General features: G+C 71.9%; 110 protein-coding genes and 2 tRNA genes (2 of these 112 cut by a window edge). 43 read left to right on the top strand and 69 right to left on the bottom strand.

Features of this window, described 5'->3' with window-relative positions; all coding sequences use genetic code 11:
• Together lepA and CFI00_RS08165 are read right to left on the bottom strand one after the other, a co-directional pair.
• Positions 1-1,462, bottom strand: the 5' portion of a protein-coding gene (gene lepA / locus CFI00_RS08170; RefSeq protein WP_207084699.1) for a translation elongation factor 4. The gene continues 413 nt to the left of window position 1, outside the view; only the first 1,462 of its 1,875 coding nucleotides appear in the window; its start codon is at positions 1,460-1,462; its stop codon lies beyond the left edge, outside the window.
• A gap of 34 nt (positions 1,463-1,496) precedes the next feature.
• Positions 1,497-1,880, bottom strand: a complete 384-nt coding sequence (locus CFI00_RS08165; protein WP_207084698.1) for a hypothetical protein — start codon at positions 1,878-1,880, stop codon at positions 1,497-1,499.
• A gap of 54 nt (positions 1,881-1,934) precedes the next feature.
• Here CFI00_RS08165 and CFI00_RS08160 point away from each other — a divergent pair, with 54 nt between their 5' ends.
• Positions 1,935-2,867: an EamA family transporter gene (locus CFI00_RS08160; protein WP_207084697.1), complete on the top strand. Its 933-nt coding sequence runs from the start codon at positions 1,935-1,937 to the stop codon at positions 2,865-2,867.
• Between the two features lie 38 nt (positions 2,868-2,905).
• Here the strand turns inward: CFI00_RS08160 and CFI00_RS08155 are convergent, their stop codons facing one another.
• From CFI00_RS08155 to CFI00_RS08140, 4 genes are read right to left on the bottom strand one after another with little or no spacing between them, the layout of a single operon-like run.
• Positions 2,906-3,508 (bottom strand): hypothetical protein, encoded by a 603-nt coding sequence (locus CFI00_RS08155; RefSeq protein ID WP_207084696.1) that lies wholly within the window; start codon positions 3,506-3,508, stop codon positions 2,906-2,908.
• Between the two features lie 56 nt (positions 3,509-3,564).
• Positions 3,565-4,092 carry a GNAT family N-acetyltransferase gene (locus CFI00_RS08150; RefSeq protein WP_207084695.1) on the bottom strand — a complete coding sequence of 176 codons (528 nt, stop codon included), beginning with the start codon at positions 4,090-4,092 and terminating at the stop codon, positions 3,565-3,567.
• A gap of 46 nt (positions 4,093-4,138) precedes the next feature.
• Positions 4,139-4,939: a maleylpyruvate isomerase family mycothiol-dependent enzyme gene (locus tag CFI00_RS08145; RefSeq protein WP_207084694.1), complete on the bottom strand. Its 801-nt coding sequence runs from the start codon at positions 4,937-4,939 to the stop codon at positions 4,139-4,141.
• Positions 4,936-5,559: a TetR/AcrR family transcriptional regulator gene (locus CFI00_RS08140; RefSeq protein ID WP_207084693.1), complete on the bottom strand. Its 624-nt coding sequence runs from the start codon at positions 5,557-5,559 to the stop codon at positions 4,936-4,938. The genes CFI00_RS08145 and CFI00_RS08140 overlap by 4 nt, the downstream gene beginning before the upstream one ends.
• Before the next feature lie 96 nt (positions 5,560-5,655).
• Here CFI00_RS08140 and CFI00_RS08135 point away from each other — a divergent pair, with 96 nt between their 5' ends.
• From CFI00_RS08135 to rpsT, 3 genes are all read left to right on the top strand, one after another.
• Complete coding sequence (locus tag CFI00_RS08135) at positions 5,656-6,630, top strand: phosphotransferase (RefSeq protein ID WP_207084692.1); 975 nt, start codon at positions 5,656-5,658, stop codon at positions 6,628-6,630.
• On the top strand, positions 6,627-7,616 hold the full coding sequence (locus CFI00_RS08130) for a phosphotransferase (RefSeq protein ID WP_207084691.1): 990 nt from the start codon (positions 6,627-6,629) through the stop codon (positions 7,614-7,616). The genes CFI00_RS08135 and CFI00_RS08130 overlap by 4 nt, the downstream gene beginning before the upstream one ends.
• Before the next feature lie 111 nt (positions 7,617-7,727).
• Positions 7,728-7,988 (top strand): 30S ribosomal protein S20, encoded by a 261-nt coding sequence (rpsT, locus tag CFI00_RS08125; protein ID WP_207084690.1) that lies wholly within the window; start codon positions 7,728-7,730, stop codon positions 7,986-7,988.
• 67 nt (positions 7,989-8,055) lie between these two features.
• Here the strand turns inward: rpsT and holA are convergent, their stop codons facing one another.
• From holA to CFI00_RS08105, 4 genes are all read right to left on the bottom strand, one after another.
• Positions 8,056-9,042 carry a DNA polymerase III subunit delta gene (holA, locus tag CFI00_RS08120; protein ID WP_207084689.1) on the bottom strand — a complete coding sequence of 329 codons (987 nt, stop codon included), beginning with the start codon at positions 9,040-9,042 and terminating at the stop codon, positions 8,056-8,058.
• Between the two features lie 12 nt (positions 9,043-9,054).
• Positions 9,055-11,322, bottom strand: coding sequence for a ComEC/Rec2 family competence protein (locus tag CFI00_RS08115; protein ID WP_207084688.1), 2,268 nt, complete (start codon positions 11,320-11,322; stop codon positions 9,055-9,057).
• A gap of 3 nt (positions 11,323-11,325) precedes the next feature.
• A complete protein-coding gene (locus tag CFI00_RS23845; RefSeq protein WP_207084687.1) occupies positions 11,326-12,231 on the bottom strand; it encodes a ComEA family DNA-binding protein in 906 nt (301 codons plus the stop codon).
• A 64-nt stretch (positions 12,232-12,295) separates the two neighbouring features.
• Positions 12,296-13,159, bottom strand: a complete 864-nt coding sequence (locus tag CFI00_RS08105; protein ID WP_242532741.1) for a DegV family protein — start codon at positions 13,157-13,159, stop codon at positions 12,296-12,298.
• Positions 13,160-13,244: 85 nt separating this feature from the next.
• Between CFI00_RS08105 and CFI00_RS08100 the strand changes: the two genes are divergently transcribed.
• Positions 13,245-14,117 carry an XRE family transcriptional regulator gene (locus CFI00_RS08100; protein ID WP_207084685.1) on the top strand — a complete coding sequence of 291 codons (873 nt, stop codon included), beginning with the start codon at positions 13,245-13,247 and terminating at the stop codon, positions 14,115-14,117.
• A 123-nt stretch (positions 14,118-14,240) separates the two neighbouring features.
• Positions 14,241-15,827, top strand: a complete 1,587-nt coding sequence (locus tag CFI00_RS08095) for a S8 family peptidase (RefSeq protein WP_207084684.1) — start codon at positions 14,241-14,243, stop codon at positions 15,825-15,827.
• Positions 15,828-15,902: 75 nt separating this feature from the next.
• Here CFI00_RS08095 and leuS read toward each other — a convergent pair whose 3' ends face one another.
• Positions 15,903-18,401 (bottom strand): leucine--tRNA ligase, encoded by a 2,499-nt coding sequence (gene leuS / locus CFI00_RS08090; RefSeq protein WP_207084683.1) that lies wholly within the window; start codon positions 18,399-18,401, stop codon positions 15,903-15,905.
• A gap of 149 nt (positions 18,402-18,550) precedes the next feature.
• Here leuS and CFI00_RS08085 point away from each other — a divergent pair, with 149 nt between their 5' ends.
• Positions 18,551-19,315, top strand: coding sequence for a hypothetical protein (locus CFI00_RS08085; protein WP_207084682.1), 765 nt, complete (start codon positions 18,551-18,553; stop codon positions 19,313-19,315).
• A 6-nt stretch (positions 19,316-19,321) separates the two neighbouring features.
• Here the strand turns inward: CFI00_RS08085 and CFI00_RS08080 are convergent, their stop codons facing one another.
• Positions 19,322-19,834 (bottom strand): DUF4870 domain-containing protein, encoded by a 513-nt coding sequence (locus CFI00_RS08080; protein WP_207084681.1) that lies wholly within the window; start codon positions 19,832-19,834, stop codon positions 19,322-19,324.
• Positions 19,835-20,041: 207 nt separating this feature from the next.
• Between CFI00_RS08080 and CFI00_RS08075 the strand changes: the two genes are divergently transcribed.
• From CFI00_RS08075 to CFI00_RS08060, 4 genes are read left to right on the top strand one after another with little or no spacing between them, the layout of a single operon-like run.
• Positions 20,042-20,623: a helix-turn-helix domain-containing protein gene (locus CFI00_RS08075; protein WP_207084680.1), complete on the top strand. Its 582-nt coding sequence runs from the start codon at positions 20,042-20,044 to the stop codon at positions 20,621-20,623.
• Positions 20,620-21,870: an MFS transporter gene (locus tag CFI00_RS08070; RefSeq protein ID WP_207084679.1), complete on the top strand. Its 1,251-nt coding sequence runs from the start codon at positions 20,620-20,622 to the stop codon at positions 21,868-21,870. The genes CFI00_RS08075 and CFI00_RS08070 overlap by 4 nt, the downstream gene beginning before the upstream one ends.
• 9 nt (positions 21,871-21,879) lie before the next feature.
• Positions 21,880-22,641: a glucose 1-dehydrogenase gene (locus tag CFI00_RS08065; protein ID WP_207084678.1), complete on the top strand. Its 762-nt coding sequence runs from the start codon at positions 21,880-21,882 to the stop codon at positions 22,639-22,641.
• Positions 22,641-22,922, top strand: coding sequence for an ankyrin repeat domain-containing protein (locus tag CFI00_RS08060; protein WP_207084677.1), 282 nt, complete (start codon positions 22,641-22,643; stop codon positions 22,920-22,922). The genes CFI00_RS08065 and CFI00_RS08060 overlap by 1 nt, the downstream gene beginning before the upstream one ends.
• Here CFI00_RS08060 and CFI00_RS08055 read toward each other — a convergent pair.
• The 9 genes from CFI00_RS08055 to CFI00_RS08015 all read right to left on the bottom strand — a co-directional run bounded on the left by CFI00_RS08055 (position 22,919) and on the right by CFI00_RS08015 (position 29,215).
• Entirely contained in the window at positions 22,919-24,178 is a 1,260-nt protein-coding gene (locus CFI00_RS08055) for a VOC family protein (protein WP_207084676.1), read from the bottom strand. The two genes, CFI00_RS08060 and CFI00_RS08055, sit on opposite strands and share 4 nt — an antisense overlap.
• An 8-nt stretch (positions 24,179-24,186) precedes the next feature.
• A complete protein-coding gene (rocD, locus tag CFI00_RS08050) occupies positions 24,187-25,425 on the bottom strand; it encodes an ornithine--oxo-acid transaminase (RefSeq protein ID WP_207084675.1) in 1,239 nt (412 codons plus the stop codon).
• A gap of 97 nt (positions 25,426-25,522) precedes the next feature.
• A tRNA-Ala gene (locus CFI00_RS08045) sits at positions 25,523-25,595 on the bottom strand.
• Positions 25,596-25,678: 83 nt separating this feature from the next.
• Positions 25,679-26,149 (bottom strand): DUF4112 domain-containing protein, encoded by a 471-nt coding sequence (locus CFI00_RS08040; protein WP_207084674.1) that lies wholly within the window; start codon positions 26,147-26,149, stop codon positions 25,679-25,681.
• On the bottom strand, positions 26,146-26,775 hold the full coding sequence (locus CFI00_RS08035) for a histidine phosphatase family protein (protein ID WP_207084673.1): 630 nt from the start codon (positions 26,773-26,775) through the stop codon (positions 26,146-26,148). The genes CFI00_RS08040 and CFI00_RS08035 overlap by 4 nt, the downstream gene beginning before the upstream one ends.
• Positions 26,772-27,131, bottom strand: coding sequence for a ribosome silencing factor (rsfS, locus tag CFI00_RS08030; protein ID WP_207084672.1), 360 nt, complete (start codon positions 27,129-27,131; stop codon positions 26,772-26,774). Before rsfS ends, CFI00_RS08035 begins: the two co-directional genes overlap by 4 nt.
• Positions 27,128-27,769, bottom strand: a complete 642-nt coding sequence (nadD, locus tag CFI00_RS08025) for a nicotinate-nucleotide adenylyltransferase (protein WP_277988360.1) — start codon at positions 27,767-27,769, stop codon at positions 27,128-27,130. The genes rsfS and nadD overlap by 4 nt, the downstream gene beginning before the upstream one ends.
• Positions 27,770-27,783: 14 nt before the next feature.
• Positions 27,784-27,933 (bottom strand): hypothetical protein, encoded by a 150-nt coding sequence (locus CFI00_RS08020; protein ID WP_207084671.1) that lies wholly within the window; start codon positions 27,931-27,933, stop codon positions 27,784-27,786.
• Between the two features lie 31 nt (positions 27,934-27,964).
• On the bottom strand, positions 27,965-29,215 hold the full coding sequence (locus tag CFI00_RS08015; RefSeq protein WP_207084670.1) for a glutamate-5-semialdehyde dehydrogenase: 1,251 nt from the start codon (positions 29,213-29,215) through the stop codon (positions 27,965-27,967).
• Between the two features lie 502 nt (positions 29,216-29,717).
• On the opposite strand from CFI00_RS08015, the gene CFI00_RS08010 reads away from it, so the two are divergent.
• Positions 29,718-30,788: a hypothetical protein gene (locus CFI00_RS08010; RefSeq protein WP_207084669.1), complete on the top strand. Its 1,071-nt coding sequence runs from the start codon at positions 29,718-29,720 to the stop codon at positions 30,786-30,788.
• Between the two features lie 57 nt (positions 30,789-30,845).
• On the opposite strand, the gene CFI00_RS08005 is transcribed toward CFI00_RS08010, so the two are convergent.
• The 5 genes from CFI00_RS08005 to CFI00_RS07985 form a co-directional block, all read right to left on the bottom strand.
• Entirely contained in the window at positions 30,846-31,799 is a 954-nt protein-coding gene (locus CFI00_RS08005; RefSeq protein ID WP_207084668.1) for an electron transfer flavoprotein subunit alpha/FixB family protein, read from the bottom strand.
• A 19-nt stretch (positions 31,800-31,818) separates the two neighbouring features.
• Complete coding sequence (locus tag CFI00_RS08000; RefSeq protein WP_207084667.1) at positions 31,819-32,607, bottom strand: electron transfer flavoprotein subunit beta/FixA family protein; 789 nt, start codon at positions 32,605-32,607, stop codon at positions 31,819-31,821.
• Between the two features lie 136 nt (positions 32,608-32,743).
• Positions 32,744-32,998: a hypothetical protein gene (locus tag CFI00_RS07995; RefSeq protein ID WP_207084666.1), complete on the bottom strand. Its 255-nt coding sequence runs from the start codon at positions 32,996-32,998 to the stop codon at positions 32,744-32,746.
• Positions 32,999-33,018: 20 nt separating this feature from the next.
• Positions 33,019-33,321 carry a hypothetical protein gene (locus tag CFI00_RS07990; protein ID WP_207084665.1) on the bottom strand — a complete coding sequence of 101 codons (303 nt, stop codon included), beginning with the start codon at positions 33,319-33,321 and terminating at the stop codon, positions 33,019-33,021.
• Positions 33,322-33,383: 62 nt separating this feature from the next.
• A complete protein-coding gene (locus CFI00_RS07985; protein ID WP_207084664.1) occupies positions 33,384-34,160 on the bottom strand; it encodes an enoyl-CoA hydratase-related protein in 777 nt (258 codons plus the stop codon).
• 93 nt (positions 34,161-34,253) lie between these two features.
• Here CFI00_RS07985 and glgX point away from each other — a divergent pair, with 93 nt between their 5' ends.
• From glgX to CFI00_RS07960, 5 genes are all read left to right on the top strand, one after another.
• Positions 34,254-36,431: a glycogen debranching protein GlgX gene (gene glgX, locus CFI00_RS07980; RefSeq protein WP_242532739.1), complete on the top strand. Its 2,178-nt coding sequence runs from the start codon at positions 34,254-34,256 to the stop codon at positions 36,429-36,431.
• Positions 36,432-36,546: 115 nt separating this feature from the next.
• A complete protein-coding gene (locus tag CFI00_RS07975; protein ID WP_207084662.1) occupies positions 36,547-36,870 on the top strand; it encodes a hypothetical protein in 324 nt (107 codons plus the stop codon).
• 21 nt (positions 36,871-36,891) lie between these two features.
• Positions 36,892-37,245, top strand: a complete 354-nt coding sequence (locus CFI00_RS07970) for a hypothetical protein (RefSeq protein WP_207084661.1) — start codon at positions 36,892-36,894, stop codon at positions 37,243-37,245.
• A 51-nt stretch (positions 37,246-37,296) separates the two neighbouring features.
• Positions 37,297-37,665: a hypothetical protein gene (locus CFI00_RS07965; RefSeq protein ID WP_207084660.1), complete on the top strand. Its 369-nt coding sequence runs from the start codon at positions 37,297-37,299 to the stop codon at positions 37,663-37,665.
• A 29-nt stretch (positions 37,666-37,694) separates the two neighbouring features.
• Positions 37,695-37,850: a hypothetical protein gene (locus CFI00_RS07960; RefSeq protein WP_207084659.1), complete on the top strand. Its 156-nt coding sequence runs from the start codon at positions 37,695-37,697 to the stop codon at positions 37,848-37,850.
• 102 nt (positions 37,851-37,952) lie between these two features.
• Here the strand turns inward: CFI00_RS07960 and CFI00_RS07955 are convergent, their stop codons facing one another.
• The 3 genes from CFI00_RS07955 to CFI00_RS07945 all read right to left on the bottom strand — a co-directional run bounded on the left by CFI00_RS07955 (position 37,953) and on the right by CFI00_RS07945 (position 39,855).
• Positions 37,953-38,273, bottom strand: a complete 321-nt coding sequence (locus tag CFI00_RS07955; RefSeq protein ID WP_207084658.1) for a hypothetical protein — start codon at positions 38,271-38,273, stop codon at positions 37,953-37,955.
• An 86-nt stretch (positions 38,274-38,359) separates the two neighbouring features.
• Positions 38,360-39,316, bottom strand: a complete 957-nt coding sequence (locus CFI00_RS07950; protein WP_207084657.1) for an IS481 family transposase — start codon at positions 39,314-39,316, stop codon at positions 38,360-38,362.
• A 104-nt stretch (positions 39,317-39,420) separates the two neighbouring features.
• Positions 39,421-39,855 (bottom strand): MarR family transcriptional regulator, encoded by a 435-nt coding sequence (locus tag CFI00_RS07945; protein ID WP_242532738.1) that lies wholly within the window; start codon positions 39,853-39,855, stop codon positions 39,421-39,423.
• Between the two features lie 56 nt (positions 39,856-39,911).
• On the opposite strand from CFI00_RS07945, the gene CFI00_RS07940 reads away from it, so the two are divergent.
• Positions 39,912-40,442, top strand: a complete 531-nt coding sequence (locus tag CFI00_RS07940; RefSeq protein WP_207084656.1) for a sigma factor — start codon at positions 39,912-39,914, stop codon at positions 40,440-40,442.
• Positions 40,443-40,461: 19 nt separating this feature from the next.
• On the opposite strand, the gene glgP is transcribed toward CFI00_RS07940, so the two are convergent.
• Positions 40,462-43,044 (bottom strand): alpha-glucan family phosphorylase, encoded by a 2,583-nt coding sequence (glgP, locus tag CFI00_RS07935; protein WP_207084655.1) that lies wholly within the window; start codon positions 43,042-43,044, stop codon positions 40,462-40,464.
• A gap of 92 nt (positions 43,045-43,136) precedes the next feature.
• Here glgP and CFI00_RS07930 point away from each other — a divergent pair, with 92 nt between their 5' ends.
• The 5 genes from CFI00_RS07930 to glgB all read left to right on the top strand — a co-directional run bounded on the left by CFI00_RS07930 (position 43,137) and on the right by glgB (position 54,099).
• Complete coding sequence (locus tag CFI00_RS07930) at positions 43,137-46,937, top strand: M36 family metallopeptidase (RefSeq protein ID WP_207084654.1); 3,801 nt, start codon at positions 43,137-43,139, stop codon at positions 46,935-46,937.
• A gap of 103 nt (positions 46,938-47,040) precedes the next feature.
• Positions 47,041-49,035 carry an alpha-1,4-glucan--maltose-1-phosphate maltosyltransferase gene (locus CFI00_RS07925; RefSeq protein ID WP_207084653.1) on the top strand — a complete coding sequence of 665 codons (1,995 nt, stop codon included), beginning with the start codon at positions 47,041-47,043 and terminating at the stop codon, positions 49,033-49,035.
• Between the two features lie 38 nt (positions 49,036-49,073).
• Complete coding sequence (gene treS / locus CFI00_RS07920) at positions 49,074-50,801, top strand: maltose alpha-D-glucosyltransferase (protein ID WP_207085423.1); 1,728 nt, start codon at positions 49,074-49,076, stop codon at positions 50,799-50,801.
• Positions 50,798-52,207, top strand: a complete 1,410-nt coding sequence (locus CFI00_RS07915) for a hypothetical protein (RefSeq protein ID WP_207084652.1) — start codon at positions 50,798-50,800, stop codon at positions 52,205-52,207. The genes treS and CFI00_RS07915 overlap by 4 nt, the downstream gene beginning before the upstream one ends.
• Positions 52,204-54,099, top strand: a complete 1,896-nt coding sequence (glgB, locus tag CFI00_RS07910; protein WP_242532737.1) for a 1,4-alpha-glucan branching protein GlgB — start codon at positions 52,204-52,206, stop codon at positions 54,097-54,099. The genes CFI00_RS07915 and glgB overlap by 4 nt, the downstream gene beginning before the upstream one ends.
• Before the next feature lie 62 nt (positions 54,100-54,161).
• Here the strand turns inward: glgB and CFI00_RS07905 are convergent, their stop codons facing one another.
• Positions 54,162-54,986 (bottom strand): hypothetical protein, encoded by an 825-nt coding sequence (locus tag CFI00_RS07905; protein WP_207084650.1) that lies wholly within the window; start codon positions 54,984-54,986, stop codon positions 54,162-54,164.
• A 155-nt stretch (positions 54,987-55,141) separates the two neighbouring features.
• Between CFI00_RS07905 and CFI00_RS07900 the strand changes: the two genes are divergently transcribed.
• The 3 genes from CFI00_RS07900 to ppdK all read left to right on the top strand — a co-directional run bounded on the left by CFI00_RS07900 (position 55,142) and on the right by ppdK (position 60,772).
• Entirely contained in the window at positions 55,142-56,980 is a 1,839-nt protein-coding gene (locus tag CFI00_RS07900; protein WP_207084649.1) for a multicopper oxidase domain-containing protein, read from the top strand.
• A 61-nt stretch (positions 56,981-57,041) separates the two neighbouring features.
• Positions 57,042-58,064, top strand: coding sequence for an NUDIX hydrolase (locus tag CFI00_RS07895; RefSeq protein WP_207084648.1), 1,023 nt, complete (start codon positions 57,042-57,044; stop codon positions 58,062-58,064).
• A 14-nt stretch (positions 58,065-58,078) separates the two neighbouring features.
• Complete coding sequence (gene ppdK / locus CFI00_RS07890) at positions 58,079-60,772, top strand: pyruvate, phosphate dikinase (RefSeq protein ID WP_207084647.1); 2,694 nt, start codon at positions 58,079-58,081, stop codon at positions 60,770-60,772.
• Here the strand turns inward: ppdK and CFI00_RS07885 are convergent.
• The gene (locus CFI00_RS07885; protein WP_207084646.1) at positions 60,758-61,699 is read right to left on the bottom strand and encodes a tetratricopeptide repeat protein; all 942 of its coding nucleotides are present in this window, start codon (positions 61,697-61,699) and stop codon (positions 60,758-60,760) included. The genes ppdK and CFI00_RS07885 overlap by 15 nt on opposite strands.
• A 58-nt stretch (positions 61,700-61,757) precedes the next feature.
• On the opposite strand from CFI00_RS07885, the gene CFI00_RS07880 reads away from it, so the two are divergent.
• From CFI00_RS07880 to CFI00_RS07870, 3 genes are all read left to right on the top strand, one after another.
• A complete protein-coding gene (locus CFI00_RS07880) occupies positions 61,758-62,345 on the top strand; it encodes a GtrA family protein (protein WP_242532736.1) in 588 nt (195 codons plus the stop codon).
• Positions 62,346-62,446: 101 nt separating this feature from the next.
• A complete protein-coding gene (locus tag CFI00_RS07875) occupies positions 62,447-63,181 on the top strand; it encodes an SDR family oxidoreductase (protein ID WP_207084645.1) in 735 nt (244 codons plus the stop codon).
• A gap of 190 nt (positions 63,182-63,371) precedes the next feature.
• A complete protein-coding gene (locus CFI00_RS07870) occupies positions 63,372-63,866 on the top strand; it encodes a hypothetical protein (protein WP_207084644.1) in 495 nt (164 codons plus the stop codon).
• On the opposite strand, the gene meaB is transcribed toward CFI00_RS07870, so the two are convergent.
• Entirely contained in the window at positions 63,843-64,808 is a 966-nt protein-coding gene (gene meaB / locus CFI00_RS07865) for a methylmalonyl Co-A mutase-associated GTPase MeaB (RefSeq protein WP_207084643.1), read from the bottom strand. The genes CFI00_RS07870 and meaB overlap by 24 nt on opposite strands.
• A gap of 22 nt (positions 64,809-64,830) precedes the next feature.
• Positions 64,831-66,015, bottom strand: a complete 1,185-nt coding sequence (locus CFI00_RS07860; protein ID WP_207084642.1) for an acetyl-CoA C-acetyltransferase — start codon at positions 66,013-66,015, stop codon at positions 64,831-64,833.
• 154 nt (positions 66,016-66,169) lie between these two features.
• On the opposite strand from CFI00_RS07860, the gene mce reads away from it, so the two are divergent.
• The 4 genes from mce (at position 66,170) to CFI00_RS07840 (ending at position 70,805) form a co-directional block, all read left to right on the top strand.
• Positions 66,170-66,616, top strand: coding sequence for a methylmalonyl-CoA epimerase (gene mce, locus CFI00_RS07855; RefSeq protein ID WP_207084641.1), 447 nt, complete (start codon positions 66,170-66,172; stop codon positions 66,614-66,616).
• A 125-nt stretch (positions 66,617-66,741) separates the two neighbouring features.
• Positions 66,742-68,082 (top strand): crotonyl-CoA carboxylase/reductase, encoded by a 1,341-nt coding sequence (gene ccrA, locus CFI00_RS07850; protein WP_207084640.1) that lies wholly within the window; start codon positions 66,742-66,744, stop codon positions 68,080-68,082.
• 150 nt (positions 68,083-68,232) lie between these two features.
• Positions 68,233-69,498 carry a hypothetical protein gene (locus CFI00_RS07845; protein ID WP_207084639.1) on the top strand — a complete coding sequence of 422 codons (1,266 nt, stop codon included), beginning with the start codon at positions 68,233-68,235 and terminating at the stop codon, positions 69,496-69,498.
• Positions 69,499-69,716: 218 nt separating this feature from the next.
• Complete coding sequence (locus CFI00_RS07840) at positions 69,717-70,805, top strand: AI-2E family transporter (RefSeq protein WP_207084638.1); 1,089 nt, start codon at positions 69,717-69,719, stop codon at positions 70,803-70,805.
• Here CFI00_RS07840 and CFI00_RS07835 read toward each other — a convergent pair.
• Positions 70,783-71,793 carry an EamA family transporter gene (locus CFI00_RS07835; protein ID WP_242532735.1) on the bottom strand — a complete coding sequence of 337 codons (1,011 nt, stop codon included), beginning with the start codon at positions 71,791-71,793 and terminating at the stop codon, positions 70,783-70,785. The two genes, CFI00_RS07840 and CFI00_RS07835, sit on opposite strands and share 23 nt — an antisense overlap.
• 38 nt (positions 71,794-71,831) lie before the next feature.
• Here CFI00_RS07835 and CFI00_RS07830 point away from each other — a divergent pair, with 38 nt between their 5' ends.
• Entirely contained in the window at positions 71,832-72,368 is a 537-nt protein-coding gene (locus CFI00_RS07830) for a CGNR zinc finger domain-containing protein (RefSeq protein ID WP_207084636.1), read from the top strand.
• 12 nt (positions 72,369-72,380) lie between these two features.
• Here CFI00_RS07830 and CFI00_RS07825 read toward each other — a convergent pair whose 3' ends face one another.
• Both CFI00_RS07825 and CFI00_RS07820 read right to left on the bottom strand, forming a co-directional pair.
• The gene (locus CFI00_RS07825) at positions 72,381-73,148 is read right to left on the bottom strand and encodes an alpha/beta fold hydrolase (RefSeq protein ID WP_207084635.1); all 768 of its coding nucleotides are present in this window, start codon (positions 73,146-73,148) and stop codon (positions 72,381-72,383) included.
• A 53-nt stretch (positions 73,149-73,201) separates the two neighbouring features.
• The gene (locus CFI00_RS07820; RefSeq protein ID WP_207084634.1) at positions 73,202-73,963 is read right to left on the bottom strand and encodes a hypothetical protein; all 762 of its coding nucleotides are present in this window, start codon (positions 73,961-73,963) and stop codon (positions 73,202-73,204) included.
• Between the two features lie 210 nt (positions 73,964-74,173).
• Here CFI00_RS07820 and CFI00_RS07815 point away from each other — a divergent pair, with 210 nt between their 5' ends.
• Positions 74,174-76,591 carry a LuxR C-terminal-related transcriptional regulator gene (locus CFI00_RS07815; protein WP_207084633.1) on the top strand — a complete coding sequence of 806 codons (2,418 nt, stop codon included), beginning with the start codon at positions 74,174-74,176 and terminating at the stop codon, positions 76,589-76,591.
• Between the two features lie 50 nt (positions 76,592-76,641).
• Positions 76,642-77,103 carry a VOC family protein gene (locus tag CFI00_RS07810; protein WP_207084632.1) on the top strand — a complete coding sequence of 154 codons (462 nt, stop codon included), beginning with the start codon at positions 76,642-76,644 and terminating at the stop codon, positions 77,101-77,103.
• 42 nt (positions 77,104-77,145) lie between these two features.
• Here the strand turns inward: CFI00_RS07810 and CFI00_RS07805 are convergent, their stop codons facing one another.
• Together CFI00_RS07805 and CFI00_RS07800 are read right to left on the bottom strand one after the other, a co-directional pair.
• Complete coding sequence (locus tag CFI00_RS07805; RefSeq protein WP_207084631.1) at positions 77,146-78,939, bottom strand: 3-hydroxybutyryl-CoA dehydrogenase; 1,794 nt, start codon at positions 78,937-78,939, stop codon at positions 77,146-77,148.
• Positions 78,940-78,985: 46 nt separating this feature from the next.
• Positions 78,986-79,972 (bottom strand): hypothetical protein, encoded by a 987-nt coding sequence (locus CFI00_RS07800; protein ID WP_207084630.1) that lies wholly within the window; start codon positions 79,970-79,972, stop codon positions 78,986-78,988.
• Between the two features lie 24 nt (positions 79,973-79,996).
• Between CFI00_RS07800 and nucS the strand changes: the two genes are divergently transcribed.
• Positions 79,997-80,683, top strand: a complete 687-nt coding sequence (gene nucS, locus CFI00_RS07795; protein ID WP_207084629.1) for an endonuclease NucS — start codon at positions 79,997-79,999, stop codon at positions 80,681-80,683.
• On the opposite strand, the gene CFI00_RS07790 is transcribed toward nucS, so the two are convergent.
• The gene (locus CFI00_RS07790) at positions 80,680-81,288 is read right to left on the bottom strand and encodes a 3'-5' exoribonuclease (protein WP_207084628.1); all 609 of its coding nucleotides are present in this window, start codon (positions 81,286-81,288) and stop codon (positions 80,680-80,682) included. The two genes, nucS and CFI00_RS07790, sit on opposite strands and share 4 nt — an antisense overlap.
• Positions 81,289-81,305: 17 nt before the next feature.
• Between CFI00_RS07790 and CFI00_RS07785 the strand changes: the two genes are divergently transcribed.
• Complete coding sequence (locus CFI00_RS07785) at positions 81,306-81,755, top strand: DUF952 domain-containing protein (protein WP_207084627.1); 450 nt, start codon at positions 81,306-81,308, stop codon at positions 81,753-81,755.
• On the opposite strand, the gene CFI00_RS07780 is transcribed toward CFI00_RS07785, so the two are convergent.
• The 6 genes from CFI00_RS07780 to CFI00_RS07755 all read right to left on the bottom strand — a co-directional run bounded on the left by CFI00_RS07780 (position 81,748) and on the right by CFI00_RS07755 (position 86,487).
• Positions 81,748-82,359 carry a histidine phosphatase family protein gene (locus CFI00_RS07780; RefSeq protein ID WP_207084626.1) on the bottom strand — a complete coding sequence of 204 codons (612 nt, stop codon included), beginning with the start codon at positions 82,357-82,359 and terminating at the stop codon, positions 81,748-81,750. The two genes, CFI00_RS07785 and CFI00_RS07780, sit on opposite strands and share 8 nt — an antisense overlap.
• The gene (locus CFI00_RS07775; protein ID WP_207084625.1) at positions 82,352-83,257 is read right to left on the bottom strand and encodes an FAD-dependent oxidoreductase; all 906 of its coding nucleotides are present in this window, start codon (positions 83,255-83,257) and stop codon (positions 82,352-82,354) included. Before CFI00_RS07775 ends, CFI00_RS07780 begins: the two co-directional genes overlap by 8 nt.
• A 12-nt stretch (positions 83,258-83,269) precedes the next feature.
• Positions 83,270-83,791 (bottom strand): ferritin, encoded by a 522-nt coding sequence (locus CFI00_RS07770; protein WP_207084624.1) that lies wholly within the window; start codon positions 83,789-83,791, stop codon positions 83,270-83,272.
• Between the two features lie 25 nt (positions 83,792-83,816).
• A complete protein-coding gene (locus CFI00_RS07765) occupies positions 83,817-84,047 on the bottom strand; it encodes a hypothetical protein (RefSeq protein ID WP_207084623.1) in 231 nt (76 codons plus the stop codon).
• 37 nt (positions 84,048-84,084) lie between these two features.
• On the bottom strand, positions 84,085-86,103 hold the full coding sequence (locus CFI00_RS07760) for a protein meaA (RefSeq protein WP_207084622.1): 2,019 nt from the start codon (positions 86,101-86,103) through the stop codon (positions 84,085-84,087).
• Between the two features lie 75 nt (positions 86,104-86,178).
• Positions 86,179-86,487 carry an STAS domain-containing protein gene (locus CFI00_RS07755; RefSeq protein ID WP_207084621.1) on the bottom strand — a complete coding sequence of 103 codons (309 nt, stop codon included), beginning with the start codon at positions 86,485-86,487 and terminating at the stop codon, positions 86,179-86,181.
• A gap of 155 nt (positions 86,488-86,642) precedes the next feature.
• On the opposite strand from CFI00_RS07755, the gene CFI00_RS07750 reads away from it, so the two are divergent.
• Complete coding sequence (locus CFI00_RS07750) at positions 86,643-87,221, top strand: cob(I)yrinic acid a,c-diamide adenosyltransferase (protein WP_207084620.1); 579 nt, start codon at positions 86,643-86,645, stop codon at positions 87,219-87,221.
• Here CFI00_RS07750 and CFI00_RS07745 read toward each other — a convergent pair.
• On the bottom strand, positions 87,218-88,390 hold the full coding sequence (locus CFI00_RS07745) for an MFS transporter (protein WP_207084619.1): 1,173 nt from the start codon (positions 88,388-88,390) through the stop codon (positions 87,218-87,220). The genes CFI00_RS07750 and CFI00_RS07745 overlap by 4 nt on opposite strands.
• An 80-nt stretch (positions 88,391-88,470) precedes the next feature.
• Between CFI00_RS07745 and CFI00_RS07740 the strand changes: the two genes are divergently transcribed.
• Positions 88,471-89,442 (top strand): LacI family DNA-binding transcriptional regulator, encoded by a 972-nt coding sequence (locus tag CFI00_RS07740; RefSeq protein WP_207084618.1) that lies wholly within the window; start codon positions 88,471-88,473, stop codon positions 89,440-89,442.
• A gap of 24 nt (positions 89,443-89,466) precedes the next feature.
• Here the strand turns inward: CFI00_RS07740 and CFI00_RS07735 are convergent, their stop codons facing one another.
• The 22 genes from CFI00_RS07735 to argS form a co-directional block, all read right to left on the bottom strand.
• Complete coding sequence (locus CFI00_RS07735; protein WP_207084617.1) at positions 89,467-89,910, bottom strand: DUF2550 domain-containing protein; 444 nt, start codon at positions 89,908-89,910, stop codon at positions 89,467-89,469.
• Between the two features lie 90 nt (positions 89,911-90,000).
• Positions 90,001-90,405 (bottom strand): F0F1 ATP synthase subunit epsilon, encoded by a 405-nt coding sequence (locus tag CFI00_RS07730; protein ID WP_207084616.1) that lies wholly within the window; start codon positions 90,403-90,405, stop codon positions 90,001-90,003.
• Positions 90,405-91,862 carry a F0F1 ATP synthase subunit beta gene (gene atpD / locus CFI00_RS07725; protein ID WP_207084615.1) on the bottom strand — a complete coding sequence of 486 codons (1,458 nt, stop codon included), beginning with the start codon at positions 91,860-91,862 and terminating at the stop codon, positions 90,405-90,407. Before atpD ends, CFI00_RS07730 begins: the two co-directional genes overlap by 1 nt.
• Before the next feature lie 3 nt (positions 91,863-91,865).
• The gene (locus CFI00_RS07720; protein WP_207084614.1) at positions 91,866-92,783 is read right to left on the bottom strand and encodes a F0F1 ATP synthase subunit gamma; all 918 of its coding nucleotides are present in this window, start codon (positions 92,781-92,783) and stop codon (positions 91,866-91,868) included.
• A 4-nt stretch (positions 92,784-92,787) separates the two neighbouring features.
• Positions 92,788-94,431, bottom strand: a complete 1,644-nt coding sequence (gene atpA, locus CFI00_RS07715) for a F0F1 ATP synthase subunit alpha (protein ID WP_207084613.1) — start codon at positions 94,429-94,431, stop codon at positions 92,788-92,790.
• Between the two features lie 50 nt (positions 94,432-94,481).
• Complete coding sequence (locus tag CFI00_RS07710) at positions 94,482-95,276, bottom strand: F0F1 ATP synthase subunit delta (protein WP_207084612.1); 795 nt, start codon at positions 95,274-95,276, stop codon at positions 94,482-94,484.
• Entirely contained in the window at positions 95,276-95,830 is a 555-nt protein-coding gene (locus CFI00_RS07705; protein WP_207084611.1) for a F0F1 ATP synthase subunit B, read from the bottom strand. Before CFI00_RS07705 ends, CFI00_RS07710 begins: the two co-directional genes overlap by 1 nt.
• Before the next feature lie 29 nt (positions 95,831-95,859).
• Positions 95,860-96,063, bottom strand: a complete 204-nt coding sequence (gene atpE / locus CFI00_RS07700) for an ATP synthase F0 subunit C (RefSeq protein WP_269800883.1) — start codon at positions 96,061-96,063, stop codon at positions 95,860-95,862.
• 85 nt (positions 96,064-96,148) lie between these two features.
• Positions 96,149-96,949 carry a F0F1 ATP synthase subunit A gene (gene atpB, locus CFI00_RS07695; protein WP_207085421.1) on the bottom strand — a complete coding sequence of 267 codons (801 nt, stop codon included), beginning with the start codon at positions 96,947-96,949 and terminating at the stop codon, positions 96,149-96,151.
• A gap of 2 nt (positions 96,950-96,951) precedes the next feature.
• On the bottom strand, positions 96,952-97,188 hold the full coding sequence (locus tag CFI00_RS07690) for an AtpZ/AtpI family protein (protein ID WP_207084610.1): 237 nt from the start codon (positions 97,186-97,188) through the stop codon (positions 96,952-96,954).
• Between the two features lie 29 nt (positions 97,189-97,217).
• Positions 97,218-97,685, bottom strand: coding sequence for a hypothetical protein (locus CFI00_RS07685; protein WP_207084609.1), 468 nt, complete (start codon positions 97,683-97,685; stop codon positions 97,218-97,220).
• Positions 97,686-97,757: 72 nt separating this feature from the next.
• Positions 97,758-98,978 (bottom strand): MraY family glycosyltransferase, encoded by a 1,221-nt coding sequence (locus tag CFI00_RS07680; protein WP_207084608.1) that lies wholly within the window; start codon positions 98,976-98,978, stop codon positions 97,758-97,760.
• An 8-nt stretch (positions 98,979-98,986) separates the two neighbouring features.
• On the bottom strand, positions 98,987-99,652 hold the full coding sequence (locus tag CFI00_RS07675) for an L-threonylcarbamoyladenylate synthase (RefSeq protein WP_207084607.1): 666 nt from the start codon (positions 99,650-99,652) through the stop codon (positions 98,987-98,989).
• The gene (gene prmC, locus CFI00_RS07670; protein WP_242532734.1) at positions 99,649-100,500 is read right to left on the bottom strand and encodes a peptide chain release factor N(5)-glutamine methyltransferase; all 852 of its coding nucleotides are present in this window, start codon (positions 100,498-100,500) and stop codon (positions 99,649-99,651) included. Before prmC ends, CFI00_RS07675 begins: the two co-directional genes overlap by 4 nt.
• Positions 100,501-101,574, bottom strand: a complete 1,074-nt coding sequence (gene prfA / locus CFI00_RS07665) for a peptide chain release factor 1 (protein ID WP_207084606.1) — start codon at positions 101,572-101,574, stop codon at positions 100,501-100,503. It lies immediately after the preceding gene.
• 88 nt (positions 101,575-101,662) lie between these two features.
• A complete protein-coding gene (gene rpmE, locus CFI00_RS07660) occupies positions 101,663-101,887 on the bottom strand; it encodes a 50S ribosomal protein L31 (protein WP_207084605.1) in 225 nt (74 codons plus the stop codon).
• Between the two features lie 127 nt (positions 101,888-102,014).
• Positions 102,015-103,922, bottom strand: a complete 1,908-nt coding sequence (rho, locus tag CFI00_RS07655) for a transcription termination factor Rho (RefSeq protein WP_207084604.1) — start codon at positions 103,920-103,922, stop codon at positions 102,015-102,017.
• A gap of 126 nt (positions 103,923-104,048) precedes the next feature.
• Complete coding sequence (gene thrB / locus CFI00_RS07650) at positions 104,049-104,948, bottom strand: homoserine kinase (protein ID WP_207084603.1); 900 nt, start codon at positions 104,946-104,948, stop codon at positions 104,049-104,051.
• Between the two features lie 2 nt (positions 104,949-104,950).
• The gene (gene thrC / locus CFI00_RS07645; RefSeq protein ID WP_207084602.1) at positions 104,951-106,018 is read right to left on the bottom strand and encodes a threonine synthase; all 1,068 of its coding nucleotides are present in this window, start codon (positions 106,016-106,018) and stop codon (positions 104,951-104,953) included.
• A complete protein-coding gene (locus CFI00_RS07640) occupies positions 106,015-107,307 on the bottom strand; it encodes a homoserine dehydrogenase (protein ID WP_207084601.1) in 1,293 nt (430 codons plus the stop codon). The genes thrC and CFI00_RS07640 overlap by 4 nt, the downstream gene beginning before the upstream one ends.
• On the bottom strand, positions 107,304-108,737 hold the full coding sequence (gene lysA / locus CFI00_RS07635) for a diaminopimelate decarboxylase (protein WP_207084600.1): 1,434 nt from the start codon (positions 108,735-108,737) through the stop codon (positions 107,304-107,306). Before lysA ends, CFI00_RS07640 begins: the two co-directional genes overlap by 4 nt.
• Positions 108,738-108,743: 6 nt before the next feature.
• Positions 108,744-110,423 carry an arginine--tRNA ligase gene (gene argS / locus CFI00_RS07630; protein ID WP_207084599.1) on the bottom strand — a complete coding sequence of 560 codons (1,680 nt, stop codon included), beginning with the start codon at positions 110,421-110,423 and terminating at the stop codon, positions 108,744-108,746.
• A 90-nt stretch (positions 110,424-110,513) separates the two neighbouring features.
• On the opposite strand from argS, the gene CFI00_RS07625 reads away from it, so the two are divergent.
• The 3 genes from CFI00_RS07625 to CFI00_RS07615 all read left to right on the top strand — a co-directional run.
• Positions 110,514-111,011: a thioesterase family protein gene (locus tag CFI00_RS07625; protein ID WP_207084598.1), complete on the top strand. Its 498-nt coding sequence runs from the start codon at positions 110,514-110,516 to the stop codon at positions 111,009-111,011.
• 69 nt (positions 111,012-111,080) lie between these two features.
• Positions 111,081-111,153, top strand: a tRNA-Arg gene (locus CFI00_RS07620).
• Positions 111,154-111,313: 160 nt separating this feature from the next.
• Positions 111,314-112,357, top strand: partial view of a choice-of-anchor P family protein gene (locus CFI00_RS07615; protein ID WP_207084597.1) — the 5' portion only. 396 nt of this gene lie beyond the right edge of the window; only the first 1,044 of its 1,440 coding nucleotides appear in the window; its start codon is at positions 111,314-111,316; the stop codon falls past the right edge of the window.

The following is a 112,357-nucleotide window of genomic DNA, read 5'->3' as shown; positions in this document are numbered from 1 at the left end:
GGGAGGCGTAGCCCTTGGTGCGCGACTTGAGCTGGTCGAAGAAGTCGAAGACGATCTCGCCCATCGGCAGCGTGTAGCGCATCTCGACGCGGTCCTCGGAGAGGTAGTCCATCCCCTGCAGGTTGCCGCGCTTGGTCTGGCAGAGCTCCATGATCGTGCCGATGTAGTCGCTCGGGCTGAGGATCGTCGCCTTGACCACGGGCTCGCGGACCTCGGAGATCTTGCCCTCCGGGTACTCGCTCGGGTTGGTCACCGTGACGTCGGTGCCGTCCTCCATCACCACCTCGTAGACCACGTTGGGCGCGGTGGAGATGAGGTCGAGGTCGAACTCGCGCTCGAGGCGGTCGCGGGTGATCTCCATGTGGAGCAGGCCGAGGAAGCCGATGCGGAAGCCGAAGCCCAGGGCGCCGGAGGTCTCGGGCTCGAAGGTCAGGGCCGCATCGTTGAGCTGCAGCCGCTCCAGCGCGTCGCGCAGCGTCGGGTAGTCGTCGCCGTCGATCGGGTAGAGCCCGGAGTAGACCATCGGGTTCGGGTGCTTGTAGCCGCCGAGCGCCTCGGTGGCCCCGTGGTGCTGGCTGGTGACCGTGTCGCCGACGCGCGACTGGCGTACGTCCTTCACCCCGGTGATGAGGTAGCCCACCTCGCCGACACCGAGGTCGGCGGCCTTGACGGGCTCGGGGCTGATCACGCCGACCTCGAGCATCTCGTGCACGGCGCTGGTCGACATCATCTTGATGCGGTCGCGGTGGGTGAGCTTGCCGTCGACCACGCGGACGTAGGTGACCACGCCGCGGTAGGTGTCGTAGACGGAGTCGAAGATCAGCGCGCGCGGCGGGGCGTCGGCGTCGCCGACGGGGTGTGGCGTCTGCTTGACGATCTCGTTGAGGAGGCCTGCCACGCCGACACCGGTCTTGGCGCTGACGCGCAGCACGTCCTCGGGCTCGCAGCCGACGAGGCCGGCCAGCTCGGCGGCGTACTTGTCGACCATCGCGCCGGGCAGGTCGATCTTGTTGAGCACCGGGATGATGTGGAGGTCGGCGCCCATCGCGAGGTAGAGGTTGGCCAGCGTCTGGGCCTCGATGCCCTGCGCGGCGTCGACGAGCAGCACCGCGGCCTCGCACGCCTCGAGCGAGCGGCTCACCTCGTAGGTGAAGTCGACGTGGCCGGGGGTGTCGATCATGTTGAGGACGTAGGTGCCGGGCTCGGCGCCCTCGTCGTTGTCGGCCGGAACCGTCCACGGCATCCGCACGGCCTGCGACTTGATCGTGATGCCGCGCTCGCGCTCGATGTCCATGCGGTCGAGGTACTGCGCGCGCGCCGCCCGCTCGTCCACCACGCCGGTGAGCTGCAGCATGCGGTCGGCCAGCGTCGACTTGCCGTGGTCGATGTGCGCGATGATGCAGAAGTTGCGGATGATCGACGGGTCGGTCGAGCCAGGCTTGGGCGCGTTCTTGAGGCTCACGGACTGCTTTCAGGGGTACGACGGCGGGGTCGGGTCATTCTTCCACGCGGGCGTGGGGGCGCCGAACCGACGAGCGTCGCACGCGCCCGACCTCGATCCCCCACGCGACGAGCAGGGCTGCCAGCACCACGGCGGCGACCACCCCGGCCGCCATGGCGAGCACGAAGAGGATGACGGGCTCGGCCCACAGGTTGAAGATGCCCAGGATCGCGCCCACCGCCGTCAGCACCGGCAACGCCGGCACTGCGACGGCGAGCACCAGCCAGGACGCGGGCACCACCTGGGCGAGGGCCAGGGTGCGGCCGGCCGCCACCGGCAGGAGGACCAGCACGGGGAGGATCCCGAGGCCACCGGTGAGGAGCCCCAGAGGGATGCCGACAACGAGCGCGACGAGACCGAGGCCCCACTGCCGGCGCAACCCGGCGACGGTCGCCGCGGTGTCCCCCCCATGCCCGGACGCTAGCGTGCCGGGGTGACCTCTCGGACCGGATCGGCGCACCTGCCCCTGGTGCCCGCCGCCGCGTTCGTGCTCGTGTGGTCCTCGGGCTACATCTCCGGTCCGGCGGCGGTCGACGCCGCCGCACCCTTCACGGTGCTGGGCTGGCGCTTCGTGCTCGCGGCGGTCCTGGCCGCAGCCCTGTCCCTGGCGCTGCGCCGGCCGACCCGGATGGACCGCGCCACCCTCGCCCGCGTCGCGGCGGTCGGGCTGGTGATGAACGCGGTGCAGTTCGGCCTGATGTACGTCGCCTTCGACCTCGGCCTCGGCGCCACTCTCGCCTCGCTCTTCCACGCCCTCAGCCCGGTCCTCACCGCGCTGCTCGCCGCCGGGCTGCTCGGGGAGCGCGTGTCGCCCCTGCAGGTCGTCGGCTTCGTCGTCGGGGTGCTGGGCGTGCTGCTGGTGCTCGGCGGGGACCTCAGCCACGCGGGCGGCGCGGCCGCGGTGCTGATCGGCTGCCTGAGCATGCTCACCCTCAGCCTCGGCACCCTCGGCCAGCGCTGGATCGGGGCCCAGCCCGACCTGCTGTGGTCGGCCGCCGTCCAGTTCGCGGTGTCCGCTCCCCCGATGCTGGTGCTGGGATGGACCACCGAGGGCGCGTGGCCGGTCACCGACGCCCGCCAGGCCCTCGTGGCGGTGGTCTTCCTGGCCGTCGTCAACTCGATCATCGGCCTGGTGCTGCTGTCGCTGCTGGTGCTGCGCGGGGGCTCGGGCGCTGCCGCCAGCCTGTTCTTCCTCAGCCCGCCGGTCACCGCAGTGCTCGCCTGGCTGGTCCTCGACGAGACCCTCTCGGTCCTCCAGCTCGTGGGCCTGGTCGTCGCGGTCGTCGGCGTGGCCGTCGCGACCCGCGCCCGGGCAGCCCCGGTGCCTCAGGGCGTCGGGTCGGAGACGAGCAGCGGACCGCGGTAGGGCCGGAGCGCGCCATGAGGTGCCGCCCAGGGACTGAGTCAGAGCCGCCAGCGGAACGGCTCGCGGTTCTCTGCCGTCATCGAGTCACTGACGGGTGAGCCGCTGGTGAGGTCCATCGTCCTGGCGGTCCACCTCAGCACCTTGGCCCCCTTCCTGACCTGGTCGAGCTCGACCACGGCGCGATAGGTCCTGGCATCGACCCGGGTGACCGGCAGGGCGCTGCAGTCGTAGGGATCGGTGACCTCGGGTCCCCTGGAGTGACTGCAGACCTCGCCACGCAACCCGCCGTCCTCCCGGACGACCTCGACGACGCGCCAGACCCGGGTGTTCTTGATGAACTGGACCGACATGCCGCCCGGCTTCTCCAGGCTGCCCTGCTGGACGGGAGAGTGCAGCCCGAAGGTGACCCGGATGCGCTTCTTGCGGTTCAGCGTCGCGAGCTGCACGGCGGCCAGATCGATGCCGCCGCCCAGGCTCCCGAGGAAGACGTCGTCCTTCGGGTCCTTCTTCGTCGTGCTCGACGAGTGCGCCGGCACGGTGGCGCCCAGGCCGGCAGCGAGCGCAAGGGCGATGGCGGCGGCCAGCAGCCCGGTCGTCCTGGACGCGGCCATGGCCTTGTTCCCCTCGGTTCGGTCGGACACGACTTCCAGGACATTCTCCGCCCGGCGGGCCGTGCCTCCCGGTGCGCCCCCCATCGTCAGGCAGTGGGCACCCAGTAGCGCCGCTTGTCCCCGCGGACGTCCTCCAGCTCGCCGCCGGCCGCCTCGATCACCCGGATGGAGCCGACGTTGTCGTCGTCGCAGGTCACCAGGGACGGGTCGATGCCCAGCTCGAGCGCCCACGGCAGCGCCGCGCGGAGCATGGCGGTGGCGTGGCCCTCCCGCCGGCGCGTGGGCCGTACGTCGTAGCCGATGTGGCCGCCGACCTCGAGCAGGAAGTCGGTGAGCCGGTGGCGGATCGCGAGCCGGCCGAGGTAGTGCTCGCCGTCGACCCACCACAGGGTCGTGCACGGCACGTGCCACTCCGGACGGGGGGTCTCCTCCAGCGCGTCGGCCCGGACCGCCTCGACGAAGGCAGCGAAGGTCTGCGGGTCGTGCCAGCCCGGAGCGTTGTGGTCGATCCAGGCCGCCGTCTGGCTGAGCTCGACGCCCTCGGCGACGAACTCGTCCATCGCCTCCAGGAAGGACGTGCGGACGGAGGTGGTGGGCAGGACGAGCGCGGGCATGGGCGCCATCCTTCCCCGACGCCCGCGTCCACCGCACCCCGGTTCTTCAGAAGACCACGCGGGTCGCCCGCAGCCGGTCGGCCACGGACGGATCTCCATCGGTCGCGAGCACACACTCGTCCGAGCGTCCCGACAGGAGGCGCATGAGGGCGACGGCGTCCTCGGTCACGACGGCGACCGGCTCGCCCGTCCCGACGCACCACCGGCCCCCTCCGCGGCCGGTGAGGTCGAGGACCAGCGCCGGCCCCGTCCACTCCAGGTCCAGGTCGCGCACCACCTGCGCCACGACCTCCGGCTCCGCGGACGAGACGGGCATGTCGACCCCGGTGGCCCGGTGCAGGTCGACCCGGTGCAACCAGGTGTCGCGGAGGTAGATGACGTCGAGGAGGTAGGCCATCCGCGATCCCGGCCGCAGCCCGGCGAACGCCGGCATGCGCGTACGCCGCAGGAGCGCCGGCTGCCGTCGCCGCCCGTCCGGGGCCCCGGCTGCCCAGCGCCGCAGGTCCGCGGCGAGGTCCGGGTCCGGCAGACCCGCGCGGTCGGCGATCTGGGCCTGGCACAGCAGGTCGACGAGCACCCCGTCGCCGCGGCACATGCCGCGCAGCGCGGCCACCTGGTGCCGGAGCAGCACCGGCAGGCGGCAGGCCTCCTCGGCGGCGCCCGCGACGTGGGCGACCATGTCGCGCACCCGCCAGGCCGTGCAGTCCGTGGGACGGTCCCAGTCGGGTTCGGAGAAGGCGTCGACCATCGCCAGCAGGGTGGCGTACTCCGCGGCGGCGAGGTCGCGGGCGGTGTCGCGGTCGGTCTGGGGCAGCGCGGCTGCACGAGGTGTGGTGGTGGTGGTCATGGTGCGCTCCGGTCGGATGAGTAGTGCTCGACGTACATGCGGACGAGGGCCGCGCGGTGGCGCGACGTGCGGCCCTGCGCCATGGCGACGCCGGGCTCGTTGGAGAGCTGCTGGGAGATGACTCCCGCGGTGAGGGCGGCCCAGACCTGGACCAGCTCCTCCACGTCGACGGCGACGTCGAGGAGACCCAGCCGCTGGCCGCCCGCGAGGGCGTTCGCCGCCTGGCCGAGGGCGGCCTCGGCGGGGGCGAAGGCCTCAGGAGACGGTCGCCATCCCGCCACCGGGCGCCAGAACATCAGCTGGGCCTCAGCGGGGTGGCTGAGCGCCCAGCCGACCGAGACGTCCATCGCCTCGGCGAGCAACGTGTGGAGGTCGGTGCCCTCCACCGGGACCAGGTGGGCGGTCGCCGCGCCGAAGTCGGCCCAGCCGCGCCGGAACAGCTCGTCACAGAGGTCCGCACGACTCGTGAAGTAGCCGTACAGCGAGGGCGTGCGCATGCCGACCCGCCTGGCCACCTCCCCCAGCGTCAGCCCGGCCGCGCCCTCCTCGGTGATCACGGCCCGCGCCGCGGTGATGATCGCGTCCGTCGTGCGAGCCCGCCGCTGGGCCACCTGTCCCATGCCGGTGAAGCATTCTCCTAACACCGTTAGGCGTCAATCGCGGTCTGGACCGATATCCCCTCGTCCCCCACGTCGCGGGTGGGGAAGGATGCCGCCATGTCCCGGCCCGAGTCCCGCACCGCACCCGTCACGCCCTACCCCGTCCCGCACGACCGGACCGCCCGGCGTCTCGAGTGGCCCTTCCTCCCGGTCAACCTCCGGGCCTACATCGAGGGCAAGTGCGGCTCACCCGTCGTCACCGCGACCTCGCAGACCAGCGGCTTCACCCCGGGCTTCGCCTCCGTGCTCGTCTGCGAGGACGGCTCGCGCCACTTCGTGAAGGCCGCCTCGGTCAAGGCGCAGCGGATGTTCGCCGACTCCTACCGCGAGGAGGCGCGCAAGCTCGCCGCGCTGCCGACCGGCGTCCCCGCGCCCCGCCTGCTCTGGCACCTCGACGACGACTGGGTCGTCCTCGGCATCGAGCACGTCGCCGCCCGGGCGCCGCACCGGCCTTGGCGCGCGGGCGACCTCGACGCGCTCCTCGACTCCCTCGAGGTCGTCGCCGACGTGCTGACCCCGGCTCCCGCCGGTCTCGCCCTCGACACGGCCGAGGCCGACTTCGCCCCGCTGCTGGACGGCTGGGAGTCGATCCACCGCACCCGCACCGACCTGGACCCGGCCCACCTCGCCGAGGCTGAGGCACTGGCACGGCGCTACGCCGAGGTGGTCGGCGGTGACACGCTCGTCCACACCGACGTGCGCTCCGACAACGTCCTCATCGACGCCGACGGCCGCGCGCTCCTGTGCGACTGGAACTGGCCCGTGCGCGGCGCGGCGTGGTTCGACTCGGTCGCCGCGCTCATCGGTCCGCGCGGCGAGGGCATCGACGTCGAAGCCGTGATCGCCGAGCGACGGCTCCTGCGCGACCTGGACGCGGAGACCGTCGACATCAACCTCGCCCTCTACGTCGGCTACTTCTTCGCCCAGTGCGAGCTGCCGGTCCCGCCGACCTCACCCCACATCCGTGACCACCAGCGCTGGCAGGGCGCGGTGTGCTGGGACTGGCTGTCCGAGCGCCGGGGCTGGGCGTGAGCGCACCCCGCGCGGTCGGCGTACGCCTGCCGTACGCCGCCGTGCCCGCCGCTGTGCGGGCATGGGTCGAGCAGGAGCTGGGCTCCCCCGTCGTCGGCACGGCAGAGCAGGTCGGCGGCATGTCGCCGGGCTGCGCGACGCGGCTGACCTGCGCCGATGGGACCCGCGCCTTCGTCAAGGCGGTCGGGTCCGAGCTCAACCCCGACACCCCCGGGCTGTTCCGCCGCGAGGTCGCGGTGCTCGAGCACCTCGGCGAGCACCCGCTGTGGGCGCCCCTGCGAGCGTCGTACGACGACGGCGCCTGGGTGGCGCTGCTGATCGAGGACGTCGAGGGGCGCCACCCCGACTTCGCCGACGACGCGGAGCTGCGAGCGGTCCTCGACGGGACCGACCGGCTCTCCGAGGTCCTGCAGGAGCGGAAGGTCCCGCAGTCGGTGGACCTGGCGGACATCGGCGAGCGGTTCCGGATCTGGGCGGACACGCTCGCGACCCTGGCCGACGCACCGGCCGCGACACCGGTGCCCGACTGGCTGCGCACCGACCCGCACGGCTGGGCGGACGTCCTGCGGGAGCAGGCGGCGCGACCGATGCGGCACCTCACCCACTGGGACATCCGGATCGACAACATGCTGCGCCGCCCGGGCGGCGACATCGTCTTCCTCGACTGGGGGATGGCGGCCCGCGGTCCTGCGTGGGCCGACCCGCTGCTCGCCCGGCTCGAGCGGATGGACGAGCCGTGGTTCGACACCTCGCTCGCCACCTCCCCCGCCCTGGCCCAGGCAGGCGACGAAGCCGTCACCGCGTTCCTCGCGGGCATGGGGGCCCACCTGGCCGTACGCTCCGGGGTGGCCGTCGACGTCAACCTGCCGACGCTCAACGATTTCCGGATCCGGGAGTCGCGGCGCATGCTGGAGGCCGTCGCTCGTCGCACCGGCCGCTGGAGCGGTCCGCGGCGCACGACGGATTTGGGCGCGCACGAGGCCTGACGGTAGAGTTTCTCCCTGCGTGTCCGGCGCCCGCCCCTGACCGGGGTTGCCAGGCAGCCGACAGCACCAGACTTCCATTCCAGACCAGTTCGAGCATCCGAGGATCCACACGTGGCGAACATCAAGTCCCAGATCAAGCGCAACAAGCAGAACGAGAAGGCGCGCCAGCGCAACCAGGCCGTGAAGTCGCGCCTGAAGACCGCTGTGCGCAAGTTCCGCGAGCTGTCCGAGGCTGGCGACAAGGACGCCGCCGTGGCTGCCAGCCGCGACGCCATGAAGGCCCTCGACAAGGCCGCCTCGAAGGGTGTCATCCACTCCAACCAGGCCGCCAACCGCAAGTCGTCGATCGCCAAGAAGGCCGCCTCGCTCTGAGTCGTCCCCCCACCGCAAGCACCCGCCCCCGTGGCGGGTGCTTCGCATTTCGGGCCGGTTGCGGCCCTCAGCGGCTCTCGCGCAGCCCGGCCACGGTGAGGACCAGCCGCTCGAGCGTGTAGGACGCGTCGTGGGCCTGGCCCTTGATGTCGGCGTCGGCGACCGCGACGGCGCGCACGGCCGCGGCGATCCCCTCCGGCGTCCAGGCGCGCGACTGCTCGCGCACGGTCCGCACCTTCCACGGCGGCACGCCGAGGTCGCGGGCGAGGTCGGCGTCGCGCGCCCCGCGGGAGGCTCCGAGGTAGCGAGCCAGGCCGCGGGCCGAGGCCGCCATCGCGGACGTCACGAGCACCCCGGCCGTGCCGGTGTCGAGCGCCCACCGCAGCTCCTCGAGCGCCAGCGCGCGCTTGCCGGAGAAGGCGGCGTCGGCGACGGTGAAGGACTTGGCCTCCGCGCGGCCGCCGAAGTAGCGCTGGACCTTCTCGACCGTGAGCTGCTCGCCGGGGTAGTCGTTGGTGAGCTGGTCGGCAGCAGCCGCCAGTGAGCGCAGGTCGTGGCCGATGGCCTGCACGAGGAAGGTCGCGGCGTCCGAGGCGATCTTCGCGCCGTGCGAGGCGACCTCGGAGGTCACGAAGCCGGGCATCTCGCTGGCCTTGATCTCCTCGGACTTCACCTCGGTCACGGCTGCGAGCTTGCGCAGCTTGGTGAGCACGCCGCTGCCCTTCTGCCCGCCGGAGTGCACCAGCACGAGCGCGACGTCGTCGGCCGGGGCGTCGCAGTAGGACAGGAGGCCGTCGACGGACTCGTCGGGCAGGTCCTCCAGACCGCGGACGACCACGCAGCGGATCGAGGAGAAGAGCGACGGCGCGGACATCTCGCCCAGCGAGGCCAGGGTGAGCTCGGAGGCCGCCGACTCGGCGAGCTCGGCCTCTGCGTCGTGGGCCCGGACGGCCTCGCGGACCGAGCCGACCGTGCGCGCGGAGAGGTATTCCTCCTTGCCCGTCACGAGGACGACGCGGCCGAGGACCTGAGCGGCGGAGGGAGTGCGAGCCATGGTGGGGCCAGCCTAGTCGCGGGTGACGACACCGACCTCGCCCCGCCGCACGACCACCACGACGTCGCCCGCCAGGTCCGTGCGCCACACCTCCGCGCCCGCCGCGTCCAGGGCGGCGAGGACGTCGGTCGCCGGGTGCCCGTAGTCGTTGTCCTCCCCCACTGACACCAGCGCCACCCTTGCCCGCAGCGAGGTCAGCCAGTCGAGGTCCTGGTGCCGGCTGCCGTGGTGGGGCACCTTGAGGACGTCGACCTCCAGGCCCGCCACGTCGCGCGCCAGCGCGGCCTGCGCCGACGGCTCGACGTCGCCGGTCAGCAGGACCCGCAGGCCGCCGACCTCGGCCAGGACCACGACGCTGGCGTTGTTGGGGGCGCTCTCGCTGGGGTCCGTGCGTCTGGCCCCCGGGGGCGGCCAGACGGCCTGCAGGGTGACCTCGCCGAACCTGCGCGTGCCGCCGTATGCCGCCACGTCCGGGTCGCGCCCCGCCGCCGTCTCCACCGCCTCCACCCCGGCGACCGGGTCGAGCAGCCCGGTGCCCTCGACCACCCCGACCTCGCGCCCCTCGAGGACTCCCGCCACCCCGTCGACGTGGTCGGCGTGGAAGTGGGTGAGCAGCAGCAGCGGCACCTCCTCGACCTCGAGCCGGTCGAGGCACGCGTCCATCAAGGCCGGGTCAGGACCCGCGTCGACCACCACGGCCGCGCGCTCCCCCGCCCGCAGCACCAGGCCGTCGCCCTGTCCCACGTCGCAGGCGGCCAGCACCCACCCCTCGGGCGGCCAGCCCGGCGTCGGGGGCCGGACGAGCATCACCACGACGAGCAGCCCGGTGCACGCCAGCGTGGACGCGGGGTTGCCGAGCAGCCTCGGCGCCACCGGCACGGACACCAGGCACGCGAGGGTCAGGGCGAGGAGCGCTGCCGGTCCGGTGCCCCAGTCGATCGCGGCGGTCGGGACCGCCGCGCCCCAGCGGGCGACCGTGATGATCCATCCCGCCGACCACGCAGCGGGCGCGCCGACCACGGCCCCCAGCGGCCCCCAGACCAGCCCGAGCAGCCCGCCGCCGAGGCCGAGGACAGTGGCCGGGGCGACGGCCGGGGCGGCCAGCAGGTTGGCGCCGACCGCGACGAGGCTGACCTGGCCGGACAACGCCGCGACGACGGGGGTGCACGCCACCTGCGCGGCCAGCGGCACCGAGACGGCCTCGGCCACCCACCGCGGTGTCCAGCGGCGCAGGGCGTCGCGCCACACCGGCGCGAGCAGCAGGATCCCGGCCGTGGCGAGCACGGAGAGCGCGAAGCCGGCCGTCACCGCCAGCCGCGGCCAGAGCAGGAGGAGGGCGAGCACGGCCACCCCGAGCCCGCGCGTCCCGCGTGAGCGGCCGTTGCTGCCCATCCCGACGAGCGCGACCGTCCCCATCGCCGCGGCGCGTACGACGCTGGGCTCGGCGCGCGCGGTCAGCACGAAGCCGGCGATGCCGACGGCGGCCAGCACGTGCAGCCATCGACCGCGCACACCGAGCCAGCGGCCCAGGATGAGCAGGGCGCCGACGACGAGCGTGAGGTTGGTGCCGCTCACCGCCAGCAGGTGCGTGAGCCCGGTGGTGCGGAAGTCGTCGGCGAGGTCCGGGTCGAGGCCGCCGTCGTCACCCACCACCAGGGCCGGCACCAGCTCGCGCGCGTCGGCGTCCCGGCCGGCGACCGCGGCGCGCACGGAGCGGCGTACGGCTGCCGCGGCGTCCCACCACACGTCGGGGTCGGCGACCACGCGGGGCTCCCCCGTCGGGCGCACCAGCGCTGCCTCCTCGCCGTCGCCGGGCACCAGCCGGGCGGTGGTCTCCAGGGTCGTGCCGAGCGGCAGGCGCGGCCAGTCCGCGCCCGCCATCACCACCACCGGCGCAGTCAGCGCCCAGGCACTGCCCCGGCCCTCGACCCGCGACACCGTGGCCCGCACCACCTGGAGGTCGCCGTAGCGTCCCGCCACGACACGTACGTCGGAGGTGAGCTCGAGCCGCACGTCGACGACCGCCGACTCCTCGGCGAGCGCGGTGAGCGGTGAGGTCGCGACCAGCGTGAGCTGGAGGGTGGCCACGCCCGCGACCGCCGCCAGTGCGGCCACCGGCCCCAGCCAGGCTGCCGCGAGGGTGCGCCGAGCGACGAGCAGCACCGCGGCGGCGACGACCGTCACCACGGCCCCCAGGGCGACCCACCCCGGCAGCAGCAGCACGAGGAGCGCCCCCACCCACGCGCCGACACCGAGCGCGACCGCGCGCAGGTCGGGCACGGGTCAGAGGGTGACGAGCGGCGCGAGGTCCTCGAGGGTCGCCTCCCCGATGCCGTCCACCTCGAGCAGCTCCTCGACCGAGGTGAACCCGCCGTTGTCCTCGCGCCACGACACGATCGCCTCGGCCGTCACCGGCCCCACCCCGGGCAGCGTGTCGAGCGCCGCGAGGTCGGCGGAGTTGAGGTTGACCAGCGACCCGCCGGCCGGGGCGGGGGACGTCAGGGTGCCGGCCACCCCCGGCGCCGGCGCCACTCCCACCAGCACCTGCTCGCCGTCGACGAGGGGGCGGGCGAGGTTGAGCCCGGTGAGGTCGACCCCGCGCCGGGCTCCCCCGGCCGCCTCCAGAGCATCGACGACCCTGGACCCCACCGGCAGCACCGCGATGCCCGGCCGGCGGACCTTGCCGGCCACGTCGACCACCACCTCCACCACCTCCCCCGCCTCCCCCGCCCCGTCCCCGGTCGCCTCGGAACCGGCGGCCGCACCTGCGTCGGCCCCAGCGGCGTCGGGGCTCAGCGACGTCAGCGGCGCCGGCGCAGTGGTATCGACCCGCACCGGGACCGCCTCGGCCTGGTCCCGCACGACCCACCAGGCGGCCAGCCCGACCGCCACCGCCGCGACCACGGCCACCACCGCGAGGTGCACCGGACCGAGCTGCAGCCCGCCGATCCGCACCCGTCGCGACGCGTGGCGCCCCGGGACCGCCAGCGTCACGGGCGCCGCGACCGGCGCCACCACGGGTCCGACGTCGCCACTGCGGTCGCGCACCCGGGTGTGGGGCCAGGGCTCACCGGACGCAGGCTCCCCCGCGCGCGGCTCCCCACGGACCGCCGCGAGCTCGGCACTGAGCGAGGCGAGCCGCCGCGACACCGCCTCGGCGTGCTCGGCGGACGACTGGTTTCGGCGCATGCCTCCACGCTAGGAAGGCCGACACCCCTGCCGACAGGGGTGCGGGACGATCTGTGGACAGCCGTCAGGAGGTCGGGCGCGGCGAGACGCAGACGGCGACCATGCCGGGACCGACGTGGGCGCCGAGCACCGCGCCGAGCTCACCGCACATCACCTCGCGCCCCTCCAGGCCGGCGGCCAACCGCTCGGTGAGCGCAGCGGCCAGCTCCTCGGCACGGTCGGCGTTGGCGAGGTGGGAGACGCAGACGTCCACCGCCGCGTCACCCGCCGCCTCCACCGCGAGGTCCGCGAGCCGGGCGAGGGCACGCGACGCCGTACGCACCCGCTCGCGCGGCACGACCCTGCCGTCCGCGATCTCGAGCAGGGGTTTCACCGACAGGGCGCTGCCGAAGATCGCGGCCGCGGCCCCGATCCGGCCCCCGCGGCGCAGGTACTCCAGGGTGTCGACGTAGAAGAGCGAGGTCGCGGCGCGACCGCGCGCCCGCGCCGCCTCGGCCGCCGCCTCGCCGCTGCCGCCGGCGTCGCGCACGTCGGCGGCGGTGAGCGCGGCGTAGCCGGTGGCGATCCCGACCTGCCCGGAGTCCACCACGTGCACCGGCACGTCGACCTCGAGGGCGGCGAGCTGGGCGGACTCGAAGGTGCCGCTCATCTCGCGCGAGAGGTGCACCGAGACGATCTCGTCCGCGCCGGCGGCCGCGAGGTCGCGGTAGAGCTCGGCGAGGAGCGCGGGTGAGGGCCTCGAGGTGCTGACCGGCACGAAGTCGCGCAACGCCTCCGCGACCACGTCCGGCGTCGCGCCGTCGGGTCCCTCGTCGAGCACCCGGGCACCGATCACGACCTGCAGCGGCACGACCCGGATGTCGCGCTCGAGCGCCACCTCGGCGGGCAGGCTCGCGGTCGAGTCGGTGACGATGACGGTGCCGGACACACCCCGAAGGCTAGTGGCTGGCACCACCCGGCAGCGCGGCCCGTCCGCCTTGCCGCGGCTTGGCGGCCTCCGCTTGGATGTCCAGATGCCCGACAGGCTCGACAGCTTCGCCGATGCGCTCCGGCTGGCCATCGACGCGCGCGGGCTGAGCCTCGAGCGGATCACCGACCACCTCGCCGGGCGCGGGGTCAGCGTCAGCGCCGCCACCCTCAGCTACTGGCAGTCCGGGCGCAGCGTCCCCGGCCGCAAGTCCTCGCTGGCTGCCCTCCCGCACCTCGAGACGGTGCTCGGGCTGTGCCCGGGCGACCTGACCCGGTCTCTGCCCGACACCCGCGAGCGCGCCCCGCGCCACGCCGTACGAGGTCTCGAGACGCTGTGGCCCGAGCAGCCGCACGCCGCGGTGCTGGGTCGCCTGGACACCAGCTGGGACACCCACCTGGCGCGGGTGTCGGTCCACGACGTGCTCCGCATCGGCCCGGACCGCCGCCAGGTCAGCCTGACGGTGCGCCAGGCGATGCGCGCCCGCGTCGACGGCCCCGACCGCCGGGTGGTGATGCACGCGCAGGACGACACCGACGTGGCGCTCCCCCGGATCCGGCCGGTGCGCGGCTGCTCGCTCGGCGCCGTCGAGCACGACCGCAGCGGCGGCGTGGTGGGCGCGGAGCTGCTCTTCTTCCGCCCACTGCGACGCGGCGAGACGGTGATCGTGACGTACGACGTCGTGTCCGCCTCGCCCGGCCCGCAGGAGTGCGAGTACACCCGGCGCCTGCGCCTGCCGATGCGCGAGTACCTCCTCGAGGTCGAGTTCGACCCCCGCGCGCTGCCCGCCGGCGTGGTGTCCTTCGCGGACGGCCTCGAGCAGTCGATCACGCTCGACGACGACCACCGCGCGCACCTGGTGCACTCCGACACGGCGCCGGGCACGACGGGCATCCGCTGGAGCTGGCCGGACGCCTGACCCGCGCCCGGCGGGGTCCGGCCGGGGACTGAGTTAAGTGTTAAGGAACGGTCAAGCCTTGTCGCGGGGCCGCTCGCCCGGTCAGGGTCTGCTCGTCCATCTTTCTCGGGAAGGAACCCTTTGATGAACCCTGTCCACCCCCGCCTGGCCACCGGCCTCGCGGTCACCCTGGCCGGCGCCACCCTCGCGCTGACGCCCACCACCTCCCAGGCCGCCACCCACGCAGCCGGGGAGAAGCCGCAGGAGGCTCCTGCGGCGTCCGTCGCCGACGACGGCAAGGCGCCGGTGATCGGCACGTCGGCCGACGACCGCTACATCGTCGTGCTCGACAAGGAGGCCCCGGGCAAGAGCCTGCGCGCCGCCAAGGCCGAGGTGCGCGCGGACGGCGCCACCGTCACCCACAGCTACAGCACGGTGCTCGACGGCTTCGCCGCCAAGCTCAACGACAAGGCCCTGGCTGCGCTGCGCAACAACCCCAACGTCGCCTACATCGAGGCCGACCGTCCGGTGCAGCTCGCCGCGACCCAGTCGCCGGCGACCTGGGGCCTGGACCGCATCGACCAGCGCGACCTGCCGCTGAACAACTCCTACACCTACAACGCCACCGGCGCGGGCGTGACGGCGTACGTCATCGACACCGGCATCCTCACCACCCACACCCAGTTCGGCGGCCGTGCGGTCTCCGGCTACACCGCGATCAACGACGGCCGCGGCACCACCGACTGCAACGGCCACGGCACGCACGTCGCCGGCACCGTCGGCGGCTCGACCTACGGCGTGGCCAAGGGCGTACGCCTCGTGGCCGTCCGCGTCCTCGACTGCGCCGGCAGCGGCTCCAACTCCGGTGTCATCGCCGGCGTCGACTGGGTCACGCAGAACCACACCGCCGGCTCGCCCGCGGTCGCCAACATGAGCCTCGGCGGCGGGATCTCGAGCGCGCTCGACACCGCCGTGAACAACTCGATCGCCGACGGCGTGACCTACGCGCTGGCCGCGGGCAACGACTCCGGCGCGAACGCGTGCAACGGCTCGCCCTCCCGCGTGGCGGCCGGCCTCACCATCGGCTCCACCACCAACACCGACGCGCGCTCGAGCTTCAGCAACATCGGCTCCTGCCTCGACATGTTCGCCCCGGGGTCCAACATCACCTCCGCGTGGCACACCGGCACCTCGGCGACCAACACCATCAGCGGCACGTCGATGGCCACCCCGCACGTCGCGGGGGCGGCCGCGCTCTACCTCCAGGGCAACCCGTCGGCCTCGCCGGCCACCGTCGGCAACGCGCTGATCTCGGCCTCGACGCCCAACAAGGTCACCAACGCCGGCACCGGCTCGCCGAACCGCCTGCTCTACATCGGCACCGGCGGCACCACGCCGACCCCGACCCCGACGCCGACCACGTGCAGCACCATGCCGGAGACCGAGTCCGGCTCGCTCACCTCCGGTGGCGTGTCCTACCACCCCGGCACGAACGACTACTACAACTCCGGCGCCGGCACCCACGTCGGCTGCGTCTCGGGCCCGGCGGGCACCGACTTCGACCTCTACCTCGAGAAGTGGAACGGCTCCACCTGGGTGGTCGTCGCGCAGGGCGTGACCAGCACCTCCGAGGAGAAGATCACCTACACCGGCACCGCGGGCTACTACTCGTGGCGCGTGGAGTCCTACTCCGGCTCGGGCAGCTACACGTTCGGCCTCGACCGTCCGTGACGCTCCCCTGAGGGACTGAACCACAGAACGACGAACGGCCCCGCGGCGCATGCCGCGGGGCCGTTCGTCGTCGTGTCAGATGACGATGTTGACGAGCTTCGGCGCGCGGACGATGACCTTGCGCACCGTCGCCCCCTCGAGCGCCCGCTGCACGCCGGCGTCGGCCAGCGCCGCGGCCTCGAGGTCGGCCTCGGAGATGTCCGGGGCGACCTCCAGGCGGGCGCGGACCTTGCCCTTGACCTGCACGACCGCGGTGACGGCGTCCTCGACCAGCAGCGCCTCGTCAACCTCGGGCCAGCCGACGCGTACGACGGTGGGCTCGTGGCCCAGCCGCTCCCACATCTCCTCGGCCGTGTAGGGCGCGACCAGCGAGAGCAGGATCGCCACCGCCTCGGTCGCCTCGCGCACGGCCGGGTCGGCCGGGCCGCAGCCGGAGTCGATGGCCTTGCGGGTGGCGTTGACCAGCTCCATCACCTTGGCGACCATCACGTTGAAGCGGTAGGCCTCGACCAGCGTGGCCGCGTCGTGCACGGTCCGCGCCGTCGCACGCCGCAGCGCCAGGTCGCCGGTCGTGACGTCGGTCCCGGGGGCCGAGGTGACGTCGCCGGACAGCCGCCAGGCGCGCTGCAGGAAGCGCAGCGACCCGTCGGGCGACATGTTGGCCCAGTCGATGTCGTCCTCGGGCGGTCCGGCGAACACCAGCGTCAGGCGTACGGCGTCGACGCCGAAGGCGGTCAGCTGCTCGCCCAGGTTCACGCCGTTGCCCAGCGACTTGCTCATCTTCTTGCCCTGGTTGATCACGAAGCCCTGGTTGAGCTGGGCCGACCACGGCTCGCGAAAGCCGACCAGGCCCATGTCGTTGAGGACCTTGGTGAAGAATCGGCCGTAGAGCAGGTGCAGCACGGCGTGCTCGACTCCGCCGACGTAGAGGTTGGCCGGCATCCAGGCGTTGACCTTGTCGGGGTCGAACGGCCGGTCGTCCTCGTGGGGCGAGCAGTAGCGGAACATGTACCACGACGAGTCGACGAAGGTGTCCATCGTGTCGGTGTCGCGGGTGGCCGGGCCGCCGCAGGTCGGGCAGGCGACGTTGACCCAGTCGGTGGCCCCGCCCAACGGCGAGGTGCCCTTGGGCTTCAGGTCGGCGCCCTTGAGCATCGGCAGCGTGACGGGCAGCTGGTCCTCGGGGACCGGGACCTCGCCGTCGACCGGGCAGTGGATGATCGGGATCGGCGCGCCCCAGTAGCGCTGGCGGCTCAGCAGCCAGTCGCGCAGGCGGAAGTTGACCGCCCCGGACCCGCGTCCGTCGGCCTCGAGCTTCTCGATGATGGTGCGGATGCCCGACGCCTTGTCGTGCAGCCCGTCCAGCTCGCCCGAGTTGACGTAGGCACCGTCGCCCGAGGTCGCGACCCCGGTCTCCTCCGGGTTGTCCTCACCTGTGTCGATGACGCGCCGCACGGGCAGGCCCATGGCGCTCGCGAAGTCGAGGTCGCGCTGGTCATGTGCCGGCACCGCCATGATCGCGCCGGTGCCGTAGTCGGCCAGGACGTAGTCGCTGGCCCACACCGGCACCTCCTCACCCGAGACGGGGTTGGTGGCGGTGATGCCCAGGTCGACGCCGGTCTTCGGGCGGTCGGTGGCCAGCCGGTCGATGTCGGAGGCCTTGCGCACCTCGACCAGGTAGTCCTCCAGCGCCTGCGCGCGGTCGGGGTGCACGATCTCCGCGGCCAGCGCGGCATCGGCCGCGACCACCATGAACGTCGCGCCGTACAGCGTGTCCGGTCGGGTGGTGTAGACGTCGATGTCGTGCCCGGTCGACAGGGTGAAGGTGACGTGGGCACCCTCGGAGCGACCGATCCAGTTGCGCTGCGCGGTGACCACCCGGTCGGGCCAGGTGCCCTCCAGCTCGTCGAGACCGTCCAGCAGCTCCTGGGCGTAGTCGGTGATCTTGAAGTACCACTGGGTCAGCTCCTTCTTGGTCACCTCCGCCCCGCAGCGCTCGCAGGCGCCCGCGACGACCTGCTCGTTGGCCAGCACGGTCTGGTCCTGCGGGCACCAGTTGACGGCGCTGTTCTTGCGGTAGGCCAGGCCGCGCTTGAAGAACTCCAGGAACAGCCACTGCGTCCACCGGTAGTAGTCCGGGTCGGAGGTGTTGAAGGTGCGCGACCAGTCGAAGGAGGCGGCGTACTTCTTGCACGACTCGATCGACTTGGCGATGTTGGCGCGCGTGTAGGTGTCGGGGTGCTCGTCGTTGCGGATCGCCGCGTTCTCCGCGGGCAGCCCGAAGGAGTCGAAGCCCATCGGGTTCAGCACCTCGTAGCCGCGCTGCCACCAGTAGCGCGCCATCACGTCGTGCAGCGCGAACACCTCGGCGTGGCCCATGTGCAGGTCGCCACTGGGGTAGGGGAACATCGTCAGCGCGTAGCGCTTCTCGCGCGGGCTCTCGTCGTCGGCCCGGAAGGGGTCGAGCTCCTCCCACACCCGCTGCCACTTCGTCTCGGTGGCCGCGATGTCGTACGTCGCGCGCTCGGCCGTCTCCTGCGGAGCTGCGGTGTCTCCCGTGTCCTGGCTGGTCATGGCGTGTCCTCTTGTGGCGTGCTGCGGGGTGTTGGCATGAAAAAACCCCTCACATGGAGGGGTGGCCGCGTATCCGTCCTGGTGGGACGTGATCAGCGCGGCTGAGGAAGAAGGAGGTACTGGTGCACACCCGCATCATACTCGCTCCCATGGCCGCTGACCTGAGCAGGTACGACGACGTGCTGGACCTCCTCACCCCGCTCCCCCGCCGGGTGCCCGAGCTGCGGGTGGTCGTGGTCAACGGCTCGGCGGTCACCGGTGGCTGGGACGCCCACTCCGACCTCGACGTCGAGGCCTGGTGCGACGGCGACGCCGCGACGACGTACGCCGCCGTGCTGACGCTGCTGCGCAGCGAGCTCGACGTCGACCACGTGTGGGAGCTGCCGGAGACGACCTGGCCGACCGGCCGGCAGTGCTTCGTGCACCTGCAGCCCGACGCGGGCGACCTCAGCCGTCCCACGCGGCTGGTCGACCTCGTGGTCCAGGCCCTGCCCGAGCGGCTGACCACGGACACGCGGCGCCACGGCGTGCCGCTGGTGCTCCACGATCCGGACGGTCTGCTGCTGCTCGAGGACGACGACGAGGCCGGGCTCGCCGCCCAGCGCAGGAAGGCGGTCACGCAGACCGCGGCACGCCGGCAGACCGGCGCCTGGCTGGTCGAGCGGGCGATCGCGCGAAGCGACCTCGCCGAGGCCACCTCGCTGCACCTGCGCTTCGCCGTGGAGCCGCTGGTGCGGCTGCTGCGCATCGAGCACTGCCCGGCGCGCCACGACTTCGGGCTGCGCTACCTGCGGACGGACCTGCCTGCCGGCATGGCCGAGCAGGTGGAGGCGCTGCTGCCCGGGCCGGACCTCGCGGTCCGGGCCCGGGCGGCCTTCGCATGGCAGGACGAGGTCCTGCGGCGGCTCAGCTGACGGTGCTCACTTCACGAAGGCCGGGGTGAGCGGCGGGTTCCACCATTCGCCGTTGTAGGCCTTCACCGCACCGATCACGTGCAGGACGCCGGCGACTACGAGCGGCACCAGGAAGATCGGGAGCAGGACCAGGAAGCCGATGCCCAGCGTGAGGACCCCGAGGACCACGTAGACGACGGTGGCGACGACGAGCCAGATGAACATCGAGATCTGGATGTTGATCGAGTTGGCGGCGTGCGCTCGCACGAACGGTCCGCGGTCCTTGTGGATCACGTAGACGGCGATCGAGGCGATGAAGCCCAGGAAGCCGGCCGAGCAGATCATCGCGACGACGGCTCCGGCGTGGCTGATCGCCCCCCACGTGCGCTCGTCCTGCGGCGACATCGTGGCCGGCGGCGTGCGGTAGGCCTGCTGCGGCGGCTGCTGGCCGTAGCCGGTGGGCTGGCCGTAGCCGTCCGGCTGGCCCGGGACCTGCGGGTCGTGGGGCTGCTGGGGGTACTGCGGGTACTGGTCTGACATCTCACTCACTCCTCGGGGCGGGGTGCCCTGCCTCTGGGACAAGCCAAGCACGTCCGACTCCCGGATTCACCCCGTCCCGGGGTCGAGTCAGGGTGTGTTCAGGGTGGGGTGCGGGTGGGCCGGGCGAAGCGACCGCCCAACAACTGTTTGACAGTCACCCGCCCCTTGGGCACACTCACTCCCCAAGAACTCTTGGAGGGATACGCCATGGTGGACGAGACCGAGGCCGAAAGCGACGGGCAGGCAGTGGCCCGGCTGCGCGCGACCGCGCACCCGGTGCGCCTGCGCATCATGTCGCTGCTGACCGCGCAGGCGATGAGCGCCGCGGAGGTCGCCCGTGAGCTCGAGCTGACGCACGCCAACGCGTCGTACCACCTGCGGGTGCTCCACGACATCGGCGAGCTGGTGGTCGAGAGCGAGGAGAAGATCCGCGGCGGGACGGCCAAGCGCTACCGCTACGACGCGTCCCGCGAGCTCGCCGACCGCACCAGCGGCATCGACGACCGGGTCGCCTACGCACGCGCCAACGCCGTCGAGGTCGAGCGCCGGCTGCGCGACGCGGCGAAGGGCGCCGCCTCTTCCAGCGACCTGGAGGCCTGGGTCCCCGTGGAGGTCTGGCACCGCGCCCTCGACCTGCTCCACGAGGCGTCGCACCTGCTGCACGCCGAGGCCCGACCCGCGGGTACGCCGGACACCGTCCACGTCAGCGCCACCACCAACGCGTTCACCATGACCGGTGGTCTCGACGGTGAGGCCGTGCGGTGGATCCCGGCGAGGGAGCAGCGATGACCTGGACGGCCGCGCTCGCGCCCCTGCGCAACCGCGACTTCGCGTGGTACTTCGCCTCGCGGTTCGTGAACACCCTCGGCAACATGATGGCCAGCATCGCGCTCGCATTCGCCGTGCTCGACATCACCGACTCCCCCGCCGCGCTCGGCCAGGTGCTGGCCGCCCACACGATCCCGATGATCGCGCTACTGCTCTACGGGGGCGTGATCGCCGACCGGTTCCCGCGCACCCTGGTGCTGCAGTTCTCCAACCTCGCCTCCGCGGTCAGCCAGGGCGCCATCGCCCTGCTGGTGCTGGCGGGAGAGGCCGAGATCTGGATGCTCGTGGTGCTCTCGGTCGTCCACGGCGCCGTGTCCGGCGTCGGGTTCCCCGCGATGGCCAGCGTGCTGCCCCAGCTGGTGCCTCGTGAAGACCTCCAGCCGGCCAACGCCCTGGTCTCCCTGACGCGCAACGGCATGATGGTGCTCGGGCCGACGATCGGCGCGCTCCTGGTCGTGACGGTCGGCTCGGGCTGGGCCCTCGCCGTCGACGCGACCACCTGGTTGCTCGCCGCGCTGCTGCTCGTCCCCGTACGCCTGCCCGCCAGGCAGCCCCGGGCGGAGACGCCCGACACGCTGCGCGAGCTGCGCGAGGGTTGGTCGTTCTTCTGGGCGACCCCGTGGCTGTGGATCGTCGTCGTCGGCTTCGGCGTGCTCAACGCGATCCACGCCGGCGCCTGGTTCACGCTGGGGCCGGCGGTCGCCGACGACACCATCGGCCGCCAGGCCTGGGGCGTCGTGCTGTCGGCGGAGGCCGCGGGCCTGCTCCTCACCACGGTCGTCCTGCTGCGCGTACGCCTGGAGCGACCGCTGCTGCTCGGCATGCTCGGCGTGGCGATGATGGCGCCGCCGATGCTCCTGCTCGGCGTGTCCCCCACCCTCGTCGGCCTCGTCACCACCGCCTTCCTCGCCGGCGCCGGGACCGAGATCTTCGGCATGGGGTGGAACCTGGCGATGCAGGAGAACATCGAGGACGGCATGCTCTCGCGCGCCTACTCCTACGACGCCCTCGGCTCGTTCGTCGCCATGCCGGTCGGCCAGCTCGCCTACGGCCCGCTCGCCCTGGCCTTCGGCTTCCGGCCGGTGCTGGTCGCCTCGGCGGTGGCGTACGTCGCGGTCGTCGCGCTGGTGCTGTGCTCCCGCTCGGTGCGCACGCTGACCCGGGCACCGGTGACCCCGGAGGCTGCGGTGACGACCACCACGTCCTAGGGTCTCGCCATGGGAGTCATGGAGATGTTCCGCCTCGACGGCAAGGTCGTCATCGTCACCGGCGCCTCGAGCGGGCTGGGGGTCGCGTTCGCCCACTGCTTCGCCGAGGCCGGCGCCGACGTGGTGCTCGGTGCGCGTCGCGTCGAGAAGCTCGAGCGGGTGGCCGAGTCCGTGCGCTCGACCGGTCGCCGCGTGCACACGGTCGCCACCGACGTGGCCGACCCCGAGCAGTGCCAGCGCCTGGTGGACGAGGCGATGGCGAAGTACGGCCGGGTCGACGTGCTCGTCAACAACGCCGGCGTCGGCACCGCCGTCCCGGCGACCCGCGAGACGCCGGAGCAGTTCCGCTCGGTCATCGACGTCAACCTCAACGGGTGCTACTGGATGGCTCAGGCGTGCGGGCGGGTGATGGAGCCCGGGTCGAGCATCATCAACATCTCCTCGATCCTCGGCATCACCACCGGCGGCCTGCCGCAGGCGGCGTACTCCGCCTCGAAGGCCGGCCTCGGCGGGCTCACCCGCGACCTCGCCCAGCAGTGGACGGGCCGCAAGGGCATCCGGGTCAACGCCCTCGCGCCGGGCTTCTTCACCTCCGAGATGACCGAGACCTACCCCGACGGCTACCTCGACCTCGCGCTTCAGCGGGTCCCCGCCGGCCGCAAGGGCGACCCGCACGAGCTCGCCGCGACCGCCGTGTGGCTGGCGTCGGACGCCGCGGGCTACGTCACCGGTCAGATGATCCCGGTCGACGGCGGCCTGACGATCGCCTGATGTCCCACGGGGACTACAAGGCGTTCTTCGCCGCGGCCTGCGCGGGGGACGTCGACCTCGTCGAGCACCACCTCGACGCCGGCGTCGACATCGACTTCGTGCACCCCGAGCTGCAGTCGACGGCGCTGGTGGCCGCGATCGAGGAGGGCCGCGCCGACGTGGCGCTGCTCCTGCTCGACCGCGGCGCCTCGCCCACCCTGCGCTCGCCGCTGGAGGGGATGACGCCGCTGGAAGCCGCTCGCGCCGCCGGGCTCGACCGGGTCGTGGACCGGCTGGGCTAGACCCAGGGCTCCCCGCGGACCACGCCGTCCGTACGCCGTCCCGCGGCTGCGTCGTCCAGCCAGCGCTCCTGCTCGCCCTCGGCGAAGCGCCCGCTGCCCGACCGCCCGTTGAAGTGCCGCACCACCGACCGGTCGCCGTCGCGGACGGCGTACACGCCTCCGCTGAGGGCGTGCGCGAACGCGTCATCGATGCTGGAGACCTGCTCGGCGACGGACGGTTCCCCGATCGTCGGCTGTCGCTCCAGCACCTCGACGGGGTCGCCGACGCCGACCACGGCGACGCCGTGGCCATCGAGCGGGTGCGTCCCCGTGACGACGGTGACGGGCTGCGTCCCGTCCGGTCCGTCGAGCCGCACCGACCTGACGACGTCGATCGCGAACCCGTCGCCGGCCCAGACGACGTCCACCTCCCGCGCGGTGCCGAGGCCCGCGGCGACGACGGCCTCGACCCAGGACTGCGCGCGGTCGACGGCCGACGCCGCACCGGCCGAGGGTTGCAGGACCGAGGCAGCCAGGCACCGGCGATCGGGCCAGGTGAGGACCGCGACACCGTCGAGGGTGAGGTGGGAGAGGCCACCGGATGCGGTCCGCAGGGTGAGCGTCGCGACCGGCTCGTCGTCCTGCTCCCAGGACATCGACCAGGCGCTACGTCCAGCCGGCTCGCCGGACGGCTGGAGGGTGATCCGCACGTCCGCGGCATCGGCGAAGACCCGCCGCGGCCAGTGCCTGCTCGGCTCGAGGCCGAGTGCCAGCAGGAGATCGGCCACCCGCTCGGGGTCCGGTGGTGTCAGGGCGACGTGCTCGAGGACGGGACCGTTGGCCGGCCCGGGACCCATGGGCGACGTCCACTGGATCAGGAAGGGCAGCGAGCCGTCGTACGGCCCCGGACCGACGTCGCACATCCGCCAGGCCACCACCTCGCCGGCAGGTGTCGTGCGCGACCCGTCGCGGACCGGACCGGGCTCGAACCCCGCAACGTGGAGCGCCTCGCGGGCTGCGTCGACGTCGTCGACCGCCACCGCCCACGAGATCGGTCCGCGGGCCGGGCGCACGCGGTCCAGCCACGGGTTGGACTCCTCGGAGCCAGCGGCGATCAGCTCGACGTACGCCGCCTGCGGGCCGCGCACGAGCACGTTCACCGTGCCGACGGGGTGCGCTCCCCCGCGCTCGGCCCCGAGTCCGGCTGCACGCCAGCGGGCGGCCGCCTCGTCGAGGGCGTCGACGGCGACGACGAGGTGGTCGAACCGAGCGCCCACCGGGCAGCTCAGCCGGCGGTGAGGATCTCGGTGACGGCGTTGACGAGCAGCGCGATGTCGTCGTCGCTGGCCACGAGCGGCGGGGCGAAGCGCACGGTCGAGCCGTGGGTGTCCTTGGCCAGGATGCCGCGGGCCATCAGCGCCTCGGACATCTGGCGACCGGTCATCAGCGCCGGGTCGATGTCGATGCCGGCCCAGGCGCCGCGGACGCGCACGTCGACGAGGCCGCGACCGACGAGCGGGCGGAAGCCGGCCTCGATCTGGGTGCCGATCTCGGCGGCACGGGCCTGGAAGGTGCCCTCCTCGAGCATCGCGACGACCTCGGTGCCGATGGCCGCGGCGAGCGGGTTGCCGCCGAAGGTCGAGCCGTGCGAGCCGGGCGTGATGACGTCCATGACCTCGTGGTCGGCCGCGATCGCGGAGACGGGGTAGATGCCGCCGCCGAGCGCCTTGCCCATGACGTAGATGTCGGGCACGACGTCCTCGTGGTCGCACGCGAACGTGCGGCCCGAGCGCGCGAGGCCGGACTGGATCTCGTCGGCCACCATCAGCACGTTGCGCTCGGTGCAGAGCGCGCGGAGGTCGCGCAGGAAGCCCTCGGGCGGCATCACGACGCCGCCCTCGCCCTGGATGGGCTCGAAGAGCACCGCGACCGTGGTGCCGTCGATGGCCGCGGCGACCGAGGCGATGTCGCCGTAGGCCGCGCGGCGGAAGCCGGAGGTGAAGGGGGCGTAGCCGGACGTGGCGACCTCGTCGTCGGAGAAGCTGACGATCGTGGTGGTGCGGCCGTGGAAGTTGCCCTCCATGGTGACGATCGAGGCCTGGCCCGCGGGCACGCCCTTGACCTCGTAGCCCCATTTGCGGCTGACCTTGATCGCGGTCTCGACGGCCTCGGCGCCGGAGTTCATCGGCAGGACCATGTCCTTGCCGGTCAGGCGCGCCAGCGACTCGGCGAAGGTGCTCAGCCGGTCGTTGAAGAACGCCCGGCTGGTCAGCGTGAGGCGACCCAGCTGCTCGCGCGCGACCGCGACCAGGCGCTCGTTGGAGTGACCGAAGTTCAGCGCGCTGTAGCCCGCCAGGCAGTCGAGGTAGCGACGCCCGTCGACGTCGACGACCCACGCGCCCTCGCCCTGCGCGAGCACCACCGGGAGGGGGTGGTAGTTGTGCGCGGCGTAGCGCTCGGTGGTCGCGATGTGAGCGGCCGTGCGCTCGGAGACGGTGCTGGTGGAGAGGTCGGTCGCGGTCATGGGCCCATGGTGCCACTGCCCGATTCCGAACGCCGACTCGGCGAGACCCGAAATGAGCGAAGAGGCCGGACCCTGCGGTCCGGCCTCTTCGTGTCGGTGGAGCTGAGGGGACTCGAACCCCTGACCCTCTGCATGCCATGCAGATGCGCTACCAGCTGCGCCACAGCCCCAACATCGTCCTCCCGTGGAGCCGGGAGGACAACGACGAGAACATTAGCCGACAGCCTCCCCGAGGTGAAATCGGGGTCCCCGGTCAGGTGACCAGCCGCCACAGGAGCCAGATCCCGAGCACCGTCACGGCCAGTCCGGCGACGATCGGGACCGCCATCAGGGCCACCGCGCCGACCACGTACGCCGGCGTCGGCGGCTCGCGCAGCGGCTCGCGCTCGACCTCACGGAGCAGCAGCCGGAGGTTCTTGCGGTTGGCGCGGTGGGCGACGTCGAGCAGGTCGCCGACGCCCGGCACCAGGCCGAGCAGGGCGTCGAGGACGAGGTTGAGCCCCATCCGGGCGAGCACCACCATCGGCACGCGGGCGCGCACCGCGTCGCGCACGATGATGCTGGACAGCGCGCTGCCGAGCGCGTCGCCGATGCCGGGCACCAGCCCGATGACCGCGTCGAGGCCGACGCCGATCTGCGTGCCGGGCACGGTCACCGCGTCGTCCATGATCCGCGCGAGCCTCCGGCTCGAGGTCACGTCGACCTCGCGGGCGCGCTCGCTCACGGGGTGACCACGCGGTTCCAGGCCGTCAGCCGCCACCGCTCGACCCCGCCGGTCCAGGTGGACGCCGAGTGCTCGAGGACCACCCACCCGCAGTTGGCCAGCACCCCGAGGCTCTCGCCCGGGTCGCCCTCCCAGCCCAGGAAGGCCGGCACGGCGACGCGCAGGGCGGCTCCGTGGGAGACGACCAGTCCGGTCTCCCCCTCGCCCAGCGAGTCGGCGTACGTCCCGAGCGCCGGCAGGAAACGCTGCAGCACGTCGTCGCGGGTCTCGCGTCCGGGGATCGCGTCGAGGTCGCCGGCCAGCAGCGCGGCGTACTCCTCGGGGTGGGCGGAGGCGTACTGCTCCGCGGTCAGGCCCTGCCGGTTCGGGCCGACGTCGAACTCGCGCAACCGCGGGTCGAGCACCGGCTCGAGCCCGCACTCGGCGGCCACGGCGGCCGCCGTCCCGGCCGCGCGGGCGAGGTCGGAGGACCACACCGCGACGGGCCGCAGCGAGGCGAGGACCGGGGCGACGGCCTTGGCCTGGGCGGCACCGACCTCGTCGAGCGGGACGTCCGCGTGGCCCTGGGCTCGTCCGGAGTCGTTCCACTCCGTGCGGCCGTGGCGCAGGAGGACCAGGCGCCTCACGTCAGGGTCAGCGGGATCACCGGGCAGTCGCTCCACAGGCGCTCGAGGGCGTAGAACATCCGCTCCTCCTCGTGCTGGACGTGCACGACGATCTCGCCGTAGTCGAGCAGGACCCAGCGGCCCTCCTTGTGGCCCTCGCGGCGGATCGGCTTGATGCCCGCCTCGCGGAGCTTTTCCTCGACCTCGTCGACGATGGCACCGACGGCGCGCTCGTTGCCGGCGCTGGCGATGACGAACGCGTCGGTGATGGCGAGCTGCTCGCTCACGTCGAAGGCCAGCACCTGGTCGGCCTTCTTGTCGTGCGCGGCCTGGGCGGCGATGGCGACGAGCTCGAGGGCGTGGTCGGTGGCTGTCATGCGGAGTCCTTGCTGTGGGTGGTGCGGGAGGTGGGCGCGTAGAGGTCGTGCTTGGAGATGTACTGCACGACGCCGTCGGGCACGAGGTACCAGACGGGCTCGCCGCGGCGGGTGCGCTCGCGGCAGTCGGTCGAGGAGATCGCCAGCGCGGGGATCTCGACGATCGTGACCTTGTCTGAGGGGATCTTGTCGAGCGTCTCCCGCTCCATGTCGTAGCCGGGGCGGGTGCACCCGACGAAGTTGGCGAGCTCGAACAGCTCGTCGGCGTCGCGCCAGGTGAAGATGTCGGCCAGGGCGTCCGCGCCGGTGATGAAGAACAGCTCCGCGTCGGGCATCTCGGCCTTCAGGTCGCGCAGCGTGTCGATCGTGTACGTCGGACCGTCACGGTCGATATCGACGCGCGAGACGTTGAAGCGCGGGTTGGCCGCCGTCGCGACCACCGTCATGAGGTAGCGGTGCTCGGCCTCGGTGACGTCACGGTCGCTCTTCTGCCACGGGTCGCCCGTGGGCACGAAGAGGACCTCGTCGAGGTCGAACCACGCCTGGACCTCGGAGGCCGCGACGAGGTGGCCGTGGTGGATGGGGTCGAAGGTGCCGCCCATCACGCCGACGCGTCGGCCGGGCGCCGGGACCGTCACGGAGGTCGCCGACCTCAGCTGTGCTCTCGCCCGCCGCCGAAGGACACCACGGCCAGGAGGAGCACCATCAGCAGGGCCAGCGTGACGGCGCCGATGATGTAGGGGCTGACGGCGGGGTCGCCGTGCTCGGCCTCGGAGGCGAGGACAGTCAGGGAGTTCAGCATGGCGTGATCCTATCGTCCGCGCCGCGGCGGCTCAGCGCACGTGCCCGTCCCCGACCACTACGTACTTGCTGGACGTCATCTCCGGCAGTCCCATCGGGCCCCGCGCGTGCAGCTTCTGGGTGGAGATGCCGATCTCCGCACCGAAGCCGAACTCGCCGCCGTCGGTGAAGCGGGTCGAGGCGTTGACCACGACCGCGGCGGAGTCGACGGCAGCGACGAAGCGGCGGATGGTGGCCTGGTCGCGCGCCAGGATGGCCTCGGTGTGCCCCGACGAGAAGCGACGGATGTGCTCGATCGCACCCTCCACGTCGCTCACCACGGCCGCGGAGATCTCGAGGCCGAGGAACTCGGCCGCATGGTCCTCGTCGGTCACCGGCACGACGTCGTCGTACTCGGCGAAGGCGGGGTCGCCGTGCACGAGCACCCCGGCCGCCTGGAGCGCCTCCACCACGATCGGCAGGAACTCGTCGGCGACGTCCTCGTGCACCAGCAGGGACTCGGCGGCGTTGCACACGCTGGTGCGCTGGGTCTTGGCGTTGAGCACGATCGCGAGCGCCTGCTCGAGGTCGGCCGAGGCGTCGACGTAGACGTGGCAGTTACCCACTCCGGTCTCGATGACCGGCACCGTCGACTCCTCCACGACGCTGCGGATCAGGCCGGCGCCGCCGCGCGGGACGAGCACGTCCACGAGCCCCCGGGCGCGCATCAGCGCCTTGACGCTGTCGTGCGTCTCCCCGGGAACGAGCTGTACGACGTCCTCCGGCAGGCCGCTGCCGGCCAGCGCGCCGCGCATCGCGGCGACGATCGCGGCGTTGCTCGAGCGGGCGCTCGAGGAGCCGCGCAGGAGCACCGCGTTGCCGGCCTTGAGGCAGATGCCGGCGGCGTCGGCGGTGACGTTGGGGCGGGCCTCGTAGATCATCCCGACCACGCCGAACGGCACCCGCACCTGCCGCAGCTCGAGGCCGTTGGCCAGCGTGCTGCCGCGCAGCACCTCGCCGACTGGGTCGGGAAGGCCCGCGACGTCGCGCAGCCCCTGCGCCATCGCCGCGAGGCGCTCGTCGTCGAGGCGCAGCCGGTCCACGATGTTGGCGGGGGTGCCGGCCGCCTCGGCGCGCGCCACGTCCTCGGCGTTGGCGGCGAGCACCTCTGGCGCCGCGTCGTGCAGCGCGTCGGCCATCGCGTGCAGCGCGGCGTCCTTCACCGCGCGGGTGGCGGTGGCGAGCTCATGGCTGGCGGCCCGTGCGCGTGCGGCGACCTCCCGCACGTCCTCCTCGCTGCTCATGCCCGAGAGCGTAGGCCGGTCGGGCCTAGGGTGGGTCCATGTCTCGGATCATGGGGGTGGTCGTCGCACTCGCGACGGCAGCGACAGTGCTGACCGGTGCGACCGCGGGGAGCGCACCGCCCGCACCCGCCGCGGAGCTGCCACGCGACATCCGGGACGGGGCCGAGGTCACGCTGGCCGGTGGTGACACCTTCCGCGTCTGGACCAGCCGCAACCACCGCACGGTGCGCAGCACGCGTCGCGACGCCGCCACCGGGACGTGGGGCGAGCCGCAGGTCGTGCTGCGGGACGAGGACCTCTTCTGCGGCGACCTCGACGTGCGCACGGCCGCCGGTGCGGTCGCCATCACCGCGGAGTGCGACCTCAACGGCTACGCCGAGGACCAGGCACCGACCGCGTCCCGCGCCCTGTGGTCGGCCGACACGCTCACCTGGTCGGCGTACGAGCTGGAGGGCGAGGCCTACGAAGAGCCCGGCATCTCCCCCGACGGCACCCGGGCGGTGTGGCCCGAGGCCGGCGGCTACGTGACGCGCACCGAGGCCGGCTTCGCCCGTCACCGGCCGACACCCGCGGTCGCGAGTACACGACCACGGCCACCATCACCGACTCCGCCCGGGTGTCCTACCTCTACGGCGCGGCGTCCGGCGGGCGCTGCCAGGTCGTCGTCCTGTCCCGCACCGGCGACGGGCCCACGACCCGACAGGAGCTGCCGCTCGCGGACGGCTGCCAGGACGCCGGGTTCGAGAACGTCGACGCCGACACCGCCTGGTTCGGCGACCTCGACGACCCGGCCCGTCGCTCGACGATCTCCCGCACGGACGCCTCCTCCCCCTGGACGGTCTCCGAGGTGGCTCCGGCCCACGCCCCGGGCCTGATGGACCACGACCGTGGCCCACTCAGCACGGACTTCTTCACGGCGCCCGGGCTGCCACTGGTGGCGCTGGGAGCGGGCGTGCGCGGTCGTCGTCTCCACGTGCAGTCCTACGACGCGGCGAGCCATACCTGGGGTCCGCGGCGACTGGCGTACGACGTCGGCGCGGGCCGGACGTGCCGCTGGGGCGACAAGTGGATCGACCCGCCCCTGCAGGTCATGGCCGTGGAGCTGCGGTGCGGCACCGGCCGCGTCGTGCTCACCACGGCCGACGGCGTCGGCTGGCGGGCGCTGCGGATGCGGCAGAACACCTGGGGCTTCTCCCCCGACGGCCGCTACGTCGCTGTCCCGGCACGGACCGTGACCCACGTGATCTCGGCCGAGCGGGGCGTGGTGACGCTGCCGGGAGGCGTACGGGGTCGGTGCGACGTGGTCGTGCCCGACGGCCCCGACGCGGCCGTGCTGCTCACGGCCACCCCTCGGGACCGCGGGTGGCCGACCATCCTCAGGCGGTCGAGCGCCAACGGCTGGCAGGGCCGCACGAGGACCAACCTGCCGACCCCGTCAGCGACCTGCGGCGACGCGCGCGCCGAGGCGTACGACCTGCCCTACCGGTTCACGATCTCCAGCCGCTGGAAGGGCTACACCGTCCGCGTGGTCGAGCGCGACGGCGAGTGGACCGTACGCCGCAGCCGCCGCTGACGGAACGACGAACGCCCCCGACCAGGCAGGTCGGGGGCGTCCGGTGGGGCGAGGGAGTCAGCCCTTGCGCTCCTTGACCTTGTCGGTCGCGGCGGGCAGGACAGTGTGGAGGTCACCCACGACACCGAAGTCGACGAGCTCGAAGATCGGAGCCTCGGGGTCCTTGTTGACCGCGACGATCGTCTTCGACGTCTGCATGCCGGCACGGTGCTGGATCGCACCGGAGATTCCGTTGGCGACGTAGAGCTGCGGCGAGACCGTCTTGCCGGTCTGGCCGACCTGGAACGCGTGGGGCATCCAGCCGGAGTCGACGGCCGCGCGCGAGGCGCCCACAGCTGCACCGAGGGAGTCGGCGAAGCCCTCGACGGACTCGAAGTTGCCGCCGGTGCCACGACCGCCGGAGACCACGATCGCGGCCTCGGTCAGCTCGGGACGACCCGTCGACTGGCGCGGCTGGGTGGCGACGATCTGCGCGGTCCTCGCCGCGTCCGACACCGTCGCGGTGAACGCCTCGACGGCGCCCGCACCCGCGGCCTCCTCGGGAGCGGCGGAGTTCGGCTTGATCGTGATGATCGGCGTGCCCTGCGTGACCTTGGCCTGCACGGTGTAGTTGCCGGCGAAGACGCTCTGCGTGGTCACGCCACCCTCGGCGACGTCGACGGCGTCGGTGATCAGGCCCGAGCCCAGCTTGATCGCCAGGCGACCGGCGACCTCCTTGTTCTCGAACGTCGACGGAAGCAGGATCGCGGCGGGGCTCGCCTTCTCGGCCAGCTGCTGCAGCGCCTCGGCCTTCGGCGCGACGAGGTAGCCCTTGATCTGGGCGTCGTCGACGACGTAGACCTTCTCGGCGCCGTACTTCTTGACCTTCTCGGCCACGGCGTCGCCGTGCTCGGGCGAGCCGAAGAACACCGCGGACGGCTCGCCGAGGCGGCGCGCGATCGTGAGGAGCTCGTAGGTGGGCTTCTTGACCTCGCCGTCGGCGTGGTCGATGACTACCAGGACTTCAGACATGGTGGCTCTCCTGTCCTGCTCAGATGAACTTCTTGGACGCGAGGAAGTCGACCAGCGCGCCAGCGCCCGAGCCGTCCTCGTCGGTGACGATCTCGCCGGCGGTGCGCGGCGGGCGCTCGGTGGTGTCCTCGACCTGCGACCACGCGACCGAGAGGCCGACCTGCCCGGCGTCGACGCCGAGGTCGGACAGCGAGAAGGTCTCCAGCGGCTTCTTCTTCGCGGCCATGATGCCCTTGAAGGAGGGGTAGCGCGCCTCGCCCGACTGGTCGGTGACCGACAGCACGATCGGCAGCGTCGCGCCGATGACCTCGGTGGAGCCCTCGTTGTCGCGCTTGATGCGGACCTGGTCGCCCTGCGACTCGATCACCGACGCGAGCGTGACCTGCGGCATGCCCAGGCGCTCGGCCAGCATCGCCGGCACCACGGAGCCGGAGGCGTCCGTGGAGGCCATGCCGCAGACCACGAGGTCCGCGCCGATCTTCTCGATCGCCTTGGCCAGCACCAGCGAGGTGGCGATGTAGTCGGAGCCCGCGATCGCGTCGTCGACGACGTGGACGCCCTTGTCGGCACCCATCTGCAGCGCCTTGCGCACCGCGTCGACGGCCTTCTCGGGGCCGACGGTCAGCGCGGTGATCTCGATGTCCTCACCCTCGCGCTTCTCGCGGAACTGCAGGGCCTGCTCGACGGCGTACTCGTCGAGCTCGGACAGCAGACCGTCGACGCCGACGCGGTCGACGGTGTAGTCGTCCTCGAACTTGCGGTCGGCGGTGGCGTCCGGCACGTACTTCACACAGACAACAATGTTCATGGCGTGTGGCCTCGCGGCCCCTCCTGTGAAATCGGATGTGCCTGCGAGGTTACTAGCCGGTCACCCGACCGCGGAACGGTGATTCGGGTGGAGTCGCTCACAGTGGCCCTATCACGGTCGTGTGCGTTGTCCGGGATCACCCGCGCGGGACGCGGAACCGCCCGGTCACCCGCGTACGCCGGTGCTGGCTGTCCCCGACGTAGGTCACCTCCACGCGGTAGCCGCCGGCGCGCAGGCGGCCGAGGCGGGCCACCGCGGCCGACTCCGTCGTGCTGAGCGTGAGGGTCGTGCTGGACGGCGGCGCGGACGCCGCCACGGGACCCGCCGGGACGACCGCAAGGGCCAGCGCGGCCGCCGACGCTGCGGTGAGCGACCGGGAGATGAACGACATGCGGGAAACCTACGTCGAGGTCAGGGCTTCACGATGCGGTCGAGGATGCGACCCACGACCAGCCAGGCGATGGCACCGAGACCCCAGTTGAAGAGCGCGTTCTTGACCTCGGCACCCTCCCCGCCGAACTGCTTGATGCCCTCCTTGCGCGAGAAGACGTCGAGGTCGACGATCGTGGCCGCCTGCAGGACCGCGTCGACGAGCGCGTTGGAGGTGTTGGCGTCCAGCGCGACCAGCAGCGCGCCGACGGCGAGCACCAGGGCGCACAGCGCGCAGGCCAGCCACAGGACTTGGGCCAGCGCAGCCCGGATCTTCGTTGCCACAGTGCATGTCTCCTTGTCGGGGCCGTGGTTCGGCCCGGGGCGAGCGGGGGGGTGTGACGGTGTCAACGGCCGACGAACGTGGCCTTACCCGGTCCGTTCTCAACGAACGAGGTGATGCCGTGGGTACGGTCCTCGGTGGCGAACACCCCGGCGAACTGCTGCCGCTCGATCTCCAGGCCGGTGTCGAGGTCGACCTCGCTCCCCCGGTCGATGCACTCCTTCGCGGCGCGGATCGCGAGCGCGGCCGCCCCGCTGAACTGCGCGGCCCAGGCGACCGACTCCTCGAGCACCTTGTCGGCAGGGACCACACGGTCGACCATGCCGATGCGCAGCGCCTCGTCGGCCTTGACGAAGCGTCCGGTGAAGATGATGTCCTTGGCCTTCGCCGTGCCGACCAGGCGGGTCAGCCGCTGGGTGCCGCCGGCACCGGGGATGATGCCCAGCAGGACCTCGGGCTGGCCGAAGACGGCGTCCTCGGCGGCGAAGCGCACGTCGGCCGAGAGCGCGAGCTCGCAGCCCCCGCCGAGGGCGTAGCCGTTGACCGCGGCGACGACCGGCTTCGGGATGCGGGCGATCGCGGTGGTCGCGCTGCTGACGGACGTCGAGACCTTGACCATGTCGGCGTACGACATGTCGGCCATCTCCTTGACGTCGTTGCCTGCCGCGAAGACCCGCTCGCCGCCCCACAGCACCACCGCGCGTACGTCGTCGCGCTCCGTGAGCTCGGCGGCCGCCTCGCGGAGGTCGGCCTGCACCTGGACGCTGATCGCGTTCATCTTGGGCCGGTCCAGCCGCAGGACCGCGACCCCGTCGGTCACGTCGATCGAGACGAACTCCATGGTTGCTCCCCTTCGTCGGTGCGCCGGTGTCGGCGTCCATCACTGCGTGGGCGCATTCTGCCGTGCCCGCCGGGAAGCACCACAATGGCTCGCGTGACACCGCCCCCCGACCAAGCATCAGTCTGGAACCACGACGGCGAGACGCGAGAGGTCTGGCCGGGTCGCAACTACCCCCTCGGGGCGACCTGGTCCCACGACGCGACCAACTTCGCGGTCTACTCGCCCAACGCCGAGCGGCTCTGGGTGTGCGTCTTCGACGACGACGACGTCGAGACGCGCCACCTGCTCACCGAGCACTCCCTCGGCGTGTGGCACGGCGCGGTGCCCGGTGTCGCGCCCGGCACGCGCTACGGCTACCGCGCCCACGGCCCGTGGGACCCCGACGCCGGCCTGCGGTTCAACGCCGCCAAGCTGCTGCTCGACCCCTACGCCAAGGCGGTCTCGGGCGACCTGGTGGCCGACGACGCGATCTTCGGCTACGTGCCGGGCGATCCCGACACCATCAGCGACCTCGACTCCGCGGCGTACGTGCCGCGCAGCGTGGTCGTCTACGACGACTTCCAGTGGGGCGCCGACACCTCGCCGCGCCGGCGCTGGCGCGACACGGTCATCTACGAGATGCACGTCAAGGGCATGACCGCGCTGCACGACCGGGTGCCCGAGGAGCTGCGCGGGACCTACGCCGGGCTCGCCACGCCGGCGGTCACCGACTACCTCCGCGACCTCGGCGTCACGGCCGTCGAGCTGCTGCCGGTGCACCAGTTCTTCTCCGAGCCGGCCCTGGCCGAGCGCGACCTGGTGAACTACTGGGGCTACAACTCGCTCGGCTTCTTCGCCCCCCACAACGCCTATGCGCACGCCGGCGACCGCGGCCAGCAGGTCACCGAGTTCAAGCAGATGGTGAAGGCCTTCCACGAGGCGGGCCTCGAGGTCATCCTCGACGTCGTCTACAACCACACCGCCGAGGCAGGGCCGCTCGGGCCGACGCTGAGCTTCCGCGGGCTCGACGACCTCGGCTACTACCAGCGCGTCGTCGCGCCCCAGCCCGAGCCGGGCGCGGACCCGATGCCCGACACCTACTGGGACGTGACCGGCTGCGGCAACACCGTCGACGCCACCCACACCCAGAGCCTGCGGATGATCCTCGACTCCCTGCGCTACTGGGTCAACGAGATGCACGTCGACGGCTTCCGCTTCGACCTGATGAGCGCGCTGACCCGCACCAACCAGGTCGTTGACCTCGGCAGCCACCTGATCACCGCGATCGGACAGGATCCGGTCCTGCGCCACGTGAAGCTGATCGCCGAGCCGTGGGACGCCTCGATGGACGGCTACCGCGTCGGCCGGTTCCCCCCGCCGTGGATCGAGTGGAACGACCAGTTCCGCGACACCGTGCGGGACTTTTGGCGCGGCCACTCCGCCGGCGTACGCACCGTGGCGACGCGCCTGGCCGGCTCGAGCGACCTGTACGCCGACGACGGCCGCTCGCCCTACGCGTCGGTGAACTTCGTGACCGCGCACGACGGCTTCACGCTGCGCGACCTGGTGTCCTACAACGACAAGCACAACGAGGCCAACGGCGAGGACAACCGCGACGGCACCGACAACAACCGGTCGTGGAACTGCGGCGTCGAGGGCGAGACCGACGACACCGGTGTCGTCGCGATGCGGCGCCGCCAGGCGGCCAACCTGATGGCCACCCTCTGCTTCTCCAGCGGCGTGCCGATGCTCACCGCCGGTGACGAGCGCGGGCGCACGCAGGGCGGCAACAACAACGCGTACGGCCAGGACAACGAGACGTCGTGGATCGACTGGCGTCCCGACGACGCGTGGCTCGACCTCTACGAGATCACCAAGACCGCGCTGCGGCTGCGCCGTGAGCACCCTGTCCTGCGCCAGCGTCACTGGTTCGAGGGCCGGCCCACCATCCGCGGCGGCATCAAGGACCTCGTCTGGGTCCACCCCAGCGGCCGCGAGATGGCGACCGACGACTGGAACGACGACTCGGTCCGCACGGTCGGGATGTTCCTCAACGGCGCACCACTGCGCTACCCCGGTCCCCGCGGGGAGCAGATCCGGGACAAGTCCTTCATGATCTGGCTCAACGCCGGGGCCGACGACGTCAAGCTCGTCCTCCCGGACAATCAGTGGGTCCACCACGGCGAGGTGGTGCTCTCGACCAATGCCGAGGTCGCCGTGGGCACGCCGGTCGTGGCAGGCACCTCGATGCTGCTGCAGGCACGCTCGGTGCTGGTGATGCGCCAGACCTGACCCGGGACCTGCGTCGGTGCCGACCGGGGGACCTCTGGCCACGGGGCCGGGGTCCACCGGCACTTCCGACGTGCCGCCGGGAGGCGCAGGCTGGAGACGAGGAAGGAAGTCGGCCATGAACACCACCGCCACCCACCACATCCGGCCGGTCCCGGGCGGACGCCCCACGCCGACGGCGGGCAGCGTCACCCTCGTGCTGGGCCTGCTCTTCTCGGCGTCGGTCGCCGCGACCTACGTGCTGAGCCTGTCCGACGTCGTCGACCCGCCCAACTGGGTCAGGGCGATCGCTCTGGCCGGCCTGCCGCTCGGCCTTGCCGGCGTTCCGATCGCCTACTCCTTCGCCCGCCGCACCGCGAGCCGCGACCGCGCCCGCGTGGGGCTCGGGGTCGCCCTCGTCGGTCTCGTCGCCTTCATCGCCCTCGTGATCGCCCTGGGCTGACCGACCCGAGAGGGTTCCACCATGACCGCCACACCGCACGTGACCGGCGCCCCCGCTGCGGCGCTCACCCGCCGCGCGTGGCTCTCGCTGCTGGGCTTCGTGCTCACCTTCCCGCTGGCCTTCCTCGTCGGCGAGGGCCTCGCCTCCGCCATGGGTTACGAGGTCGGCGACGCCCAGCCGACGTGGGCGGTCGCGATCGCGGCCACCGTCCCCGCCCTGGTCGTCTTCGTCCTGCCGGCGGTCCTGGCCGTGCACTTCGGCAGGCAGGCCGTCCGGCTCGGCGACCGGCGGGCCAGGGTGCCGATGGCGATCGCGGTCGTGGTGGCGGCGGGGTTCGTGCTGACGAACGCCCTCGCGCCGCTGCTCGGCGGCTGAGGTGGGCTCGCCGACTCCCGACGACCGCCGATGACCTGCGACAATGGGCACATGGCCAGCAGCGTTCCCGCACGTCGCCAGGAGAAGGGTCGGGGTCATCTCCTCGACATGAATGCCCCCCGTCGCGTCGTGGCGGACCCCGAGAAGGACGCGCGAGACCTCGCGCGGGTCCAGAAGTGGGTCATGTCGACGCTGGCCGTCACGACGATCCTGCACCTGGTGGTCGGCCTGGTGGTCGCCGCGGTCATGCTCGACGACGCACCGGACAGCTCGAAGATCGGGCTCAACGTCATCGCCGGGATCTTCGGAGCGATCGCCGTCGCGACGGGTCTCGCGATCCACGGCCGCCGCATCCTCTCGCCGTGGCTGCTCCTCGGCGTGGTGCCGACCGCGATCGGCCTCGTGCTGACCTTCGGCTGATCCGCCCCGTCCAGGGCTACAGTCGTCGTATGGGAGCTCCTGACGACTCACCCGACCGGCGCTTCTCGACCCTCCCCGCCAGCGTTGGCGTCGAGGACACCATCGCGAGCGTCGACACGAGCCACTCCCCCGACCCGGACGACGTACGCAACGTCGACCAGCACCGCGCCCTACGCGACGACTGACCGATCCTCGCCGACAGTCGCAGGGACCCAACGTTCGGCCCGCGGTTCGTGGCACGCGCAGGCGCGCTGCTACCACCGGGTTGGGTCCGTCCGACGGCAGGGTCAGAGGCCGAGGACCTGCACCGCGGCCAGGTATGACCCGCGCGTGCCCTCGGGGTCGTGGAGCGTGTCGTCGACGCCGGCCGCACGTGCGCGTACGGCGGCACCCGGGTCGAGCGAGGTGAGGTCGGCGGCGAGGGCGGAGACCGCGAGCGCGCGGTCGTGCGCGTCGAGGTGGTCGAGGGCCAAGCTGTTGTGCAGCACCTCGGCCGCCTCGGCCATCAGCTCGCGCGCCAGCCCGGTGTCGACATCCGGCCTGGTGCCGACCGTGTCTGCGGCGGCGAGGAAAGGGTCGAGGAGGTCCGGCGGCGGGGTCGAGGACATGGAGCGATCCTCGCGACGGTGGCGGCCGGCGGCAAGGGCTGCAACGCGAGGCACCGCGACGCGCTAGGTGTACTCGGCAGGCAGGTTCATGACAGTCGGCTGATCGGGGGTAGTCCTCCGATGGCTGAGTGGCGTCGTCGAGTGTTGTAGAAGTCGAGCCAGGGCGCCAGTGCTGCTGCGCGTTCGTCGTTGCTGGTGAAGACCTGGTGGTAGGCCCACTCGGTCTGGACGGTCCGGTTGAACCTCTCGACCTTGCCGTTCTGCCAAGGGCAGTGCGGCTTGATGGTGATGTGTTGAGCGTTGAGGGACTCGATGACGTCTGCGAAGTCGCGTGATCGGGTGTAGTTCAGGGCGTTGTCGCTAATGACCTGACGGATGGTGATGCCGTGTTCGGCGAAGAAGCCGGCGGCGCGTGCCAAGAACCCAGCGCAGGTCGCCCCGGTTTCGTTGGTGAGGATCTCGGCGTAGGCGAGTCGGGTGTGGTCGTCGACCGCGGCGTGGACGTAGTCGTAGCCGACCCTGCGCTTGTAGCTGGGCCGCTCGCCGCGGCCGTGGGCTTTCCACCCGCCGCCATCAGGGATCCGGCCGACCTTCTTCACGTCCACGTGGACCAGGTCGCCGGGGGTGTCGCGTTCGTAGCGCACCGCTGTGGTCTTCGACGCGCGGATCACCTCGCCGGTCAACGGGTCACAGGTGCGCAGGAGTGGGACGTGGTGGCGCTGCAGGATCGCCCCGACAGTGCGGGCGGGGATCCCGAGCTCGGGTCCGATCCAGTCCTGTCCGCGGCGCTCGGTGCGGCGCAGCAACAGGACTGCTTGCTCGACCTCGCGTGGAACACGGTGGGGGCAGTGGTGTGGGCGTGAGGACCGGTCGACCAGGCCGGCCTCGCCCTCAGCGCGGAACCGGGCAACCCAGCGGTGGGCGCACTGACGTGAGATGCCGAGTTCTTTGGCGACATGCGCGACGGGACGACCGTGGTCGATGACCCGCTCGATGAGCAGACGACGACCATGCAGATTCAAACGAGCGTTAGCGTGGGCCACGAGGACCTCCTGGGCGAGCGGATGACTTAGACATCTCCACTAAGCCGGGAGGTTCTCCTCGTTCACAAGACCCAGGCCGTCACCAACGTCCCTGCCGAGTACAGCTAGGAGCCGACCCGCTCCGTGAGCGTCCGCAGGGTCATCTGCAGGTCGGAGAACTCCTCGACGCTCAGCGCGAGCGCGTCCTTCATGTCGCAGTGGATGCGCTCGGCGTGGCTTCGGAGGCGCTCGCCCTTCGCGGTGAGCGACACGACCACGAAGCGCTCGTCCTCGTGGTGGCGGTGCCGTGCGACGAAGCCTGCGACCTCCATCCGCCGCAGGAGCGGCGTGAGTGTCCCGTGGTCGAGCCGCAACGCCTCCGCGATGTCACGGACCGCCCGCTCGTCGCGCTCCCACAGCACGATGAGCACGAGGTACTGCGGGTACGTCAGGCCCAGCTGGGTGAGGGCGGGACGGTAGGCGGCCGTGACCGCCCGGGATGCGGCGTAGAGGTCGAAGCACAGCTGGTCCGACAACGGAGGGGTGTCGATCTCGGTCACGGGGACATCATGCACCCCGGAGGCGCTACCTTGTGCACAAGATCATTGGACGCAAGATGTTGAGGACCCCTGGGGAGGGAGTGCCGATCGTGGTGGAGATCCTGGAACAACGGCTGATCGAGGCGGGTCGTGGCGACCGCGAGGCTGCGGCGGCCGTGTACGACGACGTCGCCGAGGTCGTCTACGGCCTGGTGCTGCACATGACGGGCGACCCGGAGCGGGCAGAGGCCCTGGCGCGCGACGCCCTGCTCGCCGTCATCCGGACCGCGTCGCTCTTCGACCCGGCCCAGGGGTCGGCCCGCAGCTGGATCGTGGGCGTGGCCCACCAGCACGCCGCCCGGAGCCGGAGGTCGACGCGGAGGCCACGGGCACAGGAGCTCGGCGCACCGACGCCCACCCCCGGTCTCGCCGCGCTGTCGGGACCCGACGCTCGGGCGGTGGAGCTCTCCTGGTTCGGCGCACGCACCTACGGCGACGTCGCCGAGGACACCGGCGAGTCGCCCGATCATGTCCTGACGCGGCTGAGGACTGCTCTCCTAGACCTCGGGAGCGGCCCCGCCGCACCGGAGCCGTGGCGCTCGGCCTGAGCGCCACGGCACGCCGGCATCAGACCGGCTCGGCCACCAGGCCGAGCTCGGCCACCGAGGCCAGTGCCTCGTTGCGCGGGACGACGCGCACCGTGTAGCCGAAGGGACCGGACCGGTCCAGCGACACCGCAGCGTCGAAGCGGTGGCGGTTGCCGTCGTAGGACTCCCCCACCAGCATCGGGGTCACGGTCGTCGCGGTGAGCTCGTCGTCGGAGCCGATCCTGCCGTGCACGACCTGGACCTCGACGTCGTCGGCCGACAGCGAGCCGAGCGCCACCCAGGCGCGTACGGCGAGGGTCGCACCGACCTCGGCCTGGTCGCCCACGCCCTCGGAGTCGACGTGCTCGACGCGCACGCCGTGCCACGCCTCCCGGACGGTCTGCTTCCAGGCCGACAGCTCGTGGGCGCCGGCGTAGTCGGAGTTGAGCGAGCGCGCAGTGTGCGCGGCGGGCGCGTAGAGCTCGCGGACGTAGTCGCGCACCTGGCGGGTGGCGAGCACCTTGGGGCCGAGCGACTTCAGCGTGTGGCGCACCATCTCGAGCCAGCGCGGCGGGACGCCCTCGTGGTTGGTCTCGTAGAAGCGCGGCACGACGTCGGTCTCGAGCAGGTCGTAGAGCGCGTGCGCCTCGAGGTCGTCACGACGGTCGGCGTCGTCGATGCCGTCGGCCGACGGGATCGCCCAGCCGTTGTTGCCGTCGTACCACTCGTCCCACCAGCCGTCGAGGATCGAGAGGTTGAGGCCCCCGTTGAGCGCGGCCTTCATGCCCGACGTGCCGCAGGCCTCGTAGGGGCGCAGCGGGTTGTTGAGCCACACGTCGCAGCCGGGGTAGAGCGGCTGCGCCATCGCGATGTCGTAGTTGGGCAGGAAGGCGATGCGGTGGCGGATCTCCGGGTCGTCGGCGAAGCGCACCATCTCCTGGATGAGCCGCTTGCCGGTCTCGTCGGCCGGGTGCGCCTTGCCGGCGATGACCAGCTGGATCGGGCGCTCGGGGTCGAGGAGCAGCTTCTTCAGGCGGGCCGGGTCGCGCAGCATCAGCGTGAGCCGCTTGTACGTCGGGACGCGGCGCGCGAAGCCGATGGTCAGCACGTCGGGGTCGAGGGCCGTGTCGATCCACGTCGTCTCGGCAGGGGCGAACCCACGCTTGGCCGCCGAACGGCGCATCCGGTCGCGAGCGTCCTCGATGAAGCGGGTGCGCAGCGTGCGCTTGAGGTCCCAGATCTCGCGGTCGCCGAACTGGTCGACCATCGGCCACAGCGCGTCGGTGTCGTCACCGTCGATGTCGGCACCGCGGCTGGCGGCGAGCTCGATGACCTCGCGCGCGATCCACGTCGGACCGTGCACGCCGTTGGTGATCGACGTGATCGGCACCTCGGCCTCGTCGAACGCGGGCCAGAGGCCGTTGAACATCCCGCGCGACACGTGGCCGTGCAGCATCGAGACGCCGTTGGCGCGCTGGGCGAGGCGGAAGCCCATCACGGCCATGTTGAAGACGCCGGCGTCACCGCCGTCGTAGTCCTCGGCACCCAGGGCGAGCACGCGGTCGACCGGGACGCCCGGCGTCGGCGAGCTGCCGCCGAAGTACTGCGAGACCAGCTCGCGGGGGAACCGGTCGATGCCCGCGGGCACCGGCGTGTGGGTCGTGAAGACCGTGCCGGCGCGCGAAACCTCGAGCGCGGTGTCGAAGTCGAGGTGCGGCCCGTCGTCACCCACGGTGAGCTCGCGGATCCGCTCGACCCCGAGGAAGCCGGCGTGGCCCTCGTTGGCGTGGAAGACCTCGGGGGCCGGGGCTCCGGTGATGCGCGACCACACGCGCAGCGCCCGGACGCCTCCGACACCGAGCAGCAGCTCCTGGCGCAGGCGGTGCTCGGAGTTGCCGCCGTAGAGGCGGTCGGTGACGTCGCGGTAGTGGGCGCTGTTGTCCTCGATGTCGGTGTCGAGGAGCAGCAGGGGCACGCGGCCGACCTGCGCCACCAGGATCCGGGCGACGAGGTCCGGGCCGTCGGGCAGCGCGATCGAGACCGTCGCGCGCGTGCCGTCGGCCTCCCGCAGCTGGGTCAGCGGCAGCTCGTCGGGGTCGAGGACGGGGTAGCTCTCCTGCTGCCAGCCGTCACGGTCCAGCGCCTGCTTGAAGTAGCCGTGGCGGTAGAACAGGCCGACACCGACCAGCGGGATGCCGAGGTCCGAGGACGCCTTCAGGTGGTCGCCGGCCAGGATGCCGAGACCGCCGGAGTACTGCGGCAGCACGGAGGCGATGCCGTACTCGGACGAGAAGTAGGCGATGGCGCGCGGGGCGTCCTCGCCGGCCTTGCGGGCGTACCAGCGGTCCTCGGAGAGGTAGCGCTGGAGGTCCGCGTGGGCGGCGTCGAGCCGGGCGCGGAAGTCCCCGTCGTCGACGAGCTCGTCGAGACGCTCGCGGCTCACGGCCCCCAGGAACCGGACCGGGTCACCGGCCACGTCGCGCCACAGCTGTGGGTCGACGGACGCGAAGACGTCCTGGGTCGGGGGGTGCCACGACCAGCGCAGGTTGCCCGCGAGGACGGACAGGGCGCCGAGGGGCTCGGGAAGGACAGGACGGACGGTGAATCGTCGGAACGCTCGCACGGTCCAGCACGCTAGGGCATTTCTTGGATCGATCCAAGAGCCGCGCGGCGAGCCCCGCGTAACTCGCCGGTGACACCCGGCGTTGTTGCGGCATGACCAGCTCCCGTTCCGGCCGCACATCCCTCGCGGTCGCGTCGCTCCTCGCGATCTCCACCCTCACCACGATCGCCTCGCCGGCCACCGCCGAGCCCGAGACGACCCTCGGCGCGTCGCCGCTCGACGTGCGGACCTTCGGGGATCCCGTCGACGCGCTCGCCGACCTCGACGTCCGCGCGCCCAGCGATCCGCTGGCCGACCAGGTCGAGGCGGCCCGGAACCTCGACGCCGACGTCCGGTGGAATTCCTTCGGCACCCCCTCCTCGATCCTCCCGGCGGACGGGAGCCTCGGCTCGGTCACCGGGACGGCGGCCGACGGCGCGCGCTCGTGGCTGCGCACCCACGCCGCCGTCCTGGGCATCAGCACTGCATCGGTCGACGCACTCCAGCTCGTCAACGTGCAGGAGATGGCCGACAGCGCCGGCGTGGCGGTGCTCTTCCGCCAGCGCTTCGACGGCCTCCCCGCGGCGGCCGGTGGACTCGTGACGGTGGGGGTGGCGAACGCCGAGGTCGCCTTCGTGTCGTCGTCACTCACCCGCACCCCGGCCGGCGCCCGACCGGCCGAGCCGGTCCTCGGACCCGTGCAGGCGTGGTTGAAGGCGGCCGCCGACGTCGGCGAGGCCGGTGGCGTCGCGTCCGATGTCCTCACCAGCACCTCGCGGGGCTGGACCCGGCTCAAGGTCCCCGGCTTCGCCCAGGAGCAGCAGGTGCGGCTGCGGGCACTCGCCCTGACCGACGGCACGGTCCGACCGGTGTACGAGGCCAACGTGGTCCAGGTGGCCGGGGCCGCGGCCAAGGCGTACACGCTCTTCGTCGACGCCGTCGACGGCAATGTGCTCGTGCGGCGCAACCAGCAGGACCACGCCGAGGTGCAGGAGAGCTTCACGGGCTCCTTCCCGCCCGGCTCGACCGAGTGCGGCATCAAGCACGAGTTCGCCCTGGGCGACTCCGCCACGAAGCAGATGATCGCTGTCGCGGTCGGCGCCCCCACCGACGACTTCGTCGTCAAGATCTGGCGCGGCGACACGGTGCTCACCTCGGGCGACACCGCCACCAACCCCGAGGTCGCGACGTACGCCTCCGACGACATCCCGGCCGGCACCTACTCCGTCCAGGTCTGCCCGTTCGACACCTCCAGCCTCCTGGGCCAGTACGCCGTCACCGTGCGGACCAGCGACACCGCCGCCCCCTCGCCGGACGCCCTCCCCGCGGCCCAGTGGCGCTGGTTCCTCGCCAACCCCACCCTGGACTCGTCCGAGCAGGTGCCGGGCAACTCCGCCGTCGGCTGCTGGACGCTGGGTGGCGACACCTGCACGGTGCCTCCGGGCGCGCTCGCCAACCCCGCGTCCGTGGGCGCCTGGGACACCCTCGGGGGCCGGCCGACCTTCACCACCATCGGCAACAACGCCAACACCCACGAGGCATGGGCCAGCCCGCTGACGCCCGGCGGCCTCTTCCAGGCGCCGTACTCACCCACGCGGGACTACACGACGGAGTTCACCGACGCGTGGAACAACTCCGGGTGCGACCCCCTCGAGCTGCGCCCCGGGGGCAACGACATCGACGCCTCGGTCACCAACCTGTTCGCGGCGCACAACCGGATGCACGACTACAGCTACTACCTGGGCTTCACCGAGGCCAACTACAACATGCAGGTCGACAACTTCGACCGTGGCGGCATCGGCGGCGACCCGGAGATCGGCAACGCGCAGGCTGGTGCGATCGGCGGACTGCAGAGCGGTCTCGGCCGTGACAACGCCAACCAGATCACCTTGCAGGACGGCACCCCCGGCATCACCAACCAGTACCTCTTCCAGCCCATCGCCGGAGCCTTCTACGCACCCTGCACCGACGGTGGTCTCGACATGGGGATCGTCGGCCACGAGTACACCCACGCCATCACCAACCGGATGGTGGGCGGGCCCGACGAGGGCCTGACGTCCGAGCAGGGCGGTGCCATGGGCGAGTCGTGGGGGGACCTCGTCGCCGGCGAGTACCAGTTCAGCCACGGCTACGACAACGGCGGCAACATCTGGGCGATCGGCGCCTACGCCACCGGGAACCTCCAGACGGCCATCCGCGACTACGCCGTCAACCGCAACCCGCTCAACTTCTCCAACTACGGCTTCGACAGCACCGGCCCGGAGGTCCACTCCGACGGCGAGATCTGGAACGGCACGATGTGGGAGGTGCGCCAGGCACTCGTCGAGAAGTACGACGCCCAGTTCCCGTACGCCGACAAGGCCCTGCAGCTCGCCTGCGCCCAGGCCACGCCCGGCACGACGCCCCGACCGGCCGACACGTGCCCGGGCAACCGGCGCTGGGTGCAGCTGATGTTCGACTCCTTCCTGCTGCAGCAGGGCGCGACGTCGATGATCGACGCGCGCAACGCGCTGGTCGCGGCGGACCAGATGCGCTTCGGAGGCGCGAACCGGGAGGCGATCTGGGACGCCTTCGCCCGTCGGGGACTGGGCGAGGGAGCCTCCACGCCCGACGCCGACGCCCACGAGGTGACGCCCAGCTTCGCCTCCCCCGTCTCCGCCGACCAGCAGGTCACCTTCACCGCTCCTGCCGGCACGAAGATCTACGTCGGTGACTTCGAGGCGCGCGTGACCCCCGTCGCCGACACGGTGGCGGACACCGAGCTCTCCTCCACCGTGGCGTTCACCGCCGGGCAGTACCGCATGGTGGCCGTCTCTCCCGACCGTGGCTTCACGCGCTTCACGCTCGAGGTGCCCGACACCGGCGGCAGCCGTACGGTCGCTGTGCCCGACAACGGGGTCAACCTCGCCTCGGCAGCGGCGGGTGCCACCGTGATCGGAACCACGGACGGCTCGCGCAACCCCGCACAGCTCATCGACGGCACCGAGTCCACCAACTGGGGTGGCGTGGTCGCCGAGAGCGTGGACGTGACGAGTCCCTCCGTCACTGTCGACCTCGCCGGCGACACGCACACCGTGCGTCGCGTCGCCGTGAGCGCGATGCTCACCCCCGCCCCCGCCGAGGCGGACCCCGTGCCGCTGCTCGCAGAGGTGGACGAGGACCCGGACTCGGGATCGCGCTTCACCGCGCTGCGCCAGTTCGCTCTCGAGGCCTGCACCGCCGACTGCGCGTCGTCGAGCGCCACCTGGACGCGGTTCTACACCTCGCCCGCCGACGCCTTCCCGGCCCAGCGGCCCCGTCCGGTCGCACCCGACCTGACACTGCGGTCCTTCGACGTGCCCGACACCTCCGCGGCCGCCGTACGCCTCGTCGCCCTCGAGAACCAGTGCACCGGGTTCGACGGGTACGCCGGTGACCAGGACGCCGACGCGACCAACGACACCGACTGCACGTCCGGCTCGGACCGCGACAGCATCGTGCACGCCAGCGAGCTCCAGGTGTTCGGCACCGAGCTTCCCGTGGGCGGCGAGCCGGTGCCGAGCACCGGCAACGGCACGGGAACCGGCACGGGAACCGGCACGGGAACCGGCACGGAGACCTCGGCCCCGAGGGCGACACGTGTCCGGATGATCGTCAAGCGCGCCTTCCAGAGCCCGCGCAAGCCCGCACCCGTCCTGTTCCTGACGGTGCGCTCCGCGGTCGAGAAGGAGGCCGGCACGTTCGTCGTCCGGGTCAACAAGCGGACGTACAAGGTCCTCAGGACCGCCGGGGGGACGGCGCGGGTCAAGGTGCGCAAGTCCCGCCTGCGCCCGGGTCGCAACACCGTGCGCGTGCGGTTCGTCCCCCAGGACCCGGCGGCCTTCACGCCGTCGAGGACGCGTCCGCGCCGCATCACGGTCCAGCGCAGCCGCTGACGCGACGCACCGCTCACGACCGGCCGCGGCCGGGGCCGTCCCAAGGGGTGGCCCGGGCCGCGGTCGGCTTGCGTGCGGGCACGGGGTTCGCAAGTGTGGGGGCATGGTTGGACGCATACCCGTGATGGATGTATCCCCCGTCGTCGACCTCGGTCGGCAGTCGGCGAAGGCAACGGTCGGCGAACCGATGCCGGTCCGGGCGACCGTGTTCCGCGAGGGGCACGACCAGCTCTCGGCCGAGGTCGTGGCCACGGACCCGGCAGGAGGACGTCGCGTCCCGGTGCGGATGGTCCCCGACGGGGCAGCCCCCAACCGCTACGTCGCCCACGTCACCCCCGACACCGAGGGCGAGTGGACCTTCGAGATCCATTCGTGGTCCGACCCCGTGGCCACCTGGCAGCACGACGCCGGCATCAAGATCCCCGCCGGTGTCGACGTCGAGCTGATGTTCACCGAGGCGCGCCTCCTGCTCGAGCGCGTCGCCGGCGGCTCCGGCACCGACGAGCTCGACGACGCGTCCGCCGCCCTCGTGAAGGGTGCGATCGCCGCAGCGAGCGACCAGGACCGTCCCGTCGGCGCGCGCCTGGCTGCCCTGCAGGACCCCGAGCTCGACGCCGTCCTGCTCGCCCACCCGCTGCGCGAGCTGACCTCGGTGACGGGCCCGTTCCGCTTCCGCGCCGACCGCGTCCGCGCCCTGTTCGGCAGCTGGTACGAGTTCTTCCCCCGCTCCGAGGGCGCCACCCGCGACCCGAAGACCGGCAAGGTCGTCTCCGGGACCTTCCGCACCGCGGCGAAGCGCCTCGACCGCGTCGCGGAGATGGGTTTCGACGTCCTCTACCTGCCGCCCATCCACCCGATCGGCGAGCTCAACCGCAAGGGCCCGAACAACACGCTGACGCCCGGCCCCGACGACCCCGGCTCGCCGTGGGCGATCGGCAGCAAGGACGGTGGCCACGACGCGATCCACCCCGAGCTCGGCACGTTCGAGGACTTCGACGCCTTCGTCGCCCGGGCCGGCGAGCTCGGGCTCGAGGTCGCCCTCGACCTCGCCCTCCAGGCCGCACCGGACCACCCGTGGGTCACCACGCACCCGCAGTTCTTCACCACGCGCGCCGACGGCACGATCGCCTATGCCGAGAACCCGCCGAAGAAGTACCAGGACATCTACCCCATCAACTTCGACAACGACCCGAGCGGCATCTGCCGCGAGGTGCTCCGGATCGTGAAGCTGTGGATCTCCCACGGCGTGCGGATCTTCCGCGTCGACAACCCGCACACCAAGCCGCTGGCCTTCTGGGAGTGGCTGCTCGCCGAGGTACGGCGTACGGACCCCGACGTCATCTTCCTGTCCGAGGCGTTCACGAAGCCGGCGATGATGCACGGTCTCGGTGCCGTGGGCTACCACCAGAGCTACACCTACTTCACCTGGCGCACCGGCAAGCGGGAGATCGAGGAGTACCTCGTCGAGGTCTCGCGCGAGTCCGACCACCTGATGCGCCCGAACTTCTTCGTCAACACCCCCGACATCCTCCACGCCTACCTGCAGTACGGCGGCCCGGCGGCGTTCAAGGTCCGTGCGGCCCTCGCCGCGACCGGCTCCCCGAGCTGGGGCGTCTACGCCGGCTACGAGCTCTTCGAGCACGTCGCGGTGAAGCCCGGGTCGGAGGAGTACCTCGACTCGGAGAAGTTCCAGATCCGCATCCGCGACTGGGAGCAGCGCGACGCCGAGGGCACCACCCTCGCGCCCTACCTCACCCGCCTCAACGAGATCCGGCGCCAGCACCCGGCGCTGCAGCTGCTGCGCAACATCACGATCCACGAGAGCGAGGACGACTCGGTCCTGGTCTTCTCCAAGCGCCACACGCTGCCCGACGGGCACGACGACGTGGTGCTGGTGGTCATCAACCTCGACCCCCACGGCACGCGGGAGACCATGGTCCACCTCGACATGCCGGCGCTCGGCCTGGAGTGGCACGAGTCGTTCAACGCCCACGACGAGATCACCGGTGCCGACTGGGGCTGGAGCCGGCACAACTACGTCCGCCTCGACCCCGGACACGAGCCCGCCCACGTCATCAGCGTCAGGAGCCACCGTTGACCGAGCACCACACGCCAGCCCATCCCACGTCGGCCCAGATGCCGACGGACGCGGGGGCCGCCACCGCGGTGCTCAACGCGGAGCCGGACTGGTTCCGCACGGCCGTCTTCTACGAGGTGCTCGTCCGCTCGTTCCGCGACTCCAACGGCGACGGCACCGGTGACTTCAAGGGCCTCATCGAGAAGCTCGACTACCTCGAGTGGCTGGGCGTCGACTGCCTGTGGGTGCCGCCGTTCTTCACCTCGCCGCTGCGCGACGGCGGCTACGACGTGGCCGACTACAACAACATCCTCCCCGAGTGCGGCACGGTCGAGGACTTCCACGAGTTCCTCGACGCCTGCCACCAGCGCGGCATCCGCGTGATCATCGACTTCGTCATGAACCACACGAGCGACGCGCACCCGTGGTTCCAGGCCAGCCGCAGCGACCCCGAGGGCCCCTACGGCGACTTCTACGTCTGGTCCGACACCGACGAGCTCTACCAGGACGCCCGGGTCATCTTCGTCGACACCGAGCCGTCGAACTGGACGTGGGACCCGGTGCGCCAGCAGTACTTCTGGCACCGGTTCTTCCATCACCAGCCCGACCTCAACTTCGACAACCCCAAGGTCCACGACGCGATGCTGGACGCGATGGCGTTCTGGCTCGACATGGGCCTCGACGGCTTCCGCCTCGACGCCGTGCCCTACCTCTACGAGCGTCCCGGCACCAACGGCGAGAACCTGCCCGAGACGCACGACTTCCTCAAGAAGTGCCGCCGCTTCGTCGACGAGCACTACCCCGGCCGGGTGCTGCTCTGCGAGGCCAACCAGTGGCCCGCCGACGTCGTGGAGTACTTCGGCCCCGAGGAGACCGAGGACGGCCGCTGGGTCGGCACCGAGTGCCACATGGCGTTCCACTTCCCGGTGATGCCGCGCATCTTCATGGCCGTGCGCCGCGAGTCGCGCTTCCCGATCTCGGAGATCCTCGAGCAGACGCCGTCGATCCCCGACGGGTGCCAGTGGGGCATCTTCCTGCGCAACCACGACGAGCTGACGCTGGAGATGGTCACCGACGAGGACCGCGACTACATGTGGTCGGAGTACGCCCACGACCCGCGGATGAAGGCCAACATCGGCATCCGCCGCCGCCTCGCGCCGCTGCTCGACAACGACGTCAACCGGATGGAGCTCTTCACCGCGATCCTGCTGTCGCTGCCCGGCTCGCCGGTGCTCTACTACGGCGACGAGATCGGCATGGGCGACAACATCTGGCTCGGCGACCGCGACGGCGTGCGTACGCCGATGCAGTGGACGCCCGACCGCAACGCCGGCTTCTCCAACGCCACGCCCGGCAAGCTCCACCTGCCGGCGATCCAGGACCCGGTCTACGGCTACCAGTCGGTCAACGTCGAGGCGCAGCTGGAGAACACCTCCTCGTTGCTGCACTGGACCCGGCGCCTGGTGCACGCACGGCGCCGCCACCCGGCCTTCGGCCTCGGCGACTTCGTCGACCTCGGTGGCTCCAACCCGAGCGTGCTGTCCTACATCCGCGAGCACGAGACCGACGAGGGGCGCGACGTCATCCTGTGCGTCAACAACCTCTCGCGCTTCCCGCAGCCGGTCGAGCTCGACCTGCGCCACTGGGAGGGCATGGTGCCCGTCGAGCTGCTCGGCGGGGTGCCGTTCCCGGCCATCGGCGAGCTGCCCTACCTGCTGACGCTCGGCGGCTACGGCTTCCTGTGGCTGCGACTGACGGATCCGACCGGCTCGGGGGTGGAACAGTGAGTGACGAGAGCAGGACGCACGACCTGACGACGTGGATCGGCGAGGCCCGCTGGTTCGGCGGCAAGGGGCGCGAGTGGTCGCTGGCCGGCGTACGCCGTGTCGGTGAGCTGCCGGATGCACCGCCCGGGCTGCGGGTCACGATCGACCTCGCCGAGGTGGCCTACCGCTCCGAGCAGGGCGAGGAGAGCGAGCTCTACCAGCTGCCGCTGGCGTTCTACTCCGAGCCGCAGGAGCGCCTGGCGCACGCGCTGGTCGGCGAGTGGGACGACCCGTCGTTCGGCCACGCCTTCGTCTACGACGCGCTCCACGACCGGGAGTCGATGGCGCTGTGGCTGCGTGCCTTCGCCGCGCCGCCGTCCAGCGCCGACCGCGGCCAGCTCGCCTTCCACAGCCTGCCGGGCCACGACCTCGACCTGGAGGCGCACTCGACGCTGTTCTCGGGCGAGCAGTCGAACTCCTCGGTCGCGTTCGGCGAGGACGCGCTGATGAAGGTCTTCCGCAAGGTCACGCCCGGGGTGAACCCCGACGTGGCGATCCACCAGGTGCTCACCGAGGCCGGGTCGACGCACGTCGCCTCGCTCTACGGCTGGCTCGACCTCGTGGACGAGGAGACCAACACGACCATCCAGCTCGCGATGCTGCAGCAGTTCCTCCGCACCGCCAGCGACGGCTGGGACCTGGCGCTGGCCAGCGTCCGCAACCTCTTCGCCGAGGCCGACCTGCACGCCGACGAGGTGGGCGGCGACTTCGCGGGCGAGGCCGCCCGGCTGGGCGTGGCACTGGCCGAGGTCCACGCCGACCTGGCAGCGCACTTCCCCGTGGAGGACCGCGACGCCGACGCCGTCGACGCCCTGGCCAGCGCCATGGAGGGACGGCTCGAGGCCGCCCTCGAGGTGGTGCCCGGCCTGGCCGAGCACGAGGCGGGGCTGCGGGCGACGTACGCCCGGCTGCGCGACCTCGACCGCGTGGGGGTCCAGCAGGTCCACGGTGACCTCCACCTGGGTCAGACGCTGCGCACCGCGCGCGGCTGGAAGATCGTCGACTTCGAGGGCGAGCCGGCCAAGCCGCTCGCCGAGCGGCTCAGGCCCGACTCGGTGTGGCGTGACGTGGCCGGGATGATCCGCTCCTTCGACTACGCACCGCGCGTGGTGGCCCTCACCGGGGGCGGCTACGACGCCGGCGAGGCGGACCAGCGGACCTACCGGGCCGCGGAGTGGTCAGCGCGCAACCGCGAGGCCTTCCTCGCCGCCTACTCAGCGCAGCGCGGCGTCGAGGTCGACGCGTCCGCCGGCACGCTGCTCGAGGCCTACCTCGCGGACAAGGCCGTCTACGAGGCCGTGTACGAAGCCCGCAACCGACCGGGATGGCTGTCCATCCCGCTGGCAGCGTTGGGAGAGACGTCATGACCGACCCGAACGGCACCACCCGCACCTACGCCCCCGGAGAGCTCGACCTCCACCTCATCGGCGAGGGCCGCCACGAGGAGCTGTGGAAGGTGCTCGGCGCCCAGGCGACCGACACCGGCACGTCCTTCCGCGTCTGGGCCCCCAACGCGCTCGAGGTCCAGGTGGCCGGCGAGTGGGCCGGCTGGGACGGCGCGGCCCATCCGATGACGAAGCTCGACGGCTCGGGCGTGTGGCACGCCCACGTCGAGGGTGTCGGCTCGGGTGCGCAGTACAAGTACCGCCTCCGTGGCTCCGACGGCCAGTGGGGCGACCGGGCCGACCCGCTCGCCCAGTACGCCGAGAAGCCGCCGAGCTCGGCGTCGGTCGTGTGGCGCTCGCAGCACGAGTGGAACGACGACGCGTGGCTCGAGGCGCGGCGCACCAGCCAGCCCGTCGACGAGGCGATGTCGATCTACGAGGTGCACCTCGCGTCGTGGCGCAAGCACTACTCCGGCGAGATCTACACCTGGGACCAGCTGGCCGACGCGCTCGTGCCCTACGTCTCCGACCTCGGCTTCACCCACGTCGAGTTCATGCCGGTCATGCAGCACCCCTTCGGCGGCTCGTGGGGCTACCACGTGACGTCCTACTTCGCCCCCGACGCCCGCTTCGGCGACCCCGACGGCCTCAAGCGGCTCATCGACCGGCTGCACCAGGCCGGCGTCGGTGTCATCCTGGACTGGGTGCCCGGGCACTTCGCCACCGACGAGTGGGCCCTGGCCCGCTTCGACGGCACGCCGCTCTACGAGGACCCCAACCCCCAGCGCGGCTGGCACAAGGAGTGGGGCTCGCACATCTTCAACTTCGGGCGCCACGAGGTCCGCAACTTCCTCTACGCCAACGCGGTCTACTGGCTCGAGGAGTACCACGCCGATGGCCTGCGCGTGGACGGCGTCGCCTCGATGATCTACCTCGACTACGCCCGTGAGCACGGCGAGTGGTCGCCCAACGTCCACGGCGGCCGCGAGAACCTCGAGGCCGTGCAGTTCCTCCAGGAGATGAACGCCACCGTCTACAAGCGCGTCCCCGGCATCGTCACGATCGCCGAGGAGTCCACCGCGTGGCCGGGCGTCACCGGCCCCACCAGCGACGGCGGCCTGGGCTTCGGCTTCAAGTGGAACATGGGCTGGATGCACGACTCGCTCAACTACGTCTCCCAGGACCCGCTCTACCGCAGCCACCACCACGGCCAGATGACCTTCTCGCTGGTCTACGCCTACGCGGAGAACTACGTCCTGCCGATCAGCCACGACGAGGTCGTGCACGGCAAGGGATCCCTGCTGCGCAAGATGCCGGGAGACCGCTGGCAGCAGCTGGCCAACCTGCGCGCCTACCTCGCCTACATGTGGGCCCACCCCGGCAAGCAGCTGCTCTTCATGGGCTGCGAGTTCGGCCAGGAGTCCGAGTGGGCCGAGAGCCGCGAGCTCGACTGGTGGCTCCTCGAGCACCCCGAGCACGCCGGCGTGCACGCCATGGTCCGCGACATGAATGCCACGTACGCCGCCTCCGGCGCGCTGTGGGGCCGCGACAACGACCCCGCAGGCTTCGCGTGGATCGACGCCAACGACGCGGGGCGCAACACGTTCTCGTTCGTACGCCGCTCCCCCGGCCACCCCGACCTGGTCTGCGTGGCCAACTTCGCCGGCACCCCGCACGAGGGCTACCGCCTCGGGCTCCCGGACTCCGGGCGGTGGACCGAGGTGCTCAACACCGACGCCGAGTCCTACTCCGGCTCCGGGGTGGGCAACCTCGGCTCGATCACCGCGGTCGCCGGCGAGCACCACGGCCAGCCGGCGTACGCCGACATCGTGGTCCCGCCGCTCGCGACGGTCTGGTTCCGCAAGGACGACTGACAGGGGCGGACCCGGAGGGCGCTGGCGTCCTCCGGGTCCGGGACCGCTCACGGGGCGGGTCGTCACATGACGTGGATCATCTTGACCATGCCCATCATCGCGTGCGGCATGCCCTTCATCTTCGGGTCCGGGAAGAAGCAGAGCAGGACGTACTGCCCCACCGGCAGCTCGTAGTCCATCGTCATCTGGCGACCCGGGCTCAGCGTGTCGGTCTGGGCCCAGCCCGGCAGCAGCCACGCCGGCTCCTCCTCGCTCTGGAGACCCTCCATGACCTGTTCCATCGTCGTGCCCTCCTGCACCTGCTGGAGCAGCGCGAAGTGGGGCTGGTCGTCGGCGTTCTTGAACTTCAACGTGCCCTTCGCGGGCAGGTGGCTCGCGCCGCCCCACGCCAAGCCGTTGCGCGCCGTGATCGTGGCGTCGACCGATGGCGCCTTCGACGCCTTCACCGCGCCGACGCGGAAGGTCGTGGGCGCCATGATCTTGTTGGCCATGACCAGGGCGATGTACGTGCCCGCCCGGGGCAGCACGATGGTGCCGGTGCCGCCGGTCATCAGGCCACCGTGCCAGGTGGTGTTGGCGATCGCTCGCTTCAAAGCCTTCATGTCCCCCTTGTTGGACGCGGCGTAGTCCTTGGCCAGCTCCCGCAGGGTGTAGCCCCTGGCGAGGGACACGATGCTGACAGGAGCGGGCTTGCCCTTCACGGCGAGCTTGATGCGGCCGGCTCGAAGGCCGTTTGCTCCCCGGAGCTTGAGTGACCCCTTGGCCACGGTGATGGTGAGGGACTGCCCGGCCTGCTGATCGGTCGTCATGGCGGATGCCGACGAGGTGACCAGTGCCGGCACGGAGACCATGGCTGCGCCGCAGACCAGGGCCACCCCTGTGCGCAAGTGAGTGAACATGTGGTGCTACCCCCGAACGAGTGACGTGATGGGACGCCCATGGTGCGACGCATCCACCAGGGCAGTCATCAGCAATTCTGGGGTGGTTCGAGATCACCAAATGGCGTGATGCGGGGGACGCGGATCGGCGGATAATTCCTGCGATGAGGAGGAGAGCTCGCGCCATCGCAGTGCTGGTGACGACGTTCGTGCTGGCCGCCTTGGCGCCGGCACTCGACACGGGCGGCGACGCCGGGCTCTCCACCCCGGCGGGCGCCCAGGCGGCTGCACCGCGCTCGGCGACGCTCGTGATCGAGGCGCGCGGATCGACGTACGTGCCCGCGACGGTGACGGTCGGGGGCGGCGGCACGCTGACGGTGGTCAACCTCGACACCTACGACCACACGGTCACGTCCACAGCAGTGGACGTGCGGGGCGAGCCGCTGTTCGACGTGCGGGTCGCCGCCGGCACCACCGCGACGGTGACCGGGGTCGAAGCCCTGGCCAACGGTCGCTACGACTACTACTGCCGCTTCCATCCCTTCATGCGTGGTGTCCTGGTCGTGGAGGACTCGAGCGGCGAGGTCGGAGCCGATCCGGTGGCGTTCGAGCAGCCGCTGGTCGTCCCGCGGGTCGTGCGCGGCGCCGACGTGCGCCTGGTCATGCGTCAGGCGAAGGTGCGCATGCTGCCCCGCGGCCCCCGCACGACCATGTGGACCTACGGCGGCAGCTATCCCGGCCCGACCATCGTGGGCCGCGCAGGTCGCGAGAGCAGGGTCACCTTCGTGCACCGCCTCCCGAGGAAGGCGGGCGCGCTGACGACCCACCTGCACGGGGACCACCACGCCGCCAGCGAGGACGGCCAGCCGACGACCAACCTCATCCGGCGAGGACGCTCCCGGACCTATCGCTACCCGTTGACCTACGGTGGTGACCCGGAGCCGGCGTCGTTCTTCTTCTACCACGACCACCGCATGGACCGGACCACGCGCAACAACTGGCGCGGACTCCAGGGCATGTTCATCGTCGAGGACGCCACCTCGCGTCGGCTCCGGCTCCCGAAGGGGCGCCGCGACCTCCCGCTGATGATCTCCGAGCGCTCCTTCACGCGGCGCAACCAGCTGACCGACCCCTTCGCCCAGGGGCCGACCATGCAGGGCCACCACGGCACGATGGCGTTCACCGGCCCCGGCAGCCCCCCGGACGACCACACGGTGGGCTCGCACGTGCTCGTCAACGGTCGCTACGCGCCGTTCCACTGGGTGACGGCGACGCGCTACCGGTTGCGCCTCCTCAACGCGGCGCCGTTCTCGGCCTACAACCTCTCGCTCTCGGACGGCCGCCCGTTCGTCCAGATCGGCACGGGCAACGGCTTCCTGCGGACACCGGTCGTCCGGACGCAGGTCAACCTCGGGCCGGCCCAGCGTGCCGACGTGATCGTCGACTTCTCCGGGGAGTCCGGTCAGGACGTCGTCCTGCAGTCAGTCCCTGCCGCCGACGAACGCGGCACCGGGTCCCGGGCAGCACCGGTGATGCAGTTCCGCGTCGGCGAGCCCGCGCGCGACCGGTCGCGTCTCCCGGCCCGGCTCCCCTCCCCCGACCTGGTCACCGCTCCGGCCGAGGTCTCCAAGACCTGGACCTTCGACATCGGGGGCGACGAGCGCCACGGCACCTTCTGGGCGATCAACGGCAAGCCGTTCGACCCGGCCCGCAGCGACCACCGCACCCGGCTGGGCAGCGTCGAACGCTGGCGGCTGCGCAACACCAGCGACATGACGCACTACGTGCACATCCATGCTCAGCAGTGGCGCACCGTCTCGCGCAACGGCGCACGACCGCCTGCGTGGGAGCGCGGACTGGAGGACACCTGGCGGCTGGACCCCGGCGAGTACGTCGACGTCGCGGCCCGGTTCGCCGACCACACCGGACCCTTCATGATCCACTGCCACATGCTCGACCACGAGGACCACGGGATGATGGCCCGCTTCGACGTGGTGCGCTGACCCGGCGCGCGCCGCCACCTGCACCTCACGGCCCCGACCGGGCTCTGGCTAGGGTGGCCCCGTGCCTGCCGAACAGCCCACGCTCACTGACGGGACCATCACCCTGAGGCCGTGGCGCGACGACGACGTCGCCGAGGCCGTGGCCGGTCACGACGACGAGATGGCCCTCTGGTTCGGGTGGGACCCCGCCGATGTCACCGAGCAGTCGCACCTGGCGGCGATCTCACGCTGGCGTGAGCGCTACCGGGCCGGCGCGCAGGCGTCCTTCGCCATCGAGCACGACGACCGGCTGGTCGGCAGCGTGGAGCTGACCCGGGACGGCAGCGCGGGGGCCGGGCTGAGCTGGACCCTGTATGCCGGCCACCGGGGCCGGGGCCACGCTGCGCGGGCCGTACGGGTCCTGGTGGACTGGGCCTTCGCCGACCCCGAGCAGGGGGGGTGGGGCCTGCAGCGGGTCGAGGCCCGCATCGACCCCCGCAACGATCGCAGCAGGCGGGTGGCGACCCGCGCAGGCCTGCGCCTCGAGGGGCTGCAGCGCGTCAGCCCGGGCATGGGCGACCGCCCCGACGCGACCTCGTACGCCGTCTTCGCGCGCCTGGCCACCGATCCGCCGCTGAGCGACCCGGAGAGCTTCCGGGCCCTCCTCAACTCGTTCCTCCCCCGCAAGCGCGCCATCTCGCAGATGCTGGTGCGCGACACCGACGACCGCGTGCTGCTGTGCCAGCTGACCTACAAGCGCGACTGGGACCTGCCCGGCGGTGTCGTGGAGGTGGGCGAGTCGCCGCAGGTGGCCGTGCAGCGCGAGGTCGAGGAGGAGCTCGGACTCACGATCGAGCCGCGCGGCCTCCTGCTCACGGACTGGCTGCCGCCGTGGGGTGGCTGGGACGACGCCGTCTGCCTCGTCTTCGACGGCGGCACGCTGCCCCCCTCGGCCCTGGCCGACGTCGTCATGCAGGAGCGAGAGATCCGCGACGTCCGCTTCTGCACCCTCGACGAGGTCGACGAGCTCGCCGCCGACTTCACCGCGCGACGCGTCCGGGCCGCGGTCGGTGGCCAGGGGCCGTATACGGAGTCCGGTCGCTGAGGCAGGATGCCTGCATGGCTTGGGTCTACGAATTCTCAGAGGGCAGCAAGGACCAGAAGGACCTTCTCGGCGGCAAGGGGGCCAACCTCGCCGAGATGACCAACCTCGGTCTCCCGGTGCCACCGGGCTTCACGATCTCGACCGAGACCTGTCGGGCCTACCTGGCCCTCCAGGAGTCGGGCGAGGGCGGTGAGCCGGACGGCCTCGCCGAGGAGGTCACCGAGCACCTCGAGCGGCTCGAGTCCGCGATGGGCAGGCGTCTGGGTGACGCCACCGACCCGCTGCTCGTGTCGGTGCGCTCGGGTGCGAAGTTCTCCATGCCCGGGATGATGGAGACGGTCCTCAACGTCGGCCTCAACGACGAGTCGGTCGGCGGCCTCGCCGCACGCAGCTCCGACGAGCGCTTCGCCCTCGACTCCTACCGCCGCCTGCTCCAGATGTTCGGCGGGACGGTGCTGCACGTCGACGGAGAGCTCTTCGCCGATGCCCTCGACGAGGCCAAGCACGCCCTCGGCACCGAGTCCGACCTCGACCTGGGCGCCGACGACCTGCGCGCACTGGTCGAGCGGTTCAAGGCGATCATCAAGGAGGAGACCGGCAGCGACTTCCCCCAGGACCCGCGGGAGCAGATGGACCTCGCGGTCAGGGCGGTCTTCGAGTCCTGGAACACCGACCGCGCGCGGCTCTACCGCCGCCAGGAGCGGATCCCCGAGGACCTCGGCACGGCGGTCAACGTGCAGGCGATGGTCTTCGGCAACTTCGGCATGGACTCCGGCTCCGGGGTCGCCTTCACCCGCGACCCGGCCAGCGGCGAGCAGGGCGTCTACGGCGACTACCTGCAGAACGCCCAGGGCGAGGACGTCGTCGCCGGCATCCGCAACACGGTGACGCTGGCCGACATGGCCGAGGTCGACCGGCAGTCCCACGGCGACCTGCTCGACATCATGACGCGCCTGGAGCGGCACTACCGCGACATGTGCGACATCGAGTTCACCGTCGAGCGCGGCAAGCTCTGGATGCTCCAGACCCGCGTCGGCAAGCGCACGCCCGAGGCGGCGTTCCGCATCGCCGTCCACATGGTCGACGAGGGCCTGATCCAGATGGACGAGGCTGTCCTGCGGGTGACCGGCGACCAGCTCGCCCAGCTGATGTTCCCGCGCTTCGACGCCACCTCGGAGCGCACCCTCCTCGCCAAGGGGATGAACGCCTCCCCCGGCGCGGCAGTCGGCAAGTGCGTCTTCGACTCCGACACCGCCGTGGAGTGGGCGGCACGCGGCGAGGACGTGATCCTGGTGCGCAAGGAGACCAACCCCGACGACCTGCGCGGGATGGTCGCCGCTCGCGGCATCCTCACCAGCCGGGGCGGCAAGACCTCGCACGCCGCCGTCGTGGCGCGCGGCATGGGGCGCACGTGCGTGTGCGGCGCCGAGTCCCTCGACGTCGACACCAGGGCCAAGGAGTTCCGCGTCCGAGACGGCGAGACCGTCCGCGAGGGCGACGTGATCTCCATCGACGGCACCACCGGCGAGGTGTTCGCCGGCGCCGTCCCGGTGGCCGACTCCGTCGTCGTACGCCACTTCGAGGGCGAGAAGCTCGACGACGACCTCGCCCACGCGGTCGCGCGGATCATGGCGCACGCCGACGGCGCCCGCCGCCTGCGGGTGCGCACCAACGCCGACACCCCCGAGGACGCCGCCCGCGCCCGTCGCTTCGGCGCCCAGGGCATCGGCCTGTGCCGCACCGAGCACATGTTCCTCGGCGAGCGGCGCGAGCTGGTGGAGAAGCTGATCGTGGCCGAGGACGAGGCCGGTGTCGAGGAGGCTCTGGCCGCACTCCTGCCGTTGCAGCGCCAGGACTTCACAGAGATCCTCGAGGCGATGGACGGCCTGCCCGTCACCATCCGGCTCCTCGACCCGCCGCTGCACGAGTTCCTGCCCGACCTCACCGACCTGAGTGTCGAGGTCGCCCTGGCCGAGGAGCGCGGCGAGGTCGACGAGCGGGCCGCGATCCTGCTCACCCACGTGCGACGACTGCACGAGCAGAACCCGATGCTCGGGCTGCGCGGCGTCCGGCTCGGGATCCAGATCCCCGGGCTCTTCCGGATGCAGGCTCGCGCCATCGCTGAGGCCGCCGCGGACCGGATGGCCGTCCACGGGGCACCGCGGCCGGAGATCATGGTGCCGCTGGTGGCCAGCGTGCGTGAGCTGAACATCGTCCGCGCTGACATCGAGCAGGTCGTCGCCGAGGTGCAGGAGGACCGGGGCATCAAGCTGAACATCGCGATCGGCACGATGATCGAGCTGCCGCGCGCGGCCTTCCTGGCCGACCGGATCGCGAAGTCCGCGGACTTCTTCTCCTTCGGCACCAACGATCTGACCCAGATGGCCTGGGGCTTCTCCCGCGACGACGTGGAGTCGGCGTTCTTCTCCCGCTACTTCGAGCACGGCATCTTCGACGTCTCGCCGTTCGAGTCGCTCGACCAGCTCGGCGTCGGCGGCATGGTCGAGATGGGGACCAAGAAGGGTCGCAAGACACGTCCCGACCTCAAGGTCGGCGTCTGCGGCGAGCACGGAGGCGACCCGCTGTCGGTCCACTTCTTCGACCGGGTCGGGCTCAACTACGTCTCGTGCTCACCCTTCCGGGTGCCGGTCGCCCGGCTCGAGGCCGGCCGATCGGTGCTCGGCAAGCGGGACTCAGAAGAGCGCTGAAGCCAGGTTGCGACGGCCCGCCAGCACGCGCGGGTCGTCGTTGCCGACCGCGGCGAACAGCCCGAGCAGGTGGTCGCGAGCCCGCTCGCGGTCCTTGTCGCTCGTGCGGGCGACCAGGTTCACCAGCCGGGTGAAGGCGTCCTCGACGTGCCCGCCGAGCATGTCGAGGTCGGCGACCATCGTCTGGGCGTCCACGTCGTCCGGCGCCTCGGCAGCCGCCGCGCGCGCCTGGGCCAGGTCGACACCCTGCGTGCGCTGCATGACCTTGGCCATCGCCAGTCCGCCCGCGGCCTCGACGTCGGCCGGGTTGGCGTCGACGAGCTTCTGGTACTCCGCGACCGCGGCGTCGATGTCACCGGCAGCCAGCGCGTCCTGGGCGGGGGCGTAGCGGGGGTCGACGGCCTCCTCCTCGCCCTCGGCGGCGGGCGCACCTCCGGTGCGGGGCTGGTGTCGGCCCGTGATGCCCTGGGTGGTGAGCTGCTGGGCGACCTGGGTCAGCGCGGTGCGCAGCTCCTCGATCGGCAGCGGGTCCTGCAGGAGCGGCATCGGGCGGCCGTCGACGACGGCGACCACGAGCGGGATCGAGGGGATCTGCATCGCCTGGGCGATCTGCGGCGCCGCGTCGATGTCGACGAGGCCGAGCAGGAAGCGGCCCTCGTGCTCGCCCACCACGGTCGCGAGGTCGTCGGCGAGCTGCCCGCTCTCGGGCATGCGGGTGCGGGAGTAGAAGGCCAGCAGCACCGGGGCGGTCATCGACTGCTCGAGCATCCCCTGGAAGTTCTGCTCGTCCACGACCACGCTGTACGACGACGCGGCGCCGGTCGGCGTACCGGTCGGGGCGCCGCCGGGAGCGGCTGGCTGCGGGGCGGGCTTGCCCAGCCCGGAGAGGTCGATGGCACCTGGGCGGCTGAACGGCTGCTGCGTCATGGACACAATCCTAGGGAGAGACGCCACGGGCGCGGGCACGGGTCGGTAGCCTCGCCGCATGGGATCCCGGCGAGCCGCGCTGATGGCGCGCCACGGTCGCAACTTCGGGCTGCTGGGGCGCTTCGGACTGGTCGGTGCGTCCGGCGTGCTGGTCAACCTCCTGACGCTCGTGGTGCTGCGCCGGCTGGGCCCGCACTTCGACGACGCGGTCGTGGCCATCGGGTCCAGCGGCTTCAACATCCGCTGGTACCACGTCTACTCCACGCTCGCCTTCCTGGTGGCGAACCTGTCGAACTTCCAGCTCAACCGCACCTGGACCTTCCGCAGCAGCAAGGCGCAGCGCTGGTGGTCGGAGTACTGGCCGTTCCTGGTGGTCGGCTTCGGCGGCCAGCTGGTGGGCCTGGCGCTCCTCACCCTCCTGATGCATCCCCACTCGCCCGTGAGCCTGCCGACCCAGGTGTTCGACGACTCCTCGGGGCTGCGCAACCGGCTCTACTGGTCCCAGCTGATCGTCATCGGGCTCGTCACGCCGCTGTCGTTCGTGTTCAACAAGCTCTGGACGTTCGCGGCGGTCCGGAGCGGTCGGCTGGACCTCGCCGACCCCATCCGTGAGGGTGAAGTGATGGCTGGGAAGGAAGGGGCCTGACGGCTCCGGAGCGTGGCCGAGACGTGCACCGGCTCGCCTGTCACCGCACCGGTGCCGCGTGGTAGAAACTCCCCGGAGTTCGACGGGAGGGACGCCACTCAATGACGACATCGGGGTCCTACGACTTCGCCGGCTACCAGGTCCTGGTCGTGGGCGGCACGCGCGGCGAGGGCCACGCGATCGCGTCGTCCTTCGCCTCGTGCGGCGCGTCGGTGACGGTGACCGGCACGATGATGCTGCGCTCGCTCTACGACTCCGACCTCTCGGCGTTCGACTACGAGTCGGTCAACCTGGCCCGCCAGGACTCCATCGACCACCTCGCGGCGAGCATCGACCACATCGACGTGCTCGTGCTGGCAGCCACCTGCAACCTCCCCCACGGCCTGCCGGCCGGTGAGCACGACTTCATCGCCGAGGCGGCCCGCTCGGGCCTGCTGGGGCCCACCTTCCTCACCACGCGGCTGCGGCTCAAGCTCGGCCAGAGCCCGGCGCTCGGCGGTGGGTGCGTGGTCAACACCGGCGCCGTACGCACCTGGCTGGAGCTCTCGCAGTCGCCCGAGACGGCCCACGCCGAGCTCGTCGCCTCGACGGCCCGCGCCGCGGACAACTGGGCCGGGCTCGGGGTGCGGGTCAACTCCGTCGCCCGCTCCCCCCGCCCGGTCCTGCCCCGCCAGTTCGCCCCCCGCCCGGTCGTCTCCGCCGGCAGCCGGGTCGCAGGCGGCACACTCGTGCGTGACCCCCGGTCAGCGACCGACAGCGCGGTCGCGGACGCCGTGCTGTTCCTCGCCAGCAGCTCGGCGGCGCGGATCACCGGGCACACGTTGACGATGAGCTGAGTCCCACCCGACCGGCGTGAGCTCGCGTTCGGGGCGCGGCGACGCGTCCTCGTCGATTCGAGCGAAATGCTCCGCAATCGGCGCCAGGGCGGTTACGGTCCATGCACTCACCGGCAACAAGAGATCCACAAGTGTTTCGCGGCCGCCTCGGGCTCCGTCGCTCTCCCGTCATCCGGAAGGACGTGCTCACGTGACTGCTGAACTCATCTCCTCGCCCGCCACCCGGCGCCGTACGTCGTGGGCGGGGCGCGCGTCGCAGCACCGTCGCCAGCAGGTCGGCTTCCGTGAGGCTGGCACCGACGCCCAGGTGGAGGCCCTGTGGCTGTCCCTCGTCGAGGTGCTCCGCGCGATGGACGACCCGTCGTCGGCCGTGCTCTGCACGGCCGGGGGGACCCCGGTGGCGGCCTACGGCCTGCCGAAGCCCGAGGTCCCGCGCGTCTCCCGCCAGGCCGGCACCGCCTTCGCCACCCGCACGCGCCCGGACGGATCGGTCGGCGAGGTGGAGACGGTGGAGCTCACCGCCGGCCGGTGCCACACCGTGATCGCCTCCGTCCCGGGGACGGACGCCGACCACCTGCTCACGGTCACCGCCGAGGGTGTCAGCCCGCCGCTCCTGGAGGCCTGGACCCGCCGTGCCGCCGAGGACCTGCGCCAGGCGCTGTCAGTCGCCGCCGCGATCGAGTAGACGGTCCGCCGCGGCGTAGGGGTCGGTCTCCCCCGCCGCGACCCGGGCGGCGAGCACGTCGAGGTCGTCGCCACCGTCGGTCCCGCCCCAGCGCTCGCGCAGCGAGGCCAGCGCGATGGCCTCGACCTCGCGCCGCGCCCGGAGCGTACGCCGCCGCGTGAGCTCGCCGGACTCCTCCAGCCAGGTCACGTGGCGCTCGAGCTCCCCGAGCAGGTCGTCGATCCCTTCCCCTGTGCTGGCCACGGTCATCAGCACCGGCGGGCGCCAGGCGCCCTCGTGCCGCTCGCCGAGGGAGAGCATCGTGCGCAGCTCGCGACGGGTGCGCTCGGCGCCCTCGCGGTCGGCCTTGTTGACGACGTAGAGGTCACCGACCTCGAGGATGCCGGCCTTCGCGGCCTGGATCCCGTCGCCCATCCCCGGCGCCAGCAGCACGAGCGTGGTGTCGGCGAGCCCGGCCACCTCGACCTCGCTCTGACCGACGCCGACGGTCTCGACCACGACCACGTCGCAGCCGGCCGCGTCGAGCACCCGCACCGCCTGCGGGGTCGACCAGGCGAGGCCGCCGAGGTGGCCACGGGCCCCCATCGAACGGATGTAGACGTCCTTGTCGAGCGCGTGGTCGCCCATCCGCACACGGTCGCCGAGCAGCGCACCGCCGGAGAAGGGCGACGACGGGTCGATCGCCAGCACGCCGACACGCTTGCCGGCGCGGCGCATGCCCGCCACCAGCGCGTTGGTCGACGTCGACTTGCCGACGCCCGGTGCCCCGGTGATGCCCAGCACGTGGGCGCGACCGGTGTGCGGGTTGAGGGCGGCCATGACCTCACGCAGGTGCGGTGAGGCGTCCTCCACGAGGGTGATCAGGCGCGCGACCGCCGCCGCCTCGCCCGCACGCGCGCGTGCGACGAGGTCGGGGACCGCATGGGCGCCCCGCCGCGTCACGACCGCCGCCTCGCGGCCCGGGTCACCGAGCAGGCACGCGGATGATGAGCGCGTCGCCCTGGCCGCCACCGCCGCAGAGCGCCGCCGCACCGGTGCCGCCGCCACGGCGCTGGAGCTCCAGCGCGAGGTGGAGCACGATCCGGGCACCCGACATCCCGACCGGGTGACCGAGGGCGATGGCGCCGCCGTTGACGTTGACCTTGTCCTGGTCCACGCCGAGCTGGCGCGCCGACTCGATGCCGACGGCGGCGAAGGCCTCGTTGAGCTCGAAGAGGTCGATGTCGGAGACGGCGATGCCCTCCTTCTCGGCCGCCTTGGCGATGGCGTTGGCCGGCTGGAGCTGGAGCGAGGAGTCGGGGCCGGCGACCTGACCGGAGGCGCCGATCTCGGCGAGCCAGGTGAGGCCGAGCTCCTCGGCCTTGGCCTTGCTCATCACCACGACCGCGCAGGCGCCGTCGGAGATCTGCGAGGCGGAGCCCGCGGTGATGCTGCCTCCCTTGGCGACGGGGCGCAGGCCGGAGAGCGACTCGACGGTGGTGTCACCGCGTACGCCCTCGTCCTCCGCGACCGTGACGTCGCCGCGGCGGCTGGAGATCGTGACCGGGACGACCTCGTCGTCGAAGACGCCGTTCTTCCACGCCAGCGCCGCGCGCTGGTGGGACTGGGCGGCGAAGGCGTCCTGCTCCTCGCGGGTGAGGTTGGCGCCGGCGGCGTTGCAGCCGTCGGTGAGGCTGATCATCGCCTGGTCGGTGAACTGGTCGTAGAGCGCGTCGTAGGCCATCGAGTCGACGAGCGCGGTGTCGCCGTACTTGAAGCCCTCGCGGCTCTTCGGCAGCAGGTGGGGCGCCTGGGTCATCGACTCCATGCCACCTGCGACGACGATCTCGTGCTCACCGGCACGGATCAGCTGGTCGGCCATCGCGATCGCGTTGATGCCGGAGAGGCAGACCTTGTTGATGGTGATGGACGGGACGCTCATCGGGATGCCGCCCTTGACCGCCGCCTGGCGGGCGGTGATCTGGCCGGCGCCGGCCTGGATGACCTGGCCCATGATCACGTAGTCGACCTGCTCGCCGGTGACGCCGGCCCTCTCGAGCGCGCCCTTGATGGCCACGCCGCCGAGGTCGGCCGCCGACTGGTCCTTGAGTCCGCCGAGCAGGCGGCCGATCGGGGTGCGAGCCCCGGCAACGATCACGGAACCGGTCATGAGCTTCTCCTCCAGGCATGCGGGGTGATGGGTGCTACCTCCAACGACGATACCCATGACGACGGCCGGTGCGGCAGGGTGTGGGAGCCGCCCGCGGTGAGGCACACGTCACACCCCCTCGCGCCCCACGCCGCCGGAGTGCACGATGACCCCCATGAGCGCGCCCGACCTCCCAGACGACCTCCAGCACCTCTTCACCGCGATCGACCACGTCGGCATCGCGGTGCCCGACCTCGACGCGGCGATGGCCTTCTACCGCGACTCCTACGGGATGCGCGTGCTCCACGAGGAGGTCAACGAGGAGCAGGGCGTGCGCGAGGCGATGGTCGGCGTCGGCGACTCCGGCTCCTGCATCCAGCTGCTGGCGCCGCTGACTCCCGAGTCGACGATCGCCAAGTTCCTCGACCGCAACGGACAGGGCATCCAGCAGCTCGCGTTCCGGGTCGAGGACGTCGAGCACGTCGCCGACGTGCTCCGCGGGCGCGGTCTGCGCCTGCTGTACGACGCCCCGCGGCGCGGCACCTCGGGCAGCCGGGTGAACTTCATCCACCCCAAGGACGCCGGCGGGGTGCTCGTGGAGCTCGTCGAGCCCGCTCGCTGACCCCGCGATCGAGCCCGGCGCGAGGAATCTCACACCTCCCACCACGCAAGGTTACTCGCCGGTACGTTGACCGGCACCTGACAACGGCACCGATGCCTCGCCCACCCTGATTTCAGGAGACACCCGTGCACAACATCCTCGAAGCCATCCAGTCCGGCAACGCCACCTCGGAGGACTTCGCCTCCCTGCAGCTGCCCGAGTCCTACCGCGCCGCCTTCGTCAAGAAGGACGAGGTCGACATGTTCGAGGGGGTGGCCTCGAAGGACAAGGACCCCCGCAAGTCCATCCACGTCGACGAGGTGCCGCTGCCCGAGCTCGGCCCCGGCGAGGCGTTCGTGGCCGTGATGGCCAGCGCCATCAACTACAACACCGTGTGGACCTCGATCTTCGAGCCCGTCTCCACCTTCGGCTTCCTCGAGCGCTACGGCCGCAACAGCGAGCTGACCAAGCGCCACGACCTGCCCTACCACGTCGTCGGCTCCGACCTCTCCGGCGTCGTGCTCAAGGTCGGCGCCGGCGTCACCAAGTGGAAGCCGGGCGACCGCGTCGTCGCGCACTGCCTCTCGGTCGAGCTCGAGGGCCCCGACGGCCACAACGACACGATGCTCGACACCGAGCAGCGGATCTGGGGCTTCGAGACCAACTTCGGCGGCCTCGCCGACGTGGCGATGGTCAAGGCCAACCAGCTCATGCCCAAGCCCGAGCACCTCACGTGGGAGGAGGCCGCCTCCCCCGGCCTGGTGAACTGCACGGCGTACCGCCAGCTGGTCTCCAAGAACGGCGGCGACATGAAGCAGGGCGACAACGTCCTCATCTGGGGCGCCTCGGGCGGCCTCGGCGGCTTCGCCACGCAGTACGCCCTCAACGGCGGCGCCACCCCGGTCTGCGTGGTCTCCAACGAGGAGAAGGCCGCCATCGCCCGCAGCATGGGCGCGGAGCTGATCATCAACCGCTCCGAGGAGGGCTACAAGTTCTGGAACGACGAGAACACCCAGCAGGACCCCAAGGAGTGGAAGCGCTTCGGCGCGAGGATCCGCGAGCTCACCGGCGGCGAGGACATCGACATCGTCTTCGAGCACCCCGGTCGTGAGACCTTCGGCGCGTCCGTCTTCGTCACCCGCAAGGGCGGCACCATCACCACCTGCGCGTCGACCTCGGGCTACATGCACGAGTACGACAACCGCTACCTGTGGATGAACCTCAAGCGCATCATCTCCAGCCACTTCGCCAACTACCGCGAGTCGTGGGAGGCCAACCGCCTCATCGCCAAGGGCAAGATCCACCCCACGCTGTCGAAGACCTACACGCTCGAGGAGGTCGGCCAGGCCTCGCTCGACGTGCACCACAACTCCCACCAGGGCAAGGTCGGCGTCCTGTGCCTCTCGCCCGAGGAGGGCCTCGGCGTCCTCGACCACGAGATGCGTGCGCAGCACGAGAGCGCGATCAACCGCTTCCGCGGCGTCTGAGGGAGTCCCGCGCCCTCGACGAGACCCTGCTCACACCCCGGTTCGCCCGACTCCCTCGGAGTCGCCCGCGAGCCGGGGTGTGATGTTGTCGGACCATCGGCAAGACTGGCACCCACGCAGTCAGTTCGACCGAGAGAGGGTGCCTCGACCATGAGCTCCGACAAGGGCCTGTCCATCTTCGACGAGCCGGAGTCCGCCGACGACGCGGCCGAGGAGACCCAGGTCCTCCCGGTCACGGCGAAGGACGAACCGGAGGTCGCGAAGCCCCAGCGCAGCAGCGGGGCCACCGTCGCCCCGCCCGTCGCCCCGCCCGCCGCCACACCGCCCGCCGCGGCCCCGGACGCCGAGGCGACCCGCCGCTCGCCCGTCATCACGCCCGCGGCGCAGACGCCGGCGTCCCCCGTCGCGCCGCGCGCGGCCGGGGCGGCCCCGCTGCCCGTCGTACGCCGCGGTGGCTATGACAAGGCAGCCGTCGACCAGCGCGTCGGCCAGCTCCAGAACGAGAAGTCCGGCCTGGCCACCAGCCTGGCCAGCAGCGAGCAGCGCGTCATCGAGCTCGAGGCCGACCTCGCAGCCGCACGCGAGGAGCTGCAGGAGAACGCCAACCCGACGTACGCCGGACTGGGCGGGCGCGCGTCCTCGATGCTCAAGATGGCCGAGGACGAGGCCGCCGACGTGCGCCGTGCCGGGCACCGCGACGCCGACGAGATCCGCAAGGCCGCCGAGCGCGACGCCACCAGCATCCGCGCCGACGCCGCCCGCGAGGCCGACGACATGCGCATGGTGCAGCTCAAGGAGCTCGACGAGATGCGCGCGCGGCTGACCGCCGACGCCGAGACCGAGCGCAGCCTGGCCAAGGCCGAGGCCGAGGACCTGCTCGCCGCCGCGCGCCGCGAGTCCGACCAGCTCCGCCTCGCCGCGCAGCAGGAGACCAACGAGATGCGGGTCACCGCGACCCGCGAGGCCGAGCAGGCCCGCGCCGCCGCAGACCGCGAGGTCCAGGAGGCCCGACGCACGCTCGCTGTCGAGAAGGAGCGCCTGACCCGCGAGGCCGCCGAGCACCACAGCAACGCCACGGCCGAGACCCAGCGCCTCGTCGCCGAGGCCGAGGCACGGGCCAACGCCGCCGAGCAGCGCGCCCGCGAGGCCACGGCCCAGGCCAACGCCCACCGCCAGCAGGCGCAGGCCGAGGCCGAGGGGCTGCTCACCCGCGCGCGGCGCGAGGCCGAGCAGGTCGTCGCCTCGGCCCGCACCCAGGCCGACTCGATCGGTGCCACCCGCGTGGCGGAGGCCGAGCGCGAGCTGGCCAACATCCAGGCCGAGGTCGACCGGGTCGCCAAGCGACGCGACGCCATCACCGCCCAGCTCGGCGCCCTGCGCGACGTCGTGGCCGGCTTCGGCGAGGACGAGTCCTGAGCTGGCGCGACCGGCTCCGGGAGGCCGTCGCCCCGCGCGACGCCGCGACCCAGCCAGGCTCCACTGCGACCGACCTGTCCCCCGACACCGGGGTCCAGGAGGTCGTCGAGAAGGTCAGCGACGACGCCGACCGTGCCGAGGCGGCCGCCGACGCCGCCGAGGAGTCGGCGAAGTCGGCCGCCGACATCGCCGACCAGATCGACGACGCCATCGACCTGGTGGTCGACGAGGCAGCGCCGGCGCCCTACGTCCCGGCCGAGGCCCCGGCGGCGCCGCTGCTGCTGCGCCACTCGCCGTTCAAGATCGGGTTCTTCGGTGCCTTCGGCGCGCTGGTCGCCATCTTCTTGTCCCAGCAGCTGCTGAGCATCTCCTCGATCCTGATCCTGCTGGTGATGTCGATGTTCCTCGCGATCGGCCTCAACCCGGTCGTGGAGCTCTTCATGCGTCGCGGGATCCGGCGTGGGCTCTCCGTGCTGGCGGTGCTGGTCGTGGTGATCGGGGTGCTCGCGCTCTTCGTGGTCGCCATCGCCCCGGTGATCAGCGAGCAGATCGCCGCGATCACCCGCAACGCCCCGGGGTGGCTCGACGACCTCCAGGCCAACTCGCAGGTGCAGAAGCTCGACGACCAGTACGACGTCATCGCCAAGGCGCGCGACTACATCCAGAACGGCGACTTCGGCCAGAAGGTCTTCGGCGGCGCGCTCGGCGTCGGTCTGAGGGTGCTGTCCGCGGTCGCCAACAGCTTCATCGTCCTGGTGCTGATGATCTACTTCCTGGCCTCGCTGCCCAGCATCAAGCACGCCGCCTACTCCCTGGCGCCGGCCTCGAAGCGGCCGCGGGTCAGCGAGCTCGGCGACCGGATCATCCGCTCGACGGGCGCCTACGTCGCCGGCGCGTTCCTCGTTGCCCTGTGCGCGGGGATCAGCACGTTGGTCTTCTCGTTCGTCGTGGGCCTCGGCGACTACGCCTTCGCCCTCGCCTTCGTGGTCGGGCTGTTCTCGCTGATCCCTATCGTCGGTGCCTTCGTGTCCGGCGCGCTCATGACGCTGCTCGCGCTCACGGTCTCACCCACGGTCGCGCTGGTGGCCCTGGTCTACTACGTCGCCTACCAGCAGGTGGAGTCCTACCTGATCTACCCGCGGATCATGAAGAAGTCGGTCGACATCCCGGGATCGGTCACCGTCGTCGCCGCGCTGGTCGGCGGCTCGCTCCTGGGGATCATCGGCGCGCTGCTGGCGGTGCCGGTGGCCGCGGCCCTGCTGCTCCTGCACCGCGAGGTGTTCCTCAAGCGGCAGGACGCCCTCTGACCGACACGGGGTCGGGACCCGCGTCGGGCTCGGGGAGCGGCTCCACCACCAGGGACGTACGGCCCTCCCCCAGCTTGACCACGACGACGCCGGCGAGCACGAGCAGGCCGCCGGCGAGCTGGATGGCGCGCGGCAGCTCGCCGAGCAGCAGCCAAGCCCAGAGCACGGCGGCGAGGACCTCGCCGAGCGCGACGAAGGACGCCAAGCGGCTGCCGAGGCGGCGCCCCGCCTCGATGCCGGTGACGTAGGCGAAGGCCGCGGTCACCAGGCCGAGGGCGATCACGGTCGCCCACCACGGCACGGTGAAGCCGTCGTAGGCAGCGTCCGCGGTCGAGGCCCGGAACGGCAGCAGGCCGCTGGCGCCGGCCGTCGACAGGACCACGCTCGCGACGAACAGGCCACCGGCGGCGAGGCTGATGCCGGGCAGCCCGTTGGACTCGTCGGCGGAGATGATGAAGTACGACGCCGCGCCCACCATCGCGCCCAGCGCCCACAGCACGCCGACCGCGCTGAGGTCGGCCCCGGAGAGGACGTCGAGCACCAGGACGAGGCCGCAGGCGGCCAGGACGGCACCGAGCACCGTCAGCCGCGAGGGCCGCTGGCCGTGGCGGAGCCAGAGCCACATGACGACCGCGACCGGGGCGGTGTACTCCAGCAGGAGCGCGACACTGACCTGCATGTAGGTGACGGCGTAGAAGTAGCACAGCTGCGCACCGGCGACGGCGGTGATCCCGTAGAGCGTGATCAGGCCGGCGTTGTCGCGCAGCAGGTGCCAGCGGCCACGCAGGGCCAGCAGACCGGGGACCAGGAGGACGACGGCGGCCAGGACCGTGCGCACGGTGACCGCGGCCCCGGCGCTCCACCCGGTGTCGAGCAGGCCGCGGGCGAGCGCGCCCGACATGCCGAAGCTCGCGGCGGAGCCGAGCGCGAGGAGCAGGCCGGCCGCCGTCCGGGAAGAGGTGGTGGTGTCATGGGTCAAAGCCGTCACAGTCATGACGCTAGAGCGCGCTGATGTAATGTGTCAACATGCTTTTCACGGATGACACGGACGCGGCCCTGCAGGCAGCGGTCGCCCTGGTGAACTCGACCGACGAGCCGGGCGACCCCCTCGGCTCGGTCGAGGACCTCTCCGCCTTCCTGACGGCCTGGTCCTACACCGGGCGCCACGAGGCCGGCGCCGAGGAGCTCGCGTCCCTGCGCCGGCTCCGCCCCGCCCTGCGCGAGCTGCTGCTCGCCGAGCGCGACGAGGCTGCGCAGATCGTCAACGGCATGCTCGCCCGCGCCCGCGCGCTCCCCCAGCTCCAGCGCCACGACCAGTGGGACTGGCACCTGCACGCCGTCGAGCCGGACCGGCCGCTCGACGAGCGCGTCATCGTGGAGACGGCCATGGCGATGGTCGACGTGATCCGGGCCGACGAGATGTCGCGCCTCGACCGCTGTGCCGCCGACGACTGCGACGACGTGGTGCTCGACCTGTCGCGCAACCGCTCGCGCCGCTACTGCTCGACCACCTGCGGCAACCGCGAGGCCGTCGCGGCCTACCGCGCCCGCCAGAAGGCCTGACGCCGGCGCCGCTCAGGCCAGGAAGCGCCTGAGCACCTCGAGGAAGACCTCGGGCTGTTCGGAGTGCACCCAGTGCCCGGCGCCCTTGACCAGCACCCGGCGGTTGCGGGGGAAGCGGCGGTCCATCTCCTCGGCGTGCTCGTCGGCGATGTAGTCGGAGTCCGCCCCGCCGACCCACAGCACCGGACCGTCGTACGTCGCCTCGCCGAGTGCCTCCGCGGGCCAGCCCGTGAGCCCGGGCATCGAGTCACCGAGGAGGCCCAGGTTGAGTTGCCAGTGCCATCCGTCGTCGCTGCGGCGCAGGTTCTGGAGCAGGAAGCTGCGCACCACCGGGTTCGGCACGGCCTCCCGCAGGGCGTCCTCGGCCTCGGAGCGGGACCCCAGCGCGGCCAGGTCGAGGCCCTGCATGGTCTCGATGTAGCCCACGAACTCGCGTCCGCTCGGGTACGCCACCGGCGCGACGTCGACGACCGCGAGCCGATCGACCAGCTCGGGATGGCGCAGCGCGAGGCACATCGCGATCTTGCCGCCCATCGAGTGCCCCACCAGCGCCACCGGCTCGTCACCGAGCTCGGCGGCCACCAGCTCGGCGAGCTCGAGGTAGTCGAAGGTCTCGGTCCACGGGGAACGTCCGTGGTTGGGCATGTCGAGCAGCAGGACGCGGTGCTCGGCGCTGAGCGTCTTGGCAGCCTGGGTCCAGTTCCTCCCCTGGCCGAAGAGGCCGTGGCAGAAGACGACGCGGGACCCGGTCTCGCCGAGCTCGGTGCGGTGCAGGCTCACCAGGACATCCTGACGTGCGGCTGGTGCGGCGAGGGCGAGGGGGTCGACCCGGCTCAGAAGTCGAAGCCGTCGAACATCCCGCCGATCCCGTCGCCGATGCTGCCGAACATGTCGCCGAGCCCCTCGCCCATCGCACCCAGACCGTCGCCGAGACCGTCGAAGCCGCCGCCGAAGAGCATGCCCATGAACATCCAGTCCATCGGGCCGAAGGTGCCGAAGTAGCCCTGGGCGTAGGGCTGGTAGGCGCGACCGCCCTGCCAGTAGGGCACCCGGCGCGAGCCGACCATGACCTTGCGGATGTCGGGCTCGGCGCCGGCCCGGACGCGCTCGACGTCGAGGGCGCAGGCGGGCACGTCCCGCGCAGCGCCACCGGGCGGGGTCCACGGCACGTCGGCCACCGACAGCCCGTGGCGCGGGTCGAAGAAGCAGGGCGGGCGGCGCTGCGGGAGGGGCTCGCCGGCGACACGAGCGCGCACGCACGCCATCGCGTAGCGACCGTCCTCGAGGATCTCGGTCACGTGGCGCACGTCCTCGGGACGGGTGAGTGCGGCGGCCGCGGTCTTCGCGGACTCGTAGGAGTCGAGGGCGCGCTGGTAGTCGGCGTTGGCGCCCGGGTCCAGCTGCTCCCCGGCGAGGTCGATGTCGAGGTCCTGGAGCTCCACGCCGAGCGCGGTGACGTCCTCCTCGGCGAGCCTCTTCACCGGTGCCACCTCGGCCTCGGCGCGGGCCAGCTCACGCTTCTTGCTCGACCTGCCGGCTCCCACGGCGAGCGCTGTGAGACCTCCGAGGACGACGAGCACGAGCACGAGTTCCATGCAGCCAGAGTACGCAGAACCTGCAAGAGCAGGCCGCCCATCGACCCCCGACGATGTGCGACCTGCTCCGACACGTGGCCTGTGGGCGTCGGGACCATCCCCTCGTGCGGTCCCCACGCCCGTGGCGCACGAGAAGACTCCCGCGAACCTGCGGGTGCCGGCATCCGTAGTCCTACCTATCTCTGTCGTCCGGGGCGATAGATTCGGTCCGTGCTGTCCCCCTGTCTCGGTCGTGAGGACGTCCGGCGCGCGCTGGACCGGTCGCTCGAGGAGTCGCGCTGGGTGACCGTGGTCGGTCCTCCGGGCAGCGGCAAGACGCTGCTCGTCCGCCACGCCGCACAGGGCCGGGGTGTTGCCTGGGTGGACGCGCGCGCCCTGCACGGCCTCGACGAGGTGCTCCTCGCCGCCCTGGGCAGCCTCGGCGCGGAGACCGCTCCCGGGGACACCCTGGCCGGTGCGCTCGGCCGCGCCCTCGACGGGCGCGACTGCCTGCTCGTCCTCGACGGCCTCGACCTCGACGGCACCGGCGCGGGTCCGGTCATCGAGGCGATGCTCGAGGGCACCACCGACGTCCGCGTCGTCGTGACCGCGCGCACCACGGCCGGCGAGCGGCACGAGTCCGTCGTACGCGTGGCACCGCTGCCCGTGCCCCACCAGCGTGCGCCGCTCGAGGGCCCTGCCGTCGAGCTGTTCCTGCGCGGCATCCGTGCCGCGGGCGGGCCGCTCGTCGACCTCGCCTCGCAGGCACACGAGGTACGCCGCCTGCTCAGCGCTACCGGCGGACTGCCACTCCTCATCGAACAGGTGGCGGTGCAGTCGGCGCTGGTCGGGCTCAGCAACGCGATGTCCACCGTCAGCCTCGACCAGGCCGTCGACTCCGCGCACGGCCTGCTCGACCCGTCGAGCGCCACGGCGCTGCGCCGCATCGGCCTGCTCGACTTCCCCGTCGGCCTGGGCGTGCTCGCGCACGTGCTCGACCGGTCCACCGCCGAGGCCGCCGAGCTCGCGGGCAACCTCGTGCGCCGCAGCCTGCTGGAGGTCGACCAGCGGGGTCACTTCGACATGCTCTCCCCCATCCGCGGACGGGCCCGCGCGCTCGCCGGTCCCGATGACGTCGCGGCCGTCGGCTCCGGCCTGCTCGCCTGGGCGCAGAGCCACGCCCCCGACCACGACAACTACGGCGCCGCGGACGCCGAGTGGCTGCGCGACCTTCCGGCCATGCGCCACGCCGTCCTCACCGCCTGCGCAGACCCCGCCACCCGCGCCGACGGATACTCGGTGGCGAACCGGATCTTCTCCTCCCTCTACACCTCGATGCGCGCCCGGGAGGCGCTCGAGGTCCTCGAGGGCGCGCTGTCGAGCGGCGGCGGCCCCTCGGAGATCGGCGCCCAGGTCGCGCGCCGCGCCGGCATCGCGGCCTCGGAGGTGCGTGGCACCTACGAGGGCCTCTGGCTGCTCGACCGCGCCGACGAGCACGCCTCGGCAGCGCCGCGGCCCGAGGAGCAGCTCGCCAAGACCGCCTCCATCCGCGCCGAGATGCACCTCGACGCCGGCGACACCGCCCGCGCCGAGGCGGAGGCGAAGCGGGCGATCAGCCTCGACCCCGAGGGATCGATCAGCCGCCAGGCCACCCGCACCCTCGCCGACGTCTACGCCTCCCAGGGCCGCTTCGCCGAGGCGGCCCAGGCCGTCAGCGATGCGATGCCCGCGCGGATCAGCCGTGACGAGCGCTGGATCGACCTCTCCGCGCGCACCGTCCTGGCCCGCATCGCTCTCGAGCAGGGCCGGATCGCCGAGGCGGTGGCCGGGGCCCGAGCGGTGGTGCTGGAGGCCCGTGAGCTCGCCGAGGACCGGGTCGGGCTGCTGGCCGAGACGCTGCTGCGAGGCATCGACCCCACGTGGCAGGTCAGGGACGTCGTGCGCGACACGCTGCCGTGGGCCGTACGCCTCCCCGTCCTCGCGCAGGACGGGCGCGACCTGCTCGTCGCGGGCGAGACCCAGCAGGCGGCCGGGCTCGCCGCCGACGTCGTGGCGCTTGCCGACTCCGCGCGCCTGGGTCGCGACGGCGTCGAGGCGCGACTGCTGCTCGGGCGGGCGCTGGTCGGCCTCGGCGACCTCGACCAGGCCACGACGACCTACCTGACGGCCCTCGAGAGCTGCCACACCATGCGGCTGCCGCTGCGTGCCGCGGACGTGCTCGACGGCCTCGCAGGCGTGGCGCGGGCGCGCGACCTCCCCGAGGCCCGGCTCCTGGCCGCGGCCGCCTTCGCCCTGCGTACGCCGCGCCTGGCGGTGCGCTGGGGCTACTCCGCCGACTACGACGTGGTCCCGGCGCACCGGGCGCCTGCCGAGTGGATCGACGGCGCCGAGCTCTCCGACGACGCCGTCGCGCTGGTGACGGCCGTGTTCACCCGGCCGGGCCCGGGCGCGCCGTCCGTCCTCGACGCCCTGACCGCCGCGGAGCGCCAGGTCGCCGACCGGGTGGCGCACGGGCTGACCAGCCGGCAGATCGCCGAAGAGCTCTTCGTCTCGCCGCGCACGGTCGACGCGCACCTGACCCACATCTACCGCAAGCTCGACATCAACACCCGCGCGCGCCTGGCCGCCCTCGTCGTCGACAGCCGCTGAGCCGTCGGCGGGGCTCGCCGAGTGTCGGTGGCGTGGGCCACGATGGACCGATGAGCCGGACCATCCAGGTGACCTTCGACGCCCACGACCCGGAGGCGCTCTCGCGCTTCTGGGCCGACGCGATGGGCTACGTCAACCCCGCCCCGCCCGGGCGCACGCTCGCGCCGGGCCAGGACCCCTTCGAGGCGTGGCACGCCTTCCTCGCCGAGGTGGGGGTTCCGGAGTCGGAGTGGAACTCGGCATCCGCCGCACAGGACCCCGACGGAGCGGGCCCGCGGCTGTTCTTCCAGCGCGTGCCCGAGGGCGCGAGCGCGAAGAACCGGGTGCACCTCGACCTGCGCGCCGCTCCCGGCCTCGAGGGCGAGGCGCGCATGTCGGCGCTGGAGGCGGAGTGCGACCGGCTGGTCGCGCTCGGCGCCTCGCGGGTGGAGCGGCACGAGCCCGCCCCGCCCATGACCCCCGGACACATCGTGATGACCGACCCCGAGGGCAACGTCTTCTGCCTGGACTGAGGACTGCGCCTCAGCGGGGCAGACGCAAGGGCCGTACGGCGCTCAGCGGGCGCTGTAGTCCCGGAACCCGCGGCCGGTCTTGCGGCCCAGGTAGCCCGCGGTCACCAGGTGCTCGAGCAGCGGCGCCGGGGAGAAGCCGGGCTCGCGGAACTCCAGGTAGAGCTCCTTCTGGATCGCCAGCGACACGTCGTTGCCGACCACGTCGAGGAGCTCGAAGGGACCCATCGGGAGCGCACAGCCCTGCTTCATCGCGGTGTCGATGTCGTCGGCGGTGGCGTAGTGCGCCTCGAGCATCTTCACCGCGTCGTTGAGGTAGGGGAACAGCAGCGCGTTGACGATGAAGCCGGAGCGGTCGCCGCACTTCACGGCGACCTTCCCGACGCGCTCGCACAGCGCGAGCACGGTCTCGGTGACGGCCTCGTCGGTGGCGACGGTCGAGACGACCTCGACCAGCTTCATGATCGCGGCCGGGTTGAAGAAGTGCATGCCGATGACGTCCTGGGGACGCTTGGTCACCTTGGCCATCGAGATGATCGGCAGCGACGACGTCGTGGTGGCCAGGATCGCGCCAGGCTTGCAGATCTCGTCGAGGTTCTCGAAGAGCGTGGTCTTGATCGCGAGGTCCTCCGCGATCGCCTCCACCACGATGTCGACGTCCTTGAGGTCGTCGAGCGACGTGGTACCGCGCACGCGGCCCAGCACCTCGGACTTCTGCTCCTCGGTCGCGCGACCGCGCTGGATCTGCTTGTCGAAGTTCTTGGTGATGGTCGCGACCACGCCGTCGACCTTGTCCTGGCCGCGCCCGGTGAAGAGCACGTCGTAGCCCGCCTTGGCGAAGACCTCGACGATGCCCGAGGCCATCGTGCCGGTGCCGACCACGCCGACGAGCTTGATGCTGTGGCGCAGCTGCGGCTTGTCGTCCACGCTCGGGGTCTGGGCGTCGGCGACCACGACGGGCGAGTCGGGCGCCTCGTAGGTGTAGAAGCCGCGGCCCGACTTGCGGCCGAGCAGGCCCGCGGTGACGTACTGCTTGAGGATCGGCGCGGGCGCGTGGAGGCGGTCGCGCCCCTGCTTGTACATCGTGTCGAGGATCTCGTAGGCGGTGTCGAGCCCGATCAGGTCGAGCAGCGCCAGCGGGCCCATCGGGTAGCCGCAGCCGAAGCGCATGGCGGCGTCGATGTCCTCGCGCGAGGCGTACTTGCCCTCGTACATCGCGACGGCGTGGTTGAGGTAGCCGAAGAGGAGCGTGTTGGCGATGAAGCCGGCCTTGTCGCCGCACACGACCGGGTTCTTGCCCAGGCTGCGCAGCAGGCCCTGGACGTCGGCGAGCACGTCGGGCTCGGTGACCACCGTCCGGATGATCTCGACGAGGTTCTGCACCGGCGCGGGGTTGAAGAAGTGGACGCCCACCACGCGGCCGGGCTTGGCGTTGGCGGTGGAGATCTCGGTGACGCTGAGCGAGGAGGTGTTGGTGGCGAGCACCGCGTCCGGGCGCACGATGTCGTCCAGCGCACGGAAGATCGACTTCTTGACCTCGAGCGACTCCACGACCGCCTCGACGACGAGGTCGGCGACGGCCAGGTCGGCCATGTCGGTGGTGAGGGTGATCCGGCCGAGGAGCTGGGCCTGCTGCTCGGGCGTCATCTTCTCGCGCTTCACCGCACGGCCGGTCGAGTGCTCGAGGTGCTCGCGACCGCGCTGGACGCCCGCGTCGTTCTGCTCGACGCCGATGACGGTGAAGCCGTTGCGGGCGAAGACCTCGGCGATACCGGCGCCCATCGTGCCGAGGCCGATCACGCCGACGGTGCTGAACTCGCGGGTAGTTTCGTCGCTCATGGACGCATGCTCCCACGCGGGCGATCCCCGGTGGGTGTGGGAACCGTCACTCCCCGGAGGCTTCCCCCACGGGGGTCGAGGGGCGTACGACGACCACCTGGTCGCCCGGACGGACCGGTCCGGGGCGCACCACCTTGGCGCACAGCCCGCGCAGGCGCCGCGGCTTGCCCTCGGGGCCGTTGACGAAGCCCATCGCGTCCTTGCCGAAACGCGCGATGAACTTCCCGCAGCCGTTGTGCGGCTGGTCGGTCACCACGATCACGGCGCCGTCGGGGCCACCGATGTGCAGCTCGCTCCACGCCGGCAGGTGGTCGTGCGAGAGGTCGAGGTCGAGGAACATCTGGTCGCCGGCCAGCGCCTCGCGCTCCGGGTCCTGGGCCAGGAACTCCACGAGCCGGTGGTTCATCAGGTTGAGCTGCATGTCGGGGTGCGCCGACCCGTCCGGCGTACGCCGGCTTCCGCGCTCGGCCCACGTGTCCCCCACCAGACCCTCGGCGAGGTCGAGGTGGCCGACCTCCAGCACCTCGCGCTCCCCCGGCGCCGGCCGACGGATGACGGCGCGAAGGGTGCCGACCTCGCGCGGCGCGGCGTCGAGGACCGGGAGGAAGTCGGCGAGGTCCGCGGCGGTGCGGTGCGAGCGCAGCACGCGGCGAACGAGCACGTGGCCGGGCTCCTCGCGCATCGCGGACAGCGGACCCGGCAGCGGCTCGTCGCGCGGGATCGCGGCGAAGCCGAGGTCGGCGTACGCCGTCGCCTCGGGGCCGGCGAAGGGCAGGGCCGTCAGCTGGCCGTGGCCCTTGACGGCGAGCCGCTCGCAGGCCGCATCGACCAGCGCACGCGCGGTGCTCCCGTCGAGGTCGACGCCGGGCGCGAGGCGGGCGAGGTGGGCGTGCCCGTCGAGGAGGTCCACGCGGGCGTGGCCGAGGGCGGGGTCGCCTGCCACCACGACGAACCCGGGCCCGTGGGAGGCGTCCTCGATGCCGAGGTGCGCGAGGTCGCGCTGCCGCGCGGGACGTACTGCGTGGTCGGTCACGGGGCCACTGTAGATTCGCCCGTCGTGAGGATCGTCGTCGCGCGCTGCCAGGTGGACTACGCAGGACGGCTCTCGGCCCACCTGCCCCTCGCCACCCGTGTCCTGATGCTCAAGTCGGACGGGTCGGTGTTGATCCACTCCGACGGCGGGTCCTACAAGCCGCTCAACTGGATGTCGCCGCCGTGCACGGTCCGCGAGGGCGTGTCCGAGGACGGCCGCCCCGAGTGGCTGGTGAGCGCCACCAAGTCCGACGACACCCTGCGCATCCTCATCGACGAGGTCCTCCACGACACCTCGCACGACCTCGGCATCGACCCCGGTCTGCAGAAGGACGGCGTCGAGAAGCACCTCCAGGAGCTGCTCGCCGAGCACCCGACGAGCCTGGCTGCGGGGCTGACTCTGGTGCGCCGCGAGTTCATGACCGCCATCGGCCCCGTCGACCTGATGTGCCGCGACGCCGACGGGCTCTCGGTCGCGGTGGAGATCAAGCGGCGCGGCGACATCGACGGCGTCGAGCAGCTGACCCGCTACCTCGACCTGCTCAACCGTGACCCCGCGCTGACCCGCAAGGGGGCGGTGCGCGGCATCTTCGCCGCCCAGGAGATCAAGCCGCAGGCCCGCGTGCTGGCGACCGACCGCGGCATCGCCTGCGCCCTGGTCGACTACGACGCGCTGCGCGGGATGGACGACGCGGAGCACCGGCTCTTCTAGCCGGTCGCGCGGCCTCGCCGCAGCACCTCGACGAGCAGGTGGGCGTAGCCCCGCGCGTCGTCGATCGCGCGGTGGGTGTGCTCGACCTCGCCGAACCACTCGCTGGGCAGGTCGTGCACGGAGAAGGTGGCGGGATCGCCGCCGGTGACCCCGCAGGCGAGGCTCTTGAGGCACAGGCCGGCGCCGTGGAAGAGGCGGTCGGTCTCGTCGGGCCCCTGCGCCAGCCCGTACGCCGTGAACCGCCGCAGGTAGGAGTCGACGTACGTCCCGTCGAAGCCGAGCGGCGAGGCGACGAACTCGCGCTCCTCGCCCAGTCCCTGCACCCACGACACGAAGTCGGCCATCACCTCCGGCACCGGGCGTGCCCCCTCCGTGGCAGCGGCCAGCACCTCGGGCGGCTGCGAGAGCCACCACGCCCAGGTGTGGGGGTGGGGCTGGGCGCCCGGGAGCCGCTCGAGCACGGCCTCGAACTCGCCCACCTGCTCGCCGGACGCGGTCACCGCGACCGAGGCCAGGGCGAGCATCGAGTGGGCGCCGGGGACGAACCCGTCGACCTCGATGTCCGTCACGACGTAGATGCGACCTGCGTCCCGGGAGGCTGCCATGCCGTTACCCTCGCACGGTGCCCGAGATCCTGCCTGACCGCATCTTCCACATCGCCACCGACGCGGACTGGCGCCGCACCCTGGAGACGGGCACCTACTCCACCTCCACCGTGGGCCGCACCCTGGAGGAGGAGGGCTTCATCCACGCCTCGAGGCGCGAGCAGGTGCAGGGCGTCTTCGACCGCTACTACCGCGGCCTCGGCGAGCACCTGGTCCTGCTGACCATCGACCCGGCGCGTCTCACCGGCGCGGAGGTCCGCGTCGAGGCGGTCGGCGACGACACCTACCCCCACGTCTACGGCCCGATCAACCGCAGTGCGGTCGTCGACGTGGCTCCCCTCGACCGCCGCGGAGGCACCGAGACGCTGATGTCGCTGTGGATCAAGGGGATGGCCTCGCGGATGGGCGTCGCGCTGGTCGTGATGGCACTCGTGGCCGTGGTCGTGCTGGTGGCGGCGCTCAGCTGAGGGGCTGGTCGGCCCACGACCGGGCCACCCAGCCGTCCGCATCGCCCTCGAGGGCGACGACCCCGCAGTTCGGCATCGGCACGTCGCGCGAGTGGCTCAGCGCGAGGTTGCGCGCCAGGGCGGACAGGGCCATGCACATCACGCCCCCGTGGCTGACGACCAGCACCGACTCCCCGCGGTGCGCGTCGGCGATCTCCTCCAGCACCGCGGTGTAGCGCTGGACCACGTCCTCGCCGCTCTCCCCACCGGGGATCCGCGCGGTGAGGTCCCCGTCGAGCCAGGCCGCGAAGGTCTCCGCGAAGGGGTCGGGGTCACCGGTCGTGCCGGCGGCGTGGCCGACGCCGAACTCGCGCAGCCCCGTGCGTACGACGACGTGGGCACCGAGCGCGGCCGCCACGATCTCGCCGGTCTGCACGGCGCGGGCCATGTCGCTGGTCCACACGCGGGATATGCGTTCGGGCGCCAGCCGCTCGGCGAGCGCCCGCGCCTGCTCGCGCCCCAGCGGGCTCAGCCAGCCCCCGGCATCGCTCAGCAGCTCGCTCTCGTAGACGGCCTCGCCGTGCCGGGCCACGAACACCCGGGCGGCGCACTGGAGGTCACTCACCGGCCAACCCCACCACGTCGGCGGCGCAGCCCCACGACAGCGTCACGCCCGCGCCCCCGTGGCCGTAGGTGTGGATCACGTCGCCGACCCGCTCGAGCCGGACCGTGGGGCGGACGGGACGCAGCCCGACCTTGTGCCGCAGGACCCGCGCGCCCTCCAGCTCCGGCACGAGCGCGGTCGCGCGGCGCAGGACCGCCTCGGCCGTCGCGGGGTCCGGGGTGCGGCTCCACTCCCCCTCCTCTGCCGTGCCGCCGACGACGATCTCGCGCGAACGCGGGACCACGTAGGTCGGTCCGTCCGCGTCGAGCGTCCACCGCTCGAGGCCGACCTGCTCGAGGACGACCACCTGCCCCCGCACGGGCGTCACGGAAGGATCGGCACCGAAGTGCCGTGCGCCCAATCCGGTCGCGTCGACCACGAGCGTGCCGTCGGCGGGCAGCGCGGACAGGTTCATCCGCGTCAGCGTGCCGCCGAGCTCCTCGACGCGGGCCTTGAGCCAGCGGAGGTGGACCGGCATGTCCACGACCGGGCTCACGAAGGTCCAGCCGTCGGTGTAGCCGGGAGGCAAGGCGGTCTCGCGGTCCAGCGACGGCACGGCCGCGCGCCACCACGGGTCGGGCTGCGGGGTGCGCAGCACCTCGGTCCCGGTGAGCATCCGCACGCCCGTGCGCTCGTCGCGAGCCAGGTCGGCGAACACCGCGTACGACGTCGCGGCCCAGGCGGTGACCCGGTCCTGCGGCAGCGCGCGGTAGGGGTACCAGAGCGCGGCGGCCACCACGGACGTCGTCTCCAGCGGCAGGTCGCGCGCCACGATGTCGACACGATGGCCGGCCTCCAGCAGTCGCACCGCGCAGGTCAGCCCGACGACACCGGCCCCGACGACGATCACACGCCCCATGGGGCCAGTGTGTCAGCCCGAGGCGCCGGCCTGGCGCGGAGCGGTCGCGTCCTCACCCTCTGCGCCGTGCTCGCGGGCGACGTACTCCTCGATGTCGTCGTGGTTGCGCCTCACCACTGCGAGCAGGTCGCTCATGGTCGCGACCTCCTCGACCTGCTCCTTGATGAACCACTGCATGAACTGCTCGGAGGCGAAGTCGCTCTCCTCCCGCGCGATGCGCAGCAGGCCGTTGATCTGGTCGGTGACCGTCCGCTCCTGCGCCAGCGCCAGCTCGACGGGCGCGACGAGGTCGGCGAAGAGCGAGGTGGGGGCGGCGACGGCCGGGATGGTGACCTCGGCGTCGGTGTCGAGGAGGTACTGGACCATCATCATCGCGTGGCTGCGCTCCTCGAGCGCCTGGTCGTAGAAGAAGGCCGCCATGCGGGGCATGGTCAGCGCGTCGTAGTAGATCGCGCACGCGAGGTACTGGTTGTGCGCGGACAGCTCGTTGCCGATCTGGGCGTTCAGCTGCTCGACGAAGCGGGGGGCGGGCACGGCGGCCTCCTGGTCGGTGGGGCCCTCAGGCCGCGAGGGTCTTCTTCTTGTCCTTGTCCTGCTGGAGCTTCTTGGTCTTCACGAGCTTGCGCTTGTGGACCGTGTAGCCCTCGGGCAGCGTGCCGTCCTTGAGCATCCTCAGGGGGCATCGACCGCACTTGGTGCGGGAGACGCAGCACTTCTTCTTGGGCAGCTTGGCGACCTTGCCGGTCGACGCGCCGGACTTATTGGTACCACCCTTGCTCTTCTTGCCCACGCCGCGACGATAGCAGAATCCTTAGGGCAGCCTAACCTCAGTCCAAGCCGTTGGCCGCGCGGATCACGTCGACGATGCCGCCCATGATCTCGGTCAGCCCGTAGTCCTTCGGCGTGTAGACCGCCGCGACCCCGAGCTCGCGCAGCCGCCGGCCGTCGGCGTCGGGGATGATCCCGCCGACGATGACCGGCAGGTCGCCCAGGCCGGCCTCGGCGAGCCCGTCGAGGACGTCGGGCACCAGCTCCATGTGCGAGCCGGACAGGATCGACAGCCCGATGCAGTGCACGTCCTCGGCCACGGCCGCGGCCACGATCTGTTGCGGCGTGAGCCGGATGCCCTGGTAGATGACCTCGAACCCGGCGTCGCGGGCGCGTACGGCGACCTGCTCGGCGCCGTTGGAGTGTCCGTCGAGCCCCGGCTTGCCGACGAGCAGGCGCAGCCGGCCACCCAGCTCCTCGCCGGTCGCCCGAACCCGCTCGCGCACCGCGACCAGATCGGCCCCCGCCTCGGCCACCACGGCGCCGGAGACCCCGGTCGGGCCGCGGTACTCGCCGAAGACCTCACGGAGGGTGGCGGCCCACTCCCCCGTGGTGGCGCCGGCGCGCGCCGCGACCAGCGTCGGGGCCATCAGGTTCGCGTCGGTCTTCGCGGCCTCGGCCAGCGCCTCCAGCGCCTCGGTGACCTCCGCCTCGTCCCGCTGCTGCTTCCACGCCTCGACGCTCGCGAGCGCGCTCCGCTCCGCCTCGGGGTCGGCCGCCATGATCGCGCCGTCGAGGTCCGCGGTCAGCGGCGACGGCTCGGTCGACTCGAACTTGTTGACGCCGACGATGATCTCCTCGCCGGACTCGATGCGGGCACGCCGCGCGGCGTGGGAGGACACCAGCTCGGACTTCATGTAGTCGACGGCGGCGATCGCCCCACCCATCTCCTGCACCCGGTCGATCTCGGCCCTCGCGCCCTCGACCAGCTCGGCGACCTTGGCCTCGATGACGTGCGAGCCGTCGAAGATGTCGTCGTACTCGAGCAGGTCGGACTCGAAGGCGAGCACCTGCTGCAGCCGCAGCGACCATTGCTGGTCCCACGGGCGCGGCAGTCCCAGCGCCTCGTTCCAGGCGGGCAGCTGGAGCGCGCGGGCACGGGCGTTCTTGGACAGCGTCACGCCGAGCATCTCCAGCACGATGCGCTGGACGTTGTTCTCCGGCTGCGCCTCGGTGAGCCCGAGGGAGTTGACCTGCACGCCGTAGCGGAAGCGACGCATCTTCGGGTCCTGGACGCCGTAGCGGTCGCGGGTGATCTCGTCCCAGAGCTGGGCGAAGGCCCGCATCTTGCAGGTCTCCTCCACGAACCGGACGCCGGCGTTGACGAAGAACGAGATGCGGCCGACGACCTTCTCGAAGTCCTCCTCCGACACCTGTCCGGCGGCCTTCACCTCGTCGAGCACGGCGATGGCCGTGCTGAGCGCGTAGGCGAGCTCCTGCGTCGGCGTCGCCCCGGCCTCCTGGAGGTGGTAGCTGCAGATGTTGATCGGGTTCCACTTCGGGATCTGGTGGACCGTGTAGGCGATCATGTCGGCGATGAGCCGCATCGAGGCCTCGGGCGGGAACGCGTAGGTCCCGCGGGAGAGGTACTCCTTGATGATGTCGTTCTGGGTCGTGCCGGCGAGCTGCCCGGCGACCTCCTCGGGCGAGAGGTCGCCCCCCGGAACGGCTCCAGCCTGCTCCTCGGCGACCACTTGGTAGAGAGCGAGCATCCACATCGCGACCGCGTTGATGGTCATCGAGGTGTTCATCTCGGTCAGCGGGATCCCGGCGAAGAGCTTGCGCATCTCGCCCAGGTGCGGGACCGGTACGCCGACCTTGCCGACCTCGCCGCGGCTCAGCGGGCTGTCGGGGTCGTAGCCGGTCTGCGTGGGCAGGTCGAACGCCACGCTGAGGCCGGTCTGGCCCTTGGCCAGGTTGGTGCGGTAGAGCGCGTTGGACGCCTCGGCGGTGGAGTGGCCGGCGTACGTGCGCATCACCCAGGGCCGGTCTTTGGCCGGACGCTCCGATTCGGTCATGGCGTCAGGTTAGGACTCCGGTTACCCGTCAGTCACCGGTTGGGCGTGTGACGGATGCCTCAGACCGCCCCGGCCTCAGGCCGTGGCAGCGACGCGCTCGACCTCGATCGCATGCGCCAGCCGGGTCAGGTGGGCCATCCGCCGCACGGTCGGTCCGGGGTTGCGGACCGTCAGGTGGTGCCCGGAGAGCCAGGCGTGACGGGTGGCCACGGCGAGGAGCCGGAGCGCGGTGGCGTCGATCGTGGTCACGTCGCTCATGTCGACGACGACGTCGTAGTCGCCGGACTCGAGGCAGGCGTAGATCGCGTTGCGCACCTCACCGGTGCTGCGGACGTCGAAGGCTCCGTGCAGCACCAGCGTGGACCCGTCCCAGGTGATCTCCATCGGGTGCTCCTCTCGACGTCCCCCGACGCCGCTGCGTGACCAGTGTCACTCCTACAGACGTAGTTGTACCCCGCCCGGTTGCGTCCATGCTTCACCTTTTTCGGCGAGTCACCGCCGGGCGCGCTCCTGGCGGGCGCGGCAGTAGGCTCCCGGACATGGTCAACCTGACGCGCATCTACACCCGCACCGGCGACGCCGGACGCACCCGGCTCGGCGACATGAGCGAGACCTCGAAGACCGACCTGCGCCTCGAGGCGTACGCCTGCGTCGACGAGGGCAACGCCCACATCGGCGTCGCGCTGGCGCACGGGGGCCTCGACGAGGACGTCGTCGCGGTGCTCACCCACGTGCAGAACGACCTCTTCGACGTCGGCGCCGACCTCTGCACCCCCGTGGTGCCCGACCCGGAGTACCCGCCCCTGCGCATCGAGCAGGACTACGTCGACCGCCTCGAGCAGTGGTGCGACCACTACAACGAGTCGCTGCCGGCGCTGCGCTCCTTCATCCTCAACGGCGGCACGACCGCGGCAGCGCACCTGCACGTGGCGCGCACCGTCGTACGCCGCGCGGAGCGGGCCGGCTGGGCGGCGTGGGACGAGCACGAGGAGACGATGAACCCGCTGTCGATCACCTACCTCAACCGGCTCTCGGACCTGCTGTTCATCCTCGCCCGCCACGCCAACCGCGAGAACGGCGACGTGCTGTGGGTGCCGGGCGGGGAGCGCTCGAGCTAGCCGACCGGGCTGGTCTCGCGGTCGTCGCGACCCTCGCGCGCCGCGGGGACCACCAGCGCCGCCGGCATCAGCAGGACGGCCACCACCAGCAGCGCCTTGAGGGTGCCGACCTCGTCGCCGACGAAGCCCAGCAGGGGCGGGCCGGCGAGGAACGCGGCGTAGCCGATCGTCGACACCACGCTGACGCGCGCGGCAGCGTGGCGCGGGTCGTCGGCGGCGGCGCTCATGCCGACCGGGAAGCCGAGCGAGGCACCCACGCCCCAGAGCACGATGCCGGTCACCACCAGGGCGGGCTGCTCGGCCAGCACGATGAGCAGCACCCCCGCACCGGCCAGCGCCATCGTGCTCCACAGCACCGCGACCCGACCGAACCGGTCGATGAGCCCGGTGCCGGCAATGCGACCGGCCGTCATGGCCAGCACGAAGACGGCGAAGCCGCCGACGCCCACCGAGTGCGACACGTCGTGCCCGTCGACCAGGGCGACCGCGAGCCAGTCGTTGGCGGTGCCCTCGGTCATCGCGAGCGCCAGCACCATCACGCCGATGAGGAGCGTGCGCGGCTCGAGCCAGGCACGGGCCGCGGAGGTCCGGTGCTCCTCGGGCGTCTCGACCACCGGCAGGAAGGCCGGCGACGAGCGCCACACCAGGACGACGGACAGGAGCACGATGCCGACGAGGTGCGCCACCGCCGGCACGCCGAGCTCGATGAGCAGCACGCCCAGGAGCGCGCCCACCACGGTGCCGCCGCTGAAGCCGGCGTGGAAGCGCGGCATGATCGTGCGGCGCAGGCCGCGCTCGACCTCGGCGCCCTCGACGTTCATCGCCACGTCCCACACGCCGATGCCCAGGCCGTACACGAAGAGCCCGGCGACGGTCACCCACAGCAGGTTGCCCAGCCCGAGCGCGGCGGCCAGCATGCCGACGGTCGCTGCCGCGGCACCCACCCGGACGACCTGGACGGTCCCCCAGCGGGTGATGACCGCGCCGGTCGTGGGCAGCGCCAGCAGGGAGCCCATGGCGATCGAGAGCAGCACCAGCCCGAGCTGGCCGTTGGTCAGCCCGAAGCTCGACCGCACCTCGGGGATCCGGGAGACCCAGCTGGCGAAGACCAGCCCGTTGAGGAAGAACGTCAGGCCGACAGCATTGCGGGCAGCGGTCAGGGTGGGCACAGGAGCTCCTCGGCGCGCGGACGCTGGCGGCGTACGGCGAATCGTTTCGATCGAATCGATTCGATGCTAGCCTCTCCCCCGTGTCCGGTCCAACCCGCGCCCCCACCCTGGCCGACGTCGCCGCCTCCGCCGGGGTCTCGCTCTCGACCGCCTCCCTCGCCTTCTCGGGCAACAAGCCGGTCTCGGCCACGACACGCGAGCGGGTGCTCGCGGCCGCCGCCGAGCTCGGCTACTCCGGCCCGAACCCGCTCGCCCGCAACCTGCGCCAGGGCCGCAGCGGCGTCGTCGGCATCGCCGTCGGCCAGCTGAGCACGGCCTTCCGCGACCCCGCCGCCCTGGCGATGCTCGACGCGGTGTCGGAGGTCCTCGGCGCGGCCGGGCTCGGACTGCTGCTGATGAGCGACGACGACGAGCACGCGCGACTCCCCCTGGACGCCGTCATCTACGACATCTGCGGGCGTGAGACGTGGGCGGCGTACGCCGACCTGGTGGCCCGCGACGTGCCGCTGGTCGTGGTGGAGGGACCCGAGTGGCCCGGCTCGACCTACATCGACATCGAGCACCGCGTCGGATCGGGCGCGCTCGCGGAGCACCTGCACGCGCTGGGCCACCGTGACGTCGCCACGGTGACGCTGGCGGCCTCCCACCCGCAGCGCGAGCGCGAGGCCGGGCTGCGCGACGTCTTCCCGGACGCCCGGGTCCTGGGGGCGTGCGAGAGCGACGTCGCCGCCGCCCAGTCCCTCGTCGCCCACCACCTCGACGACCGCGGTCCGGTGACCGCGATCGTGTGCCAGAGCGACGTGCAGGCCGCCGGCGTGGTCCTCGAGGCGCGCCGTCGCGGCCTCCGGGTGCCCGAGGACCTGAGCGTGGCGGGGTTCGACGGGGTGGCCACCCCGTGGCTCGACCTGGAGCTGACCACCGTCGTGCAGCCGTTGGCCGACAAGGGACGCGCGACGGCCGAGGCCGTGCTGGGTCGCATCGCGGGCGTGAGCGTCACCGACGTGCTGCTCCCGGTCGCGCTGCGGGTCGGCGACTCGACCGGACCTGCCTGAGCCCGGACCGGAAGAGGGGTCGGGTCAGCGACGGTTCCAGTCGGTGCCGGGCGGCCCGGACTCCAGCCACGACTGGAAGCCGGTGAGCGAGGCCTCGCTCATGGCGATCTCCAGCGGTTCTCCGTCGTAGTGGCACGAGGCCACCAGGTGCCCGTCGTAGAGCGACACCTCCTCGGGCCCCTCCGGCGAGCGCCGACCGGAGTAGTCCAGGAGGTCGCGGGCCCAGACCCGCTTGGGGCGGGGCGAGAGCGAGAAGATCCGGAACCACTCCAGCGACTGGCCGGAGTAGCGCCCGATGCCGAGGAGCCAGCCCCGACCGGGGCGCTCGGTGCGCACGCGGTAGCTGAGCTCGAAGGTGCCGCCGTGGCGCGCGAGCAGGCGCCGCCGCACGATCAGTGAGATGCCGTAGAGCAGCGCAAGGAGAAGGACGAGCCCGACGAGGTCGAGCACCCACTCCCAGACCGGCATCCACACCTCCCACCAACGCCCCCGAAACAGGTGAGCGCACGAACCCTGCGGTTCGTGCGCTCACCCTAGCGGTCGTGCGGGAGGACTCCGTCAGGAGGCCCGCTCCGCGGCACGGATCCGTGCCTCGGCGCGGCGTACGGCCTCCTGCGCGGCGTCGTCGTCCTCGCCCGAGCTCTTGGCCCGCTCGAGGTCCTGACGCGCCTTCTCCAGGTCGATCTCGTGCGACATCTCGGCGCGCTCCGACAGGATCGAGACGCGGTTGTCGGCCACCGACAGGAAGCCGGCGTCGACGGCTGCGACCCAGGTCTCGCCCTCGACGGTCTGCACGTCCACGACGCCCTCGATGATCGAGGACAGCAGCGGCGCGTGGTTCGGCAGGATGCCGACGTCGCCCTCCGTGGTGCGGGCGATGACCATGGTGGCCTGGCCCGACCACACGAGCCGGTCGGCAGCGACCAGCTCGACCTGCAGGAGGGTGTCGCCTGCGTCCGCCATCAGAGGCTCTTCTGGATCTCGGCCCACTTCTGCTCGACGTCGTCCAGACCGCCGCACATGAAGAAGGCCTGCTCGGCCACGTGGTCGTACTCGCCGTCGGCGATCTTGTTGAACGCCTCGATGGTGTCGGCCACCGGGACGGTCGAACCCTCGATGCCGGTGAACTGCTTGGCGACGTAGGTGTTCTGCGACAGGAAGCGCTGGATGCGGCGCGCCCGCGACACGATGACCCGGTCCTCCTCGGAGAGCTCGTCGACACCGAGGATCGCGATGATGTCCTGGAGCTCCTTGTTGCGCTGAAGGATCTGCTTGACCCGCACCGCGCAGCGGTAGTGGTCCTCGCCGATGTACTGCGGGTCGAGGATGCGCGAGGTCGACGTCAGCGGGTCCACGGCCGGGTAGATGCCGAGCGAGGCGATCTCGCGCGACAGCTCGGTCGTGGCGTCCAGGTGGGCGAACGTCGTGGCCGGGGCCGGGTCGGTGTAGTCGTCGGCGGGGACGTAGATCGCCTGCAGCGACGTGATCGAGTGACCACGCGTCGAGGTGATGCGCTCCTGCAGCTGACCCATCTCGTCGGCCAGGTTGGGCTGGTAGCCCACGGCGGACGGCATGCGGCCGAGCAGCGTGGAGACCTCGGAGCCGGCCTGGGTGAAGCGGAAGATGTTGTCGATGAAGAGCAGCACGTCCTGCTTCTGCACGTCGCGGAAGTACTCCGCCATCGTCAGCGCCGACAGGGCCACGCGCAGACGCGTGCCCGGCGGCTCGTCCATCTGGCCGAAGACGAGGGCGGTCTGGCCGAGGACGCCGGCCTCCTCCATCTCGACGATGAGGTCGTTGCCCTCACGGGTGCGCTCGCCGACACCGGCGAACACCGACACACCGCCGTGGTCCTTCGCGACTCGCGCGATCATCTCCTGGATGAGCACGGTCTTGCCGACGCCGGCACCACCGAACAGGCCGATCTTGCCGCCCTGCACGTAGGGGGTGAGCAGGTCGATGACCTTGATGCCGGTCTCGAACATCTGGGTCTTGGACTCCAGCTGGTCGAAGGCCGGCGCCTTGCGGTGGATGCCCCAGCGCTCGGCGGGCTCGAAGGTCTCGCCCTCCTCGAGGTTGAGCACGTCGCCGGTGGTGTTGAACACCTTGCCGAGCGTCGCGTCGCCCACGGGGACCGTGATCGACTCACCCGTGTCGACGACCTGGCCGCCGCGCACGAGGCCGTCGGTCGGCTTCATGGAGATGGCGCGGACCATGCCGTCACCGATGTGCTGGGCGACCTCGAGGATGATCGACTTGGTCTCGCCGCTCAGCTCGAACTCGTGCGTGAGCGCGTTGTAGATCGGGGGCATCGCGTCGGACGGGAACTCGATGTCCACGACCGGGCCGATGACGCGGGCGATGCGGCCCACGCCGCCTGCCGAGGTGGTCTCGGCGGACTCGTTGATGGTGGCAGTCATATCTCATTCACTCCCGGCTTGTGCGTCGGCCAGCGCGTTGACGCCACCGACGATCTCGCTGATTTCCTGTGTGATGCCAGCCTGGCGAGCCTGGTTGGCGATGCGCTTGTACTTCTTGATGAGCTCGTCCGCGTTGTCCGTGGCCGACTTCATCGCCTTCTGACGGGCGGCCAGCTCGGAGGCGGCCGCCTGCAGCAGGGCGAAGAAGATCCGGCTCTGGACGTAGCGCGGCAGCAACGAGTCGAGCACGTCGCTGGGCGAGGGCTCGAACTCGTAGAGCGGCAGCAGGTCGCCCGCCTCGGGCGGCTCGGTGCCCTCCACGACCTCGAGCGGCAGGAGGCGTACGGCGGTCGGCTCCTGGCTGAGCATGGAGCGGAACCGCGTGTAGACCACGTGCACCTCGTCGACGTCCGCGATGTCGTCACCCTCCTCTGCGAGGAAGCTGGCGATCAGGGTGGCGCCGATCTCGGCCGCCACGTCGTACGTCGGCTGGTCGGAGAAGCCCGTCCACGACTGCGCCACCCGGCGCTGACGGAACTTGAAGTAGGCCTCGGCCTTGCGACCGGAGGTGTAGAGGTCGACGTCCTTGCCCTCGCCCTTGAGCTTCTCGATGAGCCGCTCGGCCTCCTTGAGCACGCTCGAGGAGTAGGCGCCGGCGAGACCGCGGTCGGAGGTGACGATCAGGATCGCCGCCTTCTTCGGGTTCTCCGGCTCGAGGGTGAGGGCGTGGTCGACGTTGGAGAACGTCGCCACGGCCGACACCGCGCGGGTGAGCTCACGGGCGTACGGCGCTGCGGCCTGGGCCCGCTGCTGCGCCTTGATGATGCGGGACGCGGCGATGAGCTCCATGGCACGCGTGATCTTCTTCATCGACTCCGTCGACTTGATCCGCGCGCGGTACTCGCGTACCGAGAGAGCCATTGCGTCAGCCTCGCTTCTGCTTGACGATCTGCTCCTGCTCGACGTCCTCGTCCTCGAGGGCGACGTGCTCTTCCTTGCCGGCCTTGATGCTCTGGCCGTCGGAGGTCTCGAACTGGTCGAGGAAGGAGTCGTAGGCCTGCGCGAGCTGGTCCTCGGTGGAGTCCTCGAACTTCGAGGTCTCCCGGATGCCCGCGAGGATGCCCTCGTGGCTGCGGCGCAGGTAGTCGAGGAACTCGTTCTCGAAGCGGAGCACGTCCTCGGTGGGCACCTTGTCCAGGCGACCCGAGGTGCCGGTCCACAGCGAGACGGTCATCTCCTCGACCGGGTAGGGCGAGTACTGCGGCTGCTTGAGCAGGGCCATCAGGCGCTGGCCGCGGTCGAGCTGCTGGCGCGAGGCGGCGTCGAGGTCGGAGGCGAACATCGCGAACGCCTCCATCGCGCGGAACTGCGCGAGGTCGACCTTGAGCGAGCCGGTCACGGCCTTCATGGCCTTCGTCATCGCCGAGCCGCCCACGCGCGAGACCGAGACGCCCACGTCGATGGCGGGGCGCTGGTTGGCCGCGAACAGGTCCGACTGCAGGAAGATCTGGCCGTCGGTGATCGAGATGACGTTGGTCGGGATGAACGCCGAGACGTCGTTGGCCTTGGTCTCGATGATCGGCAGGCCCGTCATCGAGCCCTTGCCCATCTCGTCGGAGAGCTTGGCGCAACGCTCGAGCAGCCGGCTGTGCAGGTAGAAGACGTCACCCGGGTAGGCCTCGCGGCCCGGCGGGCGACGCAGCAGCAGCGACACGGCGCGGTAGGCCTCGGCCTGCTTGGTCAGGTCGTCGAACACGATGAGGACGTGCTTGCCGTCGTACATCCAGTGCTGGCCGATGGCCGAGCCGGTGTAGGGGGCGAGGTACTTGAAGCCGGCGGAGTCGGAGGCGGGGGACGCCACGATGGTGGTGTACTCCAGGGCGCCGGCCTCCTCGAGGGCGCCACGCACGGCGGCGATGGTCGAGCCCTTCTGACCGATCGCGACGTAGATGCAGCGCACCTGCTTGTCCGGGTCGCCGGACTCCCAGTTGGCCTTCTGGTTGATGATCGTGTCGATGGCGATGGTGGTCTTGCCGGTCGAACGGTCACCGATGATGAGCTGGCGCTGGCCGCGGCCGATGGGCGTCAGGGCGTCGATCGCCTTGATGCCCGTCGCGAGCGGCTCGTGCACCGACTTGCGCACCATGACGCCGGGCGCCTGCAGCTCGAGCGCGCGGCGGCCCTCGAGCGGGGTGATCTCGCCGAGGCCGTCGATCGCGGTGCCGAGCGGGTCGACCACGCGGCCGAGGTAGCCGTCGCCGACGGGGACCGAGAGGATCTCGCCCGTACGCCGTACGACCTGGCCCTCCTCGATCTTGTCGAAGTCACCCAGGACCACGACACCGACCTCGCGGGTGTCGAGGTTCAGCGCGATGCCGAGCGTGCCGTCCTCGAACTCGAGCAGCTCGTTGGCCATGACCGAGGGCAGGCCGCTGACGCGAGCGATGCCGTCGGCGGCCTCCGCGACCGTGCCGACCTCTTCCTTGGCCGCCGTGTCGGGCTCGTAGTCCGACACGAAGCGCTGAAGCGCGTCCCGGATCTCGTCCGGACGGATGGACAGCTCCGTCATTTCATTCACCTGTTCTCTGGGTCTGCTGGAGTCTTGGATGTCTGGGGGCGTCAGCCGGCGAGCCGGCGACCGGCTTCGTCGAGGCGGCTGGAGACCGTCCCGTCGATGACGTCGTCACCGATCTCGACGCGGATGCCACCGATGACCTCGGGGTCGACGATGACGTTGAGGTGAACCTCGCGGCCGTGGGACCGCGCGAGTGCGGCGGCCAGGCGGTCGCGGTCCGCGTCGGCGAGCGGACGGGCGACGCGTACGGTCGCCACTCCCTCACCGCGGACCTCGGCCGCCACCTTCTGGTAGGCCGCGAGGGCGACCGCCACGGTGCGGTGGCTCCCGGACAGCGACTGCTGCACGAGCGCCACCGTGGCGGGGAGGACCTTGTCGCCGAGCAGCTCGGTGACCAGCGCAGCCTTGTCGGAGCGGCTGCGGGCCGGGTCGGAGAGCGCGTCGCGCAGCTCCGGGTTGGCCTGCACGAGACGACCCACTGCGAAGACCTCGTCCTCGAGGCGGTGGGCGTGGTCGCCGGTGGAGCGCACCGTCGCGACCACGCCGAGCTGCTCGAGGGTGTCGCTCAGGTCACGACCCGAGGTCCACCGCTGTGCGACGGCGGTCGTCACCACGGTCAGGGCCTCCGGGGAGACCTTGTCGGCGAGCACGCTGCGCAGCAGGTCGGCCTTGGCCTCGCCGCGCAACGACACGTCGGTGGCGACGCGGCGCAGGCCCGGCTCGGCGCGGAGCAGGTCCGCCGTCCCGAACAGGTCCTGGCCCACCCGGCCCAGGTCGCCGGTGCTCGGGAGCACTTCGGCGGCCACGGCGTAGGCGTCTGCGGACGCACCTCGCATCATCAGTTGACGCTCCCCGTGGTGGTGCCGTTCTGCGCCTCGAGGTCGGTGAGGAACCGCTCGACGACGCGGCTCTGACGAGCCTCGTCCTCCAGGCTCTCGCCCACGATGCGTCCGGCCAGGCCGGTCGCGAGCGCGCCCACCTCGGCACGGAGCGAGGTGATCGCCTGCTGGCGCTCGGCCTCGATCTGCGCCTTGCCGTGCTCGACGATGCGCGAGGACTCGGCCTGGGCCGTCTCCCGCATCTCGGCGACGATCCGGGCGCCCTGCTCACGCGCCTCCTCACGGATGCGCGCGGCCTCGTGCCGCGCGTCGCCGAGCTGCTTCTCGAGCTCGGCGAGCTTGGCGTCGGCCTCGGCCTGCTTGGACTCGGCCGCGGCGATGCCACCCTCGATCGCCTGCGTGCGCTCGGCGAAGGTCTGCTCGAAGCGGGGCGCGACGAACTTCCAGATGAGGAAGAACAGGATGCCGAAGGTGACGAGCGACAGGGCGAACTCGACGGGCACGAAGCCCAACGGGTTCTCGACCGCGGCCGCCACCACGATGTGGTCCGTCATGCGATGGTCCTAACTGGGGTCGGACTGGTTCAGAGGACGAACGCGAGGGCGATGCCGATGATGGCGAGCGCCTCAGCCAGGGCGAAGCCGAGGATGGCGATCGACTGCAGGCGGCCCTGGGCCTCCGGCTGGCGCGCCACGCCGGAGATGTAGGCCGCGAAGATCAGGCCGATGCCGACGCCGGGGCCGATGGCCGCGAGTCCGTAGCCGATCATGTTGAGGTTGCCGTCCACGGCTGTTTCCTTTCGGTTGTTTCTACTTGAGAGATGGGGTCAAGCTGCTCGGGCGGCCCCGGGGCAGTGGACGCCCCGGTGCGACTCAGTGCTCGTCGGCGAGCGCGCCCGAGATGTACATGGCGTTCAGCAGGGTGAACACGTAGGCCTGGAGGAACTGCACCAGGAGCTCGAGGAACGAGATCGCGATGGCGAGGACCCACGCGAGCGGACCCGCGACGTAGCCGATGCCGCCGTACTCGATGAGGAACAGGCCACCGGTCGAGAACAGGATCAGCAGCAGGTGGCCGGCGAACATGTTGGCGAACAGACGCAGCGCCAGCGTGGCCGGCCGGACGAGGATGTTGGAGAAGAACTCCAGGGGCACCAGGAGCGGGTACATCACCGGGCTGACGCCCGACGGGACGCTCTGGAGCTTGAGGTAGCCGATGAGGCCGTGCTTGTGGATGCCGACGCCGTTGTAGATGACCCAGCTCAGCCCGGCGAGCGCGTAGGCCATGGAGGCGCGGGAGAACGTCGGGAACTGGATCGCCGGGATCGAGGCGAACGCGTTGTTGATCAGCAGGAAGAAGAACAGCGCCACCAGGTAGGGCACGAACTTCGCGAAGTCCTTGCTGCCGATGATGTCGCGTCCGATGGAGTTGCGGACCATGCCGTAGGCGGCCTCGCCGGCGAACTGCAGGCGGCCCGGCACGATCGAGGCGCGGCGGAACGCGGCGTAGAAGAAGGCGAAGACGATGACGGCACCGAGGATCAGCTGGACCATGGGCTTGGTCACGGCGAGTCCACCGAGCTCGAACAGCGGGACCTCGGAGAAGTCGAAGCTCGCGGGGCCCGGAGCGACGTAGCCTTCACCCTCCGCTGCCATCGTGATGCCGGTCTTCATGGTCACCCGTTCTCCTGCCGATCTGCCTTGTTGAACCGTGCGTATGTCATGTAGATCCCGAAGCCGGCACCGATGAGGATGCCGATCGCGACGAGGAAGGCCGTTCCGAGCCACTGGTCAAGCGCCCAGCCAGCGAGACCGTAGACACCCACACCCGAGACGACGTAGCCGAAGGCGTGCCAGGGGTCGCCCTTGGGAGAGTCGTCGGGTGAGGCCGTCGGGGGAAGCTGTCGAGCCATCGCGCCCCGCACACTAGCAGCGGATTCGGTCATCGCTCACCCCCGGGGTGATCGACCAGCCGGCCGGTCTCGGAGTCGGCGAAGGCGGGGATCCGCTGGCGGGTGGCGGCGACCAGCTGGCCGGCCATCCAGAGCAGCGTCACCGCGATCACGCCGGCCGCGAACCAGCCGCGCGAGAGCGTCCCGGCACTGACGTCGGCGCGGTCGATCGAGGCCACGACGAGGGCCAGGACGAGCAGCTGGAGCACGTAGGTCATCAGCGCCACGAGCAGCGACGCCGCGGGGACCAGGCGGGCCACCAGGCTCACGGTGCCCGTGCCGAGAGCGAAGACAGCCAGCGTCACTCCGCCTCCGACGAGGGCACCGACGACGGCCGGTCGACCGTCGAGGACGGCGGCGAGGAGGCCCAGGACGAGGACCGCGACGAGGGCCGACCCCAGTGCCACGGCCAGCGGGGAGAGCCCGCTGCGGGTGCTGGTCTTCGACTCGGTCGTCATGTCGGCGGCCTGTCCGTGGAGGTCGGTCTGAGTGCTCGTGAAAACTATCACAAAGTCCTCCTGGCCCTCGCATCAGGGCCCGCGGACGCCCTCCCCCGGCTGGTCCGCCGGCTCGAGCCGGTCGTCGGCGGGGTCGCGACCCTCGACTGCGGCGTTCTCCGGCAGCCCCGTGTCCCCCAGCCCGGTCTTCGGCGGTCGGTGCAGCTTGGGCAGCACGAAGGTCATGGCGATCGTCAGGGCCAGCATCGAGCCGAGACTCCACCAGACCCAGGGGTCGTCGAAGAGGCTCACGATGACCGCACCGGCTGCCAGCGTGAAGGCCCACAACCACATGATCAGCACCGCGCGGCGCTGCGAGTGGCCGATCTCGAGGAGGCGGTGGTGCAGGTGCTGCTTGTCCGCACTCATCGGCGAGCGACCCGCCCGCGTGCGTCGTACGACGGCGAGCACGAGGTCGACGATCGGCACCATCAGCAGCGAGATGGGCAGCAGCACCGGGAGCACGGTCACGAAGAGGCTGTTGCCCTCGGTGTTGGGCATCCCGAAGAACTGCCCAGTGAGGGTGAGCGCGCTCGCCGACAGGACCAGTCCGATCAGCATCGAACCCGAGTCGCCCATGAACAGCCGGGCGGGGTGGAAGTTGTGCGGCAGGAAGCCGGCGCAGGCGCCGGCGAGCGCCGCGCTCAGCAGTGCGCCGGTGGTGGCCAGGGTGAGGTTGTTCTGGTCCGAGAGCATGTAGCAGTAGAGGAAGAAGGCGGAGGCGCCGATGCCGACGATGCCGGCCGCGAGACCGTCGAGGCCGTCGACGAAGTTGACCGCGTTCATGGTGCCGATGACCACGACCAGTGTCAGCAGCGCGCTCTGGGCGTCGTCGAGGGCGAACTGCGTGCCGTCGGGCGAGGGGAAGTAGTAGAACCGGACCCCCATCGCGACCAGCAGGCCTGCGGCGAGCACCTGGCCGCCGAGCTTGGTCAGCGCGTCGAGGTCGAAGATGTCGTCGATGACGCCGACGGCGCAGACCAGTGCCCCCGCCAGGAGCACGACGCCGGCGTCCTTGAAGACGAAACCCTCGCTGCGCAGGCCGAGGAACGGCAGCTCGCGGGCGACGAGATAGGCGGCGGCCAGTCCCCCGAGCATCGCCAGGCCACCGAGGTAGGGGATCGGCTCGGCGTGCACGTCGCGGTCGCGCACCGCGGCCACGGCTCCGGTGCGCAGGGCGATCTCACGGGCGATGACCGTGAGGAGGTAGGTCACCGCGAGGGCGACCAGGAAGACGAGGAGGTATTCCCGCAAGGCGCTCCTCAGCCCTCGTCGGCGAGCACCACGCCGTGCTCCTCGATGGCGGCGTTGAGCACCTCGAGCGAGAGCGCGCCCAGCCGGAGGACCCGGCCGTCGGGGACGGTGACGTCGATGATGGTGGAGGCCTCGCCGCCCGGGGACGTCCCGCCGTCGACGATGACCGCGACGGCGTCGCCGAGCATCTCCTCGGCGGCGTCGGCGTCGGTGGCCGCCGGGCGGCCGGTGAGGTTGGCGGAGCTGACGGCGAGCGGACCGGTGCGCTCGAGCACGGCCAGGGCCACCTCGTCGTCGGGCATCCGCACCGCGACCGTGCCGCGGGTCTCCCCCAGGTCCCACACGAGCGAGGGCTGCTGGCGGCACACGAGGGTCAGCGGTCCGGGCCAGAACTGCTCGACGAGGGTGCGGGCCCAGATGGGCACGCCCTCGGCGAGCGCGTCGAGCGTGGTCGCCGCCGAGACCAGCACCGGCGGCGGCATCTCACGCCCGCGGCCCTTGGCCTCGAGCAGCGCCTTCACCGCGTCGTGCGAGAACGCGTCGGCGGCGATGCCGTAGACGGTGTCGGTGGGGATCACCACCAGCTCACCGCGTCGTACGGCGCCGGCGGCAGCGGTCACCGCCGCCTCCCGCTCCTCCTCCGTCGAGGTCGCAAGCCTGTCCACGACGCTCATCGTGCCAGCCTCGCGGTCACGTAGCGCGCCCGACCCGCGAGGTCACGGTGGTCGGCCACGTCCTGCCAGCGCCCGGCGGCGGCGAAGACGGCCGGGGCGGACTCGCCCTGCACGTCCGCGTGCTCCGCGCCGACCACTCCCCCGGCGCGCAGCAGCAGCGCCGCGCGCTGCTCCAGCACGCGCATCGCGTCGAGCCCGTCGTCGCCGGAGAAGAGCGCGAGGTGCGGGTCGTGGTCACGCGCCTCGGCGGCCACGGACTCCCACGCCTCGAGCGGGATGTAGGGCGGGTTGCAGACGACCACGTCGACGGTGCCGGCGAGGTCGTCGAAGGCGGTGGCGAGGTCTCCGTGCCGCAGGTCGACGCCGGTGCCGGCCAGGTTGCGCTCGGCCCAGGCCAGGGCACCCTCGTCGAGCTCGACGGCGTGCACCACGGCACCCGGGACCTCGTCTGCGACGGCCTTCGCGATCGCACCGGAGCCGGTGCACAGGTCGACGACGACCGGCGACGGCAGGGCGAGCGCGTGCTCGATCGCCCAGCCGGCCAGCAGCTCGGTCTCGGGACGCGGCACGAAGACCCCCGGGCCCACGGCCAGCTCGACGTGGCGGAACGCGGCCGTGCCGGTCAGGTGCTGGAGCGGCTCGCGGGCGGCGCGGCGTGCGACCAGGGCGGCGTACTGCTCCCGCTGGGGCACGGTCAGGTCGTCGACCAGGGGCAGCCGGCCCAGCCCGACGTCGAGGACGTGGGCGAGGAGCAGGTCGGCGTCGCGCTCGGGCGAGGCCACACCGGCCTCGGCGAGCCGCGCGGCCGCCGCACGCCGCGCCGCGCCGGCGCGCACCCTCGGCTCCACCTAGGCCTCCAGCGCCGCGAGACGGGCCGCCATGTCGGTCTCGACGCACGAGTCGAGCACCGGCTGGAGGTCGCCGTCGAGCACCTGGTCGAGGTTGTAGGACTTGTAGCCCGTCCGGTGGTCGGAGATCCGGTTCTCCGGGAAGTTGTAGGTACGGATCCGCTCCGAGCGGTCCACGGTGCGCACCTGCGAGCGGCGCGCGTCACTGGCTTCCGCGTCGGCAGCGTCCTGGGCCGCCTGGAGCAGCCGCGAGCGCAGGATCCGCATCGCGGACTCCTTGTTCTGCAGCTGGCTCTTCTCGTTCTGGCAGCTCGCCACGATGCCGGTCGGGACGTGGGTGATGCGGACGGCGGAGTCGGTGGTGTTGACGCTCTGCCCGCCGGGCCCGCTGGAGCGGTAGACGTCGATGCGCAGGTCGTTGTCGTCGATGGTCACGTCGACCGGCTCCGCCTCGGGCGACACGAGCACGCCGGCGGCCGAGGTGTGCACGCGACCTTGCGACTCCGTGACCGGGACCCGCTGGACCCGGTGCACGCCGCCCTCGAACTTGAGCAGGGCGTACGGCGCCTGGCCGGGCTCGACCGTGCCGCGCGCCTTCACCGCGGCGGTGACCGACTTGTAGCCGCCGAGGTCGGACTCGGTGGCGTCGAGCACCTCGACGCTCCAGCCGCGGGTCTCCGCGAACCGGGAGTACATCCGCAGCAGGTCGCCGGCGAACAGCGCCGACTCCTCGCCGCCCTCACCGGACTTGATCTCCAGCAGCGCGTCCTTGCCGTCGGCGGCGTCGCGCGGCACCAGCAGCCGGCGCAGCCGCTCCGAGGCGACCTCGCGGCGCGCGGCCAGCTCCTCGGCCTCCGCGGCGAAGGCGGGGTCGACGGTCCCCAGCTCCCGCGCGGCCTCGGCGTCGTCGCCGAGCTGGAGCCACTCCTGCCAGGTGGTCACGACGGCGGTCAGCTCGGCGTAGCGCTGGTTGAGCTCCTTGGCCAGCCGCTGGTCGGCGTGGGTCTCCGGGAGGGCCAGTCGCTGCTCGATCTCGGCGTGCTCCTGGCGCATGCCTTCGACGGCCTCGAACATCGGACTCCTTCTCGGTTCCCCCAGTGGCTGGACAGACGACAAGGCGCCGGCCACCCGCACGGAGCGGGCGACCGGCGCCTGGCGTGGACTACTTCTTCTCGGCCGGGGCCTTCTTGGCGTAGCGAGCCTCGAAGCGGGCGACGCGGCCGCCGGTGTCGAGGATCTTCTGCTTGCCGGTGTAGAACGGGTGGCACTGCGAGCAGACATCGGCGTGGAGCTTGCCGGAGGTCGCGGTGCTGCGGGTGGTGAACGACGCGCCGCAGGTGCAGGTGACGGCGGTCTCGACGTAGTCGGGGTGGGTGTCCTTCTTCATGGTGTCCTCTCAGGTGTTCCGGGTCGCCTGCGTGGATCGCATGTGACGTGAACCGGAACCGACGCACAAGTGTGCCACCGGTCCGAACGCCCGCGCCAATCCAGACATTCCCGCGTGGGTGGACGCCTCAGCGGGCGCCGATGACCTTGCTGACGGCCTGTGACGAGTCGGCGGCCGCGAGCTGCTTGCGGATGTCGCCGACGACGGCTCCCTCGGCGGGCGCGAGGAGCTTCTCCTCGTGCCGCGTCCCGGACGCGACGACGTCGACGGCCGGGACGATGCCCCGGGCCGCACGCTCGGCGCTGAGCGCGAGCTCCCAGTTCTCGGTGCCCGCGATCTCCTCGAGGAAGAACTCGTCCGTGGCCGACCCGGTGCCCACCGCGACCGTCGCCAGCACGGTCAGCGAGCCGGCGTCCTCGATCTTGCGCGCGGCGCCGAAGAACTCCTTGGTGGGGTGCACCGCGGAGGCGTCGACGATGCCCGCGAGCACGCGGCCGTTGGCCGGCGCGGCCAGGTTGTAGGCACGGCCCAGGCGGGTGAGGGAGTCCAGCAGCACGACCACGTCGTGGCCGAGCTCGACGAGCCGCTTGGCCCGCTCGATGGCGAGCTCGGCGACCAGGGTGTGGTCGGCCGGCTGCCGGTCGAAGGTCGAGGCGACGACCTCGCCCTTGACGGCGCGCTGGAAGTCGGTGACCTCCTCGGGCCGCGCGTCGACGAGCACCACCATCACGTGGCACTCGGGGTTGTTGGTGGTCACGGCCTGCGCGATGGACTGCAGCAGGGACGTCGCACCCGTGCGCGGCGGGGTGAGGATGAGGCCGCGCTGGCCCTTGCCCACCGGCGCGGCGATGTCGATGACCTTGCCGGTGGGGTTGGCGTCGTCGGTGGCCAGGCGCAGCCGCTGGTGCGGGTGCACCGGCACGGCGTCGGAGAACTCCGGGCGCTCCTTGGCGCCCTCGGCCTCGGTGCCGTTGATGCTGTCGATGCGGACCATCGGGTTGAACTTCTCCCGACGCTCCCCCTCACGCGGCTGGCGGACCTGGCCGACCACGGCGTCACCGCGGCGCAGGTGGTACTTGCGCACCATCGACAGCGACAGGTAGACGTCCTCGGGTCCGGGCAGGTAGCCCGAGGTGCGCACGAAGGCGCAGTTGTCGAGCACGTCAAGGATGCCGGCGGCCGGCACCAGGACGTCGTCCTCGAGGATCGTGGTGTCGGGCTCGCTGCGGTTGCCACCGGCGCGCGGCGTCGTACGGTCGCGGCCGCGACGGCGGCGGTTGCGACGGCTGCCGCCCTCGCCGTCCTCGTCGTCGTCCTGCTCCTGCTGGCGCTGGTCCTGCTGGCGGTCCTGGTTGCGGTCCTGCGCCCGCTGCTCCTGCGCCCGCTGCTCGCGCTGGTCCTGGCCGCGCTGCTCCTGGTTCCGCTGCTCCTGGCGCTGGTCCTGCAGGCGCTCCTGGTTGCGCTGGCCCTGCTGGTTGCCCTGCTTCTGGGAGCCCTGCTTCTGCCCCTGCTGCTTGTCGTTCTGCTTGTCGGTCTTCTGGTCCTGCTTGTCCTGCTGTTTCTGCTTCTGCGCGGGCTGCTCGGGCTGCTTCTGCTCGGGCTGCTTCTGCTCGGGCTGCTTCTGCTCCGCGGCCTCGGCAGCCTGCTCCGCGGCGCGCTGCTTGCGCGTGCGCGTGCGCACGGTCGTCTGCGGGGCCGGCTCCTCGGTGCGGGCCGGGGCCTCGGACTGGACGGCCTCCGGCTGGGCCGACGCCCGCGCCTGCTGCGAGGCCTGCTTCTGGTCCTGCTTCTCGGCCGATGCGGCCGGGGACTGGGCTGCCGGGGACTGGGCTGCCTTGATGGCCTCGACCAGCTGCGCCTTCTTCATCGAGCCGGCACCGGCGATGCCCATTCCGCCGGCCATCGACTTGAGGTCGGCGAGCAGCATCGAGCCGAGGCCGCCGGACTTCGACGCCTTCCGGGCGGGCTTCGTCGCGGCGTCGGGTGCCGCGTCCTGCGAGTCGGCAGGGGTGGCAGCAGGGGGAGTCTCGGTCACGTGGATCCTTCGCACGTTGCGTCGCCTGCAGCGAGCGGACGAGCGGCCCAGCTGCGGCGGATGGTGGTCGCCCGGTCACGCGGTCGGGAACGACCGGGACGGGCTGGTGCGCCGAACGGCGCGCCGTCAGGTTAGCAGGGCTGCGCCCCGGGACTCGATCACCAGGTCATGACACTCCCAGCCGTCGGGGCAACGGGCGCGGAGCGAGGAGGTGTCGGTCGTGCCGAAGGCCAGCACGGTGGGTCCGGCGCCCGAGACCACGGCCGGTACGCCGTCGGCGCGCAGGCGGCGTACGAGTGCCAGCGTCTGCGGCATCGCCGGCTCGCGCTGGTCCTGGTGCAGCCAGTCGCGGGTCGCGGCGAGCAGGTGCTCGGGCTGGCCGGTGAGGGCGGCGACGAGCAGGGCCGCGCGACCGGAGTTCGCCGCGGCATCCGCGTGGGGGACGGTCGCCGGAAGGAGACCGCGGGCCACCGTGGTCTCGACGCCCGTCGGCGGCACGAAGGCCACGGCGGTGATCCGCGGGTCGACGCCCGCACGGACGGCGAACCAGCGATCGTGCTCGCGACCCGAGATCACGAAGCCCCCCAGGAACGCCGGCGCCACGTTGTCGGGGTGGCCCTCGAGGTCCGCGGCGAGGTCCAGGAGCGCCTCGTCCGAGGCGAGGAGCTGACCACCCGCGACGAGCGCCCGGGCCAGGACGACGCCGGCCACGATCGCGGCCGAGGACGAGCCGAGCCCGCGGGCGTGCGGGATCCGGTTGTGGCACGACAGGCGCAGGCCGGGCGGCTGCTCCCCCATCAGGTCGAAGGCGGCCCGCATGGCGCGCACCACCAGGTGCGTCTCGTCGCGGGGCACGCCGTCGGCGCCCGCGCCCTCGACCTCGACGAGCAGCCCCTCGCCCACGACCTCGGCCTCGAGCTCGTCACGCAGCGACACCGCGAGGCCGAGGGAGTCGAAACCGGGGCCGAGGTTGGCCGAGGTGGCGGGCACGCTGACGCGCACCGCCCCGTCGACGAACGTCGCCACGCTCAGGCCAGCCCGGCGGCGGCTGCCGCGGCGGCCACGTCGGCGTCGACGACCGTGTCGACGACGTCGCCGTAGGACTCGAGCGCGGTAGCGGTGTCCTTGAGGCCGTGGCCGGTCACCGTGATCGCGACCGTCGTGCCGGCGTAGGTCTCCCCCGCGGCGAGCTCGGCGAGGAGTCCCGCGACGCCGGCCGCAGAGGCGGGCTCCACGAAGACGCCGTCGTGGCGCGCGAGCTGGGCCTGCGCGGCGAGGATCTGCGCGTCGCTGACCGCGGCGAACCGCCCGCCCGACTCGTGCGCGGCCGCCTCGGCGAGCTTCCACGAGGCGGGGTTGCCGATGCGGATCGCGGTCGCCTTGGTCTCCGGGTCCGGGAAGGGCTCACCGGTCACCAGTGGCGAGGCACCCTCGGCCTGGAACCCCCGCATCACCGGTCGCTTGCTGGAGCGGCCGAGGTCGGCGTACTGCTCGTAGCCCATCCAGTAGGCCGAGATGTTGCCGGCGTTGCCCACCGGGAGGAGGTGGTAGTCGGGCGCGTCGCCGAGGAAGTCGCAGATCTCGAAGGCCGCGGTCTTCTGGCCCTGGAGGCGCACCGGGTTGACCGAGTTGACCAGCGCCACGGGGTAGTCCCACGCCAGGCCCTTGGCCATCTGCAGGCAGTGGTCGAAGTTGCCGCGCACCATGATGATCTGCGCGCCGTGCACGACCGCCTGGGCCATCTTCCCGGCCGCGATCTTGCCCTCGGGCACGAGCACCAGCGGCTTGAGGCCGGCCTTTGCGGCGTACGCGGCCATCGACGCCGACGTGTTGCCGGTCGAGGCACAGACGACCGCCTGCGCCCCCTCGTGCTTGGCGACCGAGATCGCCGTGGTCATGCCGCGGTCCTTGAAGGAGCCGGTGGGGTTGTCGCCCTCGACCTTGAGCCACACCTGCGCGCCGGTCAGCGACGAGAGCCACTCCGAGTGCACGAGCGGCGTGCCGCCCTCACGCAGGGTGACGGCCTCGAGGCCCTCCGGCAGCAGGTCGATGAGGTCGCGGTACTCCTCGATGAGGCCACGCCACTGGTGCCTCATTCGTCGCCGCCCTCGACACGCATCACCGAGGTGACCTCGCGGACGATGTCCATCGAGCGCAGCTGCTCCACGGTGGCGCTCAGCGCGGCGTCGGGCGCCGCGTGCGAGACGACCACGAGCTGGGCGTCGGCGCCGCGCCCCTCCTGCCGCACCGTCTGGATCGACACGTCGTGGTCGGCGAAGGCGTTGGCGACCGCCGCGAGCACGCCCGCACGGTCGTCGACGTCGATCGCGACGTGGTAGCGGGTGCGGGTCTCGCCCATCGGCTGCACGGCGCGGTCGGCGTACGCCGACTCCCCCGCGCCGCGGGTCTCGGCGAGCCGGTTGCGCGCGACCGTCACGAGGTCGCCGAGGACAGCGCTGGCGGTGGGCGCTCCGCCCGCGCCGGGCCCGTAGAACATGAGCTGGCCGGCGGCCTCGGACTCGACGAAGACCGCGTTGTAGGCCTCGCGCACGCTGGCGAGCGGGTGCGAACGCGGGATCATCGCGGGGTGCACGCGGGCGGCGACCTGGTCGCCCCGCAGCTCGCAGATCGCGAGCAGCTTGACGACCGAGCCCATGTCGCGAGCACTGGCGACGTCGGCGGCGGTGACCTCGGAGATGCCCTCGCGGTAGACGTCGGAGGCGGTGACCCGGGAGTGGAAGGCCAGGCTGGCCAGGATCGCGGCCTTGGCGGCGGCGTCGAAGCCCTCGACGTCGGCGGTGGGGTCGGCTTCGGCGTAGCCGAGCTGCTGGGCCTCCTCGAGCGCCTCGGAGAAGCCGGCGCCCGAGGTGTCCATCTTGTCGAGGATGAAGTTGGTGGTGCCGTTGACGATGCCCAGCACGCGGGTCACCTTGTCCCCGGCCAGCGACTCGCGCAGCGGCCGAAGGATCGGGATCGCTCCGGCGACGGCTGCCTCGTAGTAGAGGTCGCGCTCGGCCTTGGCGGCGGCCTCGAAGAGCGTGGGCCCGTCCTCGGCCAGCAGCGCCTTGTTGGCGGTGACGACGCTGGCACCGTTCTCCAGCGCGGAGAGGATCAGCGAGCGTGCAGGCTCGATGCCGCCGATGACCTCGACGACGAGGTCGACGTCGTCCCGCGACACGAGCGCGGTCGCGTCGGTGGTCAGCAGGCCCTCGGGGACCTCGACCTCGCGGGGCGCGTCGAGGCGGCGTACGGCCACACCGACCAGCTCGACCGGCGCGCCCACCCGGGCGGCCAGGTCGTCGTGCTGCTCGGTCAGCAGCCGCACCACCTGCGAGCCGACGGCCCCGCAGCCGAGCACCGCCACCCGGAGAGTTCGCTCGCTCATGAAGAAACACCCACATCGGTCGCCAACAGGTCGGCCTCAGTCTCTCGTCGCAGCACGGTGAAAGTCTTCCCGTCCCGAACTCCGATCACCGGAGGACGCAGTGCGTGGTTGTAGTTGGAGGCCATGGATCTGCAGTAGGCGCCCGTCCCGGGCACCGCGACGAGGTCGCCGGGGCGTACGTCGCCGGGCAGGAACTCGTCCTTCACCACGATGTCACCCGCCTCGCAGTGCTTGCCCACCACCCGGGTCAGCGACGCCGGCGCCTGCGAGGCGCGCGAGGCGAGGGTGGCGGAGTAGTCGGCGTCGTAGAGGGCGGTGCGGATGTTGTCGCTCATCCCACCGTCGACGGAGACGTAGGAGCGGCGCGCTCCTCCGTCGAGGGCGACCTCCTTCACCGTGCCGACCTCGTAGACGGTGCACATCGACGGTCCGACGATGGCGCGGCCGGGCTCGATCGACAGCCGCGGCTCGGTGATGCCCAGCGCCCGGCACTCGTGCGCGACGATCGCGGACATGCCGGAGGCGAGCACGTCGGGCTCGGCGGGGTCGTCCTGGGTGGTGTAGGCGATGCCGAAGCCGCCGCCGAGGTCCATCTCGGGCATCTCCACGCCGACCTCGTCGCGGACCCGGGCGTGCAGGGCCAGGACGCGGCGGGCCGCGACCTCGAAGCCGGAGGTGTCGAAGATCTGGCTGCCGATGTGGGAGTGCAGCCCCAGGAGCCGCAGCCCGGGTGCGGCGTGGACGCGGCGCACCGCCTCGAGGGCGTCACCGCTGGCGATGGAGAAGCCGAACTTCTGGTCCTCGTGCGCGGTGGCGATGTACTCGTGGGTGTGGGCCTCCACGCCCGCGGTGACGCGCACCATCACGCCTACGGGGTCTCGTGACGGGCCCGAGGGGTCCTCCTCGACCAGCGGTCGCGTGAGCTCGGCCAGCCGCTCGATCTCGCCGAACGAGTCGACGATGACCCGGCCCACCCCGAGCGCGACGGCGCGCTCGAGCTCCCCGAGGGTCTTGTTGTTGCCGTGGAAGCCGACGCGCTCCATCGGGAAGCCGGCGCGCTCGGCGACGGTCAGCTCCCCGCCCGAGCAGACGTCGAGGTTGAGCCCGTCCTCGGCCAGCCAGCGCGCGACGGTGGTGCAGAGGAAGGCCTTGCCGGCGTAGAACACGTCGTAGCCGGCAAAGGCGTCGCGGAAGGCGCGGGCCCGGGCGCGGAAGTCGTCCTCGTCCAGGACGTACGCCGGCGAGCCGTGCTCGCGGACCAGCTCGGGCAGCGGCACTCCCCCGACGGCCAGGACGCCGTCGGACTTGGCGGCCGTGCGCGACCAGAGGTGGGCGACCAGAGCGTTGGGGTCCTCGGGCTCACGCAGCCAGTGGGGGCCGCGCAGGGCGCCGTCGGCGTGCGCCCAGCCGGACGGGTGGGCGGTCGGCACGACCGATCACATCCTCTCGGGCGCGGTGACGCCGAGCAGGTCGAGGCCGTTGGCGATGACCGTGCGGGTCGCCGCGACCAGGACCAGGCGCGACAGGTTCGCGGCGGTGACCGGCTCGTCGCCCTGCGGCAGCATGCGGCACTCCTTGGTGTCGTACCACTTGTTGAAGACCGCAGCGGTGTCCTCGAGGTAGCGCGCGACGCGGTGCGGCTCGCGCAGCTCCGCGGCGCTCGCCACCACCCGCGGGTAGTCGGCCAGGGCACGCAGGAGGCGGCCGTCGAGCTCGTGGTCGAGCAGCGAGGGGTCGAAGGCCTCACCCGGCAACGCCATGCCCACGTCGGCGGCGTTCTCCATCATCCGGCAGGTGCGGGCGTGGGCGTACTGCACGTAGTAGACGGGGTTGTCGGCCGAGGCCTTGGTGATCTCGGCGACGTCGAGCGTCAGCGGGCTGTCCGCGGGGTAGCGGGCCAGCGAGTAGCGCAGGGCGTCGACGCCGATCTCGTCCATGAGCTCGTTGAGCGTGACGATGGTGCCGGCCCGCTTGGAGAGCTTCATCTCCTCGCCGTCGCGCATGATCTTGACCATCTGGCCGATCATCACGTCGAGGGTCAGCGCGGGGTCGTCGCCCACGCAGGCCGCCATCGCGCGGAGGCGACCGACGTAGCCGTGGTGGTCGGCACCGAGCAGGTAGATGCAGTGGTCGAACCCGCGCGAGCGCTTGTTGAGGTAGTAGGCGGTGTCGGAGGCGAAGTAGGTCAGCTCACCGTTGGAGCGGATCAGCACCCGGTCCTTGTCGTCGCCGAAGTCCGTGGTGCGCATCCAGAGCGCACCGTCGGCCTCGAAGAGGTGGCCGTTGTCCTTGAGGCCCTGGAGCGTGTCCGCCACCGAGCCGTCCGAGCCGGCCGCGTGCAGCCCGCGCTCGGAGAACCACACGTCGAAGTGGGTGTTGAAGCCGTCGAGCTGGTCCTGCTGCTCCTTGAGCTGCAGGGCGTAGCCGGCCTCGCGGAAGGCAGGCAGGCGCTCGTCCTCGGGCAGGTCGATGATGCCGGGCTGCTCGGCGACGATGGCGGCGGCCAGGTCGGCGACGTAGGCGCCCTGGTAGCCGTCGGCCGGGATCGGGCGGCCGAGTGCGGCTGCCTCCAGGGAGGCACCGAACAGGTCCATCTGGTTGCCGCGGTCGTTGATGTAGAACTCGCGCGCCACCTCGGCGCCGGCTGCCTGCAGCACCCGGGCGATCGCGTCGCCGAGCACGGCCCAGCGCGTGTGCCCCAGGTGGAGGGGGCCGGTGGGGTTGGCGGAGATGAACTCGACGTTGATCGTCTGCCCGGCGAGCACCTGCGACCTGCCGTACGCCTCCCCCGCCGCGACGACGTCGGCCGCGACGCGGCCCTGGGCACCCGCCTCGACGCTCACGTTGAGGAATCCGGGGCCCGCGACCTCGACCTCGCTGATGCCGTCCGCGGCACCCAGGCGCTCGGCGACGAGCTCGGCGAAGGCGCGAGGATTGGTGCCAGCCTTCTTGGCCAGCTGCATCGCGACGTTGGTGGCGTAGTCGCCGTGGCCCTTCTGCCGGGGTCGCTCCACCGTGACCTGGGTCGGCACGCCGTCGGGCAGCGTGATCGTGCCGTCGGCCACGAGGGCCCCCAGCACGTCGACGATGGTCTCGGAAAGCTGCTCAGGATTCACCGGGCAAGCCTATCGGCGGACCGCTCCCCGCCCCGAACTGGTTTCACGCCCTGGTTCGCCCGGGCCCGTCTTGGCCCTAGGGTCCTGCCTGTGACGACGCACCCGACCTATGACCAGCTCTTCGACCTCCCGGCCTACGTCGAGCAGCCCGTGCCGATGCCGTTCGAGGACATCAACGGCCACCTCAACGTGCGCCACTACATCGGCATCGCCAGCGAGGGGCTCGACGAGTCGCTGGTCGAGGTCGGGATCCCGCAGATGTGGCCGCTCACCCACGGCCACGCCTGCTTCACCGCCGAGCACCACGTGACCTACCTGCACGAGCTCCGCACCGGCGACACGATGTCGGCCCGCGTGCGGCTGCTCGGCCGCTCCGAGCGCGCCGGCCACGCGCTGGTCTACCTGCTCGACGAGACCCACCAGCGCGTGGCGTGCGTGGTGGAGGAGGTCTTCCTCCACATCGACATGGAGACCCGGCTCACGGCCCCGTGGCCCGACGACGTGGCCGCCGCCCTCGACGCCCGCGTGGCCGAGCACGCCGCCCTGCCCTTCGAGGCGCACACCTCAGGCTCGCTCGGCTTGCGCTGAGTCGGGTCGTTGCACGACCCGGCCGGGTGAGGCGGTAGTCTTCACCGCGCGCTGGCCCAGCCGGCGCAGGCCTCCGTAGCTCAGGGGATAGAGCACTGGTTTCCGGTACCAGGTGCCGCAGGTTCGAATCCTGCCGGAGGCGCCGATCGGCGGCAGCACCCAGCAGGGTGCTGCCGCTCTGCATTTCCTCCGGTGACCACCGTCACCCATCCGCGCCTGCGTCGTTGATCGCGCGAGGGAGCTACCGACCGGTCACAGGGGATGCGGTCGCGTTGTCGGCTCCCGATCCTTTGGGAGGGACCATGAGGGACCACGTACGACACAGCTTCCGCCGCCGGGCGACCGCGGCGCTCGGCGCCGGGCTCAGCGTCGGGCTCGTCCTGGGCACGGGCACCACCGCACCCGCGACCGCCGCGGAGGGGGTCACCGGGGCGAGCACCGCGAAGGCCGCCCGGGCCGACCAGCTCAGCAGCTTCGGCTACCGCGGCGACGTCTACGGCGTGAAGCTGGTGACCGACAGCGTCGAGGCGCTCAACCTCAAGGACGCCCACGCCCAGCAGCTGTGCACGCGCGCGGTCGGGAAGGTCGTCGAGGCCGACAGCATCGTGTCGGTGCCGGACAACCCGCTCATCAACATCTCGGCCAGCACCAGCCGCACCGAGACGTACGTCGACGGCGCCACGCACGGCGTACGCGGGACGAACACCATCGGCGACATCAGCATCGGCGGCACCGTCGGGCCGCTCACCACGCCGAAGCTGGTCATCACGGGGCTCCGCACCACGGCCAATGCCTTTCACACCCCGCAGGGCTACGGCCACGACGAGAGCTTCACCTTCGCGAGCATCTCGCTGAGCCTGCTCGAGAACACGGTCGTGGAGAGCCTGCCGCCCGAGCTCCAGGAGCTCCTCGCGCCGCTGCAGCAGGTCACCGACACGGTCTTCACCGGCACCCAGCAGGCGGCCCAGGAGGTCTTCCAGGTGCTGAGCGACGTGACGAAGCCGATCCAGATCCCCGGTCTCGGCAGCATCGCCCTCGGCTACGAGAACGGCCGGGCCAACGACCACAACGCGCAGTCGCAGGCCTCCGCCCTGCGCATCGAGGTCACCGCCGGCGAGCGCCGTCAGCTCGTCGAGCTCGGCACCGCGCGCGTGCGGATGGGTGGCCCCGCCCCCGTCGGCGTCTTCCGCTCCGGCGGCACGGCCATGGACTACCAGGCCCTCCAGGGGGCGCTGAAGTTCGGCAACGTCCAGCACAAGGCGCTGCCGTGCCAGGGCTCGCAGGGCCGCACGCAGACCTACCAGGTCCCCCACGCCAGCCAGCTCCTCCCGGTCCCGGTGCTGCTC

Source organism: Nocardioides sp. S5 (assembly GCF_017310035.1).
In the GTDB taxonomy this organism is placed as follows: domain Bacteria; phylum Actinomycetota; class Actinomycetes; order Propionibacteriales; family Nocardioidaceae; genus Nocardioides.
Note: the sequence above shows the minus strand (reverse complement) of the source record. Positions and strands in the feature narration are given on the sequence as shown.

What these genes read in the sequence shown, in the direction of transcription:
- CFI00_RS08150 (WP_207084695.1), bottom strand. Translation starts at nt 4,092, where the DNA reads ATGCCCGCGCTCGTCCTGCCCACCACCTCCGTCCGCACGTCCTTCCTG.
- treS (WP_207085423.1), top strand. Translation starts at nt 49,074, where the DNA reads ATGCCGACGGACGCGGGGGCCGCCACCGCGGTGCTCAACGCGGAGCCG.
- CFI00_RS07750 (WP_207084620.1), top strand. Translation starts at nt 86,643, where the DNA reads ATGGTCAACCTGACGCGCATCTACACCCGCACCGGCGACGCCGGACGC.
- CFI00_RS07970 (WP_207084661.1), top strand. Translation starts at nt 36,892, where the DNA reads ATGACCGCCACACCGCACGTGACCGGCGCCCCCGCTGCGGCGCTCACC.
- atpA (WP_207084613.1), bottom strand. Translation starts at nt 94,431, where the DNA reads ATGACGGAGCTGTCCATCCGTCCGGACGAGATCCGGGACGCGCTTCAG.
- prfA (WP_207084606.1), bottom strand. Translation starts at nt 101,574, where the DNA reads ATGTTCGAGGCCGTCGAAGGCATGCGCCAGGAGCACGCCGAGATCGAG.
- CFI00_RS08000 (WP_207084667.1), bottom strand. Translation starts at nt 32,607, where the DNA reads ATGAACATTGTTGTCTGTGTGAAGTACGTGCCGGACGCCACCGCCGAC.
- rsfS (WP_207084672.1), bottom strand. Translation starts at nt 27,131, where the DNA reads ATGACAGCCACCGACCACGCCCTCGAGCTCGTCGCCATCGCCGCCCAG.
- CFI00_RS07685 (WP_207084609.1), bottom strand. Translation starts at nt 97,685, where the DNA reads ATGACGACCGAGTCGAAGACCAGCACCCGCAGCGGGCTCTCCCCGCTG.
- CFI00_RS07975 (WP_207084662.1), top strand. Translation starts at nt 36,547, where the DNA reads ATGAACACCACCGCCACCCACCACATCCGGCCGGTCCCGGGCGGACGC.
- CFI00_RS08070 (WP_207084679.1), top strand. Translation starts at nt 20,620, where the DNA reads ATGACCTGGACGGCCGCGCTCGCGCCCCTGCGCAACCGCGACTTCGCG.
- CFI00_RS08095 (WP_207084684.1), top strand. Translation starts at nt 14,241, where the DNA reads ATGAACCCTGTCCACCCCCGCCTGGCCACCGGCCTCGCGGTCACCCTG.
- glgB (WP_242532737.1), top strand. Translation starts at nt 52,204, where the DNA reads ATGACCGACCCGAACGGCACCACCCGCACCTACGCCCCCGGAGAGCTC.
- mce (WP_207084641.1), top strand. Translation starts at nt 66,170, where the DNA reads ATGAGCGCGCCCGACCTCCCAGACGACCTCCAGCACCTCTTCACCGCG.
- CFI00_RS07820 (WP_207084634.1), bottom strand. Translation starts at nt 73,963, where the DNA reads ATGGAACTCGTGCTCGTGCTCGTCGTCCTCGGAGGTCTCACAGCGCTC.
- CFI00_RS08100 (WP_207084685.1), top strand. Translation starts at nt 13,245, where the DNA reads ATGCCCGACAGGCTCGACAGCTTCGCCGATGCGCTCCGGCTGGCCATC.
- CFI00_RS07860 (WP_207084642.1), bottom strand. Translation starts at nt 66,015, where the DNA reads ATGACCGGTTCCGTGATCGTTGCCGGGGCTCGCACCCCGATCGGCCGC.
- CFI00_RS07755 (WP_207084621.1), bottom strand. Translation starts at nt 86,487, where the DNA reads ATGGAGATCACCTGGGACGGGTCCACGCTGGTGCTGCACGGAGCCTTC.
- CFI00_RS08085 (WP_207084682.1), top strand. Translation starts at nt 18,551, where the DNA reads ATGGCCGCTGACCTGAGCAGGTACGACGACGTGCTGGACCTCCTCACC.
- CFI00_RS07705 (WP_207084611.1), bottom strand. Translation starts at nt 95,830, where the DNA reads ATGACGGACCACATCGTGGTGGCGGCCGCGGTCGAGAACCCGTTGGGC.
- CFI00_RS23845 (WP_207084687.1), bottom strand. Translation starts at nt 12,231, where the DNA reads ATGCGCCGAAACCAGTCGTCCGCCGAGCACGCCGAGGCGGTGTCGCGG.
- CFI00_RS07885 (WP_207084646.1), bottom strand. Translation starts at nt 61,699, where the DNA reads ATGACGCAGCAGCCGTTCAGCCGCCCAGGTGCCATCGACCTCTCCGGG.
- CFI00_RS07720 (WP_207084614.1), bottom strand. Translation starts at nt 92,783, where the DNA reads ATGGCTCTCTCGGTACGCGAGTACCGCGCGCGGATCAAGTCGACGGAG.
- CFI00_RS07995 (WP_207084666.1), bottom strand. Translation starts at nt 32,998, where the DNA reads ATGTCGTTCATCTCCCGGTCGCTCACCGCAGCGTCGGCGGCCGCGCTG.
- CFI00_RS07830 (WP_207084636.1), top strand. Translation starts at nt 71,832, where the DNA reads ATGCTTTTCACGGATGACACGGACGCGGCCCTGCAGGCAGCGGTCGCC.
- CFI00_RS08060 (WP_207084677.1), top strand. Translation starts at nt 22,641, where the DNA reads ATGTCCCACGGGGACTACAAGGCGTTCTTCGCCGCGGCCTGCGCGGGG.
- CFI00_RS07985 (WP_207084664.1), bottom strand. Translation starts at nt 34,160, where the DNA reads ATGGAGTTCGTCTCGATCGACGTGACCGACGGGGTCGCGGTCCTGCGG.
- CFI00_RS07760 (WP_207084622.1), bottom strand. Translation starts at nt 86,103, where the DNA reads ATGACCGAATCGGAGCGTCCGGCCAAAGACCGGCCCTGGGTGATGCGC.
- ppdK (WP_207084647.1), top strand. Translation starts at nt 58,079, where the DNA reads ATGGCTTGGGTCTACGAATTCTCAGAGGGCAGCAAGGACCAGAAGGAC.
- atpB (WP_207085421.1), bottom strand. Translation starts at nt 96,949, where the DNA reads ATGAAGACCGGCATCACGATGGCAGCGGAGGGTGAAGGCTACGTCGCT.
- CFI00_RS08005 (WP_207084668.1), bottom strand. Translation starts at nt 31,799, where the DNA reads ATGTCTGAAGTCCTGGTAGTCATCGACCACGCCGACGGCGAGGTCAAG.
- CFI00_RS07900 (WP_207084649.1), top strand. Translation starts at nt 55,142, where the DNA reads ATGAGGAGGAGAGCTCGCGCCATCGCAGTGCTGGTGACGACGTTCGTG.
- CFI00_RS07940 (WP_207084656.1), top strand. Translation starts at nt 39,912, where the DNA reads ATGTTGAGGACCCCTGGGGAGGGAGTGCCGATCGTGGTGGAGATCCTG.
- CFI00_RS08020 (WP_207084671.1), bottom strand. Translation starts at nt 27,933, where the DNA reads ATGCTGAACTCCCTGACTGTCCTCGCCTCCGAGGCCGAGCACGGCGAC.
- CFI00_RS07805 (WP_207084631.1), bottom strand. Translation starts at nt 78,939, where the DNA reads ATGAGCGACGAAACTACCCGCGAGTTCAGCACCGTCGGCGTGATCGGC.
- CFI00_RS08065 (WP_207084678.1), top strand. Translation starts at nt 21,880, where the DNA reads ATGGGAGTCATGGAGATGTTCCGCCTCGACGGCAAGGTCGTCATCGTC.
- holA (WP_207084689.1), bottom strand. Translation starts at nt 9,042, where the DNA reads ATGGCTCGCACTCCCTCCGCCGCTCAGGTCCTCGGCCGCGTCGTCCTC.
- thrC (WP_207084602.1), bottom strand. Translation starts at nt 106,018, where the DNA reads ATGAGGCACCAGTGGCGTGGCCTCATCGAGGAGTACCGCGACCTCATC.
- CFI00_RS07955 (WP_207084658.1), bottom strand. Translation starts at nt 38,273, where the DNA reads ATGTCCTCGACCCCGCCGCCGGACCTCCTCGACCCTTTCCTCGCCGCC.
- CFI00_RS07960 (WP_207084659.1), top strand. Translation starts at nt 37,695, where the DNA reads ATGGGAGCTCCTGACGACTCACCCGACCGGCGCTTCTCGACCCTCCCC.
- rpmE (WP_207084605.1), bottom strand. Translation starts at nt 101,887, where the DNA reads ATGAAGAAGGACACCCACCCCGACTACGTCGAGACCGCCGTCACCTGC.
- CFI00_RS07690 (WP_207084610.1), bottom strand. Translation starts at nt 97,188, where the DNA reads ATGGCTCGACAGCTTCCCCCGACGGCCTCACCCGACGACTCTCCCAAG.
- CFI00_RS07810 (WP_207084632.1), top strand. Translation starts at nt 76,642, where the DNA reads ATGAGCCGGACCATCCAGGTGACCTTCGACGCCCACGACCCGGAGGCG.
- CFI00_RS07880 (WP_242532736.1), top strand. Translation starts at nt 61,758, where the DNA reads ATGGGATCCCGGCGAGCCGCGCTGATGGCGCGCCACGGTCGCAACTTC.
- atpD (WP_207084615.1), bottom strand. Translation starts at nt 91,862, where the DNA reads ATGACTGCCACCATCAACGAGTCCGCCGAGACCACCTCGGCAGGCGGC.
- CFI00_RS07845 (WP_207084639.1), top strand. Translation starts at nt 68,233, where the DNA reads ATGAGCTCCGACAAGGGCCTGTCCATCTTCGACGAGCCGGAGTCCGCC.
- CFI00_RS07735 (WP_207084617.1), bottom strand. Translation starts at nt 89,910, where the DNA reads ATGCCGGTCTGGGAGTGGGTGCTCGACCTCGTCGGGCTCGTCCTTCTC.
- CFI00_RS07775 (WP_207084625.1), bottom strand. Translation starts at nt 83,257, where the DNA reads ATGGGGCGTGTGATCGTCGTCGGGGCCGGTGTCGTCGGGCTGACCTGC.
- rocD (WP_207084675.1), bottom strand. Translation starts at nt 25,425, where the DNA reads ATGACCGCGACCGACCTCTCCACCAGCACCGTCTCCGAGCGCACGGCC.
- CFI00_RS07730 (WP_207084616.1), bottom strand. Translation starts at nt 90,405, where the DNA reads ATGGCGGACGCAGGCGACACCCTCCTGCAGGTCGAGCTGGTCGCTGCC.
- leuS (WP_207084683.1), bottom strand. Translation starts at nt 18,401, where the DNA reads ATGACCAGCCAGGACACGGGAGACACCGCAGCTCCGCAGGAGACGGCC.
- CFI00_RS08140 (WP_207084693.1), bottom strand. Translation starts at nt 5,559, where the DNA reads ATGGGACAGGTGGCCCAGCGGCGGGCTCGCACGACGGACGCGATCATC.
- CFI00_RS08135 (WP_207084692.1), top strand. Translation starts at nt 5,656, where the DNA reads ATGTCCCGGCCCGAGTCCCGCACCGCACCCGTCACGCCCTACCCCGTC.
- CFI00_RS07710 (WP_207084612.1), bottom strand. Translation starts at nt 95,276, where the DNA reads ATGATGCGAGGTGCGTCCGCAGACGCCTACGCCGTGGCCGCCGAAGTG.
- CFI00_RS07790 (WP_207084628.1), bottom strand. Translation starts at nt 81,288, where the DNA reads ATGGCAGCCTCCCGGGACGCAGGTCGCATCTACGTCGTGACGGACATC.
- CFI00_RS07675 (WP_207084607.1), bottom strand. Translation starts at nt 99,652, where the DNA reads ATGAGCGTCGTGGACAGGCTTGCGACCTCGACGGAGGAGGAGCGGGAG.
- CFI00_RS07925 (WP_207084653.1), top strand. Translation starts at nt 47,041, where the DNA reads ATGGTTGGACGCATACCCGTGATGGATGTATCCCCCGTCGTCGACCTC.
- CFI00_RS08015 (WP_207084670.1), bottom strand. Translation starts at nt 29,215, where the DNA reads ATGAGCAGCGAGGAGGACGTGCGGGAGGTCGCCGCACGCGCACGGGCC.
- CFI00_RS07640 (WP_207084601.1), bottom strand. Translation starts at nt 107,307, where the DNA reads ATGAGCGAGCGAACTCTCCGGGTGGCGGTGCTCGGCTGCGGGGCCGTC.
- CFI00_RS07965 (WP_207084660.1), top strand. Translation starts at nt 37,297, where the DNA reads ATGGCCAGCAGCGTTCCCGCACGTCGCCAGGAGAAGGGTCGGGGTCAT.
- CFI00_RS08145 (WP_207084694.1), bottom strand. Translation starts at nt 4,939, where the DNA reads ATGACCACCACCACCACACCTCGTGCAGCCGCGCTGCCCCAGACCGAC.
- CFI00_RS08080 (WP_207084681.1), bottom strand. Translation starts at nt 19,834, where the DNA reads ATGTCAGACCAGTACCCGCAGTACCCCCAGCAGCCCCACGACCCGCAG.
- CFI00_RS07930 (WP_207084654.1), top strand. Translation starts at nt 43,137, where the DNA reads ATGACCAGCTCCCGTTCCGGCCGCACATCCCTCGCGGTCGCGTCGCTC.
- CFI00_RS08075 (WP_207084680.1), top strand. Translation starts at nt 20,042, where the DNA reads ATGGTGGACGAGACCGAGGCCGAAAGCGACGGGCAGGCAGTGGCCCGG.
- CFI00_RS07875 (WP_207084645.1), top strand. Translation starts at nt 62,447, where the DNA reads ATGACGACATCGGGGTCCTACGACTTCGCCGGCTACCAGGTCCTGGTC.